The organism is Lentimicrobium saccharophilum, assembly GCF_001192835.1.
GTDB classification, from domain to species: Bacteria; Bacteroidota; Bacteroidia; order Bacteroidales; family Lentimicrobiaceae; genus Lentimicrobium; species Lentimicrobium saccharophilum.
Window position 1 is genome coordinate 482,705 of sequence record NZ_DF968182.1, and the last position, 115,343, is coordinate 598,047.

Below are 115,343 nucleotides of genomic sequence, written 5' to 3' on the forward strand. Positions count from 1 at the left end.
GCCATCACGCCGCAGCGGCCCCGAATATCGCGAAGAAGCTGCAAGACTCAGCAGGCAGCTGACCGACTCCCTGATGAAACAGCACCGGCAAGCCAAAATCTTTGTGATGGGCGATCTGAATGATGACCCGACCGACCGTAGTGTAGCCAAAGTCCTCGGCGCCAAAGGCAAAGCGGAAGATGTCAGAAAGGGAGATCTTTTCAATCCTATGTGGCAGCTTTTCCGTGATGGTATCGGTTCACTGGCATACCGTGATGCGTGGAACCTGTTCGACCAGATTATCATTTCCGAAGCTGTGCTCAATGCCAATAAAGGGTGGAAATTTTATAAGGCAAAGATTTATAATGAAAAATTTCTGATCCAGAAAGAAGGCCCTTATGCCGGTTACCCATTCCGCACTTTTGCGGGCGGGGCCTATGCCGGAGGATACAGCGACCATTTTCCTGTTTATCTTTTCCTTTTAAAGGAAAAGTAAGTGCAGCGGGTTAACATAATTTAAGTTTTGTAATAATATATTTTACCGTAATTTCGTTCGTTTAAAAACATTCCCGTGAAAGACAGTCTGGTTGTTATCCCCACTTACAATGAAAAGGAAAACATCGAACGCATCATCCGTAAGGTGTTTTCACTTGAAAAGGAATTTGATGTACTGATTGTTGAGGACAATTCTCCTGATGGTACTGCTGAAATCGTCCGCAGGCTGATGCAGGAATATCCCGGCCGGCTCCATATGGAAGAGCGCAAAGGTAAGCTGGGCCTTGGCACGGCATACATTCACGGGTTTAAATGGGCACTGCAGCGCGAATATGAGTTTATTTTCGAAATGGATGCCGATTTTTCGCACAATCCCGACGACCTGCTTCGTTTATATGATGCCTGTGCCAACCAGGGGGCCGATGTGGCGATCGGATCAAGGTATATCAAGGGCGTCAATGTGGTGAACTGGCCGATGGGCCGGGTATTGATGTCATACTTCGCCTCCTATTATGTACGCATGGTCACCAGGATGAAAATCATGGATACCACTGCCGGTTTCAAGTGTTACAGGCGCCGCCTGCTGCAAACCATCGATTTCAGTAAGATTAAATTCACCGGTTATGCATTTCAGATTGAAATGAAATATACTGCCTGGAAGCTTGGATTTAAAATTATTGAGGTTCCCATCATTTTCACCGACCGCACCGAAGGTCAGTCAAAAATGAGTCGTGGTATTTTCAGGGAGGCCATTCTGGGCGTTATACAACTCAGATTCAAGCGCATCCGGCCTGTAAAAGCTGCCTGACCCCTGGTTCATTCCCCCTCTTTTATTTGTACCTTTGCACAACAGTATGCATGCAGCATGCTTGGATCAAGATTTCAGCATGGACAAAAAATACCTGATTACCGGAGCAACCCTGATTAATGAAGGGCGGTCTTATAAAGGAAGTGTGCTGATTGCCGGCGGAATGATCAACAGAGTAACAGACGATGAGAAATCTGTGATTTTAGAAGGCGATACGGATGTAGAGCTGATTGACGGCGGCGGCAAGTGGTTGATTCCCGGTGTGATTGACGATCAGGTGCATTTCCGCGATCCGGGCCTTACCCACAAGGCCGATCTGTACACCGAAAGCCGGGCAGCCGTGGCCGGAGGTGTTACTTCGTTCATGGAAATGCCCAACACGGTTCCCAATACACTCACCCAGGAACTGCTGGAGAAGAAATACCGCATGGCTTCTGAAAAGTCGCTGGCAAATTACTCTTTTTATATGGGAGCTTCCAACGACAACCTTGCAGAGATTGTAAAAACAGATCCCCGCACCGTATGCGGTATCAAGGTATTTATGGGTGCTTCAACCGGAAATATGCTGGTTGATAAAGCCGAAACCCTGGAAGGGATATTCAGGGACGCACCGGTGCTCGTTGCTGTCCATTGCGAGGATGAGGCAACAATCAGGAATAATACCGCGCTGATGCGGGAAAGATTTGGGGATGAAATACTCCTTGAGCTTCATCCGCTGATCCGCAGCCGTGAAGCCTGTTACAAATCCAGTTCATTTGCAGTCGATCTTGCCCGAAAATTCAATACCCGGCTGCACCTCCTGCACCTTTCCACCGCTGAAGAGATGCAACTGCTTTCAGATGCTCCGGCCGATGGCAATAAGCGCATTACCGCCGAGGTCTGCGTCCACCATCTCTGGTTTTCCGATCAGGATTATGCCCGCCTGGGCGCACGCATCAAATGGAACCCGGCCATCAAATCAGCCGCCGACAGGGAGGCCCTGATGCAGGCACTGCTGGATGGCAGAATAGATGTAGTGGCTACCGACCATGCCCCGCATACCTTGCAGGAGAAGTCAAACTCTTATTTTTCCTGCCCCTCGGGAGGCCCTTTGGTGCAGCATTCGCTGGTGGCAATGCTCGAGCTGAGCCGTGCAGGAAAAATATCGCCCGAATTGGTGGTGGAAAAAATGTGTCATGCTCCGGCACGCATCTTTGGTATTGACCGCAGAGGTTATATCCGCGAAGGATATCATGCCGACCTCGTGCTGATTGATCCTGATGCACCCTGGGAAGTCAGACCGGATAATATCCATTATAAATGCGGATGGTCTCCGCTTGAAGGGGAGATCTTTCATTCAGGAATAACCCATACCTTTGTCGGTGGTCATCTGGCCTGGCATAACGGCAGTTTTGACAACAGCAAGCCGGGAAGCAGGCTGCTTTTTAACAGATAATAACCATAACTCTATCTTACTGAATGAAACAATTCTTGTTTTTTTTCGCTGCATTCTTGCTGCTTACTTCGTGTAACAAACCATATGTTAAAAAGGAACTGTTTGAGGACGGTTCCGTGAAATCGGAGAAAACCTTTAAAAAGACCGATGGTAAAGAGGAACTTTTAAAAGAGGTGGTTTTCCATCAGAACGGAAAAAAATACATTGAAGGAAATTATAAGAATGGCCTGAGGGAGGGTTACTGGGCTTCATGGTATGACGACGGCACCCTCTGGAGCGAAGGTGAATTCAGGGATGGTGAAAGCCATGGAAAGCGCAGCGTTTTTCATCCCAACGGAACCCTGTATTATGAAGGCCGTTTTGATATGGGTAAAAGGGTCGGCGTATGGAAGTTTTATGATGAAAATGGCGGCCTGGTGAATGAAATTGATTACGACAAGGCCCCTGAAATGCGCAATTAGGCAGTCAGTGAGGTAGCTGGTTTTCTGAATGCTGCTTTTTTAAAGTTGAATTCCGGCAGTTTTACTGTTTCAGTGCAGCTTTTGAGAATATATATTCCGGAATCTGCTGGTCGAAGCTGATACGGGTGATGGTGAACTCCGTGCCTTCGCCCTGTTTGAGCATATCCTTGTATTTTACCGTTGTCGGAAACCACCGGCCCTGCACCTTGATTACATCCTTCATTTCCATAAGCTTCAGCATTTTACCGCTTTTGGCATAGAGCTCCTGTTTCAGCGGAACAAACCTTTCGGCATCAACCCATAATTTCTGTTTATAATAGGCGATATCAGGCACCCTGGCCGTTAATTCAAGCACATAAACCCGGCGGTCTCCGATCATCGCCTCTCCGGTAACCCTGGCATTATAGACCTCACTGAGTTTCCGGTCGTCCATCATATCCTCATAGGAAAGATCGCTGCCCATCACCGATTGTCTGAGCATATGGCCGGAAATCTGAATCGTCCGGTCGGTGGAGGGTGAATAAATCCACAATTGCTTGTCCAGTTTCAGCATTTTAGTGCCTTTTTCCGAAGCCGGAGAAAGGTACTCGGTAAATGACTGTCTGCTGCCTTCCGAATAACTCTTTGAAGTGATGGTCCGGCTGCTTCTTTTGCCGTGAATGGTCATGCTGGACTCAAATACACGGTTTTCTGATGACATATTGGCATCAATTTTTTCAAGGATGGTGTTTGCATCCTGAGCCTGCAAAATATTGAACAGCAGGGTCAGCGCGATGAGCAATATTGATTTCATATAGCCGGTTGAATTTTTGAGTTTGAACTGTTTGTTGGCATTCTGTTAAAAAGTGTACCCATGAATTATCATTGCCTGTTCACGTCAGGCATCCCGGGAGTTTGCAACCGGGCATTCAGGCTTCAAGTTCTTTGAAAAGTCTTGCTGTTTGCCGCCTGTAAATGCCGATTCCTGAAAGCATTGTTCCCAGCACAGTTGAAATCAGTCCGGGAATAAACCCGATGTAAAAGTCGGGAGGAGTAATCCGGGCCCTGATGGTATCGGGGAACATCACCGAAGCGCCCCGCATCATCCCTGAAATGTTGATACCATAAGTCTGTATCAGCCAGGCGAAAAAGAGTCCCAGGGCTGTGCCAAGGACAGAACCGGCAAGCCCGATGATCACCGATTCCCAGATCATGCTCCGGTAAACATGGCCTTTCTCTTCACCCATGGCCAGCCGTATGCCAACTTCACCGTAGCGGCGCAGGCCGCCAAGCAGGCCTGCATTCCAAAGCACCAGCGACATGGCAAAAATAAAGATCAGTGAAACGTACATTGACCAGATTTCCGACATTGCTACATACTGCCCCATGTTCCCTTGCTGGCTTAGGCTTTTCATTACCGGGGCGAATTCGTCGGCATCCGTTGTGTACTTCTTATTAAAATCTCCGGCCATTTCATTGGCCTTTGTATTGTCGTAGAAACCTGTATTCATGAATCCCAGGATTTCTCCGGCGGCATCCGGCATATCGAGGGCCATGCGTACGTCCCTGATATCGGCAATGATGGTCCCTCTGTCCATGATTTCAACGCCGAAAGCGATGGTACCGGCAACTATAAAGTTGTACATGGTCATGCTTCCGTTCATGGAGGAACCGATCAGGGTAACTGTATCACCCGGGGTTACTTTCAGTTTCAGGGCGAAGGCATCGCTCAGGAGGATTTCACCCGGGCCTGACGGCATTTTTCCCTGCCTGAGGGCTTTCTCCAGGTTCAGGCGTTGGGTTTCTCTGCTTTGTGCCGATAACAGATCAATGCCGAAGCCCATAGCCGGCCCCTGTGATCGCGTTTCTCCCTGTGAATCCGGAGCATCGATCAGACCTCCGAACTTTATTCGGGCGGCCCATTCAGTATCAGGATATTCGTGGCTGAGTGTTGTAAGCAGTTCCTCCACATTCATCAGTGCCAGGTCAACCGGCATCTGATCCATGTTTTCGGCATAAGCTGCTGACATAACTTTTATGTGGCCGTTTGTGAACCGGGCATTCATTTCGATGGTATCGCCCATGAAACCGGTGATATAGGCGTGCATTAGCACCGTGAGCGTAACGCCGATGGTTACCACGATGATTGGCAGCCGGCTGCGGCTTTTATCACGCCACAGACCTATGATCAGAAATTTTATCATTGTAGTTTCCCCCTTAAAGCATCGGTTGGATTCATTTTGGCAATTTTCCGCGATGGCAGATAACTCACGATGGTGGTGGTGATGGTAACAATCACGATGGTGGTGATGACAAGGCCGAGGCTGTAGACAGGGTAAAGGGTCTGGGCGATGGCCATGCCGAATTCGCTGGTGTCAACGGGCATGGTCCAGCCCGCTTTGGCCTGCCAGGCCAGGAAAGGCAGACCATAGGCCGCCGCAACAAATGCCGCCAATACGGCATGCATACTTCCCTCAACGGTAAAAAGCCCGACCACCTGCTGTCGCGTATAGCCCAGCGCTATATAGGTTCCGATTTCTTTCTGCCGCCTGAATATGGAGAGCACCTGGGTGTCGAAAATGGCCAGCATGGCCAGCAGGAGCAGGATGCCATAAAGTATGGACTGGGCGGCCGATTTGGTTTTGATCATTTCATCCACCTGCCGGGTAAGCTGCTCCCTGGTTTTCAGCACCCATCCGGCCGCTTCCTGCCGGGGAACATCACTGCTGCGAAAGGTAACCATGGTCGCTTCACCCGGTAGCAACATCATTTCCTGAAGTTTATCCAGGGCAATATAAACCTGTCCGGCATCAATAGCCGGCACACTGGCAGTGAAAATACCGCAGATCAGGATGTCAGTGGCATCAAAGGTGCCATTGGCATCGCGCCAGCGAAGGGTAACATAATCGCCTGTTTTTAACCGGCTGGTTTTGGCCATCATTGAGCCGATAATGGCCGGAATGGCATCGGTGGCTGAATCAAGCACCCGGGTCGGCAATTGAAAAATTGACTGTTCAGGGTTGATTCCCCTGACAATCACCTGCATCATGCGTCCTTCGGGAAAAATGCTGCCCTGTGTAATCAATACCGGCTCCATTTCACCGGCGGTGATTTCGGGCAGGAATTCGACCGGCAATGGAGCATGACTTTCGGTAAGGGTAAAGGGATCGTATGGATCGTAGGCTTCATGCCAGTATTGCCCTCCGCCGATTTCCCAGTTGGTCATGTCGGTTTTTGCCTGGTGGTCCCAACCCGTCATTACACCTTTCAGCCAGATAATGACGACAAATGAGAACGACAGCACAATCACATTGAGCCAGGTTCTCAGTCCGGCGCCGATCAGGTTGCGGTATGCCAGTTTGATAGCTAATTTCATGGCTTATAGGGATTAATTTGATCTGATGATTTCATCTTTGTCAACCCGGCCGTCGAGCAGGAATATTTTCCGGTGAAGGTAACTGATCACCTTGTCGTCATGGGTGGCGAAAATAAAAGTGGTTTTCAGTTCCCGGTTGAGGGTTTCCATGGTTTGCAGGATATGGTGCGAATTGTCGGCATCAAGATTGGCCGTAGGTTCATCGGCCAGTACCAGGGATGGCTTTTTCACCATGGCCCTGGCAATGGCAACCCGCTGGCATTGTCCTCCGGAGAGCTGGGGCGGCTTTGATTTTGCTTTATCGGTCAGCCCTACCCATTCCAGGGCTTCCATGGTCATCCGGTGCCTTTCGGCGGACGGCAGGTTGAGCAAAAGCAACGGAAATTCAACGTTTTCGTAAACAGTATGTACGGCCAGGAGATTGTAGCTTTGAAAGATAAACCCAATGTTCTCCTTTCGCAGGCGCGCTGCCTGCTTGGCGTTGAGTTTTCCGATAGACCTGCCAAGTACCAGTGCTTCCCCTTCGGAGGGCACATCCAGCGAACCCAGGATGTTGAGCAGGGTGGTCTTGCCTGATCCGCTCGGGCCGATTAGTCCGGCAAATTCACCGTTGCCGAAGTTCAGGCTGATGCCGCGCAGGGCCGTGAACTCCTCTTTCCCCATGGGGAAACGTTTTACAAGGTTGTTAATGCTGATAACGCTGTTGTTTTCCATGAACGATCGCCTTTGTTTAATGCGTGTAAACCATCATGATTTGTATGCCTTTTCCGGCAAAGTAATTGTTTGCTGAACCCTGTGAAGGGATCAGGTAAGTTTCGGGATTGTAATATGCCATAAGATAAAACTGAAAAGCACCGATCAGCTTTTTATAGTTGACAAAACTATAGGCATTCCGGTTTCCCCAGTCAAAGTAAACAATGGAACTGATATTGCCGGTGATACTGAGGGGGTAGGAGAGTGATACTCCGGTAAAAACGAGAGAGTTCTTATACCGGAAGACTTTTTCTCCTGTTGCGGCAATCAGGTTTTCGGCAATAACATTCAAGCCATTACCGATGCCAAAAGTATAATCCGTTCCCAGGGTGAGCAGATCCTGATGAGTCAGGTTGCCGAAATCCTGCAAGCCGGTATGGGTGGCTTCGAACCACAGGCCGGCGCCGGCATCCCATCTGCCATCTATGCCAAAGCGGTTCTCCGGCATTCTGGCGACTTGCGCAAGCCCTGCCGGGTTTTCGCGGGTGTCGGTGATCCGGTGATGGTAGCTCAGCCCGATTTCTCCTGAGAAAACAGGCAGTTGCACCCGCCCGCCCGCTTCAGGGATTTTTGCGTTGGTTCTGGTGATTTCCCAGGTTTTGGGTTTATCCGAAGGGTAAAGCGCCCAGAGCCAGATATTGGCATTGTTAAGAAAGTAGTATCTGCCCAGCAATCCCCAGACACCATCTGTAAGCTGCAAGGGATCGCGGGGATCCACCTGATCAAACCACATCAGCGGCCTCAGCATCTGCGCCGATCCGAAGTTGATTTTCTGCATTCCAAGGCGTAACTCAAACTGCTTGCCGGAGTAACGCAACCAGGCGCGGTAGGGTTTCAGGTTGCCGTCTAAACCCAGCGAATCAAACGGCCTTATGCCCGCGTGGCCCTGTATATTGAAGGACAGTTCAAAGTCCAGAAGGCTGCCCGGCCTGCCTGTTTCATAGTTAAGGCGCGGAATATAGCGGATTCCGGGCATGAGTGAAACATCCTGTCCGGGATTGTAATTCAGCCAGGCGGAAGCCTGACCCCCGAAATACAGCGAATCGCGGTGTTGGGCAGCCGCTCCTTTGATAAGGAAAACAGTCAGTATCGTTATGAATGCCAGCCGGTACATCTCTATTGGTTTTCAGGTACAAAGGGGTCCGGGGATATTCCGTAGGTGAATAAACGGGCCAGCTCCATGATTACCCCTGCAGGACCTCCACAGAGACCGGTCAGGTAAGGATCGTTGAAAAGGTCCGTTACCTTTTGCGAAATGTACAGTAGTATCTCAGGCTTCATGTCTTTCCGGAATTCCCCCCGCTGCTGCGCCTGCCTGTATACATCCAGAATGGTTTCCCACGATGATGCGGTCTTTTGTTCAATGTGCGCTTTCAGCCCGCTTTCGTTGTCTGAATAGAAATCACGGATAAAATCACCGCTTATGTTCTTTACAGATTCTGATTTCATCTGCAATATGTGCTTCATTTTTTCAGGAACAGATATTCCGGATTGCATGATCTTCCGGAACTGCTCCATACTCTTTTCCAATTCGTTGTCAAAAATTTTCTTTGCCAGGGTTGCTTTATCATTAAAATAGCGGTAAAAGGTCATTTTGCTGACACCGGCTGCTTTACATATCTCATCAACCGAAACTTTCCGGAAGCCATACTTCCAGAAAAGTTCGCGCCCCGCTTCCAGTATGGCAGCCTCTTTTTTACTTTCAGGCTTTACGACAAACATAATAATGTTACTAAAACAGTACAAAAATACAATTATAGTATAGTTTTGTCAAGTTTTTCCGTAAATATTTTTTACGGAAATTCGACTAAAATTGTAATATATTGTTATTCAATATACTATATGGAAAAACATGTCAATTGTAAGGTTTGAATGGGATAAGAAGTAAAGAGTTGCCTGTGCATGACCAATGGGGCACCTCCTGCGGACGCCATAGTGGTAAGCAGTTTGAAGGGCCACTTCAGGATTCTTTCCTGATTTCAGGAATCGGCTTCGGTTCTTTCTTTAACCTTATAAAGGACAACCGGAAAAGATGATCCCGGAAAGGATGAAATTGCTGCAAAGCAATGCAGACGTTTCAAAGGTAGTCTGTTTAATTCAATAAAGAACTCCTGACAAAGTTTCAGAGTTGTTCAAAAAAGTCATTTCCTTTATCGTCGACAATAATAAAGGCCGGGAAGTTTTCAACTTTGATTTTCCGGACAGCCTCCATCCCCAATTCTTCAAAATCAATGACTTCAACGGACTTAATGTTGGATTTGGCCAGGATGGCGGCAGGACCTCCGATGGAACCGAGGTAGAATCCGCCGTTTTGTTTGCAGGCTTCTGTAACGGCTTTACTGCGGTTTCCCTTGGCAAGCATAATCAGGGAACCGCCCATTTTCTGGAATTGATCCACGTAAACGTCCATCCGTCCGGCAGTGGTAGGGCCGAAACTTCCCGAGGCCATTCCTTTGGGAGTTTTGGCCGGGCCCGCATAATAGACAGGGTGGTTCTTAAAATAGTCGGGCATGGGTTTGCCCTCATCGATCATTTGTTTGATGCGGGCATGGGCAATGTCGCGGGCTACCACCAGTGTGCCGTTAAGACTCAGCCTGGTTTTTACGGGGTATTTCGACAACTCGTCCAGAACTTCCTCCATCGGCCGGTCGAGGTTGATCTCAACGGCAGGTTTCATCCCGGGGGCTGAAGCCGGGACATACTTCGCAGGATTTTTTTCCAGTTCTTCCAGAAAGATACCCTCTTCGGTGATCTTTGCCCTGATATTCCGGTCGGCACTGCAACTGACCCCTATGCCTACGGGACAGGAAGCAGCATGCCGCGGCAAACGGATCACCCTGACATCATGCACAAAATATTTGCCGCCAAACTGCGCCCCAATGCCGACTTCCTGACAGATACGGGTAATTTTTTCTTCCCATTCGAGGTCGCGGAATGCCTGACCACCTTCGTTACCACTGGTGGGCAGGTGATCGTAATAACCTGCAGAGGCCTTTTTTACGGCTGTAAGCGTGGCTTCCGCCGAAGTGCCCCCGATGACCACGGCCAGGTGGTATGGCGGACAGGCGGAAGTACCCAGGTCCATGATCTTTTCGCGGATGAATTTTTTCAGCGATTCCTCGTTAAGTAAAGATTTGGTTTGCTGATACAGAAATGATTTGTTCGCGGAACCGCCGCCTTTGGTAATAAACAGAAATTCATATTTGTTTCCGGGCTCAGTGTAAAGATCAATCTGGGCGGGCAGATTGGTTCCGGTATTTTTTTCTTCTGTCATGGTAAACGGAACCACCATGGAATAGCGGAGATTGCGGTCGCGGTAGGTTTCAAAAATGCCTTTCGAAAGATATTCGGCATCATCCGCTCCGGTATAAACATTTTCGCCCTTTTTACCGATCACGATGGCCGTTCCGGTATCCTGGCAGGTGGGCAGTTCACCCTCTGCCGATACCACCTGATTCATCAGCATGGTGTGGGCCACAAACCGGTCGTTGTCAGTAGCTTCGGGATCCGAAAGGATGTCGGCCAGCTTCTGCAGATGCCCGGGTCTCAGATAAAAGGATACGTCAGAAATGGCTTCACGGGCCAGCAGAGATAGTCCCTCAGGTGCGACTTTCAGAATTTTCCGCCCGTCGGTCTCAACGGTTGAAACAAATTCAGTGGTCAGTAACTTATAAGGCGTAAGGTCCTTCGTTACCGGGAATGGTTTCTGGTATCTGAAATCAGCCATAATGGTATTGTTTTAATATGTTATTGTATATCAGTTAAAATCCGAAGAGGATTTTGTATTTTATTGTCATGATAAAGATAAGAATAAACAAGGCTGCCTTTACTGATTTTCAACACCTGCTTAAGCAATCAGCTATGAATTGGCTACTACTGTATTCTTAAACAATTCAATTACAGTTGAATGCTAAATGATATTAATTTTATACCGGCAGCAATATTCAGTCAAAAAATCCGGGAACAGGTAGTTATTACCGGTGCATTTTCCCGGTCTGACAAAATCCGGATGCAGAGCCGGAAAAAGAATGAAAATTTTGATATTTATTTTGTCGTATTAATAAATATGTCAGATGGTTGGATGATATTGTTATTCACAGCACCCGGAACTATTTGCTTTGTTCTTGGTTTTACTGGTCATTCTGAGAATATTTTCTCATCGTGATGATCAAAAAGAATTTTTATGTGTTAATTTTGTATTGTTAAAAGAGGAGGTTGCATGAAAAAAATTACACTATTATTCCTGTTTGTTTCAGCTGTGGGCATTTTGTTTGCTCAACAGGTGCGTCATTATAACTTCGAGAATTCATTGAATGAAGTTGGCGGGCTGAGTCCGGCGCTGACGGTATTGGGAGAGCAGGGCAGTTTTGTGCTTGATACGCTGAATGAGGTAAACCAGGACACCAAGATTGTTTACCGTTTTGTCAGAAACAGCGGCTTGCAGTTCGACAATGTTGCCGCCGGCAATTTTCTGGGTGACAATTATACCATTGAAATATACTTTGTTTTTGATGAATTGAGCAGCTGGAAACGGGTGGTTGACTGGAAAAACAGGAAAACGGACTGGGGAGCCTATGTTTATTACGGAGAGTTGAATTTTTATAATATTCTCTATAGTCAGGAGGCTCCTGTTGAAGCCGGGGAATATACCTATTATGTGATTACCCGAACGGCGGCCTCGGGGCAGGTGTTGATATATACCGACGCCGAAGTGAAAATTGATTTTATTGATAACGGAGGTCATGCATTAATAGACCAGGACGGGGTGCTTAACTTTTTCCACGATGATCTTATTGTGCCCAACGAAGCCTCAGCCGGTGCGGTAGCCATGATAAAACTGTATGATTATCCTTTAACTGACACCGAGATATCCCGGAACTGGGAAAGCCTCGGAAGTCAGGTATTTGGAATCAACCGGCCGGTTGAGCGGGTGACTGCCCCGGTTTATCCGAATCCGGCACTGAATGCCTTCACCGCAGATTTATCCCGTTTCAGGCAGGAAAAGCCTGTAGCGTTAAGCTTATTTAATCAGGAGGGGAGATTGGTATACACGACGACCTCTGCGGCAGGTGCAGGCAGGGTTGAAATAGGTACAGGAATCCTGTCTCCGGGTCTTTACCTTTTAAAGGCTACTCAGGATAATCTGGAGGCTGTCAGCCGGGTTATTGTCCGGTAGTCTTTCCTGTCTGTATAGGGAATCAGATGGTTTCTCCGGAAGTTTTTTTACTCCGGGATTGAAATCTGAATTTTTATTCTTCCGGTCCGGGCCAGTTGATCAGGCTTTGCAAAAGGCTGAAAAGGTCCTTGCCGTGAAATGGTTTGGCGATATAGTCATCACAGCCGGCCTCCAGGCATTTCTCACGGTCTTGCACACTTCCGTAAGCTGTTACCGCGACTATCTTTATACCGGGTTTGTACATCCGGATCTGCCTCACCGCTTCAGTTCCGTCCATGCCGGGCATTTTTATATCCATCAGGATTATATCAATCTTGCTTTCGCCTTTTACCAGCGCGATGGCTTCGGGCCCGCCTGATGCCGTAAATATACGGCAGTCATGCTTACTGAGCAGTTTCTTGATAAAGAGCCTGTTGATGGCTTCGTCTTCAACGATCAGGATAGCCGGCCTGTAGCCGCTGATACTGACAGTCTCCGGTTTGGCGGATTCATTCTGGGTTTCTTTGCCGGGAATTCTTACCGGAAAGGTCAGGTTTATAGAAGTGCCTGTTCCCTTCACAGAGGATACTTTGATTTCACCTCCAAGCAATACAGTTGAACCCTGAACAATTGAAAGACCCAGCCCTGTGCTGTTTTTTATCCTTGTTGAATACACATTTTCCTGCATAAAAGGTTCAAATATCAGTGGAAGGTATTCTTCGGATATGCCGATTCCTGTGTCAGTTACTTCGATATTAATTGCATTTTCCGTGATTGTGTATTTTATTTTTACTTCACCTTTTTCAGTGAATTTTACGGCATTATCCGTTATTTCTTCCAGTATTCTTTTGAGAATTACTTTATCGGTAATTACCAGCGAGGCATTCTCACTGCCGTTCATTACAAGGTTTAATTCAATTCCTTTATGCTGGGCAACAGGTTTAAAATGGTGGTACACTTCCTTTAGCAGGTCTGTAAACCGGAAAACGCCCTCATTCTTAACCATATTTCCTGACATCAGCAGTGAAATCTCCATGATGTTATCAATGGTTTTGGTCAGCCTGGTGACACTCTTGTCCAGGAAACTTATAAATTCCTGGTTTTCTTTTTCGGTGTATTCCCCTGACCCGATCAGTTGCGCGAATCCGAATATCCCGTTCAGAGGGGTGCGAATCTCGTGAGAGATATTTTTCATGAAGGTGGTTTTAAGCCGGTTGCTGGCTTCCGCTTTTTCTTTGGCCCTGATCAGTTCATGCTGTATTTCTATCAATTCGGTAATGTCCGTAATGGTGCCGATAAAACCTTTCACCTGTCCGTCAACCACCTCGGGGACTGCCTGGCCCTGTACCCAGATTATGCTGCCGTTGGGCCTGACAAAACGGTATTCCGAAATCACGGGAATCTTTTGTTTTACAGCTTTTTTCCATTCACACATCCGCTCATTTCTGTCATCAGGATGTATTGCGGCAAGGTATTTATCCTGCAGGGCCTCATCGAACGAAAGGCCTGAAAGGGCAGACCACTTTGGATTGACAAAGGTAGTTTTACCTTCGGCATCGGTTCTGAATATTCCGACAGGTGCCATTCGTGTAAGGGCTTCAAACAAGCGGCGGCTTTCGCTCAGCGCTTCTTCGGTTTTTTTTCGTTTGGTGATATCCGAAAAAGTAGCTACCATTTTTCCGGGGGCGGTTTGAAAGGCCTTCACTTCAAATGCTCCGGAAATCTTATTATCGGTATAATCAAGCTGCTCGGCAATCCATGCCCTGTTGTTGATAGCGGCATTCTTGTAAAACTCGGCTATATCCGTGCCTTTCAGATTGGGAAAGGCTTTCCCGATTTCCATTCCGATGTACCGGGAGTTGTCGAGCCCGAGAATCCGGTCAGCGGCGGGATTGGCTCTCGTAAAGATCAGCCGGCCGTCACCGTCCAGTTCGTAAAAATGCATGCCAATGGGTGCATTTTCAATCATTTGCCGGTACAGGTTTTCACTTCGTTGAAGTGCCTCCACTGCTTCAAGCCGATTTGAAACGTTTTGACCACTTGTTCTGATACCAATGAGATTACCATTATTATCCAGGATCTGCGTCCAGGAAATTGAAAGCCAAAAGCATGACCCATCTTTTCTCCTGCATCTGATTACACTCTCTTTGCCGGTCTTTTCCCTGAGGCCATCCTCTAGAATTCTCCTTGCACTTTCACGGTCTTGTTCTGTGATTAGTACTTCAATCACATCAGGCATTGCAATAATCTCTTCCGGAGTATAACCGGTAAACCGCTCTGCTGCGGGATTGGTCCATACAATTTTCCCTTTCTCATTGAAAAGAGATTCCCAGTTAGCGGTATAATTGGCAATATTCCTGAATTTCTGCTCACTCTCTCTGAGTGCCAGTTCGGCCATTTTGCGTTCAGTTATATCGTTGGAGACCGATAATATGCCCCGTTCTCCGCCGGGAAGCCGGACAAGTGACTCTGTGAGCAACGAATAATAGTAGGAGCCGTCTTTGCGCCTGCTGGTTACTTCGTGCTCAAGTAACTGGCCATTCAGGATCTTTTTTATATTATGATTTACCATGCCGGCGCTTTCAGGAAGTGCCAGCACGCTTACATGGCTGCCAATCAACTCATCTCTTGTATAGTTGGTTGATCTGCAGGAAGACTGATTGACATCGATGATAATCCCATCTTCATTCAGTAACAGAATCCCGGAAGGGGATGTTTCGAAAAGAGTCTGATATAAGTCCCGGTGTGCTGTTTTATCGCTTTTGTACAAGGTTTGCAACGATTCCGGTTTTGCCGGTTGCGTCAGCTCAATAGCTGTCCAGATCCATCCATTCGCTGTTTGATGATCAGCAAATCCGGATATCGAAATATTGAACCATCCGTTTAATTGCTCGCTCCAGATTTCTTTGAAATCATATTTTTGTTTCACGGCATTTCCGGCACGTGGAATTTTGGCTTTCCAGAAAACAGATTTGCCTTTAAGAGGTAATAATTCCGATCCGGCCCTTTTACAGAGAGCTGAATTCGCATGGACGATTTTCTTCTTACCGTTTGTGATACACACATATACATTCATTGCATCAAAAATCCCGTAAGGTCCTGATGCTGATTTTATGTTTTCCTGTGTTTTCATGAATTCCCGCCTTTCATGTTTTCTTTTAACCACGAGGAAGTGTAAAATAAAAACAGCTTCCTTTCCCTACAGTACTTTTCACACCGATTTTGCCCCCGTTTTTTTCGACAAACTCTTTGCAAAGCAACAGACCCAGGCCGGTACTCGGTTCACCGGAAGTGCCGGGCCGGTTGTGTTTACCGGAAATATTGAAAATCGTTCCGATCATGGTTTCCGGGATGCCAATGCCGGAATCATTTATTTTTATTTCGATATTTCCGTTAAGCGTCTCTCCGGCCGAAATCGTTACACTGCCCCCTTTAGCCGTAAACTTGACAGCATTGGAAAAAAGGTTTCTGAAAATGGTATCAAGCATTGGCTTGTCCACCATTACTGTAATTGCTTCGGGTATATCCAGCGTTACCCTGATTTGTTTGCTTGTGGCGGCTTCCCGCAACGTTTCAGTACTTTGACGGGCGACAGACCGGAGGTTGATTTTTTGCGGGCTGAAGGGTTTCATATTTCTCTGAACCATTGACCATTCCAGAAGATTCTCCAGCAGATTATAAAGGTTGGAAGCCGATTTTTTTAATTCGTTGGCTATAAAGCGGACCTCCTCCCTGGGCATGGAATCTATCTCTTCGGCCATCAGTTCGGTTAAACCAAGAAAAGAAGTGAACGGACTCCTCAGGTCATGGGCAATAATGGAGAAGAACTTGTCTTTTTCCAGATTGATTTTTCTGAGGGCCTCGTTTTGTCTGTTGATTTCTTCTTCTGCCCGCTTTCGCTCGGTAATATCATGATAAATCGACTGATAAGTGCCATCGGGCAGAATGTGTGTATGCATTTCAACCTGCAGCAGCCGGTTATCCGCGGTAATAATAGTTCTTTCGCTGGTTACTGTCTTACCCTGCTTCAGCAGGTCAAACCTGAAAGGAAAAGCCTTCAGGCTTTCTTCTGTAAAAATACTTTCGCTGATGTGCTTCCCAATCAGAAATTCGGGTGCAAAGCCGGTCATTTCGGCAAATGTTGAATTCACCTGTATGATGACTCCCTCCTGCGATCCGATCAATATTCCGCCGGCCGAAGAGTTGAAAAGTTCTTTGTAACGTTCTTCACTTTTTCGCAGGGCGACTTCAATGGCCTTGATATGGGTTATATCCCGCAAATGCTCAATCACCAACCTGATCTCTCCTTCATTATCAAGGATTGGATATGACCGGATGTCGAGCCAGAGTTGCTTTTCAGGGAAGTAGCGCTCTATATGTGCAGGTTTCTTTGTTCTGTAGCTGATAGAAGTGGCGCAAAGTTCACATTCCTGGTCCCTGTCAATCAGGTGAAAACATTTTTTCCCCCTGATCTCTTCCGGGGAAGTATTCAGAAACTCATACCCTGCTTTGTTATACCTGATAATCTGATGCTTATTGTCCTGTATCCCGATAACATCCGGAATACTGTTGATCAGGTTTTCAAGGAATCCGGAGCTTTCCCTGTTTTCTTTCAAAGCCGTTTCCAGTTCACTGATCAGATTTTTCTGATGGGTGACATCCCGTGCATTGATTACCGCTTTATTGATGATGCCTGATGCATCAGCTACCGGATGAACAGCATATTCAAACCACCTGTCATGAAAAAATGATTCTGACTCAAGGGCTTTCCCTTTTTCAAAAACGACTTTTAGCAATTCCTCCCGGTTGGGTTTATATGAGGAAGGGAAAAAATCAAAAAGGTTCTTCCCCCTGATTGATTCGGTCGAAAATCCGTAAAATTTTGCATTCGCTTCATTGCTGTCGATTATAGTTCCGTCTTTGTTAATAAGTAACAGACCGTCGGATATTGAGTCCATGATCGCCCGCTGGTTCAGATTGCTTTCAATCAATGCCTCTCCGGTAAGTTTATTACCTGTAACATCACGAACAATAGCAAGGACCTCATCCGGTCCGTTGGGTACGAGCCGGGCTTCATAGGAACATAAGCCTTTTAAAGGGATAGGAAGCTGATATTCAAAATATTGCATTTCACCTGTATCGAGGGTAAGTTTAATTTTAGCGTCAATTAAATCTGCAAAGTCGGGGGGGGTAATCTCCCTGTTGTTCTTTCCGATGATGGAATCTGCCTGGTGAAAAAGATCGCTGCCTGCTGCTTTGTAATCCAGGTAAATACCTTCACGGTTAATCCTGAAGATCAGGTCGGGAATGGCTTCTGTAAGGGCCTGAATTTTAATTTCGCTCAGGCGGAGCAGGTTCTCAGCCCTTTTGCGTTCGTTCTGCTCTTTCTTATAATCATTTCCCAGCGCGCCCATGCCGGGATTCTGCATCTTTTTACTGCTGTTTTTATCTCCGGTAATTCCCCCTTCTGAAATCATAGCTTTACAATATTTAGATGCTCGCCGGATTCATGGTTATGCCTGAAGAACACTGTAAATTATTTTTACAAAAAATAATCCCCTTAAGCCAGATTCACCGGTAAGGCCCCATCCCGGTAAAAATTCCGGTACTGAATTGGTTAATCAGTCTTTTGCGAAAAAAGTAACTATCCGGTTGATTCTGTTTATGCCATTTTCTGCTAATATAGTCAATTATTGAATTTCTGACAAGCCTTGCTGAAATTTCTTACGTCACATGTAAAATTATTTCTTCATAAATCGGGTGTTATTAAATTCCAAATGTAAATTAATAATTTTCTTTCATCCTGCAAACATTTGATATACAGTCATTTCATATTTATTTGCATCTCTGGGGATATGTTATCTATTTGCGGTGAAGTCATGCTAAGCTCCTATTTTATACTTTTGCAGCTTCTTTTTAATAGCTTTTAACATGTCTGAGTTCTTATTGAACACGTTTTCAAAGATTTATCATCCCAAACTGTTTACTACTCTAAAGGAATACAATCTCAAAACCTTTACCTCCGATCTTATTGCCGGAATTATTGTAGGAGTGGTAGCGCTCCCGCTGGCCATCGCTTTTGGGATTGCTTCCGGGGTATCCCCGGAGCGGGGCCTGATTACCGCTGTAATTGCCGGTTTCCTAATTTCCGCGTTTGGAGGAAGCAGGGTGCAGATAGGCGGGCCTACAGGTGCTTTTATAGTGATTGTCTATGGAATTGTTGAAAAATTCGGCGTTGAGGGGCTGATCATTGCCACCATTCTTGCCGGTTTTATGCTGATTGGTATGGGGTTGCTGCAACTGGGAACCATCATCAAATTTATGCCTTACCCGATTGTGGTGGGTTTTACTTCAGGAATAGCACTGGTAATTTTTTCATCTCAGGTAAAGGATTTCTTCGGACTTGAGGTAACCCAGGCAGTGCCGGCTGATTTCATTGAAAAGTGGAAATACTATTTTATTCATTTTGACGCGGTTAACCTTTATGCACTCGGGATAGGCTTGTTTACTGTCCTGATTTCGGTTCTTTGGCCCAAAATCAACAGAAAAGTGCCGGGAACCCTGATTGCACTATTGGTGACCACCGCGGCTGCCAGCATTTTTCAAATGCCTGTGGAAACGATCGGAAGCCGTTTCGGGGAGATCAAAGCAACCATTCCCCGGCCTTTTATCCCTTCGATAAGTTGGGAAACATTCAGATTGTTGCTGGCGCCTGCTTTTACCATTGCCATGCTTGGCGCGATTGAATCGCTGCTTTCGGCTATGGTGGCCGACGGCGCAACCGGAAGCAAACACCGCTCCAATACAGAACTTATAGGGCAGGGGATAGCCAATATTGTTACGCCTGTATTCGGTGGGATACCTGCAACCGGCGCCATCGCACGTACCATGACCAATATCAAGAATGGTGGAAAGACGCCGGTGGCCGGGATCGTTCATGCAATGGTACTTTTACTGATCCTGCTGTTCTTTGGTAAATGGGCCCGGCTGATCCCGATGAGCTGTCTTGCAGGAATCCTGGTTATTGTTGCCTACAATATGAGTGAATGGCGTTCATTCAAAGGTCTTTTCCGTAATTCGAAGAGCGAAGTTGCCGTGTTGCTGACCACCTTCCTGCTCACAGTGATTATTGACCTTACGATTGCTATCCAGTTCGGACTGCTTATGGCCGTGCTCCTTTTCCTCAAGCGTGTTATTGATACTTCAGGGGTGGAGGTGCTTAACATGGCAGTGGATGATGAGCGGGCCGAGGAGCCGGAAACGGCACCCAAGCTGATTATCCCTGATAAAGTGGAAGTTTTTGAGGTTAACGGACCCTTCTTTTTTGGAATTGCCAACAAATTTGATGAAGCAGAAAAACAAGTCACTGCCAAGCCGTTGATCAGAATTATCCGGTTATACCGGGTGCCGTTTATCGATGCAACGGGCGTGAGTAACCTGAAAAGCTTTATCAGAAGGACCCAGGCAACCGGGATTACCGTTGTGATATCGGGACCGGTTAAGTCAGTTTATGATACGCTTGAAAAAAATTATGTGTTTGAAATAGTTGGCAGGGATAATGTATGTGCCGATATTAACCTGGCTCTTGAAAGGGCCGGCAAACTGCTCGAGGAGAAGCCCCACTCAGGAATGCACCAGGAACATAAGTCCTGAGTAGCCCGAAAGGGCTGAACAATTGATTCTGCAAGGGTGATGCCGATTTAGTATTTGTTCAACGCAATTACTGTTGTGCTAACTCCAAACGCTTTATCGTTTAAGCATTATCAAATGCTGTATCCGGAAAAAAGAGCGGCAGCATTTTCTCGAATGCTGCCGCTCTTTTCTTTTCTGCCGGTCAGGTTATTTTAACCCGCGTTTTTTCAGCAGTGGTTCCTGCGATGGATCCTGTCCCCTGAATTTTCTGTACTGCTCCATGCCTTCATCATTTCCGTTCTCGGCCAGGCAGTGTTTCCTGAATGCAGCTGCCAGTTCCTTGTTAAAGATATCACCCGATTGCCTGAAATAATCAAACGCATCGGAATCGAGTACCGCAGCCCAGAGGTACACATAATATCCGGCAGCATAGCCCCCGTCGAAAATATGCGAGAAGTAGGTGGTGCGGTAACGCGGGAGAATTTCCGGGATAAGGCCGATCCGGTCCATGGCTTCTTTTTCAAATGCATTTACATCCTCAACCATTGCAGGAGATTTAAGTTTATGATAATCAAGATCAAGGATCGAAGCGGCAATGTATTCAACAGTGGTAAATCCCTGGTTGAAATGACTGGAGTTGGTAAGCTTCTCAATCAGCGCGTCGGGGATGATTTCACCGGTTTCGTAATGCCGGGCATACATGCGGAGCACCTCGGGTTCCCCTGCCCAGTTTTCCATGATCTGTGAAGGCAGTTCAACAAAGTCCCTTGCGACATTTCCTGCGGTTCTGGTGTATTTGCCTTCTGTAAAGAGACCATGCAGTGCATGTCCGAATTCATGAAAGAGGGTGGTGGTTTCATCCCAACTCAGAAGGGCCGGTGCATTTCCCGATGGCGGTGTAAAATTGCATACAATGGAAACGATGGGATCAACTTTTTTGCCGTTTTCCCATCCTGCCGACTGAAATCCTGTACACCAGGCACCTCCGCTCTTTTCGGCACGGGGGAAGTAGTCGAGATAGAGAATTCCAAGATGGGAACCATCAGCCTCCTTAACTTCAAATGTTTCAACATCTTTCTGATAAACAGGCAGATTTGTTAGTTTAGTAAATGTAATGCCATACAGCTTATTGGCAACCTCAAACATTCCATCCCTCACGTTTTCAAGCTTCAGGTAAGGTTTGATCTGTGTTTCATCCAGATCATATTTCTGTTTGCGAAGTTTTTCGGCATAATACCACCAATCCCATGATTCGAGTTTAAAACTGTTACCTTCCTTATTGGCAATTTTCTGCATTTCGGCAAGATCATTTTTGGCTACGGGCAGGGCTGAGCTGAAAAGATTGCTCAGGAATTTGTCTACATTATCCGTGGTTTTAGCCATATTCTCATCAATAACATAGGCGGCAAAGTTGTCGAACCCGAGCAGCCTGGCTTTTTCGGCCCTCAGTCTTACAATGTCTTTCACAATCTGTTTGTTGTCGCTGGCATTGTCGTTGTTACCCCTCATAAAATAACCCCGGTAAAGTTTTTCCCTGAGGCTGCGGTTATCGGCATACTGTAAAAATGGAATCAGGCTGGGTTTTGCCAGGGTGAATACCCATTTTCCTTCGTCTCCGGTGCTCTTGGCGGTTTCAGCAGCGGCTGCAATCACCCCTTCGGGTAATCCTGCCAGGTCCTCCTGCTTATCAATGACCAGTTTGAAATTTTTATTGATTTCTGCCAGTTGGTTTTCCCCGAATTTTACCTGCAACATGGCCAGCTCTTCATTGATTTTCCTGAGCGTTTCCTGCTGACCGGCAGGGAGATTCGCCCCCTGGCGTTCAAAATCCCGGTAATACTTCTCAACAACCCTGATTTGTTGATCATCGAGACCTGATTCATGCCGCTTTTCATATACTGCTTTAATCCGGCTGAAAAGCTCCGGATTCATCGAAATATCATCCTGGTGCTTCGACATCAGCGGGGAAATCTTCCGGGCAATCTCCTGCATCTGATCATTGGTGTGGGCGCCGTTGAGATTGTAGAAGACGTTACTGACCCTGGTAAGCAGCTTCCCTGATTTATCATAGGCAAGGATGGTGTTTTCAAAATCAGGCGTTTCAGGGTTTCCTGTAATGGCTGCAATTTCTTCAGCCTGTTGCCTGATTCCTTCAATGAAGGCAGGCAGGTAATGCGATGTGTCAATTTTGTCGAACGGAGGTACCTGGAACGGTGTGGTGTACTCCGAAAAGAATGGATTCTCCGGTTCTGTGGCTGTTTGCTTTTGCTGACATCCGGTAATGGTGAGGATGGCCATAGTGAGTAGTGGAAGCAGGAAGTTTTTCATGAATGATTTAGTTTAATGGGAAATGTTTAATTGAAAACGGTGCAAATGTATTGGGTAAATTTCTAATTACAAGAGGGAGACGGAATTTAATTCTGACCTGAAACGGTCTGCTTATCCTGCTGAAGCATAGGAACTACCACTCCCGGGCCGGAGTTTTGGGTATAAAGATACCTCTGGCGGTATTTCCGATGATATTGGTGAATGCTGCATCAAATGCGCCGCCTATCAGACCGCCGGCCAGGGGAACCGCTTTCCCGAGATTAATGATTCCTTTTCCGCCGCTTTTTGAGAGCAGGTTGATCCCGACTTTTTGATTAATGGCCTGAATGGCGCTCCCGGAAATACGGCTGATCAACAGGGATGTTAAATTTTTTCCCAGTAAAATGCCGGTTTCCTGCAGGATATCTTTTGCTGCGTTACCGGCGAGGCAGAGGTAAACCAGTGTTTTCACCCGGTCGTCGCGCAGGTCGTACCCGCCCATATAAGCGATGGCAGCCACCATTCTTATCTGAATGTATAAAACGCTTACAAGATTTGAAGGGATGGCTGCCGGCAGGGTAATGATCCCTCCAAGCCCCGTGAGAAATCCACTGGAGCCGGCTTTAATGTTCTGCATGCGGATTAAGGCGTCGACCTGCTTGCGCAATGTGCCTTCCTGCCGCAGGTATGATTCTCCCAGCCCTGATGCGGTGTCAGTGCCCGGAAGTCCTGTGACCGCTTTTTCATAGATCAGGTCAAGAATCTGAAGCAATGATTCCCGGTTTGGCTTTTTACGCATTCTTATATCTGCAAAATTTTTAAACAGGGCAGCAAAAATCAGGGTGGGATGATAACTTATAATACAGGCTTAGTTTATTCCTGCCATGCGGCTGTTTTGCTTCACCACCCTCAATGTCAGCAGCAGAAAAACTGTCCCGATGATAAAGAACGAAGCAATGGCCAGCACGGAATACCGCATACTTCCTGTAATCGCCTCTATGATGCCAAAACTGAACGTGCCGGCAACCGTGGCCAGTTTTTCCATCACGTCGTAAAAACTGAAATAACTGGTGTGATCCGTGGTTTCTTCAGGCAGCATCTTACTGTAGGTCGATCTGGCCAGAGCCTGCGACCCGCCCATCACAATACCGATAAAAAACGCAGCAATCATAAACTGCACGGAATTGCTGATGTAATAGGCGCCCACGCAGATTAAAATCCAGGCAAATACAGAGATCATCAGCGCAGGCAGGTTGCCGAAACGGGCAGAAAGCCGGGAGAACATCCAGGCGCCCCCCATGCCTACCAGCTGAATGATCAGTATGGTCGGAATCAGCACATCCTCTTTCAGCCCGATTTCCTTTTCACCGTAAGTTGCCGCCATAAACATGACGGTAAGCAGCCCCATCATCACAAAAAAGAAGCCGATCAGGTAGAAGCTCAGTTTCCGGGAGCTTCTTACTTTTTGGAAGACCTTATCAAGCTCTTTGTACCCCTCCAGAAAAATGTTGGTCTCCTTGTCTTTTCTCCGCTTTCTGTAAGTGTACCTTGGCAGGCGCCGGAAAGTGATCTGTGAAAAACCGATCCACCAGAGAAAGACAGTCAGGAAAGAGATGCGGGCCGGCAGAAAGGGGTCGCTGATGCCAAACCATCCCGGTTTCATAATCATCAGCAGGTTAAAAAGCAGCAGAACCACTCCTCCGAGGTAGCCGAGCGAATAGCCGCGGGCACTCACCCTGTCATGATCAGCTGTTTCGCAGATTACCGGAAGGAAAGAGTTGTAAAACACAATGCTGCCGCCGTAGCCCACGGTTCCTAACGTAAATGCGATAATTCCGAGTTCAACGTTTGAGCTGTTAAAGAAAAACAGCGCTCCGCATGATATGGCTCCCAGCCAGGTAAAAAACTGCATGAAAGATTTGCGTCTCCCTGTATAATCGGCCAGCGAAGACAACATCGGTGAAAAAAAGGCAACTATCAGGTAGGCGGCAGCAATTGACCATGAATAAAGCACGGTGTTGATCACTTCCAGTCCGAGAAAACTGACCGTAAAATCATCGGGGCCACTGCGGGTGACCTGATTGTAGTAGATGGGAAATATTGTCGAAGCAATGGTTAACTGGTAAACCGAGTTTGCCCAGTCATACATCACCCACCCATGGATTACTTTTTTATCTCCTTTACGGATCGCTGTGTTTCTGATTGCTTTTTTCAACCGCAGTTTTTTTGAAAACATGCTAAGGTATGGAAAATTGTTTTGCCCGGTATGCAGGGGGTCAGACAATTTTAATGAGAATCTTCCGCATTTCTGATTACTTTTTGCACTACCGGCCATAAATAGTTTTATAACGGAGTGTTGCAGCTTGTCCTGAATCATTAATTTTGCACCACTCTTTTAAAACTTGTGACACTAAACAAAACTCATTTCTATGACCATTACATGGTTTATTTCCCTGTTGCTGATATATATGATATTGTCCTTTGTGATATCAGCTTTGGCCGTCCGTAAAAAGATAGGGAGGCTGAAGGTTTTTTTATTCAGCATATTTCTTACCCCGCTTACAGGACTTCTGGTGTACAAACTCTCAGCGCCGGCGCATGTGCTGAGCATTCAGCGCTATCGCTGTGTCAGGTGTGGTGTTGATTTTACCGAGCCGATAGGGGATTGCCCTTATTGCAAAAAAGAGGGCCGGCACACCAGCCTTCATGCCATTCAGGTTGTTTGTATCTGATATCCTTTTCAGCCTTTTTCTGATTGTTCGCTCTTGTTCTTCGGGTAGCGGCCGATAGTTTTTTTTCTGCCCCGTTGATTTATTGTTTTTCATTCCCTATCTTCGGCCATTCTTTAAACCATAGCCGATGAAAAAGAGAATTTTACTGCTGAAGGTTTTAGCCGCTTCAGCCTGCTGTCTCCTTGTGCTTTCTCCCGTTCAGTTGATGGCGCAGGCCGATAGCGTTAATTTAACTGTAGCAGAGCAGTCAAAAAAGGGGCTTAACCTTGGTGCCCTTCCGGCCGTAGCCTTCGATTCCGACTTAGGATTTCAGTACGGGCTGCTGGCCAACCTGTTTCAGTATGGCGATGGTACCGTATATCCGGATTACCGCTGGTCGTTGTATGCTGAATGGTCGCGTACTACCAAGGGGAGTGGCATTAACCAGATTTTCTTCGATTCGAAATACCTTTTGCCGCATCAGATCCGGGTTACGGCCGACTTTAGTTTTCTCACGGAGCAGGCCCTGGATTTTTACGGGTTCAACGGATATGAATCCATTTATAATATGTCTTTTACTGATGAGGAAGATCCCGGATACATTACCCGTGTTTTCTACCGGCACGAAAGAAAGCTGGCAAGGATAACCCTTGATTTTCAGCAGAAAATCGGCGACCTGCCCCTGAGATGGGCCGCAGGTTACGGATTTTTCAATTCCAGGATTGGCTCCGTGGATATTGAAAAGCTCAATAAGGGGCGCGATGAAGAAGATTTGCTGCCGGAAGTGGAAGGACTTTATGACAAATATGTAAAATGGGGATTGATTCCCGCCGAAGAAGCTGACGGAGGTACACATAATTTTCTGAAGGCCGGCCTTGTTTACGATACCCGCGACAATGAACCCAATCCCAACCGGGGAATCTGGTCGGAAATGGTAATTATGACGGCCCCGCGTTTTCTGGGAAACAGCGAAACGGCATATACGAAACTGGCCCTTACACACCGTCAGTACCTGACGCTGAAAAAGAATACCCTTACTTTCGCTTACCGGCTGGGATGGCAGGGAACCATCGACGGGAAGGCCCCGTTTTATATGCAGCCTTACATGATCAATACCTATACTAAGTCTACGAAAAACGATGGTCTTGGCGGAGCCCGCTCACTCAGGGGCATACTTCGCAACAGGGTGGTCGGCGATGCTTTTACCTATGGCAATTTTGAACTGCGTTACAAATTCCTGAAATTCCATAAGTGGAAACAGAATTTTTACTTTTCATTAAATGGATTCAGCGATATGGGCATGATCACCAAAACCATGGATATGAATCTGACAGGAATTCCGGAGGATGAGAAAACAGCCTTGTTTAAATCCGAAGATCAGGGTTTACACATCTCCTATGGTGCCGGGCTGCGCATCGCCATGAATCAAAACTTCATCGTGGCTGTGGATTATGGTCTTGCCGGCGATAAAAGAGATGGCGATAAAGGAATGTATATCAACCTGGGATTTATGTTTTAGTGATCAATAAGTCCCGGACAAAAAGAACACCCGATGGCATTTCTGCCGGCGGGTGTTCTTTTTTCTCTTTGGAGGACCTGAAATATTTCCTGAACTATCGAGCCCGGGGAAAATGATCTTCCGGCAGCTGGCTAGTTTCTGATCAGTTTAACCGTTTTGTGGTATCCGTCAGCATCAATATGCAGCATATAAATACCCCGCGGAAGTCCGGGTGCTTCAAAACGCAGACTTTCGCCCTCCTGAAGGTTGTAAAACGCTTTCTTCATGATTACCCTGCCGGTCATTTCGGCCAGCCTGATGACTGTATTACGGCTGGTCATACCTGAAATGTCAATGTTATATGCTCCGGCGCCCGGATTCGGGTACACGCGGATTTCCGGCTCCCTGAATCCGGCCGCTGCAGCGGTATTCACCGTAACGGTCATTGTTACCGGAATGATGAGTTCGGGGTTGTCCGGGTCGTTCGAAAGTATGGTAAGAAAGCCCTGGTAAGCGCCAAGCTCCATTCCTGTTGCGTCAAAGGTCACTAAAATTTCCTGTGTTTCGCCGGGGGCAAGGCTGCCTTCGGTGATATCTGAACTCAGCCAGTTGCCGGTTGGTGTGGCACGGACAAACTTTACCGAAATGTTTTTTGCCTGGTGACCGCCGTCTCCGTAACTGTCTTCAATCCAGAATTTCCATGTACCCTGCATCTCTTCACCGGCAATCCGGATATTTGAGATTGTATAATTACCGTTTGACTGGCCTGATGCCAGCATCAACCGGGTTCCTGAAGGGGATTCAGCCCAAAATGAGCCTTCTGAAGGGTAGTTGTCAGTGGTCCAGTTATAGGATATGATCAGCTCACTGATGGTTCCCGGTTCGGTGAGATTCAGTGTAGTCCATCCGTTCTCGGTCCATGTATTGTAATTATATGCCGTGGCGGTCGGACTGTTGGTCAGGGTTTGCGTCAGGGTATCCGGGATATCCGTTGAAACGGAGATATAATAATTAAGGCTGATTTGTCCGGGATTGCTGAGGCTGAGTGATAAAGTGGCCGTTTCGTTCTGCATGGTGGTGGCTTCCAGTGCCTGCGGCGATGCGACCGCCTGTGCGAAGAGCTGCTCTCCTATATAAAACTCATGGGGGTCCGGACGGCCGATAAACGGATGATTTTCACTCCGGCCGGATGCATCTGCTGCATGAATGTAATACTGCACAGTGCTGCCGTATTCCGGAGCAGGCAGGGTTGCCGACCAGTTTTCGCCCATGGAATTGATCATCTTTATCGTATCAAAGGGTGAATAGGGGTTCGGATTGATTCTGTAAATGAAAAGAACCGAATCAGCGATCACTTCCGCACCGCTGTATGCCGTGACATTGGCTGCAAAAGCCAGGGTGCCGCCGGTTTCAATATTGCCGAGCAGCGGGATATGCCTGATTCTGAGCATTCCCGGATCGGCCATCTCATGGGTTCGGCAGTGCAGTGCATCCGTTGATTCCCAGGGGGTGCCTGCTGGGCTCATAATCCCGAATATCTTGTATCCCGGCATCGCCTGACGGTAAACTTCCAGGGCAGGTTCGTCGTGTTGTGATCCCATAACCGGGACGAAAACCTTGTCGTTGAGGATGAAAGAATTGGTATAAGGCTGGTTCTGGGGTGTATTGACCCGGTAGATTTCATAAGGCACGCCCCATGGGGTTGTAACCGATGCAAAGTAAGCCACGGTTGCCTCTATTTCGTCGTATTGCGGATGGGAGGAAGGCACCGACCGTATCAGGATTTTGTTTGTTGCCAGGTATTTACCCCAGCAGTCGATGTGGTCTATGTAAGTATTATTGGGGTCTTCAACCACATGGTAATCATTAACGCCGAGATACGCCTGCATCTTCTGGTCGACCTGGGCCGGAGTCAGGCCCGGATTTTCCGTATAGGCAATGGTAGTTGAAGCAGCCATCCCGTAACTGTCGCTCATATAGTTTCCACCTGTTTGCACCACATTCATCCCGAACCAGGGGATGCCGAGGGCTTCTGCCACCACTTTGGGAATTTCATCGTCGCCGGGTCGTGGCCGGTTATATGGAAAGTCAACGATCCCGATCTGATTGCTGCCATAAGCAATATACCATGGACCATAATCCCGGGTCCAGTAACTGTCGGTTGGTGCGTAAATGAAATTGCAGTTCTGCAGGTTAACGCCTGCCTGTGTATAAAGATTTCTTACAGTATTTTCCTGAGCAAGATTCGTAACCAGGGTGGTAACAATGGCGTCGCGGGCCATCTCCCGTATCAGTGAAACCGGAATCCCGAAAGGATAACGGACAAGCACGCCCCTGGCCCGTTCAAATTCACCGAGGCTGAAAACTGCTCCGGCGGGTGGATCTGTCTCGACAAACCCGCGGCCGATCAGGTGCCTGTTCAGCTGCTCCTCCGGCGTCATATGATGGGTGAGCGGTTGTACCGGATATCTTTCCGGCCCCTGGGCGTTTAAATGAAGAGTCAGGGCAGTCAGTACCAGCAGTGTCAGGTTTTTGTAAAAAGGTGATTTCATCCGTTAAGGTTTATATATACTCGACGGGCAAAGTTAAAAAAATGTTGATCTGATTGAAATATTGCAGCCGTGTCCGCATCCGCGGATTTCATTCCCTCTGGTCAGCGGATAACTGAAACCCGGCATGACCGGTTATTAAAAAATCTGATGTTGATGAACTTCAGGAGAATTCCGGAGATTACTTTTCAAAGCCGAACGTATTAAAGTCAGTATAACTTTTCATTTTATTCAGGCGTACACCCGCTCCTGTCAGATGAATTATTTCAATTTTTTCTGTTAAAGAGAGAATGGTAAAGGCGAAGATCTTTTTGACAATCATCTTTGAAATTGATTATTTTTGTTTCCGGTTAACAAGGAACCATGGGATCAGATTCTGAAAAACTTACTTTGCTGGCCCTCCGCCAGGGCGATCAACAGGTCTTTGAATCTGTCTTCAGGGAGTATTATGAACCCTTGTGTATTCATGCCCGCAGATATGTAGTCGATCCGGAGGCTGCCGAAGAGGTGGTTCAGGATATGTTTTTCAAAATGTGGGACAGGCGTGATTCACTGGTAATAAACACCTCACTGCCGGCATATCTCTACAAGGCCGTCAGCAACCATGCGCTCAATTATATCAAATACCAGCGGCTTGCCCGCCAGTATCAGGATTATGTGGGTTTTGCCACGGGCGGCGAACAGGCTGCCTCGGGGCATGATACCCTGGTGCATAACGACCTGGAGCGCAGGTTCAGATCACTGGTTGTATCTATGCCGGAGCGTCGCCGGATGATCTTTGAAATGAGCAGGTTTGAAGGTCTGAAATATGGAGAGATCGCTAAAAAACTCAATATCAGTATTAAAACTGTGGAAATTCAGATGTCGAAAGCCCTCGAGTTCATGCGCGATAAGCTGAGCGATTATCTTCCCTTCTGGTGGTGGGTTTTGCTCTTCCTGAATTTATTTTAAGAAATTGTTAAAATTTATTTTCACACCCAGTAGGGGTAAAAACGTTTTCGATTGTCTTATTGCTGAAGAAAGGCGGATAAATTACAATGCTCTTTAAAAATACTAAATATAAACGTCTCATCATCAAGATGATACAGGGCGAAGCCTCCCCTGAAGAGCAGCGTATTGCCGAAAAATGGATTGCCTCCTCTCCAGCTAACCGAAAAATTTTTGAAAATTACAAGGGACTTTTATTGCTGACAGGTAAGAAACAGGTCAGCTACGATACCGACAAGGCCTGGGCCAGACTGCAACAAAGAATCGCTTCTGCGGATCATTCCGCATCTCCTGTACATCCCATTTCAAAGCGGCGCAGACAAATCGTTAAGTATGCTTCTGTTTCGGGAATTGCAGCCATGCTGCTGCTTGCCATCGGTTTATTTACTATACTCAACCAGAAACCCGAAATACTGCAATTCACCTCAACAGAATCCGTTTCAGGGCAATTCCTGCTTCCTGACGGCTCCTCTGCAATACTCAATGCGCATTCATCGGTAAATTATCCCGAATGGTTTGCCGGTCATACACGGGAAATCTCTATCTTTGGAGAGGCGTTTTTTGAAATAAGCCATGATGCCGGCAAACCTTTTATTGTGCATGCTTCCGGTCTTGATATCAGGGTCGTGGGAACTTCATTCGCAGTGGAAGCAGATCCCGGGGCTGACTTTGTAAAGGTAATCGTGAATACCGGCAAAGTGTTGGTGTATCCTTCAGGGTTGGATCCCGAAAAGGCTGCTGTTTCCGGGCGATTGCTTGAAGCCGGCGAAATGGCTACCTACAGCAGGGAATCAGGACAGATCGTCAAAGGGGTGAATGATAACCTTAATTTCCTGAGCTGGAAAACCGGTATTCTGATCTTTAAGGAAACCAGACTTTCGGAAGTGTTCAAGGCGCTTGAATCAAAATACAGGGTCAGCTTTATCTCCGGCAACCCTGATTTGTTAAACCAAAGATTGACAGCCCGTTTTGAAAAAGAGTCTCTTGATCAGGTATTGGAAACACTTTCGCTTATCTTTAATGCTGAATTCGAAATTCAGGAATCAAAGGTACTGGTGCGATAACCAATGTATTGTTTTTCGCCTGGTTAACGCTTTATTTCAAGGTAAATCCACCCTCTGCCGAAAATTTTCTTCAGGTTTTATTTTCCTGTCAGTCTTTTTTTGCCTGACCCCGCATGTTATATCCGCCCAGACGGTGAGGCCGGATGAGCCTGTTACACTTACCGTTGTGGACGAACCCCTTTCCGCGCTGATGGAGCGCCTTACGCGAAATACAGGAGTTACCTTTTCCTACAACCCTGATCAGCTGAATACCTCAAAGACCTTCACCCTGAACATAGTCAGAAAGCCGCTGCATGAAGTGCTTGACATCCTGTTTAACGGGTCGGGATTCGGATACCGCCATACCGGAAATCAGGTGGTGATTTATAACCTGAATCCTGAGGAGAAAAGAGAACCGGAAGTGAAACAGAACATGGAGGAACAATTGCCCGTAAGGGTTGTGCCCACCGTTGTAAGAGATACTGTTTACCTCACGCAAAGAGAGTTCAGAACCGATACACTGACACTCAGGGATACTTTAGTCAGGTTCGATACGGTTTTTATCATGCGCAAGTCGCCGGATGACCGCATCGGGAAGGGGGATATATTTACCGACCTGGAAGCATTGGCGAAAGAGCAGACCCGTGAGTTCAGGGTATATGCAGGGGTGTCCCTGTCATGGCTTGCGGGCCGGACTGATTTCGCCGGTTCCCAGGCCTTTGAAGCAAAAGTGGCCGATTACCGGAGATTTCATTCTGACAAGCCGTTATCCGGAAGCGCCGGTGTCGAGGTTCAGGTCAGTTATGCCAGGATTGCCATGGCCACCGGTGTGATGTTCACCAGTTTCGGGCAAAACCTCGATTATAATTACCAGATCACCTCTGGCGGGTTTTTCAGGAAGGACACCCTGGATGCCTATTTTACCCTTTCCGGTGCAGATACCAGCTGGTTTTATGTAATGGATTCCACTTACATCCCGCTTGACCTGCAGAAGTACGGATACAATTCGCTGATCCGGAGAAATTACACGGAAATCCCGTTGACATTTCAGTACAATTTTCCCGTGGCCCAGACGCTGATTTATTTCAGGGCCGGACTGATTGCCGGTATAAACTCGGGAGGAAAAGGTCTGTATATTCTGACTGACCGCGAAGGAGCAGGTGATATTGCTCAGCTGGATGTCAGGGCGGTGGTCTTTTCAGGGTTGATCGGTGCCGGAGTAATGCTTCCTGTGCATAAAAAACTCATATTCCAGTCGGGATTACTGTATCGCCGGCAAATGCAGGGCGTTTATAAGAATTTCCCGGTCGATACCCGTTATGGAGCCCTGGGAATAAATGCCGGATTGCTCTATAAGTTCTGAACCCCTGATGCCCCTTTTTTTATTTCATGAACTGCATTGATTTACAGTTTATACAGAAATTTCAGAAAAGCGGAAGATGCCCCATTCAGTTTTTATCAGGAAATTATTATGTATTTTTGTTTGACAAAAATTGCTTTCCGGATCGGCTGTACCCGGGACTGACCTAACATATTGCTACTGGAATGAATTATTGGATCCGCCGGTTTTGTTTCATTTCACTCATCATTTTCCTGGCAGGCCTGAGGCCGCTCGTTGCCCAGGAGTATGTCGGCGGACTTATTTCTGAAAATACTGTCTATAGCCCCGCGCTCAATCCGTATATTGTCATTGAGCCGCTGATTGTGCCCGAAGGGGTTACCCTTACCATCATGCCGGGAACGCAGCTCTATTTTATGATCCGCACCAGCCTGCGGATTGAAGGGGGGACCTTGTTGGCCGAAGGCACACCGGAAAACCGGATTTTATTCGATTCGCACAATCCCTCAGGCGATACGGATAAGAAATGGGACGGGATAAATATTTTTGTTTCGCGTACCATTGCTGATGATGAAGGAAATTACCTCGGCGGAAATCTGCTCAGGCATTCCCTGATCAGGCAAACCACCACCGCACTGGTTTTATCGGATACCGCGCTGATCCATGCTCCGGATATACAGATCATGAACAGCGATTATGGTGTTTATCTGCAGTCAGGGGCCTCGCTGGTCCTTAAGAATTCAATTATTGACGCATGCAGCTACGGCATGTACATCAAAAATTCGGGGGATAATATCATCAGCGGTTGCCAGGTTACCAATTGTGATATCGGCATATTCTTTCCTTCAAACAACATCAGCAGAAATAACCGGATAACCGACAATAACCTGAGCTTTAACAGGAATATTGCACTGTTTATGAGCATAGGCCAGGGAAACATCCAGCACAACCTGATTTCTGGGAATACGGTCGCCTTCAATAACATCGGACTGCATATCGGCAACGGCGGGAACAACGACCCGGGTTTGAACAGCATCAGCAATAACATCATCAGGAACAACGATATCGGGCTTAAGCTTTCACAGGATGCGGACACCATCAGGGACAACCTGATTGAGTTGAATGAAACCGGGCTTATGCTCAGCAAAGCGGCAATCAGCAGCATCGAAGGAAATACAATCAGGCAGAATACAGGCTGGGGAATGCTGATGACGGACGGATCAAACAATAACCTGATTACCGGAAATAATATATATGATAATGCGGCCGGGATCAGGGTCACCCATAAGGATTTCAAATATTCGGTCAACAATCGTTTTGAATACAATATGGTTTCAGGGAATGCGGAAGAGGCATTTCTTTTTGAAGCCGGCCCCCAGCTTGGTATCCACAACAATTCAATTCAGGGGGTCAGGGATACGGCCGTGTTTGTAAACCGTTTCGAAACCGACCTTCATGCTGAGGGAAACTATTGGTTTACCAATGATACCCTGGTGATTGATTCCCTGATTTTTGACGTATATGATCAGCCTGTCCTTGGAGAAGTGATATACAAGCCGTTTCTCTATCAGCCCGATCCGGTAGCGCCGGTTTCCAGGCCCCGCATGGTGGTTAAACGGCAGGTCGGACCTGATGTGCTGGTAAACTGGCTACCCAATTCAGAATCTGATCTTGCTGGTTACAAGGTTTATTATGGCCTGAATCCTGATGGCTCATTCAGCCAGATCGCCGATGCAGGTTCGGATACCCTTTTTGTAATCAGTGCATATGACCTGGCCGAAACCATAGCTGTTACTGCATACGATACGGATGCTGACGGTATCAGGGACCAGGTTGAGGGACACGAAAGCGCTTATAGCTATGCGGTTGCCGGCCCATGGGCGGGAGGGGATGCTTCCATTTGTGAAGATACGTACTTTGTGACCGGAAGTGCCACCGCCATAGACTATCAGCACTTATTCTGGGAAACAGATGGCGACGGGGCCTTTGTCAATCCTCAGGCGCTCAGCACCCGGTATGTCCCGGGTCCCGCCGATATTGCCGCCGGCTCAGTAAACCTTACCCTTGGCATCGTCAATGCAGATTATACCCTTTATGACCGTATGCTGCTAACCATTATGGGACAGCCATCGGTATTTGCCGGTAACGATACCATTGTAAGCCCGGAGTCCGGATATTACAGCACTACTGCGACCGCTGCAAATTTCACCGGTTTGTTATGGACAACATCCGGTGACGGGACTTTTGACAACCCTGCTCAACTATTGACGCATTATACCCCCGGAGATGCAGATATTGAAACCGGTTCGGTCATCCTTACGTTGTACCTGCAATCTGAGTGCGGTGATATAAGTGATGAATTGCTGCTGACTGTAAAGCCTGCCTTCAGCATTTCGGGCAGGTTATTTTACGAATCAGGGCCGGTGGCGGGTGGCGTTGTGCTGGCCATGAACAGGGAGGAAGCCGGAACCCGGGCTGTTGCACTTGCTCATTCGACGGAAGACGGGAAATTCATTTTTAATGAATTACCGGCCGGTTCCTACTATCTTTTTGCACTTGGTGAGCCGTCATTGTATGCCGGATTTGTTCCTTCCTATTACGCTTCCGGCTCATTCTGGCAACCAGCCTACCTGCTTCCCCTCGATGCTGATGTTTATGATGTAGATATCCGTCTGGAAGGACTTGCTAATACTGTTCCGTCCGGTGCGGGCTCCATCAGCGGAACCTGCACCTATCCGGGGGATGCCGGCAGGGATGCGGATATTTATAATGAATCCTGGTTTGATCCTGCCGGCCCGCCTGCCACAACACCGGGTTACCTGCCTGCACCCAATCATGTGGTGTACCTGATGAATCCTTCACTTACCCGTATCATCCGTTGGGCACTTTCCGATATGGAAGGGAATTTCAACTTTGAATCATTACCTTTCGGAACATACCGCCTGTGGGGTGAAAAAGCAGGTTATACCAACGCGCTTTCACCGTTGATTACGCTGTCGCCCCTCCATCCGGATGCAGAAGATGTGGTGATGAGTGTGAACAATCAGAAAATCAGCATTCAGGTGCCGGATCCCGGCAAGGATGGTGAGGATATTCCGTTCCTTTATCCCAATCCGGCCGGTGAAAGAGTATGGGTAAACCTCCCGTGGTCCGAATCTCCGGTAAGGTATGAAGTGGAATTATATAGTTCAACCGGGCAGAAAGTCCTGACAGCGTCATTTACCTCCGGTTTCAGCGGTGCAAACAGTTTTCTTGATGTTTCCGGGCTTGCCGCCGGAATTTATCCCTGCCTGCTCAAAGATGAGTCTGGCAATATCCGGTATATGATATTAAGTGTTGCCAGGTAGTTCCATCCCTTTTAACTGCATCTGCCCTGCTTTATCATGTCTTTAAATGCAGGTTCGTTTTCCCCGAAGCGCTGTTCTTTCCTGCTGATAGTCAGGTGCTGATTGAGAGCATCCGGACAATTCCGGGCCGGTTTTTAGCAATGCAGCGGGTGTATAGAGACCTGAAAGGTTAACGCCGGGATCTGATTACACTCTTTTGTGTAGGCCAAGTGCCTTATAATGAGCCAGATATTCATTATTTTAAAGCCACAGCTAAATTTCAATAACGGATGTTCTGTATTGGCATAAATTACTATATTTGCGTCTGGAAAAGGCAGCCACCCGCAAAACTCTTACCTTGCTACCAACCTTTTCACGCTATACTATTCCTTACAGGCTGCCCGGACCCGGAATCTGATCACCGGAAGAGGTTTGTCCCGTCCGAAAATCAGCATTTCCGGTATTACTTTTGCCCGGATTTACCATAAATAGTGGTTTCCGGAATTATTTGCGGGAAAATAACAGAATTATTGAAAAAAAGTGACGAACGGAATAGGGGTAAAACCGGTTTCGGTTGTCTTTAACTAAAAGTACCTTTATAAAGGTTAGTGCCTGTCAGCATATTGATATATTGTGTTTTAGTGCAGGTCAGATCTAAGGGCTTTTAATTGTCAGCGTGGAATTGAGATTGAACAAAGATTTTCTGTACGGAACAAAATCGGGAATTTCTATTGATCTCTGATGTTGGATTATCTGTAATAAACTGAGAAACTTGGCTAACAGAATGACCATTTTTCCTTCTGCTGTACCTCATCCGGAAGCCGGTAAGCAATACCCTTCCGGAATTGCGGTTTGCATCCTTTCCGGATTCCCGGTTCGCTTCATTGCGCATGAATTTTCTGGTTTGTTTATCCGGTCCTCAGACCTGCCACTTAGCGGGAGGTTGATGAATAGCTAAAGATTATTAATACCATAAAGTCACCCCTCCGGGATAATTATCTCCAAGGGTTTTTTCTTTGAAATGTTAACCAGTAAACAATAATTGATCAATTAAAATTGTCAGTCTGACAGAAAGGAGGCACACAAAAAAAAGAGAAGCATGATTTTTTAATTGTATTTCAAACTCCTCTTCACGGAGGAATGGAATAAATAATCATCAATTCACTTTAAGTTTAATTAAACAAGTAAAACAAACAAAATGAGAAAGCTAATTACGCTGTTTTTCCTGATGCTTTTTGCAGCAGGAGTTTCACAGGCGCAGGTAGCAAACATGCTGTTCACCCAGACCTCGGGTACCTATACCGAGATCACGGGTGGTACTGTATTGGCTACCGGCTCTTTTGACGACGTTATGATTACCAATGTGGCTATTGGCTTTACATTCAATGCAAATGGAGTGGATTTTACCACCATGAATGTAAATCCCAACGGGTACATTAAGTTTGACCCGACAAGCACAACCACTATGGGTTATGCACCGATTTCATCCAGCACCGTTGCTACAATGGTTGCTTCCATCCTTGGACGCGACCTGCAGAGCATCTCCGGCCTCGGTGAGATTATGGTTGAAACCAGTGGAGTGGCCCCCGACAGGGTTACCACGGTTCAGTGGAAAAACGTAAAACGTTGGGGAACCAGTTATGCTGACGAAGTGCTGAACTTCCAGGTAAAACTTTACGAAACCACCAATCAGATTGATTTCGTATACGGTCCCATCACTGGTACTGCTAATACCTCTCCGACTCATCCGCAGGTTGGTCTCAGGGGCTCGGCAAATACCGATTATACCAACCGTACTACTACTACCGACTGGACAGCAACAACGGCTGGTACCGCCAATAACGTTACCATGACCCTGACCAGCACCGTATTCCCTCCGGCTGGGCTTACTTATTCTTTCACCATCCCCGCTCCGGTGGCTGCAATTTACAGCTCACCCGGCAACGGCGCCCTTGGTGTTCCCGTTTCCCTTACCCTTAACTGGGCTCCGGGTGTTGGCGGTGGCGCTCCTTCAGGATACCTTGTATACCTGGGTACCGACAATCCTCCTACCAACATCGCCAATGGCGTTGATGTAGGAAACGTCCTCAGCTACGATCCCGATCCCGATCTGGAATATGCTACCGAATATTTCTGGCAGGTTGTTCCTTATAACGGAACCGGTCAGGCTACCGGTAATGCCATCTGGTCGTTCGGAACCTCACTGGGTATCGGAACGCTTGAAGGTTTTGTTACCAATGGATTTGGTATCCCCATGGCTGGTGTTGAGATTGAAATCGACAATACCATTAATACTTATACCACCACAAGTGCTGCCAACGGAGCTTATCAGTTAGCGCTGATTCCGGCAGGTAACTTTACCCTCACGGCAAGTATCGCTGGCTACAATACCACGGTAATGACTGTTTTTGTTGAACCAGAAACAACCACCTACCAGAACGTAACCATGTTGCGTCCTTCCATGGCCGTTACTCCTAATCCTTACAGTGTTGCTGTAAACCCCAACGAAATGGTTGACGGCGCCATCAACATTGCCAACAACGGCGACGGCGTGCTTACATGGAATGCAAGTGTTTCATACACTTCACCAGGCCCCAACACATGGCTGACCGTTGGACAGACCAATGGAACCATTCCGGCCTATACCAACTTCAATGTTCCCATGGCTTTCAATGCCAGCGGACTTGCAGCAGGTACCGTGAAAACAGCCGAGGTGACCTTTACTTCATCGAATCCCAATGTCGGAACGGTAGTAGTTCCGGTTACCATGACCGTTGCAGGCACCCCGCTGAATGTTCCTTTTGACCTTACAGCTAACCTTACCAACCCTGTTGATGGTGTTGTTACCCTGAACTGGTCATACGGCGGAGACCGCGGTTTCCTCTATTTCGTGGTAAAACGCGACGGAGCACAGGTTGGTGTAACCAACAATACAACCTTCACCGAAACCCTGCCCGCCTACGGCGTATATTCATACACCGTTCAGGCTGTATTTGATGAAGGCAACTCTGCGCCTGCAGGACCGGTTACCATCGAGTGGGCCAATCCTGTGCTGGTGCTGAACCCGGCTTCTCTTTACAATGAGCAGTATCCCAATACCAGCGAAGGCGTTACTTTCCGCGTATCAAATACCGGTGAAGGCACCCTTGCTTTCTCATTCCCCGAGTATGCTGCACGTCAGCTGGTAAATTCTCCTGACTTCACCCCCAACGTACGCTCCATGGTTGAGCCCGTTGCGGTTGAAAAGGGCGAAGTTGATCCTACCGACGGCATGGGCAACCGCAACCTCCGTGGTGCAGGTGGTCCCGATGAATTCGGTTACATGTGGATCGACAGCGACGAAGCCGGCGGACCCGCTTTCGTATGGAATGATATTTCTGCTACCGGAACCCTGGTTACCGGACTGTCAGATGACAATGTTGTAGGACCCTACAACATTGGATTCTCATTCCCGTTCTACGAAAACACTTACTCGCAGGTGAACATCAGCTCAAACGGTTACCTGATTTTCGGAAGCACTTCAAGTTCACTTTCAAATCAGAATATTCCGAGCACAAGCACCCCCAATAACCTGATTGCATGGTGCTGGGATGACCTTCACGGTGCTGGCCCCGCTTCTGCCGTTTACTATCAGAACATGGGCGATTACTGGGTAATCCAGTTTACCAACTACAATGAGTATCCCTCATCATCAGCCGGCAGAATTACCGCTCAGGTACATCTGCATCAGAACGGTAACATCATGATGTATTACAACACCATTGTAGGAGGTTTTGATATTTCCAGTGCAACTGTTGGTATTGAAAACAGTGCAGGAACCATTGCAACCAATATTAATTACAATAGTGCTTATCTGCATGATGGTCTGGCTGTGTGGATTGGTGTGCCCGTTCCTACTTTCATCACATCGGTTGTTCCCGCACAGGGACAGGTTGCCCCCGGCGAATTTGTTGACGTGGTTGCCACCTTTACTTCAGATGATGAAAATTATCCGGTTGGAACACACAATGTTGAGCTTGAGCTTAACACCAATGACCTGGCCAACGAGATCGTGATGATCCCCGCCACCATGGTTGTTTACAACCCGGGTATGATCGCCGGTACCGTTACCAGCGCTGTTGATGGTTCGCCCATCCACGGTGCCGTTGTAACTGCCGGTATGTATTCAGCCACTACCACCGAAGAAGGTGAGTATTCCATGATCGTGGATGCCGGCACCTATGATATGTCATTCTCAAAAACCGGTTTCACCACCGAATTTGTGACAGGCGTTGTAGTTACCGAAACCAATACCACCGTAGTTGATGCAGAACTTGAAGAGGAATTCTATCCTCCTACACTTGTACATGCAGTAGTTAACGAGGCTGACACACAGGTAGAAGTTACCTGGGGTCTCCCCGAGCCCAACTACGAAGTACTGTACGATGACGGTACAGCTGAAAACTATGCTGCATGGGCACTGCCCGGCAACATGAACGCTGTGAAATTCACCCCTGCCGGATATCCCGCAACCATTTACGGTGGCCGTATCTATGTAGGTGATGGCAGCTTCCCCAACAACAACACAGGATTCCTCGGAACCACCTTTGGCGCAGTTGTTATTGATGATGACGGTGCAAACGGACTCCCGGGAACCGTTCTTGATTCTATCGAAGTAACGGTTAACAACCTCGGATGGGTTGATTTCTCAGGTCTCAGCGCAACCATTACCGAAGGTAGTTTCTACCTTGGCATGGTTCAGGGCGCAACTTCGCCCAACTGTGCTCCGGTGGGTATCGACCAGACTCTTCCGACCCTTTACCGCAGCTACTCACGCAACGTGAGCGCCGGTGGTAACTGGGCACTTTCTCCGTTCCAGGATATGATGATCCGTGCTTTCGTCAGCGGACCTGTTGCAACCGATGTAGCCCGCGGCGCTTCAAGCGAAGTCAGGACTCCGGTTAAACAGCGCGCCCTGATTTCACAGTCAGCCCCGATTGCACAATCAGGTGTTGAAGGTGAAGGACAGTACTTGGCTATCCAGGATTCAGAACGTGGCGTTACCAGCTACAAGGTATGGCGCGTGAGCGGTTTCGACCCGAATGCTGGTCCTGAAGCCGGAACCCTTACCCTGCTCAGCGGTACTGTTGCCAACACCAATTATACCGATATCGCTTACGGTCCGCTGCCCGAGGGATGGTATGCCTATGCAGTAGCCACCAATTACACCAATGGCGGAGAATCAGAAAAAGCTTACTCCAACATCGTAGGCCATAAGAAACTGGTTACCGTTACCTGTAATGTAAGCCTTACCACCGGCGGAAGCCCTGCAGGTGCTGTTGTGAGCCTCACCGGTTTGGATTATCCTTACGAAGTGTACACTGCAACTGTACCTGAAGATGGTACCGTGGTATTTGAAAATGTATGGAAAGGCAATTACACCCTCTTCGCAGCCAAGGTTGGTTTCGACGATTATGTAATTACTCCCAACATCACCTCGAACCGTACGTTTGATATTCTCCTCCTCGAGAAGAAATACAAACCGCGCAACCTTTATGTAGACGACCTTACCCTTGTTGCTACCTGGGATGAGCCGCTCGCAATTGCAGCTGCAAGTGACTTCGAGGAAGGTGTATTCCCTCCGGCAGGATGGCAAGCGCTGACCCAGAGCACTACCGGGTGGTATGCAACTACCAACGGAAGTAGTTCTGCATTTGCAATTCCTCCGCACACTACGTATGCCGTAAGCAACGATGATGCTGAAAACGGAAACGGATGCTGCGATTACCTGATCACTCCCGAAATGAACTGGACCGATCTTCCGACTTACCGTCTGAACTTCGCCAGCTACTATGATGGTTCTTATGGACAGAGTGCATATGTTGAGATCAGTACAGATGCCGGTACTACATGGACAGTAATCAGTTCAATGGTTGCTGCTCCCGGTGCATGGCAGGATATTGAGATTGACCTTGCACAGTTCTCAGGTGCCAGTGGCTTGAACAGTGTGTGGCTTGCATTCCATGCCGATGATAATGGCGCATGGGCATCAGGCTGGGCTGTTGATGATGTACAGATTGCTTCGGGCGGTGTTCCCCTCCAGGGATACGGCGTATTCCTCGACGGAACCCTCGTTGACAATACCCCTGAGCAAACCTATACCTATACCAACCTGAACTTCGGTCAGGAATACCTCGCCGGTGTTGCTGCACTCTACAGTTCAGGCTATTCAGAACTGGATACCTACCTCTTCCGTTCGGCTTATCTTTATCCTCCCGACAGCCTCGAAGGCATGAGCCCGCCGATGACCGACTACGCTCACCTTACCTGGCTGCCTCCTACTTCACCAACAGGTTTGGGTGATAACCAGGATCGCGTTGCGGCAACAGAGACTCAGCCTGCTGCTGATGTTGTTGCAGTACTGACCCCGCGTACCTTCCCGCAGACCAATGTGCCGCTTGCTTCCAACAGGAACGTTCTCTATGATAACGGGCCACTGGTTAACAGCCCAGGCACCGGTTCAGGCGGAGCTGATGAAAGCATCCTCCAGACCGGACTTGGTATGGGTACTTACGGATTCGGTATGCAGCAGAGTGCCGGCAACAGCGTTGCCGATGACTTTGAGGTTACCGGAAACTGGAATATCCAGAACATTGAGTTCTTCGGTTATCAGACTGGTTCAAGTACATCAAGTACATTTACCGGGGTATTCTGCCGTGTTTACGATGGCGCTCCCAATGCCGGTGGTACAGTAATCTGGGGCGACCTGGTTACCAACCGCATGATCAGCACCGAGTGGTCGAATATCTACCGCAACGACAACGGCCCCGGCGGATCTACCGATCGTCCGGTAATGCGTATTGTTGCCGAAACTCCCGGACTTGCCCTTTCACCCGGAACCTATTGGGTTGAATGGCAGACCACCGGCTCGCTTTCGAGCGGACCATGGGTGCCTGCAGTAACCATTAATGGTGAGACTACAACCGGAAATGCTCTTCAGTACACCGGTTCATGGGCTGCACTTGTTGACGTAGGACCTCAGGGCTTACCATTCATCATCAACGGCACCGGCGGTGGCTCAGGCGGTGGAAGCATTCCTTCCAACCTGCTTGGATACAACCTGTATCGCGACGATGTACTGAGGGTATATGTTGAACATCCGCAGACGGAATATTTCGATCTGAACCTTGACCCGGGAACATACAGCTACCATATTACCGCTGTTTATGACCTCACCCCTTACGGTTTTGCCGGTCAGACCGGAGAATCCATGATTGAAGGACCCATCGAAGTCAGCGTGGTCTATGGCTATGAGCTGCCGTTTGTTGAAAATTTCAACACCGGTCTGTTCGAAACCAACCAGTGGACAACTGACGGAGAAAACTGGAGAATTGCCGGCCAGGTTGGTAATCCCGCACCCAGTGCTGAGTTTACTTATAATCCTCCTCAGGCTGATTATGGTCTCTCACTCTCGAGCTTCTGGATCAATGGAACAGGTTTCATCGATGGATCAATTTTCCTTGATTTTGACATGAAACTTGACGATGTAAATGCAACCGGTGAAGAAAGCCTGCAGGTTGAAGTGTTCAACGGCAGTTCATGGATTACCGTTGCCACTTACACCGCTGAAGGCGATATGGATTGGGAGATGAAGCATATTGACATCACCAGCCAGGCAAAGAACAAGGTATTCCGTGTCCGTTTCAATGCCAAGGGACTGAATACGCTTGACCTCTTCAACTGGATGATCGACAATGTTCACATCTACCGCGAATGTGCCGCTCCTACCGAGCTGACAGCTGATGTAAACCTGCCTTATGTTGAGCAGGTTGTTCTCAACTGGGTTGCTCCTTCAGGCAGTGGCCCTGGTCCTTCAGGATGGCTCTTCTGGGATAACGGCGTGAACAATGATGCCATCGGTCTTACCGGTGGTGGAACGTTCAATGTTGCCGTAAGGTTTACTCCTACCCAGCTTGCACAATATGCAGGAACCAGCCTGACCAAGATCCGGATGTTCCCCTACTCAGCTGGTGGAACCATCGCACTGAAGGTATGGACCGGAGCCAATGCAAGTACCCTTGTTCTTACCCAGCCGATTGCAACTTATGTTGGCGGCGAGTGGAATGAGTTTGTACTTAATACTCCTGTACCTGTCACCGGTGCTACCGAACTGTGGTTTGGTTATGCAGTAACCCATCCCGACGGTGTTTACGTAGCCGGTTGCGATGCCGGTCCTGCCGTAGCAGGCTTTGGCGACATGCTGTCACTCGACGGTTCGGTTTGGGAATCCATGGCAACTGCCTATGGTCTGAACTACAACTGGAACCTCCAGGGATATGTTGAAACCCTCGATGGCGTAACAGCTGCACTGCAGCCGATCAGCGATCCTACCGTTTACGGTCCGGTATCACAGATCGAGCGCGGTAATCTGCCTGCACTGCCCGGCGCCGCACTTCCTGTTGAAGTAAGCGGAAATCGCGAACTTGTTGGTTACAACATCTACCGCGATGGTGTTATGATCGGTTCAACGGCTGAAACCACTTACATTGACGCTGATGAAGCCCTCACAATCGGATTTGAATACTGCTACAATGTTACTGCAGTGTACGAAGATTGTGAGTCCCCGATGTCAGAGGTTGCCTGTGTATTGCTCACCAATGTTCCGGTTGTTGACAACCAGCTGGTAAGCATTTACCCGAACCCGTCAAATAACCTGGTAAACATCGAGCTTACCAACGACATCAGTCATATGGTTGTTTACAACTATCTCGGCGAAGTTGTTTATGAGCGCGTGATTACCAAGGACAAAACTGTTGTGCTGAATGTACGCAACTACGAAGCAGGCGCTTACCTGGTTAAATTTGTGAATACAAAGGGCGAAAGCTTTACCAGGAAAGTGGTTGTTACCCACTAATCGTTTAATCGAATCTGTTGAAAAGGGCTCCGCAAGGGGCCCTTTTCTGTTATAATAGTTTTTAAACCGTTTAGTTCTGGTGCCGCATTAGTGGGATTTAGGTAACTTTGCCCCAATTACGCTTCTCATGCTTTCAATCAATAACCTTTCAGTTTACTTCACAGGGCGTTACCTGTTCGACAATGTTACCTTCCTGATCACGGAAAGGGACAGGGCCGGTCTGGTCGGGAAGAATGGCGCCGGTAAAACCACACTCCTGCGGATCATCAACGGGGAGCAGCAGCCGGAAGGCGGCACCGTTACAAAACCCAACGATCTTCAGATCGGATATTTGCCTCAGGAGATTGTGACTACCGGGGCAGGAACGATTTTTGAAGAAGCGCTGAACGCTTTTGATGCAGTTTTGAAGCTGAAGGCAGAAAGTGAGCAAATCAGCATTGAAATTGCAGAAAGAACTGATTATGATGCTGATTCATATCTGCACCTGATCAATCGCCTGCACGAAAATGAAGAGCGTTTCCGCTTACTGGGCGGGCATGAAATGGAAGGCGAAACGGAGAAAATCCTGCTGGGACTGGGCTTCAGGCCTGCTGACTTCAACCGCAGGCTTGCTGAATTCAGCGGGGGATGGCGGATGAGGGTGGAGCTGGCCAAACTGCTGCTGCGCCGCCCCGGATTGCTGCTGCTCGATGAGCCTACCAATCATCTCGATATTGAATCTATTCAATGGCTGGAAGAGTACCTTAAATCTTTCAGCGGCGCCGTTATTGTGGTATCGCACGACCGGGCTTTCCTTGATAATGTTACCAACCGGACAATAGAAATTTCGATGGGCAGGATTTATGATTTTAAAACCTCCTATTCCGGTTATGTTGAGTTGCGCGAAAGCATGCGTGAACAGCAGCAGGCGGCTTATTCAAATCAGCAACGCCAGCTTGCGGATATCGAACGCTTTATCGAAAGGTTCCGTTATAAGGCCACCAAGGCCAGGCAGGTGCAGTCAAAAATGAAGTTGCTCGACAAGATAGAAAGGGTGGAAGTGGATGATATGGATAAAAGCGCCATCCATTTTCGTTTTCCTCCGGCCCCGCCTTCGGGCAAAGTGGTTGTGGAGGCGGTATCTCTGGCAAAGTTTTATGGCCATCACAGGGTATTCAGTGATGTGGATTTCGCCATCGAGCGGAATGATTTTGTTGCATTTGTAGGACGCAACGGAGAGGGTAAAACCACCCTCGCCAAAATACTTGCCGAAGGACTGGACCATAACGGGGAATGCAGCATCGGCCATAATGTGAAGATCGGGTACTATGCCCAGAATCAGGCCGATCTGCTTGATCAGGAACGGACAGTTTTTCAGACTATTGACGATGTGGCTGTCGGCGACATCAGGCCAAAGGTCAGGAATATACTTGGCAGCTTCCTGTTTTCCGGCGAAGACATCGAGAAAAAGGTGAAAGTGCTTTCGGGCGGAGAGAAATCAAGGCTTGCACTTGCAAAACTGTTATTATCGCCGGTTAACCTGCTGATCCTCGATGAGCCGACGAATCACCTGGATATGATATCCAAGGACATCCTGAAGAATGCATTGCTGATGTTTGATGGCACGCTCATCGTGGTTTCGCATGATCGTGACTTCTTACAGGGGCTAACGCAAAAAGTATTTGAATTCAGGGATGGGAAAGTGAAACAGCATATCGGCGATATCTATGATTTTCTGGAGAAAAGACGGATTGCCACGCTTGATCAGCTGGGAATGGCGGCAAAGGCTGCTGCTGCCGGACAATCCGAAGAAGTATCGCTGAATAAGATCAATTACGAAAAAAAGCGTCAGCAGGAAAAGGAACTGAGGAAGATTACCGGCCGTATCGAAAAGGTTGAACAGGAAATTCACCAGCTTGAATCGGAGATTGCCTCCATTGATCAGAAACTTGCTTCCCCTGAAAACCATGTTGAAGTACTGGCTGACGGGACAATTTATGAGAGATACGAATCGCTGAAAAACAAGCTGGTATCAGCAATGGACGATTGGGAAGCACTTCACAGTGAGTTGGATAATTTTAAGAATGCCGGCTCCTGAACAGCTTCAATGATTCCGTTTGAGCATTCCTGAGAGCAGTTCGAGCAGAGGCGCCCTGGCTTTTTCGACAAGCCTGATGGCATCAAGATGGGACATCGCTTCCTTTATGTAATCCTGAATCAGGTTTTCTGCATGTTGCTTTACTCCTGCCTTATTGAAAAGATCAAGAACCGCAGCTATTTTTACCTGAGGCTCGCTGTCTCTGGTGCAGAACCATTTTCTTAACGCTGAAGCATTCTCCGGGCTGCTGCACTCAAGGGCTTTCAGGTAGAGGTAGGTTTTCTTATTGGCTATAATATCCCCCCCGGTCTTTTTGCCGAATACGGCTTCATCGCCGAAAGCATCGAGCAGGTCATCCTGAAGTTGAAATGCGATACCCATATTTTCACCGAAACGGTAGATGGCTTCTGCATCCTGATGGGCGGCTCCTCCGATCAGGGCGCCGATCTTAAGGCTGGCTGCCAGAAGAACAGCTGTCTTAAGCCGGATCATATTCAGGTATGCGTCAATGGTAACATCCCCTGAATTTTCAAAGTCGATATCATATTGCTGGCCTTCGCAAACTTCAATGGCCGTTTTGGTGAAGACCTGCATCAGCTGGGGCAGCTGCTGCGGATCAGATCCGGCCAGTTGTCCGTAAGCTACCGCAAACATGGTATCGCCCGACAGAATGGCTGTGTTGATGTTCCATTTTTTGTAAACGGTATCCCGTCCGCGGCGAAGGGGCGCCTGATCGATGATATCATCGTGCAGCAGGGTGAAATTATGGAAAATCTCAATGGCGGTTGCAGCCGGAAGCGCTTTGTCGGGATTGCCGCCAAACATCTGAGTGGCAATCAGCGTAAGGAGCGGACGAATTCGCTTGCCTCCCTGCTGCAGGGTATAGGAGATGGGCTCATACAATCCGGCCGGCTCCCGGTAAATGGGGAGGTTGCTGAGCGAGGCGGCAATTTTGGCTTGTAAATGTTCTATCGGATGCATTAATAAAGTGATTTGTATTCGTGATTTTGTTCAGGGAATCCTCATCAGGTAATCGCCATATCCGCTTTTCAGCAATGGCTGGGCGATTGCCTGTAACTGGCTTCTGTTGATGTAACCCATCCTGTAGGCCACTTCCTCAATGCAACCGATTTTGAGCCCCTGCCGGGTTTCTATCACTTCCACAAACTGTGAAGCCTGAAGCAGTGAACTGAAGGTGCCCGTATCGAGCCAGGCAGTGCCGCGGCTCATCACTTTTACCCTGAGTCTGCCTTGTTCCAGATAGTACCGGTTAACATCGGTAATTTCATATTCACCCCTGGCACCTGGTCTGATGCCCGCGGCTACTTCAACAACACTGTTGTCGTAAAAGTAAAGCCCGGGTACCGCGTAATTCGACCGGGGTTTCTTTGGCTTCTCCTCAATGGAAACGGCAGTTCCCGAGGCGTCGAATTCAACAACGCCGTACCGCTCAGGATCTGCCACATGGTAGGCGAATACAATGCCTCCTTCGGGTTGCCGGCACTCGTTAAGCAGGTTCTGCAATCCGGAGCTGTAGAAAATATTATCCCCCAGGATCAGCGCCGCATCGTCTTTACCGATAAATGGCGCCCCGATCACAAAAGCCTGGGCCAGGCCGTTTGGCTCGTGCTGAACGGCATAACTGAAGCTGCAGCCCAGTGAACGTCCGTCGCCCAGCAACTTTTCGAAGTTGGGAAGGTCGTGGGGCGTTGAAATAATAAGTATTTCATTGATACCAGCCATCATCAGTACCGACAGCGGATAATAGATCATGGGCTTGTCGTAAACCGGCATTAGCTGCTTGCTGACTGCCAGTGTGAGGGGGTGAAGCCGTGTGCCTGAGCCGCCGGCCAGTATGATGCCTTTCATATTCGTCTGATATTTTACTTATCGGTCAATGCAATTTCTTCTACTTCTTTTCTTTCCTCTGCAGGGAGATCATCACCGTTTACTTCCGTTTCCTCATTCTCTTCGAAAAGCTCAATAAGGGGCTCTTCAAATTTGCGGGTAGTCAACCACTGGTCGAGCGAAAGCAACAGAGAAGGCAGCAGCAAAAGGTTTGAAAACAATGCAACCAACAGGGTGAAGGATATAAGAAAGCCCATTGACTGGGTACCGCCAAAGGTTGAAATGGTGAAAACGGCAAATCCGAGAAACAAAACAATGGATGAGTAAACCATACTGAAGCCGGTTTCACGAAGCGCCGAAAATACCGATAGCCGGATATCCCAGTTATTGTGTTTGAGTGCCAGGCGGTATCTTGACAGAAAATGGATCGCATTATCCACCGAGATTCCCAGTGCAATGCTGAAAATCAGAATGGTGGAAGGCTTGATGGAAATGGCCAGGAACCCCATCAGCGCGGCAGTCATCAACTGGGGAAGCAGGTTGGGGACCATAGATACCGCAACCATTTTGAAAGAGGTGAAAAGCAGTCCAAGCAATATTCCGATTGCAATAACGGCCAGTATCAGGCTGGTTAATAGGTTGTTTACAAGATAATCCGTTCCTTTCAGAAAGACAATGCTTGTGCCTGTCAGTTCAACGGTGTATTTATCCGGGTCGAAGATTGAGTCAATGCTTGGTTGAAGATCATCCTTAATGCGCTGGATATCGCGGGTGCCGATGTTGGCCATTTGCACGCTGATGCGGGTCTTGCTCAGGGTGGTATCAACAAATGAATTGAGGATGGTGCGCTTCCCGGCCTTCATCGATGGCAGATACTGCATGATGAAATTGCGCTCCTGGCTGTTCGGAATGCTGTACATTCCCGGATCGCCGTTATAAAATGCCTGTTTCGAGTATTTTACCAGCTCGGCCACCGAAAGGGGTTTCGCAAACTCTGGATATTTGGCAAGGGAGTCCTGTAATTCGCTGATTTTTTGAATGGTTGACATTTGCATCACCCCCCTGGGTTTCCTTGTGTCGATGGCAATTTCAAACGGCAGTATGCCTTTGAATTCTTCTTCGAAGAACAGCAGGTCAACATACATAGGGTGGCCGTGAGGAATATCATCCACGACATTTCCGGTAGTTTTCAGTCTGGAAATACCAAAAACAGCCAGGATCACACCGGCTATAGACGTCAGGTAAATTGCCCGGCGGTGGTTTTGAACCAGAAAAACCACTTTTTCGATCAGGGAAGTGGTGTATTTGTTGTCAAGGTGCTTGATATGTCTGAGTTGCGGCGGGGCGAGATAGCTGTAAAGGATGGGAATCAGAAAGATGGAAAGCACAAAGACCACCATGATATTGATGGCGGCGACCACCCCAAATTCAACCAGCAGTTTATTGCCGGTAATGATAAAGGCGGCAAAGCCGGTAGCTGTGGTAAGATTGGTCAGGAATGTCGCATTGCCCGTTCTGACCACAACCCTGGAAAGTGCCTTCACTTTGTTGCCATGCCCCCTGAACTCGTGATGATATTTGTTGAGCAGGAAAATACAGTTTTCTACCCCGATAATGATCAGCAGCGGCGGAATTATCCCTGTGAGGATGGTGATCTCGTAGCCGAGTATACCAAGGGTGCCCATCGACCATACTACACTGATGAGAACGATGAGCATCGGAAATAGCACCGCTTTGAATGACCTGAAGAATAAAAACAGCACCAGGGACGCGATCAGCAGCGACAAAAGGGTAAACATCAGCAATTCCCGCTGAACCATTTTCATGGTTTTGGTGCGGATATATGGCATCCCCGAAAAGTGAACCTGAATATCATGCTTGCTGCTGAATACCGCTACCTCATCCTCAATGTCACGGACCAGGCTGATCCTGCTTTTGTTGTTCAGCCTTTCTTTGTCGAGGGTGAGCATCATCAGGGTGGCGTTGGTTTCCTTGTTGATGATCAGTCCATCATAGAACGGAAGATTAAAAATTAAGGTTCTCAGACTGTCAAGCTCTGCCTGTGTCTGAGGTTTTTGCTGAAAAACAGGTTTAAAATCAAATTTTCTTGTGGAATCGTTCTTTTCCAGTGTATATAATTTTCCTATCGACAAGACTTCCTGCACCCCGTCGACTTTGCGGAGGCGTTCGGTAAGATCGTACCAATCGTTGAATTCTTCGAGGGTAAACAATTTCTCGTCTTTGATTCCGATAAATAAAACCGCTCCATCCTGCCCGAATGTTTCCTTAAATTTCTGGTAAACTACGGTGGTGGTGTCGGTGTCGGGCAACATCTGGGCCATTTCATAGGAAAGATGCACATTGATGGCCTTATAACCCATGAAAGCCGTAATCAGGATGATGGCAATCAGGTTACCCAGGCGGTTACGGAGAATAAATCGGACAAGGAAATTCCACATGCGGTAAAGTAATCAAAAAGGGGTATTATGTAATTCAATATCAGCGAAATAAACGATTTGGTTGTTCCTTACTTCGCCTGGCAAAAATACGACATTCGCCCGAAAAGCCCCTGTTTTTCAATGTAAAAACGATTATTTTCGGTCAAAAGAAGGTTAATTTGTGTTAAAATGGTGAATTCACGGCAGAGTAGTACCTTTGCAGCATCTGAGCAACGTTATGGAGAAAAGGGTTTTATTTATCGATACCACCCATCCCTTGCTGGGGCAGGAACTTGAAAGGCTGGGATTTCAATGTGCACATTACGGTGGCAACAGCCGGCAGGAAATTCTTGACATGTTGTCCGGTTTCGAAGGGGTAATAATCCGCAGCAAGATCCGGTTAGACAGGGAGGTTCTTGAGCAGGCAGGTAACCTGCGGTTTATAGCCAGGGTAGGAGCAGGCATGGAGAATATCGACGGGGATTATGCGCTTTCGAAAGGGATTGCCTGCCTGAACGCCCCGGAGGGCAACCGCGATGCGGTGGGTGAACATGCTGCCGGCATGTTGCTTGCACTGTTGAATCACCTCTGCAGGGTGAACCTCGAGGTAAGAAATGGCCTGTGGATCCGCGAAGGCAACCGGGGAACGGAAATCCAGGGAAAAACCGTGGCCATCATCGGCTACGGAAATATGGGGAGCGCTTTTGCTGAAAAACTAAGCGGTTTTGGCGCTAGGGTCATCGCTTACGACAAATATAAAAAGAATTTTAGCAATCAGTTTGTCAGGGAAGTGACCATGGAAGAGGTATTTGCCACCACTGACATCCTTAGCCTGCATGTGCCGCTAACCGGTGAAACCCGGCAGATGGTCAATAAAACATATTTGGATTCATTTGTCAGGCCGCTGATTGTGATCAACACCGCCCGCGGACAATGCATAAATACTGCCGCACTGATGGATGCCATTGATTCCGGTAAGGTTGCCGGAGCGGCACTTGATGTCCTGGAATATGAAAAGCTTTCATTCGAAAACCTGGATTCAGCAGGTCTGCCTGAAGATTTCAGGCGGCTGATCAAAAGCGATAAAGTGATACTTTCGCCGCACATTGCAGGATGGACGCATGAATCCAACGAAAAGATGGCCCGCGTGCTGATTGAGAAAATCAGGAATTTATACGGAATATAACAGGACTATTTCTTTACATTCAGCGGGGCGTAGCACAACTTGTTTTAATCCGGAGTCAGGCCGCCCGGCCTGCTGAACCGTTTTCGTCCATCACCTGATTCGCCGGGTAGTTCATTAAATGATGTGTGATTATTTTTTTTGCCACAGAAGCACGATCCCGATCGCCATCGGGACTCAGAAGAACACCAAATTATTGTAAGAAAAGAGATGCTGAATACTTGTAAAAAATCTGATGACTTACTTGAGCATACTTGGGCAAATAATCTCAAAACTAATGCCGTTCAGATCAAGTCCACTTTAAGTTGGTGTAATGTCGTGTAAAACATTATGTTAAATCTGAATTTACTGTTGCATTTATCTCACTGATAACCCAATTCTCAAAGAGAAAATTCAATCATTATCCATGCTTTAAGCAGGATTGATATTTGCTATTGAAATTTTAGCCTGACAATGTGATTTATTTTCATCCTTTCTTCGTTGCTTTATTTTATGATTGAAGCAAATCATAAATGCTTTTACTTATACGCCGGGTCCGCTTTTTTATAACGCAATGCAACAATTACAATCAGCTATTCAGTTTTTCAGGTTTTCAAAACTCAGATAATATTTCTTTTGTGTGTTTTTGTGCTTTAGTGTTTTGGTGGCTTCTTTTAATTGCCAAAGCCGATATATTATTTCCAGCACATCAGATAAGGATATACCCGATTCGCCGCCGCCTGAGGATACTGACACCATTTTTTACGAAACAAAAAACGCTATCTTTGCAAAAATTTTCACGTATGTATCAGGAACTCAGCGAACAGGAAGCAATCCGGAGAGAATCGCTAAAAGAACTCGGAAAACTTGGCATCAATCCCTATCCGGCCGAAGCGTTCAATGTAAATATTTCCACTGCTGAAATTCTTAAAAATTTCCCCGGTGACAATACCCTTTATCAGGATATAAGCATCGCAGGTCGCATCATGACCCGGCGCATCATGGGCGCCGCTTCATTTGTGGACCTGCAGGACGCAAGCGGGCGCATTCAGCTTTACATCAAGCGCGATGAAATCTGCGAAGGCGAGGACAAGACCCTATACAATACCGTTTTCAAACGGCTGCTCGATATCGGCGATATCATCGGGGTAACCGGCTTTGTATTTATTACGCAGATGGGCGAGATCTCCATTCATGTGAAGTCGCTGAAGCTGCTCAGCAAGTCGCTGCGGGTGCTGCCGGTGGTAAAGGAAAAGGACGACCAGGTATTCGATGCTTTCAGCGATCCGGAAGCCCGGTACCGTCAGCGTTACGTTGACCTGATTGTGAATCCGGAGGTACGTGATATTTTTGTTAAGCGCAGCCGGATCATCAATACCATGCGCTCATTTTTCAACGGTAAGGGATACCTGGAGGTGGAAACGCCCATTCTTCAACCTATCCCCGGAGGCGCTGCTGCCCGGCCTTTCATCACTCACCATAATGCGCTGGATATGCCACTTTACCTGCGTATTGCCAACGAACTGTATCTTAAGAAACTAATAGTCGGCGGTTTTGACGGGGTTTATGAATTTGCGAAAGACTTCCGCAACGAGGGCATGGACCGCACGCACAATCCTGAGTTTACCGTGCTCGAAATTTATGTGGCCTACAAGGATTACTTCTGGATGATGGATTTTACCGAGGAGATGCTGGAGCAGGTTGCCCTGAGCCTTCACGGGAAGACCAGCGTCCTGGTCGGGGAGAGAGAAATCGATTTCAAACGTCCTTTCCGCAGGCTCACCATGACCGATGCCATAAAGGAGTATGCAGGTGTGGATATCACCGGTAAAACTGAAGATGAACTGAGGCAGATATGCCGGACCCTGAATATCGAGACCACGCCGGCCATGGGTAAAGGAAAGCTGATTGATGCCATTTTCGGGGAAAAGTGTGAGGAACATCTGGTACAGCCTACATTCATTATGGATTACCCCATTGAGATGTCGCCCCTGTGCAAGCGTCACCGGACAAATCCTGAACTCACCGAACGTTTTGAGCTTTTTGTCAACGGTAAAGAGTTGTGCAACGCTTATTCAGAGCTGAATGATCCCGTCGATCAGCTGGATCGCTTCCAGGAGCAGCTGAAACTATCGCAGAAAGGCGACGACGAAGCCATGTTTATTGATATGGACTTTGTGCGTGCCCTTGAATATGGGATGCCTACCTGCTCAGGGATGGGTATCGGGATTGACAGGCTGACCATGTTTATGACCAACCAGCCCTCGATTCAGGATGTTCTGTTTTTTCCCCAGATGCGCCCCGAGAAAAAGGTTATTCCCGCCGGGGATACCGATGAGGCTTTTATTGAAGCGGGCGTTCCGGCTGCATGGGTCCCTGCACTCCGGAAATATGGATTTAAGACTGTTGCTGACCTGAAAGCGGCCAACCCCAACAAACTACTGAACGACCTCGGCGGACTGCGTAAAAAGTTGAAACTGGATATACCGGCCTTAAAGCTTGAAGAGATTCAGGCATGGGTGGAAGTTTAATGTCCATGCCGGCAGTCGTGTTCCTTATCTGAGAAATGCCGCAGCTTCGGCGAAAACCTTTTCAAAGCATTGATTGACGCCTGTTTTTTCCTCCGATAGCGGAAAGGGATTTTCATGGGTATATTCAAACGGGAAATCCATGGTTTTCATGTTCCCGGATAGCATCATTTCCGATATTCCTGCCGGTGGTATCACCCTGTCTTTCTTGAGTGCGATCGTGCTGATCCGTGAATGCATTTTTTCAAAGCGGTCATTACGCCATTGGCTCAGGCGCCCGGCATCGATCATGGCATTGAAAGCTTTTGTTGCCTGGTTTTCTTTGATCTGTGAGAGGGGGGAGTCTGTGCTGTTAAGCTCCTTTTCAAATTGCCTGAGGTAGAAAAACCTCAGTCCGGAGAAGGCCTCCTCATCCATGATCAGCTTTGAAACCCCGTTCATGCGGTTAAACGGAGCTCCACCGCAGAACATCATCAGGCGGGTATCCTTCAGAAATGTTTCTCCATAAGCCAGTATCATAATCTGCGCAAGAAATGCGCCGATTGAATACGCAAAAAAATCAATGCCGGTTCCTTTTGCAAAAAGGGGATGATTGCCTGATTGAATTGAACTGATCAGTTTCTCCAGGTCCAGTGCACTCTGTCTGCCTGAAGTAAAAAATCGCAGGGGCTGCCTGCTAAGTCTCAGGCTGAGGGCAAGGTTCACGAAAGTGGAAGATTGGTTGCGCCGGTTGCGCAGACGGGTCTGTGGCAGCAGGGACGACATCAGCCTGGGATTGCTCCATTCGGCCGGTGAACGGTTTATGTGGAATGAGATGGGGAAAAGGATCACCGGTCGCTCCAGGCCCCTGGCCAGCCTTTCTGCCCACGGATAGTACTTGACCCAGCTCCGCTCATTCAGCCCGTGCAGGAGAATTACTGCCCTGTTGCCTTTGTTTGATTCCGGAATAAATACAGGATAGGTAAACCTAGCATTTTCAGCGATCAAGCTGTCGTCGGAATTAATATTGCATAATCCGTTCGGTTCTGTTCTGATGGCAGGATATGCTTTGCCGGGTACGTCAGAAGTAAATTCAAATGACTGAAAACAAGCATCTGAGCCCGGTATATGCTGAATCTGATTTCCTGCTTTGAGCAAAGATTTCAGGGTTTGATATGTTTCTGTATAGTGAACCATTATTGAGTATTGCCCTGCAAAGGAACATCAGCCTCTGCTGCCCCGCAATTAAAAGGGATTTGGATCAGGTTTATGGGATATTTTATGATATACAGGGGCAAAACGTAGCATTTTGGGGTGAAATTTGCTGGCAGGCAGGTGTGTTTCAGCAGCTCGGCCGGGTATTTCCAGCCTGTTTATGACCGGCAGGCCAAAAGGTGGTCCGGAATATTCATGGTACTTACTTTTGCCTGAACGTTTTATGGTCAGGCCAATCTTCTTATCTTTGCATTCTTAAAATTCAATTGAATGAATGCCCTTGAACAACTGAAACAATATACCCGGGTAGTAGCCGATACAGGCGATTTTGAATCCATAGAATCCTACCGGCCGGTGGATGCCACTACCAATCCGTCGCTGATTTATGCGGCTGCACGTGAGGATAAATACCGCCATCTGGCTGCCATGGCAGCGGCTGACGCCAAGTCGCTTTCCGGTGATCCGGCTTTGCAGCTTTCCTTATGTCTCGACAGGGTGGCAGTGTACTTTGGTCTCGAAATTCTGAAAATCGTTCCCGGAAGGGTAAGCACCGAGGTGGATGCCCGCCTTTCGTTCGATACCGAAAGAACCATTGAAAAAGCGCGTGAACTGATCAGGTTGTATGAGCAGGCAGGGATCAGCCGTGAACGGATTTTAATAAAGATCGCAGCTACCTGGGAAGGAATCCGTGCAGCGGAGGTGCTTGAAAAAGAGGGCATACATTGTAACCTGACCTTGTTGTTTTCAAAAATTCAGGCCATCGCCTGTGCAGAGGCCGGGGTAAAACTGATTTCACCTTTTGTCGGCAGAATCCTTGACTGGTATAAAAAGGAGAAAGGATTTGCATCTGCGGTCCCGGAGGAGGATCCCGGTGTTATTTCGGTAACCGAAATATTCAATTACTATAAAAGGTTTGGCTATGCTACCGAGGTAATGGGTGCAAGTTTCAGGAACAAAGGAGAAATTATCGCCCTTGCAGGATGTGACCTGCTGACAATTGCACCTGCATTGCTGAATGAACTGGAGTCGTCCCACGAAGCAGTAAGCCTCAGGCTGGATGCAGGGAAAGCGATGGAGATGCTTTTGGATAAAATTGTTCCGGATGAGAAAACTTTCCGCTGGCTGATGAATGAGGATGCCATGGCCACCGAAAAACTTGCCGAAGGGATCCGTAAGTTTACCCAGGATCTGCTTAAACTTGAGGATTTTCTGAAAAAGGAATTCCTTATCTGAGGGCTTCTTCCTCATCCGGCTCCGGAATCCCGAACCGGCAAATCACCGGTCGGGAAGGAATAATCATTTTTGAAATTCACTTCTGTTAAATTTATTTCATTTTTCTTAATTATGAGTCTTGTTGTTGTAGGCACCGTTGCCTTTGATGCCATTGAAACCCCGTTCGGAAAGACCGATAAGATACTGGGAGGCGCCGCCACATTTATCGGCCTTGCAGCCGGGAAACTGGAAGTTAAAACCAAAATCGTTTCAGTGGTCGGCGGTGACTTTCCGCAGGAGCACATCGATCTGCTTAATCGCCAGGGAGTTGATACGTCAGGCATCAAAGTGATTCCCGAAGGAAAGACCTTTTTCTGGTCAGGCAGGTACCACAACGACATGAATGCCCGCGATACGCTGGTGACAGAACTGAACGTGCTGGCCGACTTTGATCCGGTGCTGCCCGAGTCATATAAAGATTGTACTTTTCTTATGCTGGGAAACCTGACGCCTCAGATTCAGAAAAGGGTGATCGAACAGCTGCCCGTTCGTCCGAAACTGATCGTTATGGACACCATGAACTTCTGGATGAACACCGCATGGGATGATCTGATGGAGGTGATCGGCATGGTGGATGTACTTACCATCAACGATGAAGAGGCCCGTCAGCTTTCGGGGGAGTATTCCCTGATCAGGGCAGCACGGAAAATCATCGGGTTGGGGCCGAAATTCCTGGTAATCAAGAAAGGTGAGCACGGCGCACTGCTGTTCAACAAGGACAGCGTATTCTTTGCCCCGGCGTTGCCGCTCGAAGAGGTTTTTGATCCCACAGGAGCCGGGGATACCTTTGCCGGCGGCTTTATCGGTTTCCTGGCTAAAACCGGCGATATCTCCTTCGAAAATATGAAACGTGCCATTATCTTCGGTTCCGCCATGGCTTCCTTCACCGTTGAGAAGTTTGGTACGGAAGGACTGCAGGCGCTCAGCAATGGTGAGCTGAACGAAAGGATCAGGATCTTTTCCGAGATGGTTCAGTTTGATATCGAGCTCGACTGAAAGCTCCGGGCAGTTGCATCTGCAGATACAGAAGGTATGCTGAGTACATAACTGCCGGTATGTTCCGGCAATTTTACGTTAACGTTTTGTTATTGTGCAGATTTTTATAACTTTGTCGCCCTTTCAGAATCGGATTAATCATCATAACTTGCTAAAAACATGAAGGTTTACAAAACAAACGAATTAAGGAATATTGTGCTCATCGGGGGTGCCAAAACCGGTAAAACTACTTTGTCGGAATCCATATTGTTTGAGTGCGGCGTTATCAACAGACGCGGTTCAATCGAAGATAAAAATACAGTATCGGATTATCGTGAAATTGAGCTGGAACGTCAGAACTCAGTTTCATCAACCGTGCTTTATGCTGAACATAAAGGCCATAAGATCAATATCATTGATGCACCCGGTTTTGACGATTTTATCGGCGAAGTTGTTGCGGGCCTGCATGTAGCTGATACCGCATTCATGGTTATCAACGGGCAGAACGGTGTTGAAGTAGGTACTGAAATTAACTGGAGGCAGACCAAAGCCATTCATGCACCGGTTGTTTTCCTTGTAAATCACCTTGAGCATGAGAAATCAAGTTTTGAAGAGAGCCTGCGTCAGCTGAAAACGCAGTTCGGCGCCAGCGTTACTCCGTTTCAGTATCCCGTAAACGAAGGACACAGCTTCAATGCCATCATAGATGTACTTCAGCAGAAAATGTTCAAATATCCCGCCACGGGCGGTAAAGCTGAAGTGCTTGATATTCCTGCCGACCAGAAGGATAAGGCCGAAGAAATGCTGAACAGCCTTATTGAAACGGCTGCAGAGAATGATGAAGCCCTGATGGAATCCTTCTTTGAGAACGGAACACTTACCCCTGAAGAGCTGGCAAAAGGACTGAAGCTGGGAATCATGAACCGGGGAATGTTTCCGGTGTTATGTATTGCAGCCAAGCCCAATTACGGGGTGGATGCACTGCTCGATTTCATCGTAAGTTACATCCCGGCGCCCAACGAAATGCCCGGCCGCAATACCAAAGAGGGAAAGGCCCTTAATTTCAACCCGGCCGATCCCGCATCTGCCCTTATTTTTAAAACATCCGTTGAAGAGCACCTTGGTGAAATTTCATTCTTCAAAGTTTTCTCCGGCGAAATTACCGAAGCCATGGACATGGTAAATGGTGTGAACAGTTCGAAGGAACGCATTTCACAGATGTTTGCCGTTGCCGGTAAAAAACGTGAGAAACTTGAGAAAGTAGTTGCCGGAGATATCGCTGCCGCCATTAAGCTGAAGAATGTCCGCACCAATCATACGCTTAACAGTCCCAAGACCAGTGGTGACGTAATTGAGCCGATTGAGTTTCCTGCTCCCAAGATCACCATGGCCATCAAAGCCAAAAATACTTCTGACGACGAAAAACTGGGCGCGGCGCTTACCGAACTGCAGAAAGTTGACCCCACCATCACAGTGGAGTACTCAAAAGAACTGAAGCAGATTATTATGCGCGGTCAGGGGGAACTTCATCTGAACATCGCCAAATGGCACCTGGAAAATATCGAAAAGATTCAGATTGAATACTACGCGCCAAAGATTCCTTACCGTGAAACCATCACCAAGCCGGCCAAAGCCATGTACCGTCACAAAAAGCAGTCCGGGGGTTCAGGACAGTTCGGTGAAGTGCATATGCTGATCCAGCCCTGGAGTGAAGGGATGGCCAATCAGACGGAATTCCCCATCCGCGGCACAGAAACTTACGATCTTTCATGGGGTGGTAAACTGGTGTTTAACAACTGTATCGTTGGCGGATCTATAGATGCCAGGTTTATGCCGGCAATTCTGAAAGGAATTATGGAGAAAATTGAAGAAGGCCCGCTGACCGGATCTTATGCCCGTGACATCGTGGTGAATATTTATGATGGTAAAATGCACCCGGTTGATTCCAACGAGCTTGCATTCAAACTTGCCGGACGTAATGCATTCAAAGAAGCCTTTAAAAATGCAGGTCCCAAGATTCTCGAGCCGATTTATGATGTAGAAGTAATGGTTCCCGGCGACCGCATGGGCGATATCATGACCGACCTGCAGGGCCGTCGTGCGATCATCATGGGTATGGACAGCGAAGGAAACTACCAGATCGTGAAGGCTAAAGTGCCCCTGGCAGAAATGAACCGCTATTCCACCGCCCTCAGTTCGCTCACCAGCGGCAGCGGTACCTACTCCCTGAAATTTGCCGAGTACTCAATGGTGCCCGGCGATGTTCAGACTGCACTGCTCAAAGCTTACGAAGAACAGGAGAAAGAAGAAGAATAACCGCTCTTCCCCTGATACGTTTAAAACCCGGGCCTGTTCCGGGTTTTTTTATGCCTGGATTCTGCCGGAGTATAAATTTGCGCCGTTTTCTGATTCAATACAATCAAATAATTATCTTTGTAATGTTTAGTTTGTGTAAAACGTACACTAACTTGTAAAAATCAGTAAATCAATTATAAAAAATGGATAACCATGAAAAAAGTTATTTCTTTAATCCTTCTGCTGGCCTTCGCCAATTTGCTGGTTCAGGCCCAGTCTGATAAATCCTTGCCGGGAAAGGTCAGCATCTACACAACCGCCATGGATACCGATCTTCGCCTCACCCCAACGGGCAGCAGCGAATTTGCCGATTTTGGCCAGCCACTCGAAACCCAGATCTGCGTTTTTGTGGATCCGGAAAAGACTTTTCAGACCTTCCTCGGTATAGGCGGAGCCATCACGGATGCAAGCGCTGAAACCTTCTACAAGCTTCCCGAAAGCAGGCAGAAAGAGATTTTGAGCGCCTATTTCAGCCGTGATAAGGGAATCGGGTATTCACTTATCCGCACGAATATCCATAGTTGCGATTTTTCAAGTTACAGTTATACTTATGTAAAGGATAACGACAAAGAACTGAACAGTTTCTCCATCGACCACGATAAAAAATACCGTATTCCGATGATTAAGGCTGCGATGCAGGAAGCCGGCGGTGAGGTTACTTTTTATGCCAGTCCCTGGAGCCCTCCGGCCTGGATGAAGGATAACAACAATATGTTGCGTGGAGGTAAGCTTAAAAAGGAGTTTTACCAGGCCTGGGCTGATTATTTTGTAAGGTTCATCAAAAGTTATGAGCAGGAAGGTATCCCGGTTTGGGGTGTTACCATACAGAATGAACCCATGGCTACCCAAAAGTGGGAAAGCTGCATTTTTACCGCTGAAGAAGAACGTGATTTCCTCAAATACAACCTCGGCCCGACCATGCATAAAGCCGGATTGGGGGATAAAAAAATCGTGATGTGGGACCATAACCGCGACCTGGTCTATCAACGCGCCTCAACCTATTTCAGCGATCCGGATGTGGATAAATATGCCTGGGGCATTGGTTTCCACTGGTATGAGGACTGGAGCGGGGGAGTGCCGGTGTTCGAAAATATCCGCAGGGTGCAGGAAGCTTTTCCGGATAAGCACATGTTGTTTACAGAAGGCTGTGCCGAAAGCTTTGATGCCAATCGTTACGAAGCCTGGGTGCTCGGCGAAGAGTACGGCAGGTCAATGATCCATGATTTCAATAACGGCACCGTGGGCTGGACCGACTGGAATATACTGCTCGATGAAACCGGAGGCCCCAATCATGTCGGGAACTTCTGCTTTGCCCCGGTTCATGCGATTACCGGCACCGGCGAAGTAATCTACACGAATTCTTATTATTACATCGGCCACTTTTCAAAATTTATCCATCCCGGAGCCAGGCGCATCATTGCCTCTCCCAGCCGCAGCCAGCTAATCAGCACCGCGTTTAAAAATCCCGACGGGTCAACAGTGGTGGTTGTTATGAATGAAACCGAAAAGGCAGCCGATTATTATCTCTGGATTGACGGAAAAGCGGCACCACTGACCAGTCTCCCCAGGTCGATCATGACCCTGGTATTCTGATTGCCGGAGTATTTTTCAAAACAATAATACCGGATGTGTTATCGAATCCATGACACATCCGGTATATAATTTCTGCGCTTCCATGTTTACCTGCCGGAAAGCGCTCCGTTCAATGTCGGGTAATCAATATAGCCTTCCGGTCCACGGGTGTAAAACGTATCCTTGTCCGGTTCGTTCAGTGGGGCATTCAGCGCAATTCTGTTCGGGAGGTCGGGGTTTGAAATAAACAACCTCCCAAAGGCAACCAGATCGGCGTAACCGGCATCAACGGCTGCTATTGCAGTTTCAGGATTGTAATTCCCGGCTGTAATTAATGTTCCTGAAAAGTATTTCCTGAAATATGCGGCAACCTGCCTGATCATGTGCGGATGCCCGTCGAGTGGCAGCATCGGCTCAACCAGGTGAAGATATGCCAGCTTCCGTTTATCCAGTGCTGAAATCAGGTAGCCGAACAATCCCGCCGGATCGGGGTCATCCATACCATACCGGATATTTGAGGGTGAAAGCCTGATGCCGGTCCGTTCTCTGCCGATTTCGGCGCATATTGCATCGGTTACTTCCAGGGTGAACCGGCAACGGTTTTCGATGCTGCCACCGTAAGTATCTGTCCTGATATTCGAGGAGGAATGCATAAACTGGTCAGGCAGGTAGGAGTTGGCGGCATGAATTTCCACCCCGTCGAATCCGGCAAGCATGGCATTGCGGGCGGCTTTGCGGTAATCATCTACAATCCCGGGAATTTCGTCAAGTCTTAGCGGGCGGGCAACTTCCATTGCTTTCTTACCTTGCGGGGTGGTAATGTAATCGCCTCCCGACAAGGCTGAAGCCGATACCGGCAAGGCATTGTCAGGCTGCAGCAAAGAATGTGAAACGCGACCCACATGCCACAGTTGAAGGAAGATCAGGCCGCCGTTATCATGCACGGCGGCGGTCACTTTTCTCCAGCCTTCGACTTGCTCAGGGGTATGGATTCCCGGGGTGTTCAAATAACCAACACCTTGTGGTGAAATCTGACTGGCTTCAGCGATAATTAACCCTGCAGAGGCCCTTTGTGCATAATAAAGTGCGTTCATTTCAACAGGCACGCCACCTTCACCGGCACGGCGCCGGGTCAGCGGAGCCATCACAATGCGGTTTTTAAGGGTGAGATTCCTGAGTTTAAGGGGTTGAAGTAATGAATTCATCGTTTCTATAGGGGTTGTGTAACCATAAACTAAATTTCCGGCACAAAGTTGCAGAGGAAAGCTGGTTTTCTTCCCGTGTTGGTACGCGTCAGAAGGTAAGACGCGCACCAACACGGGAACCATTAACAGTATGCGCGCATCTTATTTTCTGACGCGTGCCCCAGCCACAAGCAAAAGATATACCTGCCATCAAAAAAGCAGTATGCGCGCGTCTTATTTTCTGACGCGTGCCCCAGCCCCAAACAAGAGTTATACCTGCCACCAAAAAGCAGTATGCGCGCGTCTTATTTTCTGACGCGTGCACCAACCTCAAATTGATCCGGGTCGTAACGAGAATGTTGTTAACTGTTATATTGTCTCTAATTCAATACTTTGAATAATTATTTCCAAAGGTGCGCTCAATTCAGCATAGTTTCTGGCTGAACTATAATAGTAATCTTCCGGCAACTCAACTATTCCAGCCTTAACAGGATTCAGATGGATGTAATTCAACTTTTGAAAGAAGAATTTATTCGAGTATATCATTTCCGGATGATAACCATCTTGCCATACTTTCAGATATTTATTTCGTCTGACATCTGATGCTGCTTTTTTAAAAGCCTCAATCAAGTTTGAATTCACAGTATCGTATTTCAGAACCCTGATCATTTCACTGGATGTGAATTTTTTCAGATCTCTCATGACTGGTCCGGGACCTCTCCCCACAGCCCGTATTATCATGTGTAAATGGGTAGGCATTATGCAATAGGCAAACAATTCAAGACCTTTATTATCCATGCAATACCGGATAGAATTTACAATGATATCAGCATATACGGAAGACCGGAACAATGGCATCCATTCAATGATGGAAAATGTTACAAAATATGGCAATTCAGGATCAATAGCTTTGTATTTCTCTGACATAAGCCGGATTTTTTTACAGACTGATCAATCGATAATTAAGATAAAAGCCAATATTTGGTATCAATAAAGATAAAGAAATTGATTTTATTGAGTAACATGATGAGTGTTGGTACGCGTCAGAAGATAAGACGCGCACCAACACGGGAACCATTAACAGTATGCGCGCGTCTTATTTTCTGACGCGTGCAAACTGCCTTAATAAATCCACACTGAACCAATAACAGTTTGCACAGGTCTTATCTTCTGACTCATGCCCCAGCCACAAACTAGAATTATACCTGCCATCAAAAACGCAGTATGCGCGCGTCTTATTTTCTGACGCGTGCACCAACCTCAAACCGATCCGGGGCGCAGCAGGAATATCGTTAACTGTTATAGTGTCTCTAATTCAATACTTTGAATAATTATTTCCAAAGGTGCGCTCAATTCGGCATAGTTTCTGGCTGAACTATAATAGTAATCTTCCGGCAGCTCAACAATTCCACCCTTTACAGGATTCATATGGATGTAATTCAGCTTTTGAAAGAAGAATTTATTCGAGTATATCATTTCCGGATGATAACCATCTTGCCATACTTTCAGATATTTATTTCGTCTGATATCTGATGCTGCTTTTTTAAAAGCCACAATCATGTTTAAATTCTCAGTATCGTATTTCAGAGCTCTGGTTATTTCACTGGATGTGAATTTTTTCAGATCTCTCATTATTGGTCCGGGCCCTTTCCCCACAGCCCGTATTATCATGTGTAAATGGGTAGGCATTATGCAATAGGCAAACAATTCAAGACCTTTATTATCCATGCAATACCGGATAGAATTTACAATGATATCAGCATAATCAGAAGACCGGAACAATGGCATCCATTCAATGATGGAAAATGTTACAAAATATGGCAATTCAGGATCAATAGCTTTATATTTCTCTGACATAAGCCGGATTTTTTTACAGACTGATCAATCGATAATTAAGATAAAAGCCAATATTTGGTATCAATAAAGATAAAGAAATTGATTTTATTGAGTAACATGATGAGTGTTGGTACGCGTCAGAAGATAAGACGCGCACCAACACTGGGGGTTGTGTATCCATAAGCTAAATTTCCGGCACAAAGTTGCAGAGAAAGACTGGTTTTTGATGTTGGTACGCGTCAGAAGATAAGACGCGCACCAACACTGGGGGTTGTGTATCCATAAACTAAATTTCCGGCACAAAGTTGCTGAGGAAGACTGGTTTTTGATGTTGGTACGCGTCAGAAGACTAAGATGCGCACCAACTTGGTAGTTCTATGCTTTTCAAAATAAAAGTCCGGCGCTGCGGGGCACCGGACCAGATTTATGGTTTCAGTTAAACAGTCTTTTTATAAACGATAGCGACCACGGTGCGGTCGTCACCGCCCATATTGATGGTGAGTCCGTAAGGTTTTTCCGTCGGTATGCTGATCTGGGCTGCACCGGCCTTACCGGTTAGTTGTTCCCAGATGGTAACAGCCTGATGCACGCCGGTGGCCCCGGTGGGATGCCCCCAGCCGATCAGTCCGCCGGTGGTGTTGAAAGGAATCTTCCCGTCGCGGGCGGTATGCCCTTCCAGCACAAAGTCTGCCCCCTTACCCTGAGGGGCCAGGCCAATGGCTTCCACCCCGAGAATTCCGGCAATGGTAAAGCAGTCATGGGTTTCCACGGTAGCCAGGTCGCCGGCCGTTATTCCTGCCGATTCCAGGGCAATTTTTACGGCATGGGCAACGGTATCCAGCCTTGCCGGATCGGCAGGCAGGGCGGTCAGGTCGTCGGCAGCATGGCCGATGCCTAATATTTCAACGGCATCTTTTGGTGCAACACCGCAGCGCTTCAGTCCTTCTTCCGTTACAATGGCGATGGCAGAAGCGCCATCGGAAACCTTGGAGCAGTCAAATACATTCAGATGGTCGGTAAAACTCCTGGGATTCGGTTCCGTTAAAGCCAGCGCTTCCAGGTCTGCGGTTTTGTTTTCATATTCCTGGGCGGTAGGGCAGAGGCGGGCATTTTCAATGGCATTGCGGTACCAGCGGGCAAAAGCCTTACGGGATTTCTCCCTGCCATATTTCTCAAAATAGGCCCCGGCCCGGTCGCTGAACTGTCCGGGAAGAAATAGGCATGGCCTTCCTTCCTCCGCTGAAACCACCCGGCTCCCGCAAGAATGTCGGCTCCGTAAATGGCTTTCACGGTATTCTGAACTTCAACACCAAGGGCCAGTACAACTTCGGCTGAACCCGAAAGGGCCGATTTGATACCGGTCACCAGAGCCAGACCACCTGAAGCACAGGCGCCCTCAACACGTGTGGATGGTTTCAATCGTAATTGCGGATCTATCATTCCTAAAAAGGCGCCAAGATGTGCCTGTTTGTTGAACCGGGAAGCCATGAAATTACCGACAACCCCCTCGTCAACATTCCCGGCTCCGCCTATCTGCTGAAGCGCTCCAAGTCCTGCTTCCTTCAGATAATGTTCTAATCCGGGACGTTCCTTTTTCGGGTTGAATTCTCTTCTTCCGGTTCCCATCGAAATGGTATTGTAACCGGCAATCATAAATATCTTCTTACTGGGTTTCATCCGTTTGATCGTTTATCTATACAACAAAATCATTGATGGGGCCATAGGCATGGAAAAATCCGGTCAGTAATACCGTATTTACATCTCCGGCCGTTGCTGCTACCCCGTTGCTCACCAACTTCATCCCAATCTCACGGGATTTGCGGGCATATTGAAGAGCCATCGAAGCGCCTATGGTACCCATGGTTTTATAATCGTTGAAAGCCCTGGCTGCAATGGCTTCTTTATCCGGAGCCTTCACAAGGTTTTTCCAGGCCGGGGCAGATCCGGGTAAAGCGCCAAGCATGCCATCAACCTTACTGTCAAAGCCGGAAACAGGGATGTAATCTCCCTTGTCGGGACTGAAGACCGCAACAGGCCTGCCTTTATCATATTTCAGGAAGCCATCTTTCTGACTGCCATCTGCATACTGGCCTCCTTTAACACCGAGGTCAAACAGCCGGTCGAGCAGCGGACTGTGAAGGTCTTCTTCTCTCATGTATGGATTCATTACATTCATGATGAACCGGACTACATCCACGCCCACGTAATCGATCAGTTGAAAGATTCCCAACGGGCGCATCAGGAAATCCTGGCTGACCCTGTTGATTGCATATATGGCTTCGTGCAGGGGCATTCCCTTGGCCAGTTCCGTTGCCTGTTCAATACCATAAAGTGCATCACGCATAAAATGGCCGTTGCCGATAAAACCGGCAATATCGTTGGAGGGAACGACAATTTTTCGCATGTTTTTTGCGAGTTGCAGGGCAAATTGTTTCATTTCACCGCTGTTGGAGTCTATAGTGATCAGCTCAACCAGTTTCTGCACGGCAGGGGGATTGTAGAAGTGAAATCCAAGAATTCTTCCCCCGAGTTCAGCTTCCATATTAAGGCCTCCGATGGGCACGGAGGAGGTATTGGTAAAAAACCATGGCTGATTCGGGTTATTTTCGTTGATTTGCCTGAAGAGCCTGGTTTTAAGTCCCGCGTTTTCGCTGACGGCTTCAAAGATCAGGGTACTGTCGTAAGCAGCTTCAATGCGGGTTCCGGGCCTGATAATCCCCATCACATCATCAATATAGGCTTCGATGATTTCACTGTTCTCGATCAGCTCCATTCTGCCGGCATAGAGCTTCCGCAACTGCACCGTTTTTTTCTCGGCAGCTTTCAGCACCTGCGCCCTGATGTACTTCATCAGTCCCGGTAACGCGGAGGAAGTTACGTCCACGGCATTTACCACGAAGTGCTTATCCCTGTTTCCGGGTTTCAGCATCTCATCGGCCACTTCAAGGGCCGACAGCAGCAGAATACCACTGCCCATTTTGCCGGCAGCGCCAAGCACGGTTACATTCGATAGTCTTTCTGTGTATTCCATATTTATATGTATTCGGGTTTTCAGGTTCAGTGCGAATCAGCATCCTGCTGTCCGGATTTCCCCGGAGCAGCGGTGAATGGTTTGCGGTGATCACCAGTTGGGTTTTCTTTTTTCCAGGAAGGCAGTCATACCTTCTTTGCCTTCATTGCCAAAGGGATCTCCAAAATGATTTTGTTCCAGTTTTTCAGCATCGTGAAAACTCATTTCAAGCCCTTTACGGGTTACTTCTTTTACCAGTTTAACTGCCAGCGGGCCTTTTGAGGCAATCAGGACGGCCAGCCTTTTCGCTTCATCCAGTAACTCTTCAGGTTGTGCGATTTTCTGTACAAGACGCATACGCAGGGCGGTTTCCGCATCTATCACTTCTCCGGTTGTAAGCAGGTAGAGTGCATCCGCGAGGTTGGTTAATCTGGGTAGTCGCTGTGTACCGGCATAGCCTGGTATCAGGCCCAGGTTGACTTCCGGTTGCCCGAAGCGGGCATTTGCCGATGCAATGCGGAAATCGCAGGCCATGGCCAGCTCCATGCCTCCTCCAAGCGCAAAACCATTGATGGCTGCAATAACCGGGAACGGCAGATCGCCCAGGCGGTTAAAAACTTTTTGCCCTACGGCTGAAAAAGCCCGGGCTTCTTCCGGCGATTTACCAACCATTTCAGCAATATCGGCGCCGGCCACAAAGGCTTTACCTTCACCGGTGATGATTAATGCCCGTATACCCGGATCAGCAGCAATGGTAGTAATAAAATGATCCATCTCTTCAAAAAACCTGGTATTGAGGGCATTAAGGGCGGATGGCCTGCTGATGGTAAGCAAAACCACTGTGCCTTCGGTTGAAGGCTTCAGGATTGTATATTCCATTGAAAATGATTGTTGAACCTTATATTGGTTTTAAACAGCATTCCTCCGGAAAGGTTTAAATTTCTGAATCAAAACAATATTTGCAGGCTGGCATTGCTGAGGCGGTTCATCACAATATTTTGCACATTTTGAGATCCTGCATAATAATTGCAGACCATCGCGCCGCTTTATGTGGCATGACTTCCGGGCATAAAAAAAAAGCTCCCGTGGTGGGAGCTTTTGCGTTATACCTGTTAAAGGTTTAGTTCTTGACAAGTTTTTGTACGTACCTGTGTCCGTTTTCACCAACAAAGGTCACGAAATACATACCGTTGCCCAGTGCAGAGGTATTGATGGAAGTTCTGCCATTGCTGTTGAGGCTGTAGGTGCCAACCAGTTGACCAAGCATGGAGGTAATGGTTACTTCCTTAACCTTGGCCGAACTGTTGATTACAAGCTCATTGCTAACCGGGTTGGGGTACATTTTAATCTGCTCTGCCAGCGGATTCTGGGGAACGCTGAGCAGGCCGTCAACACCCCATTTATAGGTAACATTCATATTGCCTGCATACTGCAGGTTACGGTCGCCGCCCGGAGCGGGGTCACCGTTGCCCCAGCCTGCGCCCTTGAAAAATTTAAAAGGATAGAGTCCGTCGGGCAGATACATGGTAATAGAATAAATACCATCGCTGTCCGGGTCAGTCATCTCGTTGTTGGGGTTTGTACCCGGCTCGTTCCATGTGCCGTATATACCACCGAAAGCGCCGGCAATATACATAGGTATACCGGTCATATCACCGGTCCCGTTCATGTCAACATTGATGGTGAGGGACGGAGGAGTCATGGGGTTCGGGTCATTGTTGAGAATGATATCGTCGAAATAGATGACGATATCTTCAGTCAGGCCAACGGGATCTGCAAAGTCAGGCATGAAAACAATGGTAGGATAGGTACTTGTTTTTTCCGAAAAATCAAATACATAATCTACCCATACATTGGTTTCAGTCTGCTCATTGGTTGAAGCAACCTCGAGGGTACCGGCCGCACCGGCTTCAATTTTAAATTTCACCGGGCTGACACGGGGTTTCCATGCTTTTACGTGCATAAATTTGTTTTCGGTCACATCCACCTGGGTAGCCGAATAGAAACCACCCCAGGGAACTCCGTCCATATCGCGGTCGAACTTGATTACATAATCGCTGAGGTTTACACCGGATTTGTCAGGATTCGGCACGAGGGTAAATTTGCTGAGGTCCTCGGCACCGCCGGTCATGATGTTCAATGGGATATGCTCAAAATCTTCCATAATCTGAACGGGGGCACTGCCGGGAGTAGGGTCATTGTTTACATAGAGGTCATCAAAGTAAATTTCAATGTCACCTACAAGAGTAAGAGGATCTTCAAAATCAGGGATGAGAACTATTTTCACATATTCCCCGCTTACCATGCTCATGTCAAATACAAACTCTTCCCATTGTCCGGTCAGGGTTTGCGGATTAATCGGATTGACATCCCCTGAATTCAGATCACTGCGTTCATATTTGAAAACAATCGGACTGATTCTCGGTTTCCAGATTTTGATGTGTACATACTTGTTGGCAGTAACATCAACCGGAGTGCTGAGCGTCGCATACCAGCCTGCCCATGGTTGTCCGTCACCACCGCGAACCATCTTTCCAACGTTATAGCTGGTATTGATCCCGGATTGGTCGGGGTTTGCGGATCATGCACAAAAGTTGTGGAGCAAAGAGTTAATAGAGATCTTTGCAGAAACTAATTTTGGATCATGCACAAAAGTTGTGGAGCAAAGAGTTAATAGAGATCTTTGCAGAAACTAATTTTTTGCCATGGACGACTCTTTCAAGGTGCTTTTAAAACTTATCTTACCAGATTCTGTAGAAGATTATTTTGAATTAACCCATCATAAAAAAGAAGGTGAGAACCTTCATATTTATCTCAAAGAGTTGAACACCAAACCCGATGAGTATCGAGGCAATAAGCTTATTTCCAAAGGTTTTTTCGATGAAGTGACTATCCAGGATTTTCCTATCAGGGGATATAATGTATTTCTTCATATAACACGACGACGCTGGCTCAATGAAGACACAGGCAAAGTAGTTTTCAGAGACTGGGATCTTGTAGCTAAGGGGACGCGAATCACAAAGGATTTTGCTGCTTTTTTAAAAGAAATCGGCCGATACCCAGGCTCATAGCATTCAAACCATAGGGTCGTTTTATGGAGTGCCAGGCAAGAAGTTGCAACGTTATTATCGCAACAAATTGAGCGATTTCAGTCAATGGGAACACTGCAAAGATGCAAGTAAGGGTTTGATCTTTCCAGAGAATCTGGGGCCATATCTTTCGATTGACGAAACCTCCTTATCTCAGGGTGAACTTTATACCATCATCACCAATAAATCAGCCAAAGGCAAGAAAGGTGCACTGGTAGCTATTCTGGAAGGCACCAACTCCGAAACAATCATTCCGTTGCTGTCTCAACTTCCGGCAAAAGAACGCAATAAGGTGATTGAGGTTACCTTGGATTTGGCCGGGAACATGAATCTTATCGTGCGAAAGTGTTTCCCCAAAGCGACTATTGTTATTGACAGATTCCATGTCCAGCAATTAGCAACAGAAGCCCTTCAGGAAATACGCATTAAACACCGGTGGGAAGCATTGGATCAGGAGAATGACGCTATTGAGAAAGCAAAAATGTACAAACAGATATTTATTCCAGAAGTGTTACCCAACGGAGATACCCTTAAGCAACTTCTTGCCAGAAGCAGATACTTGCTTTATAAAAGTGAGCAGAACTGGACCCAACAACAGGCTGATAGAGCGGCAATACTATTTGAACGCTTCCCTGATATCAAATTGGCCTATGAATTAACCCAAAGCTTATCAAGAATATACACTTCCACAACTGAGAAAATCTATGCATATACCAGACTCGCTAAATGGCATGAAAAGGTCGAAAAAGCAGGATTTAAAGCCTTTAACACGATCTCCAAGACAATAATGAATCATTATAGGAAAATCCTCAACTACTTCGATAACCGAAGCACCAATGCAAGTGCTGAATCTTTTAATGCTAAGATTAAAGCTTTCAGACAACAATATAGAGGTGTAAGTGATGTTAATTTTTTCCTCTTTCGGTTATCTAAACTCTATGCCTAATTTGATTTAATCCACAGGTTTTGATCTTGATCCGGGTTTGCAACCACAGAAACCGAACCATTGGCTCCTGCGTCAAATACATTCATCTTCAAACTCTCAAAGTTCTCAACGACCTGAGCCATCGAGAATCCTGCGAAGGTGAACAGTAAAACAAATAAAAGGGTAAATTTTCTCATAGTTGTTTGGTTTTGGTTAGTAAAAATTTCTCCCACAAATATAGAAGTTTTTATTGCAGGATGCTAATCTTTTTCTGATAAAATGGCGTATTTTTTCATTAAAAGTGTTAAAAATACACTCAGCCGGATGCCGGGTCTGACCCTGACACGTTCCCGATGATTATATATGTATTGACGGATTATTTTTTATAAACAGAAAATTTTCTGTAAGATTGATTTTATTACCTGAAGGAATTATTGCCGGTCAAATTGTATAGTTTTTTGCCATGTTTTTCAGGATTTCTCTTAATTTTGGCTTTTTGTTGTATAAATTCAGTTTGCATACCCTCCGAACAGCTGCCCGTGGATACAGGTTATCGTAAATCCTTTGTTTTTTGCCGGTTATTTCTGGTCTGCTGGGCTTTTTTCTTTTTCTCGCAGGTTATCTTTTCACAGACAGAGTCCGCGGCCCCGTTGCCAGATCTTTCAAATGAGCTGGGGAATAAGTACTATGATGCGGTTGATTATCTGCTCAAAAACCCCTGGATGGCTGATACCTTACTTGAAGAAAAAATCAGGCCCGATCTTGCCTTCAGCGCGGTAATTCCTCAGATGATGCGATACTCAGCGCTTCGTGATCTGGTTGAAGGAGGGGCTCTGCGGACCTTGTATATTCAATCCGGCCGAAAGTATTCCCACTTTTCGACAGGCCGGTTTCAGATGAAAGCGTCTTTTGCCGAACTGGTTGAACGTAACTATTCGCGACAGAAAATGGGGCCTTACAAGTTTATACTGTCAAATACCACCAAAGCCCGGGGTGAGCGGGCCCGCAGGCTGGAGTCTGAAAAGTGGCAGTTGCGTTACCTTGTGATGTTTGTGAAGCTCATGGATAAAAGGTACGCGCACATCAAATGGAAAAATGATGAGGATAAGGCAAGATTTTATGCCACGGCATTTGATGTGGGGTTTAACCGGGATATGCGGACGATAGAGCGGATCATGACCGGTAAGACGCTCAGCAGAAGATCAAAGCAGATTAAATCAAAATACAGGACCGGGGATGTGGCGGTTTGGTTTATGGTTAACGATGGGCATCGTTTTCGTCCGGATCATTCAGGCAGGGCGGCAGCAGGTGCCACGAATGACTGAGTGGACGAAGGATTGGAATTGTTTGATCACCCCAGGTATCCTTCCGATGGTTTTAAAGAATTTAGGTAGTATCCCTTTTTGTGTGTAATGAGTTCTTCTTCTAAATTCAAAGGTATTCATTTTTTTTGTTTCAATTGAGAATGAATGGCAGCGGAACGAAGGCGTAGCCGAAGTGGAGCTGCCATTCATTCTTCCCAGTGAAATTTGTTTTGTTCATAATCAATCTTAGGGATCTTCCTTTGGTATGCTGATCTGGTCATAGCCACATATCCTAAAAGAAGAATAGTGGCATCTGGCCCTGGTAAAGCGCCGCGCATTCTTGTTGTTCGTTTATAGTCTCTGTTGAGCCGTTCTATCCAGTTGGTAGAATAAAGCATATTATGGGTTCTATAATCATATCCGAGGTAGGTGAAATTTAATTTATAGCGGTTATTTTCTCCCATCCTTTTTATCGACGGATAGTATTTCCCCCATTTACTGCAGAATTCTAGCCATCGTTGATATCCTTTCTCAACGGTATCATTGCGATCTCCAGTTCTCAGCACTTCTTTTAAATCTTCTGCAACCAGCGCTTTGTCTTTAGGCTTAATGTGTTTGTTTACATTGCGTTGCAGATGAATTGCACAAAGTTGAATCTCAGTTTCCGGGAACTGTCTCCATATGGAATCCTCAATAGCAGTAAGGCTGTCACATACAATTAACCCAATCTCTTTTAATCCTCTTTCTTTAAGTGACTGTAGCACGACCTCCCAAGCATTGGCACTTTCAGTCGGGAAATTAATTACTGCAAGCACCTCCCGGGTTCGATCGGCCCTGACTCCCAAAATCGTGTAATATCCTTCTTTGCTAACATGGTCAATTCGTCGGGTATAGATAAAGGTAGCATCTATCATTATAATGGGATAATACGGCTCTAAAGGACGTTGTAACCATGTCTGTACATCATTGCGGGCATAGTCGAACATGCGGCTTATCTGACTTGTGCTGTATTCTTTTCCGTAGATATCGCCAAATATCTGGCCTACTTGCTCTGTGGTTAATCCAGCACCATATAAATTAAAGGCAAGTTTGCGGCATTCTTCTTCCTGATCACGTAAAAGGCTTAATAGTATCGGGTAAAACTGCCCGTTTCGGCTTCGTGGCACTCTAAGCTCAATAATTTTTCCCCGACCAAATGTCCTTCGAGGTCTATACCCATTACTCATATCGCCATTTGTGGCGTTATGTTCTTCTCGTTCTGCTCGCATCATTGCTTCCAGGCTGAGCTTCTGTAATTCCTGTAAACCATTCTCTTTTATGGCGATTTCTTCCAAAATCTTTGTAACTTGCTCTTGTGTAAAGTGTAGGTTTTTCATCTTCTAAATTTTTAAGTTTCGCAACCTTAAATTTAGAAAAATCTCACTTTACACACTTTTTGGGATAGTATCAGAATTTACTATTTTCAGGATTAGGATGCAAATGAAAACGGAGAGTCATATGTGTGTGACTCTCCGTTTTCAGGTTATATCCGGCAATGATTACCGGGTTTAATATCCGGGATTTTGTGTCAGGTTACCTTCAGAGAGATCAATCAGTTCCTGCGGAACGGCAAAAACTTCATGCTTCCCGGCGACAAATCCTTTCGAGGCCAGCACCGAAGCAGCTTTGCCGGTGCGCACAAGGTCGAAGAAGCGGTCGCCTTCCATGGCGAGTTCAAGGCGGCGTTCGAGCAATACATCATCGAGGGTAGGTGAGTTGATTTCAGGCAGGTTTACCCTGTTTCTTACCAGCTTCAACGGTTCAACAGCGCCTGAGGCATTTCCCTGCCTGATGCGCGCTTCTGCCTGAATAAGCAGGATTTCGGAAAAACGCAACACACGGATGTTTTGTCCTGATCCGTAAGGGCCAAACAGCTGCTGAGCCGGCGGATAGTAAGCTTTGCCATTGTACCGGGGGGTGCCTTCTATCCCTTCAAGGGAAGGAACTCCGGCAATGATATCCCCGTCGGGGGTGGTATCGCCTTTGTAAAGGATGGTTGCGGCTTTCCTGATCTGGTCTCCTGCGGCGTCGAAGGCGGCAGCCAGGTCATCGGTCGGGATGTTGAACCCCCATCCCCACTGACCGCGTACAGATTGTACTTCAGCATGCTGGGAGAATGATACCCCCCAGTTTCCTTCAATCTGCTGGGCCTGAATCTCAAAAACGGATTCCGGACCATTCTCTGCTGCAACCCTGAATACATTGTAAAAGTTGGATTCAAGACTGTATTTGCCGGAGGATACTACTTCGGTAGCCAGGCGTTCGGCATCGCCCCATCTTTCCATGTAAAGGTAAACCTTTGCCAGCAATCCTTTGGCTGCTCCGGCAGTGGCTCTTCCCTTGTTTGATGCATCATAGGTATCCGGCAGCACAGCCATGGCATCCAGCAGGTCCTGCTCAATGTATTCATAGACTTTTGCCTTAGGGGTTCTGAAGTTGATTTCGGGGCCAACCGGAACAGACAACGGGGTAGGTACATCGCCATATGCCCTCACAAGGTCGAAATAGAGCAAAGCCCTGAGGAATTTGGCCTCACCGATCAGCCGGGTTTTCAACGATTCATTCATTGTAATTGCCGGAATGTTGGTGATTGCCTGGTTTGCTTTGTTGATTCCACGGTATCTGCCGGCCCAATAGTCCTTCAATACAAACTGATTGGGTGTGAAGGCAAAGTTGTCATAGTCGTTGATAAAAGATGCATCGCCTACGGCACTGCCCTTAACGGCATTGTCGGAAGGTACTTCCTGCATAATGATAAACGCAAAGGAAACCATTTCCCATGAACGGAAGTGCGCATAGATTGAGTTGACGGCCTGTTCGGCATGCTCCTGTGTTTCAAAAAAGCCTTCTGCAGGAATGGTATTTTCAGGCTCGAAATCCAGGTAATCCTGGCAGGAACTGAAAAAAACCATTGTCAGCATCAGAAGGGGAACTATCCATTTATTCGCTTTCATAATTTCCTGGTTTATAAGGTTAGAAATTAACATTGACACCAAAATTATAAGTGGCCGACATCGGATAAACATTCAGGTCGATGCCTTGAGAGGTGGGAGAACTGCTGGCGATCTCGGGGCTGAATCCGTTGTATTTGAAAAATGTGAACGGATTGGATGTGTTTACATAAAAACGGACACTTCTTATGCCAAGTTTGGTGACCATCTTCTCAGGAATGGTATATCCTACCTGAATGTTTCTGATGCGCACAAATCCGCCGGGTTCAATGTACCAGGAGTTGGGAAGCATATTGTCGGCAGTGAGGTCGGCTGAGGGGTATTCGTTGGTTGAGCCTTCGCCGGTCCAGCGGTTTTCGTAGAAGTCAAGGTCGTAGTTTTCGTTGCCGAGACGCTGTGCGCGTTTGGCATTATAAATCTTATTACCTCCCTGTGCATAAATGTCCACGCTGAAGTCAACGCCCTTGTATTCGAGGGTGGCATTGAAACCAAACAGGTAGGTCGGCAGCGCACTTCCCAGAAATACACGGTCTTTGGCGTCAATCAGGCCATTGTTGTCCACATCTTCATACTTAAAGTCGCCTGGTTTTGCATTGGGTTGAATCAACACCTCTTCGTTGGTTTCAGGATTGGTCCATGTGTAATTGTTTATATCATCTTCGTTCTGGAAGATTCCAACCACATTGCGGCCGTAATAGGACCCAATGGGCTCCCCGACAATGGTATAGGTTGAGAAAAATCCTCCTACCGGAAGATTTCCGCCAAAGAGTCCGAGCGTGCCTTCAAGCAGCTCTTTAACCTCGTTTTTATTGTAGGTAAAGTTGGTGTTGAAGGAGTAATTGAAGTCACCGGCTTTGTCGGTCCATCCGAGTGTTAGTTCAATTCCCTGATTCAGGAAATCCCCGTTATTCTGAAGGTAGCTGCCCGAGGTTCCGGCAGTAGCCGAAAGGGTAGTCGGGAAGATGCCGTCAACGGTTAGCCTGTGATAATAATCCAGTTCGAACGATAACTTGTTGCCGACAGCCAGACCTTCAAATGCGATGTCAAACTCCTTTACTTTTTCCCATCTCAGGGTTGGAGGTACCGCGCTGGTGATGTTGGCGCCTTCGGCAATCACCACATTGCCACCCTGTCCGAAGGCTGTTGACAGTTCGCCGCCTTTGGCTATGGTAAGGGTGTAAATGTTTGCGGGAATCCGGTTGTTGCCGGTAACACCCCAGCTGGCCCTTAACTTAAGGAAGTCAAAAATGCTCTGATTTTGCATGAAATCTTCATTAGTCATCACCCAGCCAAAACCAACAGACGGAAAAAGGTCGAAGCGTTCGTCGGAGGGGAAAACTGAGCTGCCGTCATATCGCAGTGTTCCGGTAAACAGATATTTATCCATGTAGTTATAAGTAGCCCTTCCGAAATAGGACAAAGCCGTGATTTTTGAGCCATAGTCTCCTGAGTTGGAAGTTGTCTGATCTCCGAAACCCAGATACAGGGATTGATCTCCATAATTTTCAACCCCACTGCGGCTGCCTGAAAGACCAAGGTCGCGGAATTCCTGGGCTGAGATGCCTGCCATCGCAGTTACTTTATGCTTTCCGAAGGTGTTCTCATAGGTAAGGGTATTGTCCCAGAATCCGTCTGTTGAATAATTCATGGAGCGGCTCAGGGTGCGGTTGGTGTCAACCTGTGTTTCCGATACTACATAATAAGGCGTATAGCTACGGTTCCGGTTGCTGCCGTAATCTATACCGTAGGAGGTCTTCAGCTTGAAATGCTCAAGAATCTTGAGTTCGGCAAAAGCGCTGCCCAGAAAGCGGATGCCATTTGACCGGCTGTTGAAATAATACAGTTGCGCGGCCGGGTTGGAGAAATTGCCCAGGCTGCCAGATCCCATCGGATTGAAGGTGCTGTCATTCAGTTTAGCCGTGAAAACAGGAGGCGCAACGTATGCATTGTAGAAAACGCCGGGAACATCTTTGAATTTATAAGTCGATAAATTTGCCGAATACCCGACCTTCAGGTTTTTCATTACCTCAGATTCGAGCGATGACCTGATATTGATCCGGTCATAGTCATGTCCCTTCACCAATCCTTCCTGCATAAACCAGGAAGCGCCGAAAGTGTAAAGACTTTTGGCCGAACCACCCATTACACTGATATCATGGCTCTGGGTGAGGGATTTTTCGCGCAGGACCTCATTATACCAGTCAATTTCATCAGGATAATCGGCAGGGTCGATAGGGGTAAAAGTGCTTCCGGAAGCTTCTGCAAGCAGTTTGTTCTTTTCATTAACAAGGTCAATATATTGCACTCCCTTAGCAAGTTCAAACTTGTTGACTACCTTCTGAAAACCGGTGTAACCCGAATAGGAGATTCTCGCTTCGCGGCTCTGGCTGCGCTTGGTTGTCACAATAATAACCCCGTTGGCTGCGCGCACCCCGTAAATGGCCGATGAAGAGGCATCTTTGAGGAAAGTGATGTTTTCGATGTCGTTGGTGCCCAGGTAGCTGATGTCGTTGGTGAGGATACCGTCGACAACGTAAAGCGGCGAAGAACTTGAGGAAACGGTTCCCAGTCCGCGGATGCGGATAACAGGTGAACTGCCCGGCGAACCACTGTTGGTTACCTGCACCCCGGCTACTTTACCCTGGAGGGCTTGTGCGGGATTGGCTACTGCCTGATACGCCAGGTCCTTGGCCTTTACAGTTGTAATAGATCCCGTGAGGTCCATACGCTTGGCCGAACCGTAGCCGACCACCACCACCTCATCAAGCATGCTGGCGGATGAGTTCAGGGATACGTTTATTGTGGTGCGCCCCTGCACAGGAATTTCCTGGGTCTCCATTCCCACAAAACTGAATATCAGTGTTGCCGTGGAAGGAACCTCAATGCTGAAACGCCCTTCAATATCAGTGGAGGTGCCACTGGTAGTCCCTTTTACAACTACAGTTACGCCCGGAAGGGTTTCTCCGTTAGAGGCATTCTTGACCTGCCCCGAAACCCTGACCTGCTGTGCCATCGCTGCCGGGATTATCCCCAGCGCGAGTATCAGAATAAAGAGTAGTTTAATTTTTCCTGACTTCTGACACTTTTGGCAATTTCGGAAAATCAGTTTTACAAGTATCACATTACTAATTATTTACTAATACAAAATGATGAAAATACCGCACTAACGGCTATTTTTGTGGTATGTATTCGGTAAGAAAGGTTAAAACCAAGTCTGGCTCTACCGCTGTTCAGGTAGTTCAGTACGTTGGACATCGGTCCATAATTGCCAAGCATATAGGCAGTGGAAAAGACGAGACCGAAGTGACTATTCTACGAAAGAAGGCTTTTGAATGGATTGAAGAGCAGTCTTCTCAATTATCTTTATTCCCGTCAGAAAAACAGAAGGTTTTAGTTGTAGAAAGAGGTGAGTGCGTAAAAGTTAGCCATCTATTTGCATATCATTTTCTTATGAATTGTATGGATGAATGTGGGTTGTCCCATCTGCCTCATCTTTTATTGGATTTAGCCATTATGAGGTTAATTGAGCCCGCCTCAAAATCTCGTTCTGTTGAGCTTCTGGATTACTATTTTGGGATAAAGTATTCTCAGCGCTTCTATCGCAACATTCCCAAGTTTATCGATTATAAAGTAGAAATTGAGCATTGCGCCTACAATGTTGCTAAGACTAAATTTAACGAGCCCTTCTATTTTGTCCTGTATGATGTAACAACGCTCTATTTTGAGTCTTTTAAGGCTGATGAGTTCAAGAGTCAGGGATTTTCCAAAGACAACAAATCTCAGCAACCACAGGTTGTAATCGGCCTGCTGGTAACTCAGTCTGGATTCCCATTAATTTCAGAGGTTTTTGCAGGCAATACCTTCGAAGGAAAAACAATGATGCCTGTTATTGAAAAATTTATCTCGGAGCACCCTTACTCCAAACCGATTATTGTGGCAGATGCAGCAATGCTTGATGAAGAAAGATTAATAGAACTTCGTAAAAGGGGGATATCCTATATAGTAGGAGCCAGATTGTCTAACGCAAGCTTAACATTGGTAAAAAAGATCAATGCCAAATTGAGTGGGAATCCAGGTACGATTGAACGATTTGCTTCACGACATGGGGACTTAGTTTGTGATTTTTCGCTCAAACGATATAAGAAGGAATCCAATGAATTAACAAAACAGGTTCAAAAAGCTGAAGAGCTGGTAGCCAAGCAGTCTTGCAAAGTAAAAACGAAATTTATCAGAAAGGTTACTAAAGAGAGAATCGAATTAAATACAGCATTGATAGAGAAAAGAAAGCTATTACTTGGTATAAAAGGGTATTGTACCGATTTATCAGAGAATGAACTACCCAGTAAAATTGTTATTGACCGATACCACCAGCTGTGGCATGTCGAACAATCATTTCGAATGAGTAAGTTCGATTTGCAAGCACGACCGATTTATCACCAAAACCATGATGCGATTAAAGCGCATGTCCTAATATGCTTTGTAGCGCTAATAGCTGAAAAATACCTTCAATTGACTACAAAACTATCTCTAAGAGAGATCCGGTTCTTGCTATGGAATATTACAGAAACGCACATCCAGGATAACCTGACTAAAGAAGTGTTCGTTTTCCGATCGCCAATGGGAGATGTTTTAAAAAGCAATCTTGCAGAACTTATTTTAAAGTGGAATTTACTACCGCACTAAATGTCAGAAGTCAGGGCCAGGTCCTTGGCCTTTACAGTTGTAATAGATCCCGTGAGGTCCATACGCTTGGCCGAACCGTAGCCGACCACCACCACCTCATCAAGCATGCTGGCGGATGAGTTCAGGGATACGTTTATTGTGGTGCGCCCCTGCACAGGAATTTCCTGGGTCTCCATTCCCACAAAACTGAATATCAGTGTTGCCGTGGAAGGAACCTCAATGCTGAAACGCCCTTCAATATCAGTGGAGGTGCCACTGGTAGTCCCTTTTACAACTACAGTTACGCCCGGAAGGGTTTCTCCGTTAGAGGCATTCTTGACCTGCCCCGAAACCCTGACCTGCTGTGCCATCGCTGCCGGGATTATCCCCAGCGCGAGTATCAGAATAAAGAGTAGTTTAATTTTTTTCATTTGGTTCTGTTTTGGTTGTTGGTTCGTATTGGTTGTTTAACCTGGCTGTTTAGTGATAAAGATTGATTTACCTCAGGAAATGAAAAGCCTCCTCCTTTCTTTAAAATTATTAGAAAACCAATTATTGAATAATAAGTTTGTGTGCCGACCTGTGATTTGTACCGTTTATTGTTAAAAAATACATGCCCTTTTTCAGGTTGCCGGTTCCAATATTACAGGACGCTTCCCCGCTGTTCTGGTATGTTAAGGTTAGCGGAGAGGTAACTTTTTTGCCGGTAATGTCAAGGATGGAGATGGTCAGCAGATCGGGGATGTATAGTTTTATTGTGATACTGAAATGATCCTGATTCACAGGATTGGGGTAAATCCGGATCTGATCCTGATGTGGATCAATTTCCTGACTGCCGAATGGATCCGGCACGAACCCGATGGCTTCAAGCATCGGGGCAATTTCGGGATTTGCCATAAAATTGTTCCAGAGCAATTCCGAGCGGTGGTTTTCAATCATCACAATTATGGGGCCCTGGTCAATGGCAAGGTAAGAGGTGGCCCACCAGTTCCGGCTCTGGTTAAAGGCGTCGTAAAAGCCCATCCATCCCCAGGTTTTTGCTCCCAATTCCCTGTAAAAATGTTTCAGTGCACCCAAAGACTCAACCGGCGTATAAGGCATGGATGAAAGCGCGGCAGTGGGTGTTATGGTTCCGTTGTCACGGCCCTGAACGGGCTCGTGGGCCATATAGCCGTCCGGATCGTCACTGGCTGTAAGACCCCAGCAATTGGGGCCATAGCCGGCATGTCCGAGTGGGTTCTGCGTGCAGTATGCCCTGTGGATCAGAGTATGATTGCGGTTCAGGTTAAAATAATTGGTAAACTGATCTTTGATATTGCGCGGATCGAACCCCAGGAAAGAATAATGGGCAAAAAAGAGTGGACCGCCCCTGTCCCATCCGACATCGAGCGTATATCCATAGAAAGACCTTCCGTTTCTGTAATACGACATACCCGCCCAGCCGTTATTCCAGTATGATGCCGGCACCGCATGGGTGGGTGAGGCAATGGCCAGCATGTAAATGATTGCAGCTTCGTTCCAGCCCCTTACCTGCATATTCATCTGCCAGCCATAATCCGGCGACCAGTGCCAGTACAGTACGCCTGAATTGTTTCGGCTGTACCAGTTCCATTCCACCGATTCCCAGAGGGCAGTTATCCTGGATACAATTTGTTGTTCTTCAGGTGTTGACAGGTTAAAATATTGCCGGGCTGTCAGGAGCCCCTGTATAAGGAAGCCGGTTTCAACCAGGTCGCCGCCATTGTCGAATTCACTGAAAGGCACGGTGGCGCCTGTATTCCCGTTGAGCCAGTGCGGCCAGACACCGTGAAAGCGGTCGGCATTTTCGAGAAATGAAATGATTTTTAACACCCTGTCAATTCCCTGCTGTCGCGTGATATAGCCCCTCTCAATGCCAGCAAGCAATGCCATAATGCCAAAACCCGAACCGCCCGTGGTAACAACATCGCCCGATGAGTTTCTTTCCCTCGCCATCCCCGATGCAGGGTGGGCAAAATCGTAGAAATACCGGAAGGTATATTCCTGAACCATATCCAGCAGTTCATCGTCTGAAAAAATTCTGGTAGATGATGATGCCGGTACTGACGGAACCGAGGGCTCATTGGATGCATTCAGCGCCCTGACGCGATACGACGCACTTACCTGTGTGCCCAGGGGCCTGACCCAGTCGACATACCGTGTAGTGTTATTATCGGTTACATAGACTGTCTGCCAGGAATTCCCGCCGTCAGAGGACCGTTGTACTTCATATCCGTTGATAAAGGGTTCGGGATTCGGGAGCCACCCGATCTCAATATGGCTGTCGTAACCCGCTGCCGTTACCCCTGAAGGCTGGGATGCCGGTGGCGATGTGCCATCTCCCTTGAAAACCCTCATGTCATCAACCAGCAGGGTATGGATTACATTATCGGTGATACCCTGTGAAAAGCCTATGGTTTTAATCCTGGTAAAGTCGACCGGATCACCGTAATTCAGGAACATGCTCATAGGTATGGCCACCCTGTTCCAGACGCCCGGGGCCAGGTTGCTGCACCAGGCGGAAAAACTGTGTTTGGTGGTTTTAACATTGCTGACATCCTCCATGAAAACGCGCGGAAGATTACTGCTGTTCAAACCTTCAACCGATCTGAGCCAGAAAATCAGTGTATCGGTGTTTGTCAGATTTTTATCCGTCCAGTTTAATCCTGCAGCAATGGCTATCCAATCACCACCGGCAACGGATTTCCATTTAAGCCGCAGGCAGTTGGTCCCCTGAACAGCAGGAGTATTAACCTCAACCGGAAACCGTCTCAGTTCACTGCCCATTCGCTCAAGTTCGCTTGGGGCGGTTAACTCCATCCAACTGAATTCATAATAGTCCCCTGAAGGGCTGTCCTGAAAATACAGATATGTCTGGGCAGTGGCAGAATTGCAGAAAAGCCCCGTCATCAGCAGGAGGGTAAATGATATAAGTTTCCGGTTGAGGGTGTGTTTCATAGCTGCATGTTTTGATTATTTTCTGATTTGTGCGCCTCTGATGGCATAGAAGAAGATATACAGGTAACAGATGGCCGGGACAATAAATGCCCAGGTGTAGCCAAAATTGTCAGCCACGCCTCCCATAATGGGCGGAATAATAGCTCCGCCAAGGATGAGCGAGTTGATCAGACCTGAAGCGCTGCTGAGTTCTGCATTATCAAGGTCTTTAACCGCCAGCGAGAAAATATTGGGAAACATAATTGAATTGAAAAGACCGATTGAAATTATGGTCCACAGCGCGACATTCCCTGTGGTAAAAGTGGTAAGCAGGTCGAGTGCTGCGGCAACCAATGCAAAAATGGCCAGGGTTTTTGCAGCTTTACCTGTTCCGATCTGCATGATCAGGAAGTTGGCAAAGGCAACCCCAAGAAAAACGCCTCCGATATTCCAGTTCCATCCGGTGACAAATGCGCCGGAAACAAGTGCGAGTATCAGAACAGGGATGGCATAAGTGATTTTCTTTGAAACGCTGATGCCTGAGAACATAAATGAGCCAAAGAATCGGCCAACCATGGCTCCGCCCCAATAGATGGCGGCATAGGTTGAGGCTTCTTCACCGGTCATCATCAGGGATTTCTTGAGATAATTCACGATCAGACCTGCATTTCCTACTTCAGCACCAACGTAGGTAAAAATGGCCAGAGCGCCCAGCACAACATGGGGATATTTGAGAATGCTTTTCTTTTCTTTCTTTTCAGCGGCAATCACCGGGAGTTTGATCGACATCAGAATTACGGCCACGAGGATAACGCCGATTCCCATGATGATAAATGGCAACGGTACTTTTTCAGCGGCTTCCAATGCATAGTCAGGACTCAAAGGGTTTAATCCCCTGAAAATTGCCACGGAGATCAGCCAGGGGGCGATCATGGTGGCGATGGAATTCAATGCCTGGGTGAGGTTGAGGCGGCTTGAAGCCGATTTTTCAGGGCCGATCGCAGTGACATAAGGATTTGCAGCAACCTGCAGAAAAACAACTCCTGTAGCCAATACAAAAGTGCCTAGCAGAAAAATAGGGAACGATGGGAGCCTGGATGCAGGTATGTAAATAAAACTACCCAGTGCCATCAGGACCAATCCGGCAATGACCGTTGACTTGTACCCGATCCGGTCTATCAGTTTACCCGTGGGGATTGACATAATCGGATAAGCAATAAAAAAAGCGGAAGCAAGTAGCTGGGCCCCGAACTCCGAGAGGCCGAAGATTTCCTTGATGGGGGCTGACAACGTAACAATAAATGTTGTTGCAAATCCAAAAATGAAAAAAATGGCTCCAAAGGCAGACATTCCTACTCTGAAACTGTTGTCCTGTTTACTCATAAAAATTTAGTTTTAGGTGAATTTGAATCTGTATGCTGAAACACCTGTGCCGAATACAGATGCCAGGCGGTAAATTCATAAAGTTAATACAATTTCCCGAACGGGAGTTTCCGATCCATTTTTTCTCTTTTGAAATTGCATAGGGGCAAATTCATTGACAAATTAACAGATCTGCTTTTATGATGAATTAAATTTAGTAACCCGAGCTTTGTAAAGGGTAAGCTTTGTTTGTGTATTTGGTACACTAAGCAAGAGTGTAAAAATACATCAAGAAATAATTATTTGCAATGCTTTTAAAAGAATTATAAAGTTATATACAAAAGTCCGTCGTAAAAAATTTGCAGTCAGGCGGATGGGCTATTCATTTGGATAAGGTGGAATAAAAAATAAGCCGGATACAAATGATGCACCCGGCTTAGTTATAATCAAGGGAACAGCTATTTTTCGAGTTTATTCGATGATGTTGCAGCCCATTCGTTTACACCTCCTTCATAAATCTTTACATTGGGATAGCCAAGTATAGATTTGAGTGCAAAGTAACCTTTCCCTGCTCTGACACCGGTTGGGCATACAAGGATAATTGTTTTGTCTTTGGTTGCTCCTGCAGCACTGAAGATTTTTTCGAGTTCAGCCTTTGATTTATAGGTACTGGCGGCCGTCATAAGGGTGGTGTGATCTACATTCACTGAGCCGGGGATTCTTCCTTTATTGTTCTTGGGATCTTTGCCGCTGAATTCAACATTTTCACGAAGGTCAACAAGGATTACTTTAGAGTTTCCGGAAGCGCCCTGCACCTCTTTCATATCAGCATAAATGGCTTTATTTACTGCCGGAGTGAAAGTTGCCGGTTTTACCGTTGTTGGATTTTTAGTTACAGGTTTCCGGCCGGCTTTCCAGGCTGACATTCCGCCATCCAGGACTTTTACATCCGGAGCTCCCAGGTATTTCAGCACCCAGTAAAGTCTTGAGGCATACTTACCTGCACCTTCATCATATACAACAATGGTTTTCTTTTCAGTGACACCTTTGGCACCAAGGATCTTGGCAAGTTCAGCCGGTGTGTTAAGAAGGCCTTCGATTCCTCCGGATTTTTCGAGGCTTTTGTAAGAAACATTTACGGCATTATTGATGTGAACCTTGGCATATTCAGTTTCAACTTCTGCCGAAACCACGATGTAGTTGGCATCTTTCAGTTTGGAGCTCAGTTCGGCAACGGTCATAAGGTCCTGGGCCAATACAGCCGTGCCCGTTAAAATCAGCGCGATTGTCGCAAATAGGAATTTTTTCATTGATCTTCTATATTAAAATTTAACCTGTAATTGAACAACGATTTCGTCGGTCGGAATTTCAACCGGTGATTCGGCACGGTAAACATAATTTACCTGCAGGCGGGTCCAGTCGTTGAAGAAATAGTTAACCCCGAAAGTCATGTTACTTTCCTCATATCCTGTTGCGTTGCCTGAATCGAAGAAATCGTACATAAACACCGGCTCAATATTCCATTTTGTCATATAAGCAAGGGTAACGTATCCACCGCTTCTTTCTTTCCCCAATTCGATCAGGTTTCCGCTGCATCCGCCACCGAGGTCGCGGTTGTAATCTCCTTCATCCATGATATATTCACCCAACAGGGTAAATCCGCGGTATTTGAGTTTCAGCTCACCGCCGAGGGTGGTTCGGCTGTCCTTATCATTCTGATATGATGGATAACCGTAGCGGAAACTTCCGCCGACATACAGGAAATCCCATGGGTGAAACACAACCCGTCCGACAATATCTTTTTTCTTGTTGTTGTCGAATTTAAGCAATCCGCCGCCATTCATCAGCCCCAGCTGATAGGATACAAAAGTGGTATCGTTTCCGCCAAGGAGCATTGCGCCCATATCGCGGAAGGGAGCAACCATCTGCAGGGTGGCGGTTGAACGGTATACAGTCATCAGGCCATTGCAGGCGGTGTTTGTTTCCAACCCGAAAGGGGTTTTGAATGCGCCGACTGAAAGCCTGGCCATATTAAACCTGTCATAGGTGATAAAAGCATCAAGCAGGTACGGATTAGCGGAGATAAACGGGCTGAGTTCTGCAACCACATAATAGGAGAAGTCATAGGGAATTTTTCCCATTGCACCTATGCGCGCCCTTTCAAATGTAAAACTGTTTTTTGAAGGTTCGGTAAAGTGATGTTCATATTGAGATTGAAGGAAACCGAACATCTTCAGTCCTTCATCTGATGGAGCGCCGCCGCAGCCCTGTGCAGATACCCGGGTGATCGCAAATGCACCGATTATTGTTATAATGAAAAGTATCTTTTTCATGATTTAAGTTTGGTTTAATTACCGGTAACGATTGGAAGGTTCTTCGACATGGTGGGTTTCCACTTGTTGACCGATTCGCCCCAGGCGTTGCTTGCGTTGTTAAATTTGTTCATCCCCCACATGATGCTTTTTGCATTGTACCCGATCACCCTGAGGTATGCGGTAATGGCTGCAGAGGTCTGGCCTGTGTAGCAATAAGTAAGTACTTCTTTAGAAGAGTCAAGATAATTGACCTGGCCTTCTCCCACGAGCAGGGGATTAATTCTGTAGGCTCCGGTTACATGACCAAAACCTGCATAATCAGTTTCGCTGAAATAATTGTTGATAAAGTAATTGCCCGGGTTGGCAAGCACATCGGCCGGCTGAACAGTTTTGAACCCTTCTTCAAGTACCGCATTTACACGGGCCCTGAGAATATTGGCAGGAATGGTATCAGCGCTTGTGAATTTCGGGCTCCCGAAGGTAAGATTGGTAGGAGCTGCAGTGCTTACCCAGTTGGTATTTCCTTCTGCAATACTTCCTATGTTGTTGCTCCAGATGTCAAGGGTGGAGTTCCATCCGCTCATTCCCCATTTCAGGGCCTGGGCATCGGGATAACCCGAAAGGCGGAGCAGGGCAACAGCATGCGTTGCTGTCTGACCCGATTTGCAAACAACGAGGATAGGTTTATCCGCTTTTGCAGCTTCGGTGAGGATGTCCTTCAGGTCTGCCCTGTGCGCATTTACGATATGTCCTTGCGCAAACTCGTCGGCTGTGCGGATATCAATTACATATTTTGCGGATACATCTCCATCAGCAGGAGCGCCCATTACAAATCCGCCAATAATGGTGTTGATGTCAAGGTTATTGGCAACAAGATAGTTTGTAAGCGCTTTTTGAGCATCAAAATTTTCTTCATTTTCCTTTTTGCAGCTGGAGAGAAAAATCGCCGGTACAATGGCCAGAATCAGGAATAATCTCATCATTTTTTTCATTTCGTTGGTTTTTAGAGTTTGTTATTGATTGATTTCCGAATTATTAATTGCATCAGCAACCTCCACCCGATTTAGGAGCTTCATGGTTGCCTCCGCCAAGCTTTTCAAGACTTTTTTCATAAATGTCAGGATAGGTCAGTTCCCATCTTTTCCACCCTTCTTTCAATGCCAGAACGTTCTGATATCCCAGTTTCCGGAGAGTTTGGGCTGCCAGAATTCCTCTCTTGCCTTTCTGGTCATAAACCACGATTTTTTCCTCCTGGAGCGGCATATACAGGCCCACATTTTCCCAGAAAGACGAGTCGGCAATGTTGAATTCAAGGCTGCCCCGGGGAATGTTGATAGAACCCGGGATGTATCCGGGATAATGCTCTTCGGGCTGCCTGACGTCGATGAGGGTATAAACTTCTTCACCGTTCATCAGTTCATAAAGTTCGTCTGCCGTAATCAGTTTAACTTCTTTCAGCGCATTCTCCACCATTTCGTCGGCTGATGCATATTTTTCCTGTCTGCTGCAGGCGGCAAGCGCGAAAATGATCGTCAGTGCAAATACTGTTTGTTTCATGTTTTCAGTTGTTAAGCAGGTTGATTTTTTGTTTCAGTTTCTTCCTCAGGTTCATCTTCATAGCCTGAAATCATCGCCTTGATGTCGGTTGTGATGCGATGTCCGGTTGTGGTCATATACACATGTACGATCAAAAAGGCAACCATCAGAAAAGCCCCCATGGTATGGGTTATGACAGCGATCCACAGGCCACCGGCATCAATGGGGTTCTGAGGGTAGTGATAATACATATAGAGCAGGCCGGTGATGGTTTGAACGGGGAATATCAGGATAAGTAATCCAAAGTAGGTGAACCGCTGCAGCGGATTCATTTTATTGGACATGGTTCTTTTTACCGGATGCGCGTCGCCCTTGAACATCCCATAGGTATAATACCTAATTTGCTTTGTGAAGTTCCTGCGGGTTGGGATAAAGTTTTTGTATTGTCCGGTTACAAACAGCCAGAAAATGGTGAAGATCCCAAGCAGAATAAATGTGATGGCAAATGCATTGTGAAGGCGCACAGCGGCTTCAAATCCGAAAATGGTGTAGTTCCCGTGAATTTCAAAACCGGTGAGGGTAAGAAGTATCACAATTGCCATCTGTGTCCAGTGCCAGAAGCGTTCGAAGCGGGAAAATATTTTGACTTTTTGCATGTGTTTTATGGTTTAAGGGTTAACCTTTTTTATAAAAGAGCCTCATCAGACTGTGAACAACCACTCCGGTTATGGAAATGATGATCAGGATAAACCCTGTATAGTCCACGCCTTTGGCATAATCTCTTCCGGGAAGATAGAATCCTGCCAGGTTAGCCAAACGGCCTTCTTCGCTTCGCGTATGACAGTCAATGCATTTCAGGGTTTGTTCCTTTGGAGAAACCTGGTGGTTCAGGGGCCAGTACATTTCTGTGGAAACAAAATCATGCTGACCGCTGTAATACCTTCCTGCATACTCCATTCCAAGCTGAATTGCGGTATCCCATTTAAGGTCTTCCCAGAAAGCGCCTTCACCTTTCTTTTCGGCAAAAACCTTGACATTAACTATTTCTTTTGTAACAACATCATAGGCTTGTTTACCACGGTGCACCTTTACCGGCCAGATTTTGGCATCAGATTCTTCATATTTACCCATAAGGGTATTGATTTTAACCGGTATTTCCGAAATCGTATCACCGTACAGGTAGTGATCAGCGGTACCATTGAACCAAAAGTATTCCGGCTTAACATGGTCATCCCATACAAACCGGCCTTTAATAGAGAGGTAGCTGTATTTATGATTGACATCGTATTCAGTGATCGGATTGCCGTTTTCATCCGTACGTCCCGCAACAGACCAATCCCAATACATAACAGTGGGATTAACCTTGGCATACACCGGGATATGGCAAGTCTGACAGGCTACCTTATGATTGTGAAGGTCGATTACCTTATCATTGTGAGGTGTACTGGTGTGGCAATGTTCGCAGGTTGCCCGGTTGTTATTTTCGGATGAAACACTGTAAGCCCTTCCGGTAATGTTGTGGCGCTCGGTCAGGTGACAATCGTTGCACGACATGTCCTGCCCTGCTTTTGCCATATGCACGTCCACCTCGCGCGAACAGTCAAGCATGGCCTCTTCCAGGTCACCGTGCTTTACATTATTACCACCTCCGCCATGGAAATGGCAGAATCCGCAATTCTCCTTCAGGGGCTTACCCACATTTTGGGCGATGTAATTATAATCCGGAACCGGAAACTCTGCGGTTGCGTTTTCATGGGTTGATGGCATACCAGCACCACCTTTACGTTTCTTATAAGTATTGGTATTGTCATGGCATACCAGACAGTCAAGGTTTGTCGGGTCCTCGAAGTCAAAGGTTTTGTCCTTCCATCCATATCCGATATGGCAACGCATACAGGATCCATTATTGCTTTCAGCGGAAGCACAGTAGTTATTGATCAGGTTTTTCTTTCCAATGCTTACCGTTCCTCTGCCGTTTGGGAGCTCCGATTCTCGTTCCCACCTCCAGTGTGCCGATGCCATCAGTTCATCGTCACGTTTGTTATGACAGGAGAGGCAGGCGGCCGTAAGGTCCTGCGGGCGTTCAAAGTCCTGTTGCAGAATTTCGAATTGCGAATGGTCAACTTTTTTTTCAATATCCGCCCTGTTTTGATAAACAAACTTTTCCGGATTGCCCCGCCGGTTGCCGAAATGGACTGTGGCAAAGATTACCAGGGCTGGTAAAACCAAAACGACCAGGAGCGTTGTGAGTTTTTGCAGAAAATTATTCATAGCACATTGTTAATTAATTAACAATGCGAAAGTAGGCTCTAGAAAGGTCAGGGTTTGCTTTCCAGACCCCAACCTGAACATGGATTTATGCCAACCTTAACGGATAAATATTTGATACAGATCAAGTTTTTTTTTGTTTCTTTGCACAAAAGGCAAAGATCTAACTAGAGAGATATTTGTAAATGACAGATAATCAAACCTCTAAACAACACAGTTGCGCTATTGGTTCAAGTTCAACATCGTGTATGGAGTTGCTGACCAGTCAGGAACTTGAACTGCTTGATTCAAAAATGGTGGAGGTAAGCTACCGGAAAGGTGAGATTATATGCAAACAGGGAGCACCAGCCACCCAATTGATGATTGTAAGGGATGGGCTTGTAAAAATCTATATGGAGAACAATTCCGGCGAAAACCTTGTTCTGCACATTATGCCTGAAATGAACATTATCGGGTTGTCTTCACTTTTTGAGGGAAACAATATCTATCAGTTTTCAGCCCAGGCATATCTTGATACCCGGGTTCAGGTAATTGATATGTCAACTTTTAAACAGCTGATTCGCTCGAACTCTTCATTTTCACTGAAAGTAATCAGCCTGCTGGCTGAATACAATACAATAATCAGCGGCCGGTTTTATTGTCTCACTCAAAAGCAGACCTACGGACGTTTTGCTGATGTTCTGCTCTGCCTTGCCAACAGGATTTACAAGCAGCAGAAGTTCCCCCTGCAGCTTTCGCGAAAAGAACTTGCTGAAATCGCAGGCATGTCGGTTGAAAGCGTGGCGCGGATACTGACGCGATTCAAAGAAGAGGAACTGATTGAACTTGAGTGCAAGCATCTGAACATACTGGACTATAACAGGATGTTTGATATAAGCCAGAAAGGGTAACATCAGGAGAAATAGAAGTTAAGCCTTATATTAATGGTCAGAATTGTTGTCCGGGTGGGGCTGAGATTCTACGCAGCCGGGTTAATTCCTGGCTATCGGTTATTTTCCCGACCGGATATTTCAGAAATTGTTGATCCCAGTAAGGGGTTTTACTATAAAACCAGTTCAGCATGGTCCACTGGTTGCCGGTAAAACCGGGCTCTGATTTCTTTGCTTCAAATTCGCGTCTGAGTTCCGGGCTTTTTTCCAGCATCTCTCTGGCCATTTTTTCCATTACATAGGTTTCGCTGTATTCCTTCTGTTCAAAAACAGCGTTAAAGAAACCCCATTCCACATAGGATCCGGAAGCGGCAGGTTCAAGAATGGCTGCAATCACCCTGGCAGTGCGCTGGCTGGTTGCCACAATGGCTGATCCGGCCGGGAATATCCTTTTTTCTTCCGATTCGGTAAGACCTGTGCTCACCATATGTCTGCCTTCATTCGGCGTTTTCCGGAATTCATAATCTTTGAATTTATAAGACTTAACCGTGATTTCAGCCGGTTCGGAAAGGATGTCCATTTTTATTCCGTGCAACTTCATTCTGTTGATCACTTCAGTCCACTCAGCAGGAATAATGTATGCTTCGGGAAGGAGTACCGTTGTTTCAGGTACGGATTTATTGAAAAAAGGAAGTTTCATCACTATGGGTCTGGCATTGTCGTAAACAAACCAATCTCCGCCTGTGAGATCGCTTTTCAGCACCTGATAATCGAAGCCGTAAAAATCTACCATGGTGCTGTCGATTGTGCTGGTTTTCCACGAAACCGGGTGTGGCTGTTTCCGGAACGCGGGAGCAGCCGTTGACTTGTCGGCCATTTCAATCAGGGTTTTGAGGTTGTCGGCCTGGTGATTGATGATAAACAGGGTGTGGATGAGCATCTGAATGGTGGCATTAACCCTGGTTTTGTAGTCTTTGAGCATATGGGTTTCTATCAGCAGCGCCGGCCGGTTTTGCAGGGCGGCATATCCCTGTGAAATCATGGGTGGGGCAGCGCCTGTTCTTAGCCCGCTCCGGGGGTCGTGCCAGTTGCGGAACTGCACATACGGGAAGATAGGAAACCCGTTTTCCTTCATTTTTGCAGTGATCCTTGCTTCATAGATATTAGAAAGCCAGCGAGTAATACCAGAATCAAGGTTCCCGTATACTTCGATGTCGTAAGTAAGGGCATATTGAAAATCTGCGCCATCTGTGGTGTGTATGTCAATGAAGAAATCGGGAAGCCAGTTGCTGTACATTCTCAGCCAATGCTGCATTTCAACTGCATCCGCTTTCAGGAAATCCCTGTTAAGGTTGAGGTTATGAGCATTGGTCCGCCATCCCATTTCCTCAGGGCCATTCTGGTTGATTCGGTTGTAAGGGCCAAAACGTTCATGGCCGTCAACATTAAGGATAGGGATAAACAGAATGCTTGTCTTATCAAGCAACTCCCTGTGCTTTTTGCTGATCAGCATATCTCTCAAAAGAACAAGGGCGGCATCTTTTCCGTCAGGCTCACCAGGATGTATGCAGGCCTGAATCAGGGTAATTACCCTTCCTTTACTCCTGATAGCCAGGGGGTCCTTCAATCCGTCCCTGTCAATAATCATCATGGGGATTTCTCTGCCCTGCGGACTTTTGCCTAATATTATTGTTGCGGCCATGGGGGAGGCTGCATCCAACCGGTTGAAATAATCAAGGGTTTCAGTATAAGAGGAAGTTTTTTTGAAATCAGACTGTTCATAATGGGTTTTCCAGTCCTGTGCATGAATGTTGATAAATAATTGGAGGAGGAAAATGATAAGCAGCAGGTTCTTCATCTGATATGAATTTAAATTGTGATTGCAAAGTTAGCGAAAATGGCCTGGCATTCATGTGCACCGGCTTTTCAGGGCAATTGTTAAATTTAGTTAAAAAGCGAAGGGTTTTTAACTAAATCGTGTCGAATTTTAAACTGCACTGATTCTGAATTGTTTCAATGTCAGTCTGGAAAAACTTTACTTTTGCACCCGCTGTTTAACAAATTTTTTATGAAGCTTAACTTGAAAATCTCCTTTACTACTTTTTTTCTTGTTTCTACACTGTTTTTGGCTGAATTATCCGCTCAGGGAAGGCCTCAGGGACAACAGTCCGAAATGCCCCCGCCGGCTATTGGAATTATTAAAGGCAGGATTCTGGATGAAATTACGGGGAAGCCGATAGAATACGGAACTGTTGCACTTATTCGAGTGCGTGATTCTGTTCTGGCAGGGGGTACGATTTCTGATCCTCAGGGGCATTTCAGGATTGAGCAGCTTCGGCCGGGGAGGTATTTTGCCAGGGTTCAATTTATGGGCTTTGAAACGAAAACATTAAAGGATATTGCGATTAAGCCATCCGAGCCCGAAATAAACCTGGGGATTATAAAATTAAAACCGTCAGCCGCCAGTCTTGCAGGTGTTGAGATCACCGCAGAACGTGAGATGATGGTGAATAATCTGGATAAAAAGATCATCAATGTTGATAAGAGCATTGCTTCTATCGGCGGATCGGCTGTTGATGTAATGCAGAACATTCCTTCAGTAACGGTTGATGTAGATGGCAATGTCAGTTTGCGTGGAAATAGTAACATCACCATTCTGGTTGACGGTAAGCCAACCGGACTGGCTGAAATCAGCAGCGGGGATTTATTGCAGCAGATACCTGCAACCTCTATTGAAACCATCGAAGTTATAACCAATCCATCGGTAAGGTATGATGCTGAGGGCACATCGGGAATTATCAACATTGTTCTGAAGAAGCGCAGCCTGCAGGGATTGAACGGAATGTTCTCGGTGACCGCCGGTACCGGTGACCGCTATAATACTTCTGTGAATCTTAACTACCGGAAAAATAAAGTAAACCTGTTTGCCGGCTATGATAACAGGCTGGGAAAATTTAACTCAACCGGAAACACTGAAAGAAGAACATTTAATGATGAGATGAATTCGGTGTTGTTTCAGGATCAGGTGATGCGAAACAACAGGGACATGCACAGTTTCAATGCGGGGATCGACTATAGCCTGGACGACTTCAATACCCTGACTTTCAACTATCAGCTAAGGAGAATGTCGTTTGGTAACCGGGGCGACAACGCTTCGCTGACCATGAACGAACTGAACGACACCATGCGTTATTTTAACCGCTACAGCGAAAGTGCCCGCAATATAAGTTCCAACAATTACACATTGTCGTACAAGCGTACTTTCAGTAAAAAGGGCAAAGAACTGACTGCAGATTTCATTGTAAATGACAATGAGATGACAGGAGACCAGAATATCACGCAAACTGAATTTACCAGGGGTTTTGATCCCCTGAAGCCTGCGCTGCAGTTTTCTTCTTCGAGGAATACCAATATGATGTATGTTGCACAGGCCAATTTTGTGAATCCGCTGTCAAATGGCGGACGCGTAGAAACCGGATTTAAAAGTACGCTCAAGAATCTGTCAATGAGGAATGATATGTCGGAATTCAGCTATCCGATCAATGACTGGATTCTGAACGATAATGCCTTGAACAACTTCGATTATTTAGAGCAGATCCATGCCGTTTATGGAATCTATTCCGGCAGTTATAAAAAGTTTAAATATCAGGCGGGTCTGAGGGCGGAGCAATTGATTTCGGAATCAGATATCATTAATGCCAGTGATAATTTTGATTTGTCCTATCTGAGCTTGTTTCCCTCGGTACACACACTTTATGAAATTACTGAAAAGCAGCAGATGTCAGTCAGTTACAGCAGGAGGATCCGGCGGCCGCACAACCATCAACTGAATCCTTATGTTGATTATTCCGATTCACTCAATATCCGTTATGGTAATCCTAAACTCAAGCCTGAATTCATCAATTCATTCGAACTGGGGTATTCCAACTTCTGGGGTAAAAACTCGATCAACTCAACCCTGTTCTACAGGTATACCACCGGAGTAATTGACCGTATTGTTTATCTGCTCGATGGGGGGGTAACGGCCACCACTTACGAAAACCTGGCCAGCAGCAAGGCTTATGGACTTGAACTGATCGGGAACCGGGAGTTTTCAGCCATGTTGAAGGCAAATGCCAATTTGTCTTTCTTCAGAAGTATCATTGATGGCAGTGAGGTGACGGGGCTGGAAGCAGCAAAAGGGAATATGTGGACGGCAAAGGTCAACCTGACGATCATTCCCGTAAAAAATGCATCGATTATGATTGCTGGGAACTACAGGTCCCCTGAAATTGAAGCGCAGGAACGCGATGAAGCGGTATATTTTGCCGATATCGCATTCAGATACGATTTCTGGGAAAACAAGGCTTCGGTAAACCTTAGAGTCAGTGATGTTTTTGATTCGCGCCGTTTTGATGGAGAAACCTGGGGTGAAGGATTCAACATCAGATCGAGCCGCAAAATGGAATCCAGGGTGCTATACCTTGGATTTTCATACAGGCTGAATAATTATAAACGTCAGCGTGAGCGGGAGCGGGACAATCAGAATAGTGAAATTGAGATGGAGGAGTTTTAACACATATAATGTAGCACCCTGTGTTTTTCAAATTATTTGTGAATTAAATCAGGCATTTCGCAAGAATTTATAAGGTAGTTCAACCGGCATTTTTTTTATTAATATATTTGTCTGAATGATCCTGCTGGGATCTGGAGCGCTGCTTATCGGAGCTGCGCTTCCGTTAGTATAAGATCTATTATAAACAACCTAAATGACCAGAATTTTCCGGTTCATCTTTCTGACTTTCTTATTCCTTGTTACCTCTGTTGTTGCAGGTCAGCATCCTGTATTCAGGCATTATTCGGTTGATGATGGGTTGCCCAGTTCTGAAGTTTATCATGTTTTTCAGGATTCAAAGAGTTATATCTGGCTGGCGACCAATATGGGGGTAAGCCGTTTTGATGGCAGGGAATTCAGGAATTTTGATGTGCAGGATGGTTTGCCCGAAAATACAGTTTTTGAGATATATGAGGATGAAGCCGGACGGGTGTGGTTTGTTGGATTTCCTTTTCAGTTATCCTATTTTGAAGGAGATTCGATTTATAAGTATAAATATAATGAAGTTTTAAGAAGTCTCACCGGCAAGGGTCATGTGCCTGTAAAAAAGTCATTTAAAGTTGACAGGAATGGGGGAGTTTATTTTACATTATTGAGGAAGCATTCAGTAATTAATATTATGCCTTCAGGCAAAGTTAATTATATAAATGGAAAAAATAAGGATTTTAAAGGGGTCAGTATTTTGGAAATCGAAGATCATCTTTTTATTTATCAATTCAGTGAGAATTTGGATGATTTATTGAAAGTAGAAGTCTATACAAACGAGATTTCAAAAGAGATAGAAATCATTCGTTCGCGGACTTATTCGTTTGGAAATCTGTTGGTTTTGAAGGGGGAAAAAGGTGAGGTATATTTTACTTACAATGACATTCTTGTTAAACTTTGGCCCGATGGTAATTATGTTATGGTGAATTCTGATGACAGGGTATTTTGGATGAACCTGGATGAGAATGGGAATTTATGGGTAGGAAAAGATAAGTCTGGAATTTCCGTTTATGAAGATGGAAATATTCAAAGTGAGCCTTTGGTTAAATATTTGGAAGGCTTATCCATTTCATCCATGGTTATTGATAACGAAGGAGGCAGGTGGTTTACAACTCTTGAAGATGGGGTGTTTTATCTTGCTTCGGAAAGTTTTTACAGTTTTCAGGTGTCTGATGGATTAAGCAGTAATAAAATTAATTGTCTTGCAATCGCCGGGGGCAAAATTGTGGCCGGAATGAACGATCCCTATATTAACATTTTGCAGGGAAATGTGATAACCAAGGTTAAGATTTCTGAAACCCCCAATGGGGTAATATATGCTCTTGAAGAGGAAACTAATGAAAAGTTGTGGATAGGAACAAATGATTATTTATATTCATACGATTGGATGAAGGTGACAAAACATGAAAATAATCATAAATATTACAGGACTTCTAATATAAATAGCAGAAAAGTTTTTAATATTAAAGATCTTTTTTTCGATGGGAATGGAAAACTTTATCTCGGAGAAGCCGCAGGTCTTACTATAGCAGAGGATGGGCAAGTCATTTATAACTCCTTATTAGATGATGATATTGAACTCAGGGTCGAAACGATTACACGGTATGGGAAATCTAAGCTTTTGCTTGGAACAACGAGCGGATTGTGGCAATTCACAGATGGGAAATTTGAATATATAGGCGCACTAGATCCCATGCTGAAAAACCGGATTACAAGTATAGTAACCACTAGTAATGATGAAATTAAAGTATTCGGAACCAAAGGCTTTGGTGTTCTTGTACATACTAATGATACTACCATTTATCTAAACAGTTCTCATGGCCTTACCAGTAATTCTGTTACTTCGCTCCTGATTACCGGTAACCTTCTTTGGATTGCCACCAATAATGGTTTAAATTGTCTGGATCTTACGAAAGTGGGTACAGATGAAATGAAAATTGTCATTTTCTCTAAACAACATGGCCTTATCTCTAATGAAATTAATCAAATAGCGGGGAATCAGGAATTGATTTATATTGCTACAAATGAAGGTCTTACAGTTTTTAACTATAAGGATTATAAACCTGTCACGGAACCGCCCCCCATATTTATAAATGGATTCAGCGTAATAGAAGAGGATATGCCCGTAAAGTCAGGTTATTTCTTCAGGCATAACCAGAATTTTATTTCCATCAGATTTACTGGTATTTCTTTCCGTGACGCAGGTAATCTGGTCTATAAATACAGATTAAAGGGGCTGGGCGAAGACTGGATAAGCACATCCAATTCACAGGTTGAGTATGCTTTTCTTCCTCCAGGAGAGTACCAGTTTGAAGTCATAGCAGTCAATTCAGATAGTTTACAAAGCAGCGGGCCCGCCATCATCAGCTTTGTAATTTTACCGCCTTTCTGGAGAACCTGGTGGTTTATTACTTTAATAGTTCTGGTAGGTTCCGGACTTGCCCTTCTTTTTTATTCATACAGAATTAAGCAGATAAGACGTGAAGCCGTACTCAGGAATGATATAAGCTGGTATCGTCAGCAGGCGCTTGCAAGGCAAATGGATCCACATTTTGTATTCAATACCCTCAATAGCATACAATCTTATATTATTAAAAATGACCGGCTTTCGTCTTCCCAATATCTTACCAAATTCTCCAGACTTATGAGACTCATGCTGAATAATTCACAATCGCATGCAGTTTCGCTTAATGATGAAGTTTCAGCCCTGAATATATACCTTGAACTTGAATCAATCAGGTTTCAGGAGAAATTTGATTTTCATTTGAATATTGACCCTGTCATTGAACCTGAAGTTTGTTATATCCCCGCCTTTCTGATTCAGCCATTCATTGAAAATTCCATCTGGCATGGCATTATGGGGATTGACAGGCCAGGCTGTATCCGTGTTGACCTGAAACTGAATGAAACCGGTAATCAGATAATCTGCACCGTTGAGGACAATGGGAAAGGGAGGGCACAATCCATGGCGGAGAATTCACAGAACGATAGGAACCGTAAATCCCTGGGTATTTCTATCGTGGAGTCCAGGCTAAGCCTTCTGAATAGCCTTTATGGAATAGAAATGAAAATTATTTACACTGATTTATACGATAATCAGGGCAAACCGGCTGGAACCCGCGTCCGCATTAACCTGCCGATTATATTATAATCCGGTTATACATTCAGCTTTTCGCCTTCTGATTTGGCAATCACTGCAGCTGCACAGGTGTCTCCATAAACATTTACAGCTGTACGGAACATATCGAGTATCCTGTCAACTGCCAGAACCAGGCCAATCCCCTCAAGCGGCAGGCCAACGGCTTTAAGGACAATGGCCATCATTACAAGGCCGGCCATGGGAATACCTGCCGAACCAACAGCTGCCAGCAACGCGGTGATCACAACAATAAATTGTTGCCCTATTGTAAGATCAATTCCATAAGCCTGAGCAATAAAAATGGCAGCTATACACTCATAAAGCGCGGTTCCGTTCATATTGATCGTGGCTCCCAAAGGCAGTGTAAAGCTTGAAATTCTCGGTGATACCCCATCTTTATGCTCCACAGCTTCCATAGTCAGGGGCAGTGTTGCACTCGATGAAGAAGTTGAAAAGGCAGTTAGTAAAGGGATTGACATATTTTTAAAATGCCTGAGTGGGTTAATGCGGTTGATTATCCAAATCACAAGGTGTAGTGTGAAAAAGGCATGAATGAATAAAGCCAGCAGCACGGTGAGCATATACAAACCCATTCTTGAGAAAATCTGTGTAAGGGAGTTTGCATCCCCGGAATATTTCGAAATCACAGTGGCAATGATGGCAAAAACACCCAGAGGAGTGAGCTTGATAACTGCCATAGTAATCTTCATCATAACTTCAAAAACTGAATTAAAAAACCGGTGAATAACCTGCTGATGAGCGTTTGAGGTCAGATTTGCAAAATAACCAAACAACATGGAAAAGAAGATAATAGGCAACATATTTCCCTCTGCCAGGGATTTAAATATATTTTCGGGCACTGACCCGATAAGCAACTGCCCGAGCGATTGATCGGCAGCAGGTAGTGTCTCCATTGTTTCCGCAAAGGACAAATCAGCCCCAACTCCGGGCTTAATGAGATTCACCAGGGTCAGCCCAAGAATAATCGCAAGAAAACTTGTGAAAAAGTAAAACCCGATGGTTTTTAACCCCAGCCTTCCCAGGCTCTCCGGAGTTCCGATTCCGGCGATACCTGTAATTATAGAGCTGACAATCAGCGGAATGATAACCATCTTGAGCAGCTTCAGGAAGAGATCCCCCATCCAGCTGATCCACACAGTCTGATCAGGAAGATATACTGCAAAAAGTGTCCCGGCAATCAAAGCAATTAAAATCTGCCAGTGCATTTCAGGTTTTTTTATTTTCATGGCTCAGTGCTTTTGCTGAAGTTGGCTCACAGATTTGGCCTCAAAGGTTTTATTTTGCAAACATACACAACCCTGAAGGTTTTTGATGCAGTATGTATAATTTCTGACTAATTTTGAATCAGGCAAATACAGAATCATGATCAACCGGAATTTCTTATTTCTTGCTTTTATTTTAAGCTGGTTATACGGGGCTGCCCAACACCAGAATATTCTATTGGGCAATTTCAGGGATCCCAACGAGCCATCTATATATATTGATCCGAAGAATCCCGACCGCATGATGGTCGGCGTCAATATTGATACCTATTATATTTCTGATGACGGTGGATATACATGGAGTGAAGGCCGGTTGTTTTCCTCAACCCTGGGTGTTTGGGGAGATCCATGTATTGTAATTGACACCCTGGGAAATTATTACTTTTTTCACCTTTCAAATCCTCCGGGACCCGCATGGATTGATCAGATTGTATGCCAGAAAAGTTCTGATTACGGAGCAACCTGGAACAATGATAAAGGCATTGGCCTCGATGGCAGTAAAGCTCAGGACAAGGAATGGGCTGCAGTTAACCCGTTAACCAATGAAATCTGCCTTACCTGGACACAGTTTGATGAATATGGCAGCCTGAACCCCAACGACAGCAGCATCATCAGGTTTTCCAAATCCATTGATCAGGGCGAAACCTGGAGCAATCCGGTCAGGCTGAACCGGGTGGCAGGAGATTGCATTGATGGCGACAATACTGTTGAAGGGGCGGTTCCGGCTTATGGCCCTGATGGCGAAATCTATGTTGCCTGGGCAGGCCCGGGGGGCATCATGTTTGACCGGTCAACAGATGGCGGAAATACCTGGCTTGACCGGGATATTTTTGTCAGCGATCAGCCCGGTGGCTGGAATTACAGTATCCCCGGCATATACCGTGCAAATGGCCTGCCCGTGACCTGTTGCGATGTCAGTAACGGACCTGACCGCGGGGCAATTTATATAAACTGGTCAGATCAGCGGAACGGATTCAATGATACGGATATCTGGCTGGCAAAATCTACTGACGGAGGATTTACGTGGAGTGCGCCCATACGGGTTAACGACGATGAACCCGGGAAACACCAGTTCTTTACCTGGATGACCATTGATCAATCCAACGGTAATCTCTGGTTTGTTTTTTATGACAGAAGGAGTTATCAGGACGAGAATACGGATGTGTACCTGGCAGTTTCCGAAGATGGTGGTGAATCATTTCTGAACTTCAGGGTCAGCGAATCGCCATTTATCCCGAATCAGAATATTTTTTTCGGGGATTATACCAATATTGCAGTTCAAAATGGTGTTATCAGGCCGGTCTGGACCCGTTTGCACGATAATCAGCTGAGCATACTGACGGCCATTGTGGATGATGAAATTGTCGGAATTTCAGCAGAAGAATCTCTCAGGCCTGCTGCTTCCATGACGGCGTCTCCCAATCCTTTCAGCCGTACTTCAGCCATTTCCTTCCGTTTAAAGGATAATTCCCGGGTAAGCCTGACGCTCTGCGACCTCTTTGGCCGTAAATTGCTCAACATAATGGAGAATCAAATGCTCCCGGCCGGAAAATACCTCGAGCATCTTGATCCCGGCAGTGGAGCCCTCCGGCCTGGTGTTTACCTGTTGCGACTCAGCACAGGAACATCCTCTTCCGTATTTAAGATTGTTTATTCGCCTTGATTCGGTCTGTTTTGGCTGATGATAATTTTTGTATTTTCGCAGACAGCCGACCCCAAAAAGTTGCCTTATTATTGATGGAAGAAAACTTACACCAAATCTTGTCCGGAGTCAGGGAATTATCGCTGAAAACAGGCGTAAAGCAATTAAATCTGGATCAGGTAAGTAAACATCTTGGAATTGATCGCAATGAGCTGAGCCTTTATTTTAGCGACGAACCCAGTCTGATAGAGAAATTGCTTGAATATGAGCGGAATTCGTTCAGATCTATTTTTGATGAGAATAATTTTGAAGAAACCAATGCCATCGAGATATTGATGATTGTTAGTCAGGTTATGAGCAGCCGGTTTCTTGAACTTACACCCAGCGTAACCCACGACCTTAAAGCACTTTATCCGGAAATATACCGGTATCACATCGAACAACGGGTTGATTTTATTTTCGAAAAAATGAAGGTCAACATCGAGAAAGGGATCCGCCAGGGAATGTACCGCGAAGACCTGAGTATTGAATTGCTTGCCCGTTTATACATCAGCCGGCTTCTGGATCTTCATAATCCGGATTTTTTTCCGCCCGAGAAATTCTCATTCAGGATTCTTTACGATGTCATGATCGACAATTTTATTCGTGGTATTGCCAATGAGGATGGCCTGCGCCACTATAAAAAACTCAGGAAAGCCTATAAGGTCTGCTAGGCTCTCGTACCTGCGGAAGTTGAACATTCACTACCTGCCTTTGTTTAAGGTTGCTGAAATGCATCCCTGACTTGACTGACTTCTGGAAAACCCTTAAAGGGCCCTTTTTTGTGCTGGCTCCCATGGAAGACGTTACTGATACCGTTTTCAGGGAGGTGGTGCTTTCTGTTTCTTCGCCCGAACGGCTGCGTGTACTGGTTACCGAGTTCACTTCGGTTGACGGTCTTTGTCATCCTAAAGGGCGGGATGCGGTTGTTCACAGGTTAATGGTAAATTCTTCAGAAAGGGAATTGCTCGAAAAGTCAGGGGTTTTCCTGTTGGCTCAGATCTGGGGCAGCGATCCTGAAAAGTTCTATCAGGCCTCGCGTTTTATTGCAGACAACTATCATTTCGATGGAATCGATATCAACATGGGATGCCCGGCCGATAAAATAGTAAAACAGGGCGCCTGTGCTGCATTGATCGGACAGAACACGCTGGCAGCAGAAATCATTGAAGCGACCCGAAAAGGTTCCTCACTTCCGGTAAGTGTAAAAACAAGGACCGGAATCCGTGAGCACATCACCGGATCATGGATTTCGCACCTGCTTTCCTGCAAGGTTTCAGCCATTACCCTTCATGCGCGCACCAGGCAGATGATGTCGCTGAAAGCGGCCGATTGGGAGCAGGTGAAGATTGCAGCAGAAATAAGGGACAGCATAGATCCGGGAATTAGGATCATTGGTAATGGTGATGTAGAAAATTACCGGCAAGGCATTCTTCTGAGTGAACATACCGGGGCTGACGGAATTATGGTTGGAAGGGGAATCTTTGCCAATCCCTGGTTCTTTTCCGCCGAACCGGATGAGCATAGGGTTTCCGCAAAACTAAATCTGCTGGAAAAGCACATCCTTTTATATGCATCAACATGGAAAGATACCCGCAATTACAATATCCTGAAGAGATTTTTCAAGATTTATGTCCATGGCTTTGATGGTGCAGCAAGTTTGCGCGCCCGTTTGATGGAGTCAGTTTCTGCCGGCGAAGCAATGGCGGCCATCCATCATTTTCGTAGTTAAATTGCCTGATGGCAGCGATATTTTAATGCTGCTGATAAATCTTGCTGACGATTCTCCAGCCCTCATTGAATTTGTACAACGAAAGATAGTCCGTAAACAAAAGTTTGTCTTCCCTGTATAGTTCAATCTTTGAGACGGCTGCATTCCCGGTGATGTCATTGAACAGAAACTTAACGCTGATTTTATGCTCCGGTCCGGCGGGTTGCTCAGCTTTGCGGTGCAACACAGATTCAAGCCAGGTGTATATAGGTAGTTTGGAAAGGCTGTTGTTCCGGAGGATCAGCAGATCAAAACCCGGATGAAATCCACGGTTTATGTCATCAACACTTCCAAGGTTATGAATGCCTTCGATGTAGGCAGATTCAATCACCTTTCTGATCTGAGCTTCATCGTTGCTCTCCTGAGCCGGCAATCCCATGCCGCATAATAGGATGAAAGCAATAAACGAAATGGTTTTTCTCATGATATTAAATTTATTAATAAAACAAAAATGACCGGGTTATTCATATTTAATGGCATTCACAGGGTTGGCTGAAGCTGCCTTTAAAGAATGAAAACTGACAGAGAGGATCGTAATGATCAGGGCAATAAAACCTGAAATAATGAAAGTAATCCACCCCAGATTTATATGATAAGCGAAATTGCCCAGCCATTGATCAAGAAAATACCATGAAAGGGGCGATGCGATTAAAAGTGCTATAAAGACAAGGATAACAGACTCCTTGTAGAACATACCGACGATATTCTGAACCGAAGCTCCGAGTACCTTGCGGATGCCAATCTCCTTGGTTCTTTGCATGGCTGAAAAAGATGCAAGGCCGATAAGGCCAAGTAATGCAATAAAAATTGAAAGGGCCGCAAAGATGGTAAATACTTTTCCAAGATTAGACTCGGCCAGATATTTGTCCTCATAATCTTTATCAAGAAAGTAATAATCGAAAGGGCGATTGGCACCGTATTCCTGCCATTTTTCCCTGATATAATCGATGGTTGCCGATCCTGCTTCCGGTTTTAACCTGATGGTGAGCAGGTTCATCGGGAACTCGGGTATAAACAGAACAATTGGTTCAATTTTATTGTGAAGAGAGGTGAAATGAAAATCTTTCACCACGCCGATTACTTTCATCATCCTGCCTCCGGTACCATCAAGCTCAAAATTGTGATGAATCTTTTTCCCAAGTGCATCATCGTTCCATCCCAGGGCTTTTGCAACGGTTTCGTTGATGATAACAGCTTCCAGTTTATCTGATCCCATTTCACGGCTGAAATTTCTTCCTTTTACCAGTTCCAGCTTTAAAAGGTCAATAAAGTCATAATCGCAGGGGATCAGGTTCATGGCATATTCCTGCATCTTTTCTTCTTTTTCCACACGCATTACCTGAATGCCATGCCGTCCTCCGGGTACGCCAAATGACATACTTGCGTTGAGAATTCCAGGGTTCTGTAACAACTCTTTCCTGAAAACATCGGTCCTTTTTCTGAAGGCCGTATCCTGAACCTCCACGACCATAACGTTTTCCTTGTCGAAACCAACATCTGCATCCTTCATGTAATTAAGTTGTTTATATATTACAAGCGTGCCTGTAATCATAGAAACCGAAATCAGCAACTGGAATGTAACAAGTCCTTTGCGGAGCCATGAACCCTTGTTTCCTGTGTGAAGTTTTCCTTTCAGCACTTTAGCCGGTTGGAAAGATGAAAGAAAGAGTGCAGGATAAGCACCGCTTAGCAGTCCGGTAAATAATGCAATGCCGAGCATCCCTGCAAAAACATCCGGATTTTCATAGAAACTGAAGGAAAGTTGTTTCCCGGATATTTCATTGAAGAGCGGTAGCAGCAACTGCATAATGCCCAAAGAAATGATGAATGATGCAACGGCCAGTATCAGGCTTTCACTCATGAATTGCCACGCAAGCTGTGTTCTGTTTGCACCCACAACTTTACGAAGCCCCACTTCACGTGCACGGGCTGAGGCCCGCGCCGTTGCCAGGTTCATATAATTGATTGCTGCCAGCAATAAAATAAAAATTGCTACAATCCCGAAAACGTAAATATAAGCCTTGTTCCCTACCGGAAGATCGGCTGACAGCTTTGAAGTATGATGAACTTTGTCGATTCTGGTGGCCAGCATTGTGAATGAAGCATTGATCTGATCGCCGATCTCTTTCATGTATTTATCATAAAGTGCGGGAAACTTTTCCAGAACCTGATTGATGCCGGCATTTTCTGACAAAAGGATATAGGTGTAGCTGTTAACATTCCAGAAGGCACCTGGCTCCAGACTCCTGAACCGCTCTGCCCCGAACAGGGTAGCCAATGTTTCCATGGAGAGCAAAATGTCAAATTTCATATGCGTATTTGCAGGCAAATCCTCAAATACCCCGGTAACCTTATAACTCCGGCCATTTCCTGTAATAATTGTTTTGCCATAGGCTTCTTCATCCCCAAAATATTTTTTTGCCTGTGATTTACTCATGATTATCGTAAATGGCTCAGTAAGCGCATTTTCCGGAGTTCCTTCAACAAAGTCAAGCGTGAACATGACAGGAGCTGTTGAATCAGCAAAATAGGATTGTTTTTCTATAAATTCTTTTTCTTGGTAACGTATAATAAGATTGTCGTTGCCGTTAAATCTGCAGTACATTTCTATTTCAGGCATCTCAATTTTCAGTGCAGGACCGATGGCCATTGAACTCACGGCGAAACGGTCATGCTTGTTGTTGATCATGAAATCGCCCTCAACCCTGTAGAGCCTGTCATACAATCGGAAATGCTTGTCATATCCCAACTCATCATTAATATAAAGCAGGATAAATATGGTTGCTGTAATCCCCAGAGACAGGCCCAAAATGTTTATCAGCGAGTAACCTTTGTTCCGGTTAAAATTACGCAATGCGCTCCTGAAGTAATTGCTGATCATAAATGGTTATTTTGATGATGAAGACTTGGTTTTCCGGTAAGTTTGTTTTATTTGACAACTTAACCTGTCAAAAGGTTACTCATATTTAAGGGTTATTGCCGGATTTATTTCTGATGATCTCCAGGCCTTGATTCCGGTGATGGCAGCGGTAAGCAACAGTGACAGGACTCCGGCCAGGAAAAAGTATCCCCATTTCATGTCTGCACGGTAGGCAAAATGATCAAACCACCTGTCAATGACAAAATACGACAAAGGCCAGGCAATTATAATACTTATCCCTACAAGTTTGATGTAACCTGAAGTCAGCAGCATAACAAGGTCTGATGTTGAAGCTCCGAGCACTTTCCTGATTCCGATCTCATTTATTTTCTGGGTAGCCATGAACGACACCAGTCCGAAAAGCCCGATTGCAGCAATCAGGATGGTAAGAACCGCCAGAACAGCTGAAACCTGGCTCAGGTATTCCTCTTCGTTATACAACTTGTCAAGCTCATTACTCAGGAATGTATAGCTGAATGGGCGACCCGGTGCATACAATTCCCACATTTTTCTTATACTCTCAAGCGCTTCCCGGCTTTGCCCCTTCGCTGCACGCACCGCAATGAAGTTTGTAAATGCATTGACCTCCCAGGGTTCTTCCTTTACGTTGAGCACCAGGGGGCCGGCTTTGGAATGAAGTGAACTGGCGTTGAAGTTGCGGAAAACGCCGGTTACCTTTTCTTTGCCGACGCGGCTGTGAAAACGTTTGCCCAAAGCCTCTTCATTCGATTTCCACCCGAGGTGTTTTACCATAGCTTCATTGATCAGGATGGCTTCCATCGGGTCAGTTTTACTTCCCTTAATATAGTCCCTGCCGGCAACCAGTTCTATGTCAAAAACTTTACAGAAATCATCCCGGACAACCAAAGCAGGGTAAAACTGCCATTTATTCTGTGGATAGCCTTCCGGTCTGAACTCGTGGTTATTATGGTCAGTTCCGATTATGTAATCCACGGCTGTCACCCCTGCTATCCCTGGTCTGGAAGAGAGTTCATTGCGGAATGTCTCGTACTTGCCTGCCACGGGTGAACGCATCACCGGAACCATAATGATGTTATCCTTTCTGAACCCCAGCTCTGCTTCCCTTAGGTAGGAAATCTGATCGAAGGCCATCATGCTTGAAGTTATCAGCGTGATTGAAAGTGTAAATTGAGTTACCACAAGGGCTTTGCGCGCAAATCCACTGCTGTTCCGGGTTGAACGTCCTTTTAACACCTGAAGGGTTTTGAAACCGGATTGGAAAATGGCCGGATATAAACCTGAAAGCAAGCCGGTACAAAGCCATAATAAAAGTACCTTCGGGAGAAAGCCGGCGGTGTAAATCACTGATGAACTGATTTCTTTTCCGGCAAACCGGTTGAAAAATGGCAGGATTGCCTCAATTACAGCCAAAGACAGAACAAGCGCGATAAAAGTCAGTAAAAGGGATTCGCCCAGGTGCTGAACGATCAGTTGTTGTCTCGAAGCCCCGGCTACCTTGCGGATGGCTGTCTCGCGCGAACGCCGGATGGCAAAAGCGGTCGAAAGGTTAATATAATTGATTACCGCAATGATCAGGATAAATACTGCCACAATCACCAATATCCTAACATAACTGATTTTCCCGTTTGGCTCAATCTCATAGTCCAGATCTGAGCGTAAATGAATATCTGTAAGCGGTTGTAACGATAAAGTAATATGATCTTTTTCTGCGTCATAAAAATATTTTCTGGTAAAAGCAGGCAATTGCGCTGCGAGCAGGGGTGCCTTACTTTTGTCATGCAGCCTCAGGTAAGTCCAGAATGGATTGTAAACCCAGGTTTCGGGCATTTTCCCGCCCCAAAGCACCCTCAGGGTCGACATGGATGCCAGAAAGTCATAACTAAAATGAGAATGCGGCGGGGTATCCGCAATAACTCCTGTTATCGTAATATTAATGCGCCCCTCGAACTTTATCGTTTTACCAAGCGGATCTTCATTGCCGAAATATCTTTCAGCAGTTGTTTTTGTAATAAGCGCTGTAAATGGCTTGCTAAGGGCGTCGCCTGGATTACCCTCCAAAAAATGCAGATCAAATACATCGTTGAATGTGGAGTCGACAAAAAAGAACCGCTTTTCCCTGAAGCCGGAATTTTCATATTCGATATAGTATTCTGTTGACCAGTCATTGTATATCCGGGTCATACCGGCGATCAGGTGGGGATACTCCAGAAGAATTGCAGGACCCAGCGGCGCTGGGCAGCTTACCGACCGCTCAGCAACCCCTTCGAAATCGGAAGTACTCAGCACCCTGACGATTTCATCCGCATGGGTGTGGTATCTGTCATAGGCCATTTCATCGCTGACATAAAGCATTATTATGATAAATCCCGCGAACCCGATCGTCAGGCCGGTAATGTTAACAATGGCATGAACCCTGAGCCGGGCAATATTCCTCAATGCAGATTTAAGATAGTTTAACAGCAATGTCATGGTACAGGAATATAAATGATACTTATTGATTTTCATGAATCATGCCACAAAATGTAAATTACTTAAAATCAGAATTATATCGGTAATTTATTTTTTAAATTTTTGGTATATGTTCGCTTTCGCCAATACCGGTGTTCACTCGCGGACAGTAATAACTGCTAATGTGGCAGGATATTGATTGCTGCATGATTTTTGGTACATTCACACAGAATATGATCCGGCTGAAAATATAAATCGTTGATTTCGATTGAAATTTTATTAAACGGATCAAATATCCTGAAAGATGAATTACCGGGAAATAGAAGATTGGTACAATAACGTCTGCAAATTGCTCGGACAGCAAAGAGTGCTTGATGCCCTGGATAAAATTGCTGCGATTGCTGTGCAAAAGGGCAATACAGGCCATCTTGCAAGAATGGATGAACTGCGGTTCACCTATGGCAATATGCTGAGCTATACGGTGAAAGGGATAGCTGATCCGCAAAGAGAGCTGATATATAACCGCTTGCTGGTTTCGGTTTATGAACTGGCAGATAATCTGAGGATGGATCTGATCTCAAGAACATCATTGAGGACTATTGGCATGAAGCATGAACTGGAGCGTGAGATGCGCCGGTCGAGTGAAGATATGGCTGAGAGCCTGCTGGGGCTTTCGTTCGACCATGAATTGGAAGAGATGTTGCGGAGCACAGTGTTGTTTGATGATGAAACCGAAAGTGAAACAGCCGTTCAGCACCGGAATGCCATCATCAGGGCATTTCAGTTGCTCTGGCTTACCCATAAGCTGACAGAGGACGATGCTGTCAGGGTGTTAATGATTTTTGACAGTACATCCATCCCATGGTATGAGAAATCGATGCTGGTAAGCGCCCTGACCCTGGGCATGCTGCGGTGTTTTGATTACCGTAAGCTGGAACTGCTTATCCGGCTTTATGATGAGGAGGATTGCAGAATCTCGCAGCGGGCACTTGTCGGATTAATCATTACCATCAGTATATACAAGAACCGTATACTTCTTTATCCTGCCATAATGGAGCGGCTTTTCCTGCTCCGGGGAAATGAACGGTTTGCAACTGAGGCTGAATCGGTGATGATTCAGCTGATCCGCTCGAAGGATACTGAAAAAATTACCAGGAGGTTCCGGGAGGAAATAATTCCTGATGTAATAAAATTTAACGAGGATCTCAGCGAAAAACTCAACCTTGATAAACTGATGTCGCCCGAGGAGTTTCAGGATAAGAACCCTGATTGGGAAAAGTATTTCGACAATCAGCCCGGGCTTGTGCGGAAACTGGAAGAACTGACCAATATGCAGATGGAGGGTGCCGATGTTTTCCTTGGTGCTTTTGCCATGCTTAAATCATTCCCGTTCTTTTCGGAGCTTCCCAACTGGTTTATGCCTTTTTATAAGGAACATTATGCTATCGTGAATGCCCTGAAAGGTGAAGATGAGCCATTTAAAAATATCCTGGCCGGAGGCATAGAAAGATCTGTTTTCATGTGCAATTCGGATAAGTTCTCATTTATCCTGAATATAGCCAATATGCCTGATGCTCAGAAGGGTTTGATCGGGCAGATGTTTTCGGCGGAAGCCGAACAGTATGAGGAATTGCTGAGTGAAGAGGTAAATGATTCTTCACTTCGCAGTAAACGTGTTGTGATTCAGTATATTCAGGATCTTTACCGTTTTTTCAGGCTCCATCCGCTCAGGAACGAGATAGGCGATATCTTTTCCCTTCCGCTTGAATTTCATCTTACTTCGATTTTTGATCTCCTGATTGATGATACGGCCAGACTAAAGGCCGTTACATCGTTTTATTTTGACAATGATCATTATGATGAGGCGCTCAGGATTTACCAACTGCTTGAGAAGAAAGGTGAAAGCTATGCAGAATTATTTGAGAAATCTGGGTATTGCTGTCAGCAAAAGGGAAACTATCAGGATGCCATTGACTGTTACCGCAAGGCCGATCTTTTTGATACAAACCGTATCTGGTTGCTGGGAAAGATCGCGCAATGTCATCTGAAATTGTCTGACACACGGGCAGCGCTTGAAACTTATCTGGAACTCGACGGCCTCGAAACTGATAATCTGAAAACGGCTGCAGCCATCGGTACCTGTTATCTCAATCTGAACGAACCGGGAAAAGCACTTGATTACTTCTACCGGATTGAATTTGCCGACCAGGGTTCCGCGCGTGCCATGCGTCCGGTGGCCTGGTGCCTGCTGGTGCTGGGCAGGACTGATGAAGCCGCTCCCTATTATCAGCAGTTGCTGGCCCTTGAACCGAATGCCTATGATTACATAAATGCGGGACATCTGGCTTTTTGCAGGGGCGACAAGCAACAAGCCGCTGAATATTATATCAGCAGCATCAGGAAACGTGACGGCGATCTCCGTTCTTTTCTGAAAGGATTTTTTGCCGACAGTAATGTGCTTATCCGGAATGGGGTAGATAAGGATGAACTACCATTAATGGTGGATTACATACGTTTCAGTGCGGGATCAGAATAATCAGTTTCCTGTTGTTTCAATGAGCTTCCGGCAAATCAGGCGAAGTTTTTAATGGCTGTTTATTCTATGCTGAGTACTTCCTTTAATCTGATATCCTTTGAGGATGCTCCTATCATTATGTTGAAATCTCCGGGTTCGATCACAGGTTTCAAATTGATATCAAGCATCTGAAGCATTTCAGGAGTGATGGTAAATTCGACCTGCCGCGATTCTCCCTGAGCCAGGTGAAGGCGGCTGAACCCTTTCAGCTCCATTACAGGTCTGGCAACGGAGGCAAGCCTGTCACGGATATATAATTGTACCACTTCTTCGCCGGCGATAGTCCCCGTATTTGTAAGGGTAAATGTTGCGCGGAAATGCCTTTCTTCGGTTAAGGGAGAGATTACAAGGTTTTTATAGGAGAACTGCGAATAACTGAGTCCAAATCCGAAAGGAAAAAGCGGCTGACCGGTCAGGTTAAGGTAATCGTCGCCCCGGCCTGTCGGCTTGTGATTATATACCAGTGGCAACTGGCCCTCATGTAGGGGGAATGTGATGGGTAACCTTCCTGCAGGATTGTATTTCCCAAACAATACTTCCGCAACTGCGATTCCTCCTGCTTCTCCCGGATACCAGGCATAAAGAATAGCGCCGGCTTTATCAATCCAGTGCTGCATGGTGATCGCGCTGCCGCCCGTCAGCACAACGATGACGGGTTTTCCTGTTTCTGCCAGCCGGAGCAACAACTCCTCCTGATTTCCGGGAAGACCAAGTAATGCCCGGTCACGGAATTCTCCTTCTTCTATTCCGGCTGCAAAAACAACAATGTCACTTTGTTGGGCAAGATCGACAGCTTCCTGCATTTGCCGGGCATAATGGTCAGGAATGCCGTATGTCCATACCAGCCTGAACCAGGCATTGCCGGCAGGCTCAGCATACTCGATGCGGATATCGTATTCTTTTCCTTCAATAAAGTCAAAGTCTGCCAGCGTAGTGTTTTTTCCATTGTATATACTTTTGTCAATCAACAACTTTTTGTCAATAAAAATCCGGTAACCGTCATTTCCATCGATACCTAACTGAATTCTTCCGTTTGCCGGTCCCCTGATTTTTCCTTCCCAGATGACGGCATAAAATCCGTTGTCGGGCAAAGCGGGATCCGGCGGAAAAAGTGTCCACCTGAAGTTTATTTCTTTGTCAATCCTGCTGAAGAGAGGCTCCCCTGAGAAATCAATACCGGTAAAATAATGGCCGGTGAGCCCCTCGTTCATCTTCCCGTCATATTTTGTCGAAAGATTGCTGGCCGGAATGGTATTATATTGCTCCAGTTCCCTTTCGCTTCCCCGTGCATACTGAACCAAGGCACCTGCAGGGGCGATTTGCCTGATTCCTTCCAGTATGGAGATTTTGTTATTTCCCGGCCCGCTGTAGCCTCCGGTCCGGGCTTCAACGGCGTCAGGGCCGATTACAGCAATCTTTTTAACGCCTTCTCCGAGCGGGAGGAGTTGTTGCCGGTTTTTTAGCAAGACCATAGATTTTCTTGCTGCTTCTATCGATACCTCCCTGTGTTCGGGTGCGCCGTTTATTTTTCCGGCTTCAACGGGGTCAGCATAAGGGTGGTCAAAGAGCCCGAGCTCAAATTTGGCGCGAAGCACCCGGGCTACCGCGCTGTCGATTACTGCCGGGGCTATTTCTCCTGACCGGAAGGCTTCAATAAAAAGCGGATAATGTTCGAATGCAGTCTGAAAGATAACATCCAACCCGTTACTGATCGATTTTTCTGCCGATCCCCGGTAATCTGCGGCCGTAAAATGCAATACATTGGCTCCTCCGGTGGCCCCGGCGTCAGAAATTACAAATCCCCGGAAGCCCCATTCCTTTTTCAACAGGGTGTTGAGCAGCCAGTTGTTGGCAGTGCACGGGCTGCCATCGAGGGAATTGTAAGCAGTCATGACGGATCTTGCACCGGCCTTTTTAAATGCGGCTTCAAAGGGCGGCAGTTCAATTTCCCGCAGGTACCGTTCATTATAATGAACCGGATAACTGTCGCGGCCTCCTGCCCCGTAATTGGAAATGAAATGTTTGGGTGTGGCGATGATGTTTCGCTTTTCAAATTCAGAGATAAAGGCAATTCCCATCAATGAAGATAAAAAGGGATCTTCCCCGTAAGTTTCTTCAACCCTGCCCCAACGTACATCGCCGGCAATATTAATAACCGGTGACAGCACTTGCCTGATTCCCCTGCTCCTGCTCTCTTCCGCGATACAGGCTGCAACGCGGTGCATCAGGGAGGTGTCGAAACTTGCAGCCAGCCCTATTGACTGAGGAAAAACCGTTGCCCCTGGCCGGACAAGGCCATGAAGGGCTTCATCAAACGGGATGATCGGGATGCCCAGACGGGTGTTTTCAACAAAGTGCCTCTGCGCTTTATTGATCAGCCTGACCATTTCGGAAGCCCTTTCACCGCTTGCTGTCTCAATCATCTGACCGGCAGTGTTGGCAGCATCGTTGGCAACCCCTCCTTCGAATCCGAATGCCCCGTCCTTATACCTGCTTTTGTCAGGATTCCAATC

General features: G+C 46.5%; 76 protein-coding genes and 1 pseudogene (2 of these 77 running past the window's edge). 33 read left to right on the top strand and 44 right to left on the bottom strand.

Annotation, left to right across the window (positions count from 1 at the left end; all coding sequences use genetic code 11):
- From TBC1_RS01690 to TBC1_RS01705, 4 genes are all read left to right on the top strand, one after another.
- A protein-coding gene (locus tag TBC1_RS01690; RefSeq protein ID WP_062037585.1) for an endonuclease/exonuclease/phosphatase family protein crosses the window boundary here: on the top strand, window positions 1–475 show its 3' portion. 566 nt of this gene lie to the left of the window's left edge; 475 of the gene's 1,041 nt are visible here — the last part of the coding sequence; the start codon falls outside the window, past its left edge; its stop codon occupies window positions 473–475.
- A 75-nt stretch (window positions 476–550) separates the two neighbouring features.
- Entirely contained in the window at window positions 551–1,282 is a 732-nt protein-coding gene (locus TBC1_RS01695; protein WP_062037588.1) for a polyprenol monophosphomannose synthase, read from the top strand.
- A 79-nt stretch (window positions 1,283–1,361) separates the two neighbouring features.
- Window positions 1,362–2,717 (top strand): dihydroorotase, encoded by a 1,356-nt coding sequence (locus TBC1_RS01700; protein ID WP_062042645.1) that lies wholly within the window; start codon window positions 1,362–1,364, stop codon window positions 2,715–2,717.
- 23 nt (window positions 2,718–2,740) lie between these two features.
- Window positions 2,741–3,178 carry a toxin-antitoxin system YwqK family antitoxin gene (locus tag TBC1_RS01705; protein ID WP_062037591.1) on the top strand — a complete coding sequence of 146 codons (438 nt, stop codon included), beginning with the start codon at window positions 2,741–2,743 and terminating at the stop codon, window positions 3,176–3,178.
- 61 nt (window positions 3,179–3,239) lie between these two features.
- Here the strand turns inward: TBC1_RS01705 and TBC1_RS01710 are convergent, their stop codons facing one another.
- The 7 genes from TBC1_RS01710 to TBC1_RS01740 all read right to left on the bottom strand — a co-directional run bounded on the left by TBC1_RS01710 (window position 3,240) and on the right by TBC1_RS01740 (window position 11,013).
- Window positions 3,240–3,971: an outer membrane lipoprotein-sorting protein gene (locus TBC1_RS01710; RefSeq protein ID WP_062037594.1), complete on the bottom strand. Its 732-nt coding sequence runs from the start codon at window positions 3,969–3,971 to the stop codon at window positions 3,240–3,242.
- A 115-nt stretch (window positions 3,972–4,086) separates the two neighbouring features.
- Complete coding sequence (locus TBC1_RS01715) at window positions 4,087–5,361, bottom strand: ABC transporter permease (RefSeq protein WP_062037597.1); 1,275 nt, start codon at window positions 5,359–5,361, stop codon at window positions 4,087–4,089.
- The gene (locus tag TBC1_RS01720) at window positions 5,358–6,533 is read right to left on the bottom strand and encodes an ABC transporter permease (RefSeq protein WP_062037598.1); all 1,176 of its coding nucleotides are present in this window, start codon (window positions 6,531–6,533) and stop codon (window positions 5,358–5,360) included. The genes TBC1_RS01715 and TBC1_RS01720 overlap by 4 nt, the downstream gene beginning before the upstream one ends.
- Window positions 6,534–6,545: 12 nt before the next feature.
- Entirely contained in the window at window positions 6,546–7,247 is a 702-nt protein-coding gene (locus TBC1_RS01725) for an ABC transporter ATP-binding protein (RefSeq protein ID WP_062037601.1), read from the bottom strand.
- A 16-nt stretch (window positions 7,248–7,263) separates the two neighbouring features.
- Complete coding sequence (locus tag TBC1_RS01730; RefSeq protein ID WP_062037602.1) at window positions 7,264–8,400, bottom strand: hypothetical protein; 1,137 nt, start codon at window positions 8,398–8,400, stop codon at window positions 7,264–7,266.
- Between the two features lie 2 nt (window positions 8,401–8,402).
- Window positions 8,403–9,008, bottom strand: coding sequence for a TetR/AcrR family transcriptional regulator (locus TBC1_RS01735; RefSeq protein WP_062037605.1), 606 nt, complete (start codon window positions 9,006–9,008; stop codon window positions 8,403–8,405).
- A 400-nt stretch (window positions 9,009–9,408) separates the two neighbouring features.
- A complete protein-coding gene (locus TBC1_RS01740; RefSeq protein ID WP_062037608.1) occupies window positions 9,409–11,013 on the bottom strand; it encodes a fumarate hydratase in 1,605 nt (534 codons plus the stop codon).
- 180 nt (window positions 11,014–11,193) lie between these two features.
- Between TBC1_RS01740 and TBC1_RS01745 the strand changes: the two genes are divergently transcribed.
- Together TBC1_RS01745 and TBC1_RS01750 are read left to right on the top strand one after the other, a co-directional pair.
- Window positions 11,194–11,451 carry a hypothetical protein gene (locus TBC1_RS01745; RefSeq protein ID WP_062037611.1) on the top strand — a complete coding sequence of 86 codons (258 nt, stop codon included), beginning with the start codon at window positions 11,194–11,196 and terminating at the stop codon, window positions 11,449–11,451.
- A 54-nt stretch (window positions 11,452–11,505) separates the two neighbouring features.
- Window positions 11,506–12,462, top strand: coding sequence for a T9SS type A sorting domain-containing protein (locus tag TBC1_RS01750; protein ID WP_062037614.1), 957 nt, complete (start codon window positions 11,506–11,508; stop codon window positions 12,460–12,462).
- A 73-nt stretch (window positions 12,463–12,535) separates the two neighbouring features.
- On the opposite strand, the gene TBC1_RS01755 is transcribed toward TBC1_RS01750, so the two are convergent.
- Window positions 12,536–15,574, bottom strand: coding sequence for a hybrid sensor histidine kinase/response regulator (locus tag TBC1_RS01755; protein ID WP_062037617.1), 3,039 nt, complete (start codon window positions 15,572–15,574; stop codon window positions 12,536–12,538).
- A 25-nt stretch (window positions 15,575–15,599) separates the two neighbouring features.
- A complete protein-coding gene (locus tag TBC1_RS01760; protein WP_062037620.1) occupies window positions 15,600–17,918 on the bottom strand; it encodes a PAS domain S-box protein in 2,319 nt (772 codons plus the stop codon).
- Window positions 17,919–18,372: 454 nt separating this feature from the next.
- Between TBC1_RS01760 and TBC1_RS01765 the strand changes: the two genes are divergently transcribed.
- Window positions 18,373–20,094 (top strand): SulP family inorganic anion transporter, encoded by a 1,722-nt coding sequence (locus tag TBC1_RS01765; protein WP_062037623.1) that lies wholly within the window; start codon window positions 18,373–18,375, stop codon window positions 20,092–20,094.
- A 186-nt stretch (window positions 20,095–20,280) separates the two neighbouring features.
- Here the strand turns inward: TBC1_RS01765 and TBC1_RS01770 are convergent, their stop codons facing one another.
- The 3 genes from TBC1_RS01770 to TBC1_RS01780 all read right to left on the bottom strand — a co-directional run bounded on the left by TBC1_RS01770 (window position 20,281) and on the right by TBC1_RS01780 (window position 24,595).
- Entirely contained in the window at window positions 20,281–22,401 is a 2,121-nt protein-coding gene (locus tag TBC1_RS01770; RefSeq protein ID WP_062037626.1) for a M3 family metallopeptidase, read from the bottom strand.
- 133 nt (window positions 22,402–22,534) lie between these two features.
- Window positions 22,535–23,179: an EcsC family protein gene (locus TBC1_RS01775; protein ID WP_062037629.1), complete on the bottom strand. Its 645-nt coding sequence runs from the start codon at window positions 23,177–23,179 to the stop codon at window positions 22,535–22,537.
- Window positions 23,180–23,248: 69 nt separating this feature from the next.
- Window positions 23,249–24,595, bottom strand: coding sequence for an MFS transporter (locus TBC1_RS01780; RefSeq protein ID WP_201781620.1), 1,347 nt, complete (start codon window positions 24,593–24,595; stop codon window positions 23,249–23,251).
- A 214-nt stretch (window positions 24,596–24,809) separates the two neighbouring features.
- On the opposite strand from TBC1_RS01780, the gene TBC1_RS17750 reads away from it, so the two are divergent.
- Both TBC1_RS17750 and omp85 read left to right on the top strand, forming a co-directional pair.
- A complete protein-coding gene (locus TBC1_RS17750; RefSeq protein WP_137305367.1) occupies window positions 24,810–25,112 on the top strand; it encodes a hypothetical protein in 303 nt (100 codons plus the stop codon).
- 127 nt (window positions 25,113–25,239) lie between these two features.
- Window positions 25,240–26,610, top strand: a complete 1,371-nt coding sequence (gene omp85 / locus TBC1_RS01790; protein ID WP_062037644.1) for an Omp85 family outer membrane protein — start codon at window positions 25,240–25,242, stop codon at window positions 26,608–26,610.
- Between the two features lie 131 nt (window positions 26,611–26,741).
- On the opposite strand, the gene TBC1_RS01795 is transcribed toward omp85, so the two are convergent.
- Complete coding sequence (locus TBC1_RS01795; protein WP_062037647.1) at window positions 26,742–29,141, bottom strand: agmatine deiminase family protein; 2,400 nt, start codon at window positions 29,139–29,141, stop codon at window positions 26,742–26,744.
- Between the two features lie 360 nt (window positions 29,142–29,501).
- Here TBC1_RS01795 and TBC1_RS01800 point away from each other — a divergent pair, with 360 nt between their 5' ends.
- The 6 genes from TBC1_RS01800 (at window position 29,502) to TBC1_RS01825 (ending at window position 46,803) form a co-directional block, all read left to right on the top strand.
- Complete coding sequence (locus tag TBC1_RS01800) at window positions 29,502–30,089, top strand: RNA polymerase sigma-70 factor (RefSeq protein WP_062037650.1); 588 nt, start codon at window positions 29,502–29,504, stop codon at window positions 30,087–30,089.
- Between the two features lie 86 nt (window positions 30,090–30,175).
- Window positions 30,176–31,189, top strand: coding sequence for a FecR family protein (locus TBC1_RS01805; protein WP_082189442.1), 1,014 nt, complete (start codon window positions 30,176–30,178; stop codon window positions 31,187–31,189).
- Between the two features lie 166 nt (window positions 31,190–31,355).
- Complete coding sequence (locus TBC1_RS01810; protein WP_172668801.1) at window positions 31,356–32,531, top strand: STN domain-containing protein; 1,176 nt, start codon at window positions 31,356–31,358, stop codon at window positions 32,529–32,531.
- Window positions 32,532–32,713: 182 nt separating this feature from the next.
- Window positions 32,714–35,854 (top strand): NosD domain-containing protein, encoded by a 3,141-nt coding sequence (locus TBC1_RS01815; protein ID WP_062037660.1) that lies wholly within the window; start codon window positions 32,714–32,716, stop codon window positions 35,852–35,854.
- A gap of 1,177 nt (window positions 35,855–37,031) precedes the next feature.
- The gene (locus TBC1_RS01820) at window positions 37,032–44,726 is read left to right on the top strand and encodes a carboxypeptidase regulatory-like domain-containing protein (protein ID WP_062037663.1); all 7,695 of its coding nucleotides are present in this window, start codon (window positions 37,032–37,034) and stop codon (window positions 44,724–44,726) included.
- Window positions 44,727–44,853: 127 nt separating this feature from the next.
- A complete protein-coding gene (locus TBC1_RS01825; protein ID WP_062037666.1) occupies window positions 44,854–46,803 on the top strand; it encodes an ABC-F family ATP-binding cassette domain-containing protein in 1,950 nt (649 codons plus the stop codon).
- Window positions 46,804–46,809: 6 nt separating this feature from the next.
- Here the strand turns inward: TBC1_RS01825 and TBC1_RS01830 are convergent, their stop codons facing one another.
- Genes TBC1_RS01830 through TBC1_RS01840 form a run of 3 tightly spaced genes read right to left on the bottom strand, consistent with a single transcriptional unit; the run spans window position 46,810 to window position 51,110 of the window.
- Window positions 46,810–47,784, bottom strand: a complete 975-nt coding sequence (locus TBC1_RS01830; protein ID WP_062037669.1) for a polyprenyl synthetase family protein — start codon at window positions 47,782–47,784, stop codon at window positions 46,810–46,812.
- A 30-nt stretch (window positions 47,785–47,814) separates the two neighbouring features.
- Window positions 47,815–48,672, bottom strand: coding sequence for a glucose-1-phosphate thymidylyltransferase RfbA (gene rfbA, locus TBC1_RS01835; RefSeq protein WP_062037671.1), 858 nt, complete (start codon window positions 48,670–48,672; stop codon window positions 47,815–47,817).
- Window positions 48,673–48,686: 14 nt separating this feature from the next.
- Entirely contained in the window at window positions 48,687–51,110 is a 2,424-nt protein-coding gene (locus tag TBC1_RS01840; RefSeq protein WP_062037674.1) for an efflux RND transporter permease subunit, read from the bottom strand.
- A gap of 217 nt (window positions 51,111–51,327) precedes the next feature.
- Here TBC1_RS01840 and TBC1_RS01845 point away from each other — a divergent pair, with 217 nt between their 5' ends.
- Window positions 51,328–52,275, top strand: coding sequence for an NAD(P)-dependent oxidoreductase (locus TBC1_RS01845; protein ID WP_062042651.1), 948 nt, complete (start codon window positions 51,328–51,330; stop codon window positions 52,273–52,275).
- A gap of 779 nt (window positions 52,276–53,054) precedes the next feature.
- Window positions 53,055–54,782 carry a lysine--tRNA ligase gene (lysS, locus tag TBC1_RS01850; protein ID WP_062037677.1) on the top strand — a complete coding sequence of 576 codons (1,728 nt, stop codon included), beginning with the start codon at window positions 53,055–53,057 and terminating at the stop codon, window positions 54,780–54,782.
- A 24-nt stretch (window positions 54,783–54,806) separates the two neighbouring features.
- Here lysS and TBC1_RS01855 read toward each other — a convergent pair whose 3' ends face one another.
- Window positions 54,807–55,955, bottom strand: coding sequence for a DUF6051 family protein (locus TBC1_RS01855; RefSeq protein ID WP_062037680.1), 1,149 nt, complete (start codon window positions 55,953–55,955; stop codon window positions 54,807–54,809).
- Window positions 55,956–56,243: 288 nt separating this feature from the next.
- Between TBC1_RS01855 and tal the strand changes: the two genes are divergently transcribed.
- The 4 genes from tal to TBC1_RS01875 all read left to right on the top strand — a co-directional run bounded on the left by tal (window position 56,244) and on the right by TBC1_RS01875 (window position 62,168).
- Window positions 56,244–57,206 (top strand): transaldolase, encoded by a 963-nt coding sequence (gene tal, locus TBC1_RS01860; protein WP_062037683.1) that lies wholly within the window; start codon window positions 56,244–56,246, stop codon window positions 57,204–57,206.
- Window positions 57,207–57,317: 111 nt separating this feature from the next.
- Window positions 57,318–58,241 (top strand): PfkB family carbohydrate kinase, encoded by a 924-nt coding sequence (locus TBC1_RS01865; protein ID WP_062037686.1) that lies wholly within the window; start codon window positions 57,318–57,320, stop codon window positions 58,239–58,241.
- Window positions 58,242–58,400: 159 nt separating this feature from the next.
- The gene (locus TBC1_RS01870; RefSeq protein WP_062037689.1) at window positions 58,401–60,536 is read left to right on the top strand and encodes an elongation factor G; all 2,136 of its coding nucleotides are present in this window, start codon (window positions 58,401–58,403) and stop codon (window positions 60,534–60,536) included.
- Window positions 60,537–60,728: 192 nt separating this feature from the next.
- Window positions 60,729–62,168: a glycoside hydrolase family 30 protein gene (locus TBC1_RS01875; RefSeq protein WP_062037691.1), complete on the top strand. Its 1,440-nt coding sequence runs from the start codon at window positions 60,729–60,731 to the stop codon at window positions 62,166–62,168.
- A gap of 86 nt (window positions 62,169–62,254) precedes the next feature.
- Here TBC1_RS01875 and TBC1_RS01880 read toward each other — a convergent pair whose 3' ends face one another.
- The 8 genes from TBC1_RS01880 to TBC1_RS01910 all read right to left on the bottom strand — a co-directional run bounded on the left by TBC1_RS01880 (window position 62,255) and on the right by TBC1_RS01910 (window position 70,707).
- Entirely contained in the window at window positions 62,255–63,352 is a 1,098-nt protein-coding gene (locus TBC1_RS01880) for an alkene reductase (RefSeq protein ID WP_062037694.1), read from the bottom strand.
- Window positions 63,353–63,700: 348 nt separating this feature from the next.
- On the bottom strand, window positions 63,701–64,258 hold the full coding sequence (locus tag TBC1_RS01885; protein ID WP_062037697.1) for an REP-associated tyrosine transposase: 558 nt from the start codon (window positions 64,256–64,258) through the stop codon (window positions 63,701–63,703).
- Between the two features lie 372 nt (window positions 64,259–64,630).
- A complete protein-coding gene (locus TBC1_RS01890) occupies window positions 64,631–65,188 on the bottom strand; it encodes an REP-associated tyrosine transposase (RefSeq protein WP_062037700.1) in 558 nt (185 codons plus the stop codon).
- Between the two features lie 415 nt (window positions 65,189–65,603).
- Complete coding sequence (locus TBC1_RS18210; RefSeq protein ID WP_262490423.1) at window positions 65,604–66,284, bottom strand: thiolase C-terminal domain-containing protein; 681 nt, start codon at window positions 66,282–66,284, stop codon at window positions 65,604–65,606.
- A complete protein-coding gene (locus TBC1_RS18140; RefSeq protein WP_236695628.1) occupies window positions 66,209–66,844 on the bottom strand; it encodes a hypothetical protein in 636 nt (211 codons plus the stop codon). Before TBC1_RS18140 ends, TBC1_RS18210 begins: the two co-directional genes overlap by 76 nt.
- 16 nt (window positions 66,845–66,860) lie before the next feature.
- Entirely contained in the window at window positions 66,861–68,198 is a 1,338-nt protein-coding gene (locus TBC1_RS01900) for a 3-hydroxyacyl-CoA dehydrogenase family protein (protein ID WP_062037703.1), read from the bottom strand.
- Between the two features lie 90 nt (window positions 68,199–68,288).
- Window positions 68,289–69,056 (bottom strand): enoyl-CoA hydratase-related protein, encoded by a 768-nt coding sequence (locus tag TBC1_RS01905; protein WP_062037706.1) that lies wholly within the window; start codon window positions 69,054–69,056, stop codon window positions 68,289–68,291.
- 241 nt (window positions 69,057–69,297) lie between these two features.
- Complete coding sequence (locus TBC1_RS01910; protein ID WP_062037709.1) at window positions 69,298–70,707, bottom strand: T9SS type A sorting domain-containing protein; 1,410 nt, start codon at window positions 70,705–70,707, stop codon at window positions 69,298–69,300.
- Window positions 70,708–70,882: 175 nt separating this feature from the next.
- On the opposite strand from TBC1_RS01910, the gene TBC1_RS01915 reads away from it, so the two are divergent.
- A complete protein-coding gene (locus tag TBC1_RS01915) occupies window positions 70,883–71,248 on the top strand; it encodes an ISAon1 family transposase N-terminal region protein (RefSeq protein WP_062037712.1) in 366 nt (121 codons plus the stop codon).
- A gap of 28 nt (window positions 71,249–71,276) precedes the next feature.
- Entirely contained in the window at window positions 71,277–72,212 is a 936-nt protein-coding gene (locus TBC1_RS01920) for an ISAon1 family transposase (RefSeq protein ID WP_296296203.1), read from the top strand.
- On the opposite strand, the gene TBC1_RS01925 is transcribed toward TBC1_RS01920, so the two are convergent.
- Window positions 72,209–72,388, bottom strand: coding sequence for a hypothetical protein (locus TBC1_RS01925; RefSeq protein ID WP_062037719.1), 180 nt, complete (start codon window positions 72,386–72,388; stop codon window positions 72,209–72,211). The two genes, TBC1_RS01920 and TBC1_RS01925, sit on opposite strands and share 4 nt — an antisense overlap.
- Before the next feature lie 525 nt (window positions 72,389–72,913).
- Here TBC1_RS01925 and TBC1_RS01930 point away from each other — a divergent pair.
- The gene (locus TBC1_RS01930) at window positions 72,914–73,516 is read left to right on the top strand and encodes a hypothetical protein (protein WP_172668803.1); all 603 of its coding nucleotides are present in this window, start codon (window positions 72,914–72,916) and stop codon (window positions 73,514–73,516) included.
- A gap of 185 nt (window positions 73,517–73,701) precedes the next feature.
- Here the strand turns inward: TBC1_RS01930 and TBC1_RS01935 are convergent, their stop codons facing one another.
- The 3 genes from TBC1_RS01935 to TBC1_RS01945 form a co-directional block, all read right to left on the bottom strand.
- Window positions 73,702–74,871, bottom strand: a complete 1,170-nt coding sequence (locus TBC1_RS01935; RefSeq protein WP_062037726.1) for an IS256 family transposase — start codon at window positions 74,869–74,871, stop codon at window positions 73,702–73,704.
- A 171-nt stretch (window positions 74,872–75,042) separates the two neighbouring features.
- Window positions 75,043–76,488 carry a RagB/SusD family nutrient uptake outer membrane protein gene (locus tag TBC1_RS01940; protein ID WP_172668804.1) on the bottom strand — a complete coding sequence of 482 codons (1,446 nt, stop codon included), beginning with the start codon at window positions 76,486–76,488 and terminating at the stop codon, window positions 75,043–75,045.
- Window positions 76,489–76,507: 19 nt separating this feature from the next.
- On the bottom strand, window positions 76,508–79,498 hold the full coding sequence (locus tag TBC1_RS01945; protein WP_062037732.1) for a SusC/RagA family TonB-linked outer membrane protein: 2,991 nt from the start codon (window positions 79,496–79,498) through the stop codon (window positions 76,508–76,510).
- A 170-nt stretch (window positions 79,499–79,668) separates the two neighbouring features.
- Between TBC1_RS01945 and TBC1_RS01950 the strand changes: the two genes are divergently transcribed.
- A complete protein-coding gene (locus TBC1_RS01950) occupies window positions 79,669–81,168 on the top strand; it encodes an IS1634 family transposase (protein WP_062037735.1) in 1,500 nt (499 codons plus the stop codon).
- Here TBC1_RS01950 and TBC1_RS01955 read toward each other — a convergent pair.
- The 9 genes from TBC1_RS01955 to TBC1_RS01995 all read right to left on the bottom strand — a co-directional run bounded on the left by TBC1_RS01955 (window position 81,165) and on the right by TBC1_RS01995 (window position 91,586).
- Window positions 81,165–81,578 (bottom strand): carboxypeptidase-like regulatory domain-containing protein, encoded by a 414-nt coding sequence (locus TBC1_RS01955; RefSeq protein WP_062037738.1) that lies wholly within the window; start codon window positions 81,576–81,578, stop codon window positions 81,165–81,167. The two genes, TBC1_RS01950 and TBC1_RS01955, sit on opposite strands and share 4 nt — an antisense overlap.
- A gap of 121 nt (window positions 81,579–81,699) precedes the next feature.
- Entirely contained in the window at window positions 81,700–84,123 is a 2,424-nt protein-coding gene (locus tag TBC1_RS01960; RefSeq protein ID WP_062037741.1) for a glucoamylase family protein, read from the bottom strand.
- A gap of 15 nt (window positions 84,124–84,138) precedes the next feature.
- A complete protein-coding gene (locus tag TBC1_RS01965) occupies window positions 84,139–85,485 on the bottom strand; it encodes an MFS transporter (RefSeq protein ID WP_062037744.1) in 1,347 nt (448 codons plus the stop codon).
- Between the two features lie 437 nt (window positions 85,486–85,922).
- The gene (locus TBC1_RS01970) at window positions 85,923–86,774 is read right to left on the bottom strand and encodes a sulfurtransferase (RefSeq protein WP_062037747.1); all 852 of its coding nucleotides are present in this window, start codon (window positions 86,772–86,774) and stop codon (window positions 85,923–85,925) included.
- A 12-nt stretch (window positions 86,775–86,786) separates the two neighbouring features.
- A complete protein-coding gene (locus TBC1_RS01975; protein ID WP_062037750.1) occupies window positions 86,787–87,797 on the bottom strand; it encodes a porin in 1,011 nt (336 codons plus the stop codon).
- A 14-nt stretch (window positions 87,798–87,811) separates the two neighbouring features.
- Window positions 87,812–88,771: a rhodanese-like domain-containing protein gene (locus TBC1_RS01980; protein WP_062037753.1), complete on the bottom strand. Its 960-nt coding sequence runs from the start codon at window positions 88,769–88,771 to the stop codon at window positions 87,812–87,814.
- Window positions 88,772–88,823: 52 nt separating this feature from the next.
- Window positions 88,824–89,336 (bottom strand): rhodanese-like domain-containing protein, encoded by a 513-nt coding sequence (locus TBC1_RS01985; RefSeq protein ID WP_062037756.1) that lies wholly within the window; start codon window positions 89,334–89,336, stop codon window positions 88,824–88,826.
- A gap of 11 nt (window positions 89,337–89,347) precedes the next feature.
- On the bottom strand, window positions 89,348–89,971 hold the full coding sequence (locus TBC1_RS01990) for a cytochrome b/b6 domain-containing protein (protein WP_062037759.1): 624 nt from the start codon (window positions 89,969–89,971) through the stop codon (window positions 89,348–89,350).
- A 19-nt stretch (window positions 89,972–89,990) separates the two neighbouring features.
- On the bottom strand, window positions 89,991–91,586 hold the full coding sequence (locus tag TBC1_RS01995; protein WP_062037762.1) for a tetrathionate reductase family octaheme c-type cytochrome: 1,596 nt from the start codon (window positions 91,584–91,586) through the stop codon (window positions 89,991–89,993).
- 245 nt (window positions 91,587–91,831) lie between these two features.
- On the opposite strand from TBC1_RS01995, the gene TBC1_RS02000 reads away from it, so the two are divergent.
- Window positions 91,832–92,473 (top strand): Crp/Fnr family transcriptional regulator, encoded by a 642-nt coding sequence (locus TBC1_RS02000; protein ID WP_062037765.1) that lies wholly within the window; start codon window positions 91,832–91,834, stop codon window positions 92,471–92,473.
- A 37-nt stretch (window positions 92,474–92,510) separates the two neighbouring features.
- On the opposite strand, the gene TBC1_RS02005 is transcribed toward TBC1_RS02000, so the two are convergent.
- The gene (locus TBC1_RS02005) at window positions 92,511–94,310 is read right to left on the bottom strand and encodes a M14 family metallopeptidase (protein WP_062037768.1); all 1,800 of its coding nucleotides are present in this window, start codon (window positions 94,308–94,310) and stop codon (window positions 92,511–92,513) included.
- A gap of 210 nt (window positions 94,311–94,520) precedes the next feature.
- Between TBC1_RS02005 and TBC1_RS02010 the strand changes: the two genes are divergently transcribed.
- The 3 genes and pseudogenes from TBC1_RS02010 to TBC1_RS02015 all read left to right on the top strand — a co-directional run bounded on the left by TBC1_RS02010 (window position 94,521) and on the right by TBC1_RS02015 (window position 100,182).
- Entirely contained in the window at window positions 94,521–97,007 is a 2,487-nt protein-coding gene (locus TBC1_RS02010) for a TonB-dependent receptor domain-containing protein (RefSeq protein WP_137305371.1), read from the top strand.
- A 193-nt stretch (window positions 97,008–97,200) separates the two neighbouring features.
- A pseudogene (locus tag TBC1_RS18270) lies at window positions 97,201–97,365 on the top strand (hypothetical protein); the annotation flags it as partial.
- A 6-nt stretch (window positions 97,366–97,371) separates the two neighbouring features.
- Window positions 97,372–100,182, top strand: a complete 2,811-nt coding sequence (locus TBC1_RS02015) for a sensor histidine kinase (RefSeq protein WP_172668805.1) — start codon at window positions 97,372–97,374, stop codon at window positions 100,180–100,182.
- A gap of 5 nt (window positions 100,183–100,187) precedes the next feature.
- Here TBC1_RS02015 and TBC1_RS02020 read toward each other — a convergent pair whose 3' ends face one another.
- Complete coding sequence (locus TBC1_RS02020) at window positions 100,188–101,417, bottom strand: dicarboxylate/amino acid:cation symporter (protein ID WP_062037778.1); 1,230 nt, start codon at window positions 101,415–101,417, stop codon at window positions 100,188–100,190.
- A gap of 136 nt (window positions 101,418–101,553) precedes the next feature.
- Here TBC1_RS02020 and TBC1_RS02025 point away from each other — a divergent pair, with 136 nt between their 5' ends.
- The 3 genes from TBC1_RS02025 (at window position 101,554) to TBC1_RS02035 (ending at window position 104,866) form a co-directional block, all read left to right on the top strand.
- A complete protein-coding gene (locus TBC1_RS02025) occupies window positions 101,554–103,116 on the top strand; it encodes a T9SS type A sorting domain-containing protein (RefSeq protein WP_082189445.1) in 1,563 nt (520 codons plus the stop codon).
- Window positions 103,117–103,190: 74 nt separating this feature from the next.
- Complete coding sequence (locus tag TBC1_RS02030; protein ID WP_137305373.1) at window positions 103,191–103,808, top strand: hypothetical protein; 618 nt, start codon at window positions 103,191–103,193, stop codon at window positions 103,806–103,808.
- Window positions 103,809–103,879: 71 nt separating this feature from the next.
- Complete coding sequence (locus TBC1_RS02035; RefSeq protein WP_082189446.1) at window positions 103,880–104,866, top strand: tRNA dihydrouridine synthase; 987 nt, start codon at window positions 103,880–103,882, stop codon at window positions 104,864–104,866.
- A 22-nt stretch (window positions 104,867–104,888) separates the two neighbouring features.
- On the opposite strand, the gene TBC1_RS02040 is transcribed toward TBC1_RS02035, so the two are convergent.
- The 3 genes from TBC1_RS02040 to TBC1_RS02050 all read right to left on the bottom strand — a co-directional run bounded on the left by TBC1_RS02040 (window position 104,889) and on the right by TBC1_RS02050 (window position 110,276).
- Window positions 104,889–105,329, bottom strand: a complete 441-nt coding sequence (locus TBC1_RS02040; RefSeq protein WP_062037784.1) for a nuclear transport factor 2 family protein — start codon at window positions 105,327–105,329, stop codon at window positions 104,889–104,891.
- A gap of 36 nt (window positions 105,330–105,365) precedes the next feature.
- Window positions 105,366–107,786 (bottom strand): ABC transporter permease, encoded by a 2,421-nt coding sequence (locus TBC1_RS02045; RefSeq protein ID WP_062037787.1) that lies wholly within the window; start codon window positions 107,784–107,786, stop codon window positions 105,366–105,368.
- Window positions 107,787–107,861: 75 nt separating this feature from the next.
- Window positions 107,862–110,276, bottom strand: a complete 2,415-nt coding sequence (locus tag TBC1_RS02050; RefSeq protein ID WP_062037790.1) for an ABC transporter permease — start codon at window positions 110,274–110,276, stop codon at window positions 107,862–107,864.
- 283 nt (window positions 110,277–110,559) lie between these two features.
- Here TBC1_RS02050 and TBC1_RS02055 point away from each other — a divergent pair, with 283 nt between their 5' ends.
- Window positions 110,560–112,791 (top strand): tetratricopeptide repeat protein, encoded by a 2,232-nt coding sequence (locus TBC1_RS02055; protein ID WP_062037793.1) that lies wholly within the window; start codon window positions 110,560–110,562, stop codon window positions 112,789–112,791.
- A gap of 59 nt (window positions 112,792–112,850) precedes the next feature.
- On the opposite strand, the gene TBC1_RS02060 is transcribed toward TBC1_RS02055, so the two are convergent.
- Window positions 112,851–115,343: the 3' portion of a glycoside hydrolase family 3 C-terminal domain-containing protein gene (locus TBC1_RS02060; protein ID WP_062037797.1), read on the bottom strand. Its footprint extends 165 nt past the window's final position; the window shows 2,493 of its 2,658 coding nt (coding positions 166–2,658); the start codon falls outside the window, past its right edge — the gene reads right to left on this strand; it ends in the stop codon at window positions 112,851–112,853.

Excerpts from the sequence above, each read along its gene's own strand:
- TBC1_RS01935 (WP_062037726.1), bottom strand. The coding sequence starts at position 74,871 with ATGAAAAACCTACACTTTACACAAGAGCAAGTTACAAAGATTTTGGAA.
- TBC1_RS01720 (WP_062037598.1), bottom strand. The coding sequence starts at position 6,533 with ATGAAATTAGCTATCAAACTGGCATACCGCAACCTGATCGGCGCCGGA.
- TBC1_RS02045 (WP_062037787.1), bottom strand. The coding sequence starts at position 107,786 with ATGATCAGCAATTACTTCAGGAGCGCATTGCGTAATTTTAACCGGAAC.
- TBC1_RS02025 (WP_082189445.1), top strand. The coding sequence starts at position 101,554 with ATGATCAACCGGAATTTCTTATTTCTTGCTTTTATTTTAAGCTGGTTA.
- TBC1_RS01915 (WP_062037712.1), top strand. The coding sequence starts at position 70,883 with ATGGACGACTCTTTCAAGGTGCTTTTAAAACTTATCTTACCAGATTCT.
- TBC1_RS01815 (WP_062037660.1), top strand. The coding sequence starts at position 32,714 with ATGAATTATTGGATCCGCCGGTTTTGTTTCATTTCACTCATCATTTTC.
- TBC1_RS01985 (WP_062037756.1), bottom strand. The coding sequence starts at position 89,336 with ATGAAACAAACAGTATTTGCACTGACGATCATTTTCGCGCTTGCCGCC.
- TBC1_RS01900 (WP_062037703.1), bottom strand. The coding sequence starts at position 68,198 with ATGGAATACACAGAAAGACTATCGAATGTAACCGTGCTTGGCGCTGCC.
- TBC1_RS01740 (WP_062037608.1), bottom strand. The coding sequence starts at position 11,013 with ATGGCTGATTTCAGATACCAGAAACCATTCCCGGTAACGAAGGACCTT.
- TBC1_RS01990 (WP_062037759.1), bottom strand. The coding sequence starts at position 89,971 with ATGCAAAAAGTCAAAATATTTTCCCGCTTCGAACGCTTCTGGCACTGG.
- TBC1_RS02050 (WP_062037790.1), bottom strand. The coding sequence starts at position 110,276 with ATGACATTGCTGTTAAACTATCTTAAATCTGCATTGAGGAATATTGCC.
- TBC1_RS01905 (WP_062037706.1), bottom strand. The coding sequence starts at position 69,056 with ATGGAATATACAATCCTGAAGCCTTCAACCGAAGGCACAGTGGTTTTG.
- TBC1_RS01995 (WP_062037762.1), bottom strand. The coding sequence starts at position 91,586 with ATGAATAATTTTCTGCAAAAACTCACAACGCTCCTGGTCGTTTTGGTT.
- TBC1_RS01715 (WP_062037597.1), bottom strand. The coding sequence starts at position 5,361 with ATGATAAAATTTCTGATCATAGGTCTGTGGCGTGATAAAAGCCGCAGC.
- TBC1_RS01750 (WP_062037614.1), top strand. The coding sequence starts at position 11,506 with ATGAAAAAAATTACACTATTATTCCTGTTTGTTTCAGCTGTGGGCATT.
- TBC1_RS01965 (WP_062037744.1), bottom strand. The coding sequence starts at position 85,485 with ATGAGTAAACAGGACAACAGTTTCAGAGTAGGAATGTCTGCCTTTGGA.
- TBC1_RS01705 (WP_062037591.1), top strand. The coding sequence starts at position 2,741 with ATGAAACAATTCTTGTTTTTTTTCGCTGCATTCTTGCTGCTTACTTCG.
- TBC1_RS01755 (WP_062037617.1), bottom strand. The coding sequence starts at position 15,574 with ATGAAAACACAGGAAAACATAAAATCAGCATCAGGACCTTACGGGATT.
- TBC1_RS01845 (WP_062042651.1), top strand. The coding sequence starts at position 51,328 with ATGGAGAAAAGGGTTTTATTTATCGATACCACCCATCCCTTGCTGGGG.
- TBC1_RS01945 (WP_062037732.1), bottom strand. The coding sequence starts at position 79,498 with ATGGCACAGCAGGTCAGGGTTTCGGGGCAGGTCAAGAATGCCTCTAAC.
- TBC1_RS01975 (WP_062037750.1), bottom strand. The coding sequence starts at position 87,797 with ATGAAAAAGATACTTTTCATTATAACAATAATCGGTGCATTTGCGATC.
- TBC1_RS01725 (WP_062037601.1), bottom strand. The coding sequence starts at position 7,247 with ATGGAAAACAACAGCGTTATCAGCATTAACAACCTTGTAAAACGTTTC.
- TBC1_RS01730 (WP_062037602.1), bottom strand. The coding sequence starts at position 8,400 with ATGTACCGGCTGGCATTCATAACGATACTGACTGTTTTCCTTATCAAA.
- TBC1_RS01825 (WP_062037666.1), top strand. The coding sequence starts at position 44,854 with ATGCTTTCAATCAATAACCTTTCAGTTTACTTCACAGGGCGTTACCTG.
- lysS (WP_062037677.1), top strand. The coding sequence starts at position 53,055 with ATGTATCAGGAACTCAGCGAACAGGAAGCAATCCGGAGAGAATCGCTA.
- TBC1_RS01840 (WP_062037674.1), bottom strand. The coding sequence starts at position 51,110 with ATGTGGAATTTCCTTGTCCGATTTATTCTCCGTAACCGCCTGGGTAAC.
- TBC1_RS01890 (WP_062037700.1), bottom strand. The coding sequence starts at position 65,188 with ATGTCAGAGAAATATAAAGCTATTGATCCTGAATTGCCATATTTTGTA.
- TBC1_RS02040 (WP_062037784.1), bottom strand. The coding sequence starts at position 105,329 with ATGAGAAAAACCATTTCGTTTATTGCTTTCATCCTATTATGCGGCATG.
- TBC1_RS01800 (WP_062037650.1), top strand. The coding sequence starts at position 29,502 with ATGGGATCAGATTCTGAAAAACTTACTTTGCTGGCCCTCCGCCAGGGC.
- TBC1_RS01770 (WP_062037626.1), bottom strand. The coding sequence starts at position 22,401 with ATGAAAAACTTCCTGCTTCCACTACTCACTATGGCCATCCTCACCATT.
- TBC1_RS01925 (WP_062037719.1), bottom strand. The coding sequence starts at position 72,388 with ATGAGAAAATTTACCCTTTTATTTGTTTTACTGTTCACCTTCGCAGGA.
- omp85 (WP_062037644.1), top strand. The coding sequence starts at position 25,240 with ATGAAAAAGAGAATTTTACTGCTGAAGGTTTTAGCCGCTTCAGCCTGC.
- TBC1_RS01930 (WP_172668803.1), top strand. The coding sequence starts at position 72,914 with ATGGCTGATACCTTACTTGAAGAAAAAATCAGGCCCGATCTTGCCTTC.
- TBC1_RS01745 (WP_062037611.1), top strand. The coding sequence starts at position 11,194 with ATGCTAAATGATATTAATTTTATACCGGCAGCAATATTCAGTCAAAAA.
- TBC1_RS01865 (WP_062037686.1), top strand. The coding sequence starts at position 57,318 with ATGAGTCTTGTTGTTGTAGGCACCGTTGCCTTTGATGCCATTGAAACC.
- TBC1_RS01980 (WP_062037753.1), bottom strand. The coding sequence starts at position 88,771 with ATGAAAAAAATGATGAGATTATTCCTGATTCTGGCCATTGTACCGGCG.
- TBC1_RS01765 (WP_062037623.1), top strand. The coding sequence starts at position 18,373 with ATGTCTGAGTTCTTATTGAACACGTTTTCAAAGATTTATCATCCCAAA.
- TBC1_RS01955 (WP_062037738.1), bottom strand. The coding sequence starts at position 81,578 with ATGAAAAAAATTAAACTACTCTTTATTCTGATACTCGCGCTGGGGATA.
- TBC1_RS02030 (WP_137305373.1), top strand. The coding sequence starts at position 103,191 with ATGGAAGAAAACTTACACCAAATCTTGTCCGGAGTCAGGGAATTATCG.
- TBC1_RS01885 (WP_062037697.1), bottom strand. The coding sequence starts at position 64,258 with ATGTCAGAGAAATACAAAGCTATTGATCCTGAATTGCCATATTTTGTA.
- TBC1_RS02000 (WP_062037765.1), top strand. The coding sequence starts at position 91,832 with ATGGAGTTGCTGACCAGTCAGGAACTTGAACTGCTTGATTCAAAAATG.
- tal (WP_062037683.1), top strand. The coding sequence starts at position 56,244 with ATGAATGCCCTTGAACAACTGAAACAATATACCCGGGTAGTAGCCGAT.
- TBC1_RS17750 (WP_137305367.1), top strand. The coding sequence starts at position 24,810 with ATGACCATTACATGGTTTATTTCCCTGTTGCTGATATATATGATATTG.
- rfbA (WP_062037671.1), bottom strand. The coding sequence starts at position 48,672 with ATGAAAGGCATCATACTGGCCGGCGGCTCAGGCACACGGCTTCACCCC.
- TBC1_RS01760 (WP_062037620.1), bottom strand. The coding sequence starts at position 17,918 with ATGATTTCAGAAGGGGGAATTACCGGAGATAAAAACAGCAGTAAAAAG.
- TBC1_RS01970 (WP_062037747.1), bottom strand. The coding sequence starts at position 86,774 with ATGAAAAAATTCCTATTTGCGACAATCGCGCTGATTTTAACGGGCACG.
- TBC1_RS01735 (WP_062037605.1), bottom strand. The coding sequence starts at position 9,008 with ATGTTTGTCGTAAAGCCTGAAAGTAAAAAAGAGGCTGCCATACTGGAA.
- TBC1_RS01795 (WP_062037647.1), bottom strand. The coding sequence starts at position 29,141 with ATGAAATCACCTTTTTACAAAAACCTGACACTGCTGGTACTGACTGCC.
- TBC1_RS02015 (WP_172668805.1), top strand. The coding sequence starts at position 97,372 with ATGGGGGTAAGCCGTTTTGATGGCAGGGAATTCAGGAATTTTGATGTG.
- TBC1_RS02010 (WP_137305371.1), top strand. The coding sequence starts at position 94,521 with ATGAAGCTTAACTTGAAAATCTCCTTTACTACTTTTTTTCTTGTTTCT.
- TBC1_RS01950 (WP_062037735.1), top strand. The coding sequence starts at position 79,669 with ATGTATTCGGTAAGAAAGGTTAAAACCAAGTCTGGCTCTACCGCTGTT.
- TBC1_RS02005 (WP_062037768.1), bottom strand. The coding sequence starts at position 94,310 with ATGAAGAACCTGCTGCTTATCATTTTCCTCCTCCAATTATTTATCAAC.
- TBC1_RS01910 (WP_062037709.1), bottom strand. The coding sequence starts at position 70,707 with ATGGTTCGCGGTGGTGACGGACAACCATGGGCAGGCTGGTATGCGACG.
- TBC1_RS01710 (WP_062037594.1), bottom strand. The coding sequence starts at position 3,971 with ATGAAATCAATATTGCTCATCGCGCTGACCCTGCTGTTCAATATTTTG.
- TBC1_RS01880 (WP_062037694.1), bottom strand. The coding sequence starts at position 63,352 with ATGAATTCATTACTTCAACCCCTTAAACTCAGGAATCTCACCCTTAAA.
- TBC1_RS01820 (WP_062037663.1), top strand. The coding sequence starts at position 37,032 with ATGAGAAAGCTAATTACGCTGTTTTTCCTGATGCTTTTTGCAGCAGGA.
- TBC1_RS18140 (WP_236695628.1), bottom strand. The coding sequence starts at position 66,844 with ATGAAACCCAGTAAGAAGATATTTATGATTGCCGGTTACAATACCATT.
- TBC1_RS01775 (WP_062037629.1), bottom strand. The coding sequence starts at position 23,179 with ATGCGTAAAAAGCCAAACCGGGAATCATTGCTTCAGATTCTTGACCTG.
- TBC1_RS02055 (WP_062037793.1), top strand. The coding sequence starts at position 110,560 with ATGAATTACCGGGAAATAGAAGATTGGTACAATAACGTCTGCAAATTG.
- TBC1_RS01870 (WP_062037689.1), top strand. The coding sequence starts at position 58,401 with ATGAAGGTTTACAAAACAAACGAATTAAGGAATATTGTGCTCATCGGG.
- TBC1_RS01700 (WP_062042645.1), top strand. The coding sequence starts at position 1,362 with ATGGACAAAAAATACCTGATTACCGGAGCAACCCTGATTAATGAAGGG.
- TBC1_RS01960 (WP_062037741.1), bottom strand. The coding sequence starts at position 84,123 with ATGAAACACACCCTCAACCGGAAACTTATATCATTTACCCTCCTGCTG.
- TBC1_RS01805 (WP_082189442.1), top strand. The coding sequence starts at position 30,176 with ATGCTCTTTAAAAATACTAAATATAAACGTCTCATCATCAAGATGATA.
- TBC1_RS02020 (WP_062037778.1), bottom strand. The coding sequence starts at position 101,417 with ATGAAAATAAAAAAACCTGAAATGCACTGGCAGATTTTAATTGCTTTG.
- TBC1_RS01830 (WP_062037669.1), bottom strand. The coding sequence starts at position 47,784 with ATGCATCCGATAGAACATTTACAAGCCAAAATTGCCGCCTCGCTCAGC.
- TBC1_RS01940 (WP_172668804.1), bottom strand. The coding sequence starts at position 76,488 with ATGAAAGCGAATAAATGGATAGTTCCCCTTCTGATGCTGACAATGGTT.
- TBC1_RS01855 (WP_062037680.1), bottom strand. The coding sequence starts at position 55,955 with ATGGTTCACTATACAGAAACATATCAAACCCTGAAATCTTTGCTCAAA.
- TBC1_RS01875 (WP_062037691.1), top strand. The coding sequence starts at position 60,729 with ATGAAAAAAGTTATTTCTTTAATCCTTCTGCTGGCCTTCGCCAATTTG.